Below are 108,397 nucleotides of genomic sequence, written 5' to 3'. Positions count from 1 at the left end.
CTATCGCAAAATCCATGACGATCTGCGCGAGGTCGGTGAAGACTGTGGTCGCCATCGTGTAGCGAGGCTGATGCGTCTTGAAGGTCTGCGCTCTCAGACAGGGTATCGACGTCGCCCTGGAAAGTACGGCGGTAAGCCAGCGGTCGCCTCACCCAATTTGCTGAAGCGCCAGTTCGATGTCGTGGAACCCAACAAGGTTTGGGTCACCGACATCACCTACATTCGTACATATGAAGGCTGGTTGTACTTGGCTGTAGTGCTGGATCTGTTTTCTCGTCAGGTTGTAGGCTGGTCAATGAAGTCTCAGATGACCAGTGATTTGGCTATTGATGCGTTATTGATGGCGGTTTGGAGGCGTAAACCGAAACAAGAGGTAATGGTTCATAGCGACCAAGGTAGCCAGTACAGCAGCTCCGATTGGCGCAGCTTTTTGAAGGCGAACAATTTGGTTGCCAGCATGAGTCGCCGAGGCAACTGTCATGATAATGCCGTGGCCGAGAGCTTTTTCCAGCTTCTGAAACGGGAACGGATCAAGCGGAAAATTTACACCACGCGGGAAGATGCTCGTAGTGATGTGTTCGATTACATCGAGATGTTCTACAACGCAAAACGTCGTCATGGTTTCAACAATCAGCTGTCGCCGGTAGAGTTTGAAAGGCGTTACGCAATGAGCTTGCAAGGTGTCTAGAGAATCCGGGGCGATTCACAGTACTAGTACACAAAGCCTAGTAATTATTTTCACCATGCCCCGTCCCCAAAAACCTCAGATTTAAGTATATAAGATAGCTGGTGTTAATTTTCTGTCCAAATTTCTGTCCCTTGAGTGAATTGGGGGATTGAGTTGTGTCTGCATGATAGAAAAGAAACGCCACAACCAACGTAACAGATTGAGAGTAAAACTATGACTATCACGCTGGAAGATATTGTAGCTGTACAGCATCAAGCTTTAAACACGCTCCCCCGCAAGATCATCTATCTAATGATTCGTAACGGCGAAGATGATACAGGGTGGGCAACCATATCCAGAGGTGCATTTTCTGGAGCAACCGCACTACCGCTCCGTAGCGTTGACCACGTAACAAAACACCTAATTAGTGTTGGTCTGATTGAACGTCAAAAATCAGCAGGCAACACAAACTCCCCATACCAATATCGAATTATAGAAATTTAAGGATCAACATGAAAACTATTACAATGTCTGAAGTTAATGAACTGGCACGACGCACTGGCAATAGCCCTATGGGCGTACTCACAGAACTCATTGCTCAAGGCTACCAGTTAACCGAGGAAGCCCCTCAACCTAGAGGCAACCCACTAACCTCATCTAAAGATGCTCTTGCACAATGGAAGGCATCTAAGCAGAAAGTAGCCGAAGAGCTCTATAGAAACGACCCGCTTGTACGCCAGATGATGGATGTAGATAACGCCTACAAAGAGTTTGGCACACAACCTCAGAAAAGTATTATCAAGCGGGACGAAGCAGGCAACATTATAGGCACCACAAAATCAATGCTTACTGGTGCCACCCAGAAAGAGCAGGCTGAACTAATGGCCGCCATCCGTGCCACCTACAACCAAGGAGAATAATTATGGGCAACACCTACCTCAACGAAGCTGAACTATACCTTCAACAAGAACGACGCTCGGCACTAGAGGCTGTGGATTGCAGCATTGAGCAAAAGAACCGTCTCATCTCGGGCGTACGAGACTACAAGCACATTGAATACGGTATGAATTCGTTTGGCTTCTATCAGGTTCTTGCTGTGAAAGGCCACAAGACAGTACCTCATGAGCTAACTGGCCATTTCACCCACCCAAATTACCTTACTAAACAGGTTGACACCCTCATACGAGAAGGAACACTGATTGAGCCTAAATGAACCCAAGATAATTTACGTAGCAGAAGCCACACCAGGCACAGGCAAGACAGAACAATTCATCAGAGAGCTTGATTCTGCCCCATACAAACGCTATCTCTATGCAGTTCCTACCAAGGTACTTACCAAAGACGTTGTAAGACGCATCCAAGCCATCGGCATTAACCACATCTGCGTAATCAATAGCGACACCCACAAACATGTCACTGACACCGTAGAATGTACGCTCCTAGAAGACAACCCCAAGGTTCTTATCATCACACATAAGACCTTACTAGACCTTGACCCTTGCTACCTACAAGACTGGATTGTGGTCATTGATGAAGTCCCTTCGGTCGCTAACAATCTCACCAGAGACATTGGAGACCACGCCTATACAAACTTCCTAGAGAAATTCATTGAAATTGATTGCGACTCGACCAAAGCGTCTATCAAGCGCGGAATGACCAAGGAAGCACGAGCCATCTACTCAGATGTTATAGATGACAAGGGAATGTCAACCATCACCACTTGCCTAGGGGCACTCCTTAGGGGAAAAGCTGATGTATTCATCAAAGAGTATCTCAGCAAGAAAGAAAGTAAATGGAAGTGGCAAGTTAGGGTAATTGATTACTTTGACTTAAGCGGAATCTATGAGTACGCCTCCGAGACACACATCCTTGGAGCCAATGTCATAGGCACCCTAGCCTATCAACATGCCCTAACCAAGGGTTACACCATTACAGCGTCGAAATTCACACCAGAATACAGACGCTATAAGTTTTCAAGCTACATCTACCCATTGATTGGAGGTAGTAAGGTTAGCAAGACCATGCTTCTTACGCTCCCTGATGGCGCTGTAGCTGAGGAATGGAATGATAGGGTATATGGCCATGACCTGCTACGTGATGCTATCGAGTTCGTTCAAGGAGAGCCCATCCTTGTTCAGGTTCATGAGTGGTGCAAGTACCCTTTCGATAATCACCCTAATGTAATACGCATTCCTTTTGATGCCAGGGGATTGAATGGGTACTCGGACGTACACCACACACTATCCCTGATACATGGCAACCCTAATCCTATCGACGACCAGAATAACTCTGAGATGTTGGAGAAAATGGCTATCTCCTCATCAGTAGGCAAGCAAGCATTAAAGAACGAACGCTATAGGGAACTGATATTCCAAGCTGCTACCCGCAGTAGCATCAGGACGTTTAACAACGATAGGCCTACAGTTCACTTTGTACCCACAGAGGAATCAGGATTGCATTTAGCGTTCGATCTTAGGGGGTGCCACCACATCCTAAAGGATCTTACTAGACCAGCACCACAAACACACTCAAGAACCAAGCTGGAAGAAAACATTCTAATCGCCAAAGACTTATCATCAGAAGGTTTATCAGCAAGGAAGATTGCTTGCCTAATGGGAGTTAGTAATTTCACCATCTCAAAGTGGCTAAAGGCATAACCGAAGACTGTGAGTATTTCCTTAAAGATACTCTAAGGGAAACCTCACACTCCCAACCTTGTACACTGTGTAATTTTCCTTAAAGATACTCTAAGAGATTTTACACACTTTAATACTTAACAATCAAAAGCAAAAGCAACGTCAGCAAGCTGACAAAGAGCACGCATTTAAAGAGAGAATCAAAAGCAGAACATCTACTAGTATTCCGCTCTTGATCTTTCTTATTTGCGTATGCCACTACGTGGCGTGCTCTTGCCTTTGCTCCTGTCACGTAGTGACGTTAAGTCAACACCCTATCAATGGACAACACATGTCAGCTTTACACATCATAAAGAATAAGAATATAGCTCTTAACAGACACGTAGCTAAGAAGATGCCTACTAAGCATGATGATCATCTAGCGGTATATAACATCATCTCCAGATGCAACCTAAAGGAAAGTGAGGAGGCGTCAGCTATCTAGACTGTGACCTACCTTCTAACCCTCCTGCTAAGCCTTCAATACTCTCAGCTACTAATCTTACAGATAATGCAGAACTACAGCGTTCTAGCCATAGCCCTAAATATCATCTGCCATTCACTCACCTTAATAATCACAATCAAACACACAAGACAGAGAGCACCATGAATCTTACAGAGAAAGACAAGACCGAGTACATTGAGACTAATTCACACTGCGACCTAGCTAAACGCTTAGGCATAACCATGTTCACCTTAGACACTTACGCTGAGGAGCAAGGATGGAAGGAGGAACACCGCATCTACTGGCATGACAAGTCTATTGAGATATTAAAACAAGAGCTAGTCAACGGAAATATTGCAGCGGTCAAGGAGATGCTTAAGATAACTGGTAGCGTAAGACCAGTAGGACGGCCAAGGAAATCAGATGTAGAGCGTGAAGTGGCGATTAGTAAGCGGATTGCTGACGAATATCAAGCAGACGTGCAGAGACTGAGTCTTGTGGAGAGCAAATAGAATAATTATTTATTAAAACAGATGGAATGTAATGGTGCCTCGCGCTATTGACCAGATTAGCGATACTTCCTAACTAGATACAATCTGAGTAGCGACATAATAAAAAGGCGAATTACCAACGCTAAAACAACGAAAATCACAGCACCTATGATCTTGCCTTTTAACACCGCTATACAAATCGCTGCGATCAAAACAGAAGCCACCAGCACATTACATAGCAACCCAATGGGGTGACGAGACGCCGTTAGTTTTATTACTGAGGCCAAGTGTGACTGATCGCTACCCATTGCAGCCATCCATTTTGATATAGCTATGACATAGAGAGCGTTACGCTCGGCTCTAGGTGGTGACCTAGTGCCCCTTAGGGGTGCTCAATGCGTTACCACACTGGCCGTTCTTCACAGGGGCTAGCGCCTTCTGTGCCTGATAGTTCAGCTACCAGTAACCTGCCCTTCTAACAACGCCAGAAGGGGTAAGCGCTCCACCTCTGAGGGCGGCACCTCGGCCTGTCTACGAACCACCGGCTCGGTCTCCAGAGCGTTCACACCACCACTACACCATCGAAGGTTCGCTATGACGCTACTGACGTTGAAGCGCCTCACTCTCTGAGACGTACAGTTCAGCATCTGCTAGGCCCGTTTGCCAGCTGCAAAAATAGGCTTTTGCCTACTACGCCGTCAAGACCCTAATAGATTTTTCTTACTACCTATCTGAATTTAGCTTCAAAGTTAGTAACAACGAGAACCACACCAGCCGATCTAATTTTAAAATCATTCAGCTGCTCCATCCAATTCAGAGCGACAGGCTCTTCCTCCTTCACCGCCCTTATGCGTCCAGAATTGAGAGACATTAACTTCTCAATCTCATCAATTGCATCTAGTTTTTCTTTCGTTGTAATAGACGGATTGCTAAATCTTTTTCCCAACGTAGATATACGGTCCATCCTGGCCGCAATCACAGCGTTAACAACCACAACAGGCGCCGCTGGCTTTATTCTTTTTTCAGGTTGAAACGCTGAATCAGAGTAGCACGCACTCCCAGACTCAAAGGGAGCTAGCACCCTCGTAAAAGACAAGTTATGACCGCTCAATATATTAGTGCTGTTGCCATTCCTCCACCCTTCTACCTGAACGATCACGCCAGCCAGTCTTTTGAGCGTGAAATTCGAGACATGTAATTCAATCGGGTGCCCCAGAGGGCATTTAGGTCCTGCATCTTGGCCACGTAATTTTGCATCAACTCTTACGCCGTACAGCGTATTGATGACCAGCAGAGTTACGATCAACACCGCAAAAAATAGAGCTGACCGCCTTCCACGTACAGATAATTTCATGTCAGTCCCTTTAACAATAGCCATACGCCATCCTTTCATGACACCAACATTTCCGCTAGAAATTCAAAAACCACATTGCATACATAAGCACCCCCCCTAAACCCCCTTCCCCACCCCGTTAAAGAAACCCCTACAGGAATTCCTACAGGCTCACTCAAGGCGTCAATGACTCAACACACAGCGTTGGGGTGTAGAGCGTGGCCGATAGGCGTCTGTCGCCTCACAGCAGGCACGTAGCTCAGTTGGTTAGAAGCCTGCCCTTGTGAGGCACGAACAACGGGCAAGGGAGTGAGCTTGCGAACGTACCACCACCTAGACAAGAAAGTGCTCAAGCCATAGGTATCAATAGGTTAGGGAGAGTCGTTCACAATTCTGAGTGTGAACAGAGGCAGGCATGAATCCACGTTCACATTGCCTTGTGTGAACGAAGCCTATAATTTGTGAACGTTTTCTTAGGCAAAGAAAAAGGGGAACCCTTTCGGATTCCCCTTCACACCGCCCAGCAGAGCGGATTTTGTTTGGTAGGCGCGATTGGACTCGAACCAACGACCCCCACCATGTCAAGGTGGTGCTCTAACCAACTGAGCTACGTGCCTGCTGTGAGGCGGCATTCTACGGAATTCCGGAGGGGTGTCAACACCTTTTTTCGAGCTAACCCTATGAATATGCAAAATATTTAATTTTTCGAGTGCGAAGTGGATTTTCCGGGTGGCTGGCGGGGGATTTTTATCTCGGGTAGGATCAACGCACTCGTAAAATATATTAAACAGAGGCTGCCGGATGGCGAACACTCCCTACCCTGAGTCCTACTACGCCGCATCGGCCAATGCGGTTCCGCCACGGCCGGCATTAGAGGATGAAGTCCAGACGGATGTCTGCGTGATTGGCGCCGGTTATACCGGGTTGTCCGCTTCCCTGTTCCTGCTGGAGAACGGCTTCAAGGTCACTGTACTCGAAGCCGCCAAGGTAGGTTTTGGCGCGTCGGGGCGTAACGGTGGCCAGATCGTTAACAGCTACAGCCGTGACATCGATGTGATCGAGCGCACCGTGGGCCCCATGCAGGCCCATTTGCTGGGGCAGATGGCGTTCGAGGGTGGACGGATCATTCGCGAGCGGGTCGCCACCTACAACATTCAATGCGACTTGAAGGACGGTGGCGTGTTTGCTGCCATGACTCCCAAACAGATGGGTCATCTCGAGTCCCAGAAGCGCCTGTGGGAGCGATTCGGTCACACTCAGCTCGAGCTGATGGATCAAAGCAGAATCCGTGAAGTGGTGGCCTGTGATCAATATGTCGGCGGGATGCTCGACATGAGCGGCGGACATATTCATCCGCTCAACCTGGCGCTGGGTGAAGCAGCAGCGGTTGAGTCCCTGGGCGGGACGATTTATGAGCAATCGCCGGCGGTGCGCATCGAGCGCGGCGCGAACCCGGTGGTGCACACCCCGCAAGGCAAGGTCAGGGCCAAATTCATCATCGTGGCTGGCAATGCCTATCTCGGTAACCTGGTTCCGGAACTGGCCGCCAAATCGATGCCTTGCGGCACGCAGGTCATCACCACTGAGCCTTTGGGCGAAGAGTTGGCAAAAGCTCTGCTGCCGCAGGACTACTGCGTCGAAGACTGTAACTACCTGCTCGACTACTATCGCCTGAGCGGCGACAAACGCCTGATTTTCGGCGGTGGCGTGGTGTATGGCGCACGGGATCCGGCGAATATCGAAGCGATCATTCGACCGAAGTTGCTCAAGGCATTCCCGCAGCTCAAGGACGTGAAGATCGATTACGCGTGGACGGGCAACTTCCTGCTGACCCTGTCGCGACTTCCTCAGGTCGGACGACTGGGCGACAACATTTACTATTCCCAAGGCTGCAGCGGCCATGGCGTGACCTACACGCATTTGGCTGGCAAGGTACTGGCCGAAGCATTACGTGGTCAGGCCGAGCGTTTTGATGCGTTTGCCGACCTGCCTCACTACCCCTTCCCCGGCGGACAAATGCTGCGCACGCCGTTTGCGGCATTGGGTGCGTGGTATTACGGGTTGCGGGACAAGTTCGGGTATTGATTGCTAAAGATCAGCATCGAAAGATCGCAGCCTGCGGCAGCTCCTACATGGGGATGCGTTCGGAGTAGGAGCTGCCGCAGGCTGCGATCTTCTGATCTTAAAGACGATCCCGCGCAATACCACTGCGAATCCGCAGGATGTCAGCCAGCACCGCCAGTGCAATTTCCGCTGGCGTCTTGCTGCCCAGGTTCAGGCCGATGGGCGCGTGAATCCGCGCCAACTCTGCATCCCCCAGCCCACCGATACGCCGCAACCGCTCGAAACGCTTATGCGACGTCTGCATGGAACCCATTACGCCGATGTAAAACGCATCGGTGCGAACCGCCTCCATCATCGCCAGGTCATCGATGCGCGGATCATGGGTCAACGCCACCACTGCGGTATCGCTGTGGCAGCCGCCATCGGCGATGAATACCGACGGCAGTTGACGGCGAATCTCCACGCCATCCAACACGATGCCTTCAAGCACTTCGTCCCGCGGATCACACAGAATCACCTCGAACCCCAGACCGACAGCGAACTCGGCACAGGCTTGCGCGACGCTGGAATACCCCGCCAGCAGCAAGCGCTGAGCCGCGCCGACACGCACGCGCACCCGGTCGATCTCACGCTCGATACGCACACCCTGTTCACGATCATCGAACAGGCTGCGCGCACCGCTTTGCAGATCTACTTCACGGATCAACCGACGTCGCCCCAACAGCGCTGACTCCAGTTCTCGCAGATGCGCCTGAACCTCACAATCGGGTTCAAGCTTCTCCACCAACACATCGAGCACACCGCCACAGGGCAGGCTCACCCGCGAGCGCGGATCATCGCCTTCGCCGTAACGAACGACGCTGACTGCGTTCTCGAACGCCCCCTCGGCGACGCGCTCGAGGAAATCCTCTTCAACGCAGCCACCGGACAGCGAGCCAATCCATTGCCCGTCAGCATTCACCGCCAACAACGAGCCCGGCGCGCGCGGCGCCGAGCCGTAGGTCGCGAGCACCGTACACAGCCAGATGCGCTGGCCTGCCGTCGACCACTCCAGCGCCCGGCGTATCACTTGCAGATCGAGATGCTGCATGTCAGTGGGCCTTGTGCTCGAGTGGCGGCGCATCGGCCCGCAACTTCTGCACGTTGTTCACTGCCAGATCACCCGGCTGACCGCCCCACCCCTGACGCAGGTAGTTCAGCAAGTCGGTGAGCTGTTCGTCGTTGAGCTTTTCGACGAACCCCGGCATCGGCTGCATGTGCTCGAACCCGGAGAACTTCTGCTCACCTATACCGTCGTCGATCACTCGCACCAGGTTGCGCGGATCTTCCAGGCGCAGCGTGGTGTTGCCGCGCATGGCCACCGCGATGTGCGGCTTGCCCTCACCGCCCGGCGCATGGCAACCGGCGCAGACATTCAAATATTCCTGACGGCCGCGCTGGGCGCTCGGGCTCAGTTTATCCAAAGGCACTTCGGTGAGCACTTTGGCCGCGGGTGGCTGATCGCCGAGCAGGAAGGTCGCCATCGCCGACAAGTCAGGGTCAGTGAGGCCCTGGGTGCTGTTGTGGAACACCGGGAACATCTCGTTGAACATCGTGCCTTGGGCGCTCATGCCGTGCTTGAGGAACGAGCTCAGGTCCTGATGATTCCAGCCACGGGCCGCCAGGTCAGTCGCCAGCAGGCTTGGCGCCAGATAGCCATTGAGAATCCCGCCGGTCATGCGCTTGTCCATCTGCATCGCACCGGGCAAACCACGGGGGGTGTGGCACTCGCCGCAGTGACCGAGTACGTCGACCATGTACTGGCCGCGCTTCCAGGCTTCGCTTTTACCATCGGCCGACTCCAGCTTCACGTCCTTGCCGTACATCATGTTCCAGCCCATCAGGCCCAGCCGCACGTTGAACGGAAAGCTCAGGCTGGTGACCGGTGCGGCACGTTCGATCGGCTCTACGGTCTTCAGGTAGGCATGAATCGCGTCAGAGTCTGCACGCGGGATCAGGTGGTACGAGGTGTAAGGCATCGCCGGATACAGGTTCGCGCCATCGCGGCGCTTGCCTTCGGTCAGTGCGGCGAAGAAGTCTTCATCGCTGTACGAACCGATGCCGTGCTCTTTGCTCGGGGTGATGTTGGTGCCGTAGATCGTGCCGAACGGCGAGACGATCGGCAGGCCGCCAGCATACGGTGCGCCACCCGGTGCGGTGTGGCACGCCATGCAGTCGGCGGCGCGGGCGAGGTACTCACCTTGCTTGACCTGCGCATCATCCGCGTGAGCTGCCACCACAGGCGCAGCCAGACCAACCGCCAACGCCAGACGGCTAAGTAGAAGCTTCATGCTTAACCCTCCTTGACCAGGCCGAGATCAGTCAGCACGTTGCGGGTGGCGCTGTAGTAGCGCACGTATCCGGTGCAACGGCAGATGTGATGCCCGAGGCTGTCCTCGATGACTTTTTCCAGCTGGCTTTTGACTATGGGCTGGCGCTGCAGCTTTTCCACCAGCACGGTCGCCGCATTGACGAAGCCCGGCGCGCAGTAGCTGCACTGGAAGGCGAATTCGTCGACGAAGCGCTGCTGGATCGGGTTCAGCTCGGTGACCTTACCCTGCTCGTCGCGGCTCGCGTGGCCTTCGATGGTCCGTACTTTCTTGCCTTCGAAATAGTGCGCGCCGGTGATGCAGGTACGCACTTCTTCGCTGGTGCCGTCCGGGTTGTCGACGATCACCACGCAGGCGTGACAGATACCCTGGCCACAGCCCAGGCGCGAACCGGTGAGGTTCTTGTATTCGTGCAGGTAGTCGATCATCGGCAGGTCATCAGGGATGTCCACCGGGCCGACGGATTGACCGTTGAGGGTCAGTTGAAGCGGATGGTTAGCCATTGAGGGCCTCCTTGATGCGTGCAGAAGTGATAGGCAGGTCGCGGACACGTTTACCGATGGCATGCGCTACGGCGTTGCCGATGGCGCCGACCACCGGGATCATCACCACTTCGGCGATGCCTTTGGACGGGTCGCTCGGCGACAATGGCGGGAGGATTTCCGCCGTCTGTTTCCACACCGCAACGTGACGCGCCATCGGCAAGCGGTAACGGTTGAAGTTCCAGTCACCCTCCCCCGGCCCGCCTTCGTACAACGGCATTTCTTCCATCAGCGCATGGCCGATACCCATGGCGATGCCACCTTCAAGCTGGCCCTTGACCAGTTCCGGCACCAGCACACGACCGCACTCGACCCACGAATGGTGGTTGAGCACCGACACTTCGTTCGAGCCTTTGTTGACCTTCACCTCCACCAGCGTTGCGACCGGGCTGTAATAAGTCACCGCCGCGTTGTTCAACTGGGTGGCCGGGTAGGCGATGTTCTGCCGATCCAGCAGATGGAAACCGGCACTGTTCATCTGCGCCAGCTTCGCCTTCGGAGCACCGTCGCCGTACTTGACCGCCAAACCATCGAGCGGCAAGCGTTCACGCACGCCATCGATGCTGTACTCGGCCTCGGCCCAGCTCCAGCGGTTGAAGCCGTGCACGGTCGCGCCGGTCACCAGGCCGCGCTCGTGAGCGCGCTTGGCCAACACTGCGAAAGGCAGAGGCTCCATGCCGTTTGCGGTAAGTTTGCCATCGACCCAATGGGCGTCTTCGCGGCGCACCACGTAAGGGTTGGCCTGACCGCCGTAAGGGCCTTGTCGCCAGATCTCCATCGCCGCCGGCCACAGACCGTGGTTGAACAACACGCGCGCCGCTTCACGGGTGGCGTGGCTGAAGTAGTACGCCGAGTTGGTCGCCGACGACGCCGAAGCGACCTTGCCGACCCAGCGTGGGTTACGCAGGAAATTGTCCTGCTCGGCCTGGCTCATGATGTACGGGTTGCCGCCGCTGATCAGCTGCAACTCTTTCCATTCGGTTTCGCCGGTCTTCACTTCGTGCGCCGGGAGACCGAGGAAGTCCGCCACCACCATCGCCTGGGAAGTGGACATGCCAGTGCCGATTTCGATACCGATGTGACGCAGATTGATACGGCCCTCGGCGGTGAACTCGATGCTGGCCATCGGCGCTTCAGAACCGGTGCCGAAGTCTTTCTGGCAGATGGCAAAACCCACGCCATACCAGTTATCCGGATCGGCAGCTTCGCGTTGTTGCTTGATCGCGTTGCGGTTTTTCCAGGTGTCGTGAACAGCAGCCTTGTCGAGAATCTCGTGCAGGCGCAAGGCACCGGCAGGCACTGCACCTTGAGTGTTTTTCATGCCCGAACGCAGGGCGTTCTTGCGACGCAGGTCAATGGCATCAACACCCAGGCGGTCGGCGATTTCATCGACCATCATCTCGGTGGACGCCATACTTTGCAGGGTGCCATAGCCACGCATCGACCCGGCTTCAACCGCACGGGAGTGATACGCCGTCACCTGCAAATCGTTTTGCGGCATGTAGTAGATCGACTGTGCTGCCGTGGCGCCAACCGCTGCCACGGACGGGCTGTAGTTGATCCGTCCACCACCGTCGACGCTCATCTCGGCACGGAAAATCTTGAAGCTGTGATCGGTCTTGTCCACCGCCAATTGGTAGCGAATGTCGAACGGGTGACGCTTGATGCCACTCTGGAACTGCTCGTAGCGGTCGTTGGCCAGACGCACCGGCACACCGGCGCCGTACAACGCGGCCAGCGCTGCGTAGTAGACGAAAATGTTGTGGTCTTTCGAGCCGTAACCGACGGTGTAACCCGGGTGCATGTTCAGGTTAGCCAGGCCGAAACGCGACGGTGCGATCATCTTCGCGGTTTCGGTGGCTGCTTCCAGCGGGCACTGGGTTGCGACGACGAAGTGCAGGGTCTTGGTCGCCGGGTCGTACCAGCCGTTGCCGTTGTCCGGCTCCATCGCGGCGGGTTCGATTGACGGGGTCTTGTAGCGCTCGTCGAAGACCAGCCAGTTGTCCGGCGGTGTGTCGATCTGCTGCTTCATGCGGTCGGCATAGAACAAACCGCGCTCGGTCAGGTTGCCGTGCAGGTTGGGCTGGGAGTTCCACACCGGACGACGGTTTTTCAGCATCGGGAACAGGATCGAATCCTTGAGGCTGGCAAACTCGTCCTCGTCCGCCGAGGTCGCGCCGCCGACACGCACGTAGCGGAAGCTGCCGTACGGATCGCCTTCGTAGAACGGCACCTGGGCACCGTAACGAATCGCCTTGTCATTGAATTTAAGTTGGTTCTTGGCCTGGCGAAAACGTTCGAAATCGTTCCAGATCAGGATCGCCACCGGGTGACCGATGAACATCGGCACCTTGCCGGCCGGCAACAGCGGATCCGGGGCATGCTCCTCAGGGAACACGATACCGTCCTTGACCAGGTCTTCGGCGGTGACGACGCGGTCCGGCTGCAATTCGGCACCGAGCCATGACAAGTCGATGCCTGCAAAAATGTGGTCGGCCTTGATGGTTTTCAGCAGCATGGCGTGGCCTTGCTGCTGAGGCCAGCCCGGCATGTCCTTGGCGCGGATGTCGCGGGCAAAGACCTTGCTGCCGCAGACCTTGGACAAGGCATCGTTACGGGCGCGCGCCTTGCCGTTGTTGCCAAGCCACTGCTCGGACGGCACGGTCACGCTGCTTTCCATCAAGGCGGCCAGCGCCTGGCTGCTCAATGGCGTGAGCGTAACGCTCACGCCCGCTACCAGCCCGCCCTGAAGGAACGAGCGCCGGGATATATCACGGTTGGACATGGATCATCCTCTGGGCGGTTATGGGGTCCGCCCTTCTGGTTATGTTCTGGAAATCTCGAGTCTTGCAGAAGCCCTTTTCGACGAAGCAAAGGGCTGTTGTTGACAGTGCAAAGCTGACCGAAAGGTTAAGTTTATAGGCTTATGCCTTCGCGGAAAACCAAAAACTGACCAAGGAATCAAAAAACCGCGACTTTTCGACGCAGCAGTTCGATCGATAAACAACCCCAGCGTCCGACTGATGTGCTCACCCTTGCGCAACAGCAGCCCGAAGGATGCCTTTTACACATCCAGCCCCACAGGCAGCGCCACCACCAGTGTCCTTTCAAGATAGTCGCGCAATGCGGTTTGCGACAGCAGCATGATCGCGTCGGTCAGCGGCATTTCCCCGGGCGTAGCAACGGGCAGGTCGAACAGTATTCGGCAGGCCCGGTGGCCAGGTAGTAAAAGCAGCAGGTCCGGCGAACAATTCCTGCATTAAGGCTTCCCGCCAGGCCTCGCACTCATTGAGCGCCATAGGTCAGCGGCTGACCGTGATGCAGCGGCATCGAAGAAGTCCACAGCCCCTCATCGTGACCGTATTCGATCACCGTGTTGTCGAGTGTCAGCAACAGCCCTTTGTCATACACCGACACCGCATACAAACAGGCACCGGCCACCAGAAACGACAAGCGCTTGCCCAGCAGCGAGACGGTGATCGCCCGGGTCGGCGAGCCGATTGTTGAGAGGTCGCACCAAGTCCTCTATCCGAATTACACCTGGTAAGGCTTGAATTATTTGATGACCGGCCGATATTTCGACCACGCAGCACCGGCTTATCGAGGCTGCGGATTACTGAGGGGAGTTTTCAAGAGACAACGAACTCACGGGCCATCCGCGCTTGAATGGCAGATGCAGAACCGTGGGGGGGGAAAGGAGTAAAAACCAAATCGCACAAACAAAAAACCCCGGTCTTTCGACCAGGGTCTTTGCTATCGACTCGAAGTAACCAGTGGCTTCTTCGTAGCTCCAAGGCGTTCAGTGGGCCTCGGGGCAGATATGGCGCAGCGGACGGGACTCGAACCCGCGACCCCCGGCGTGACAGGCCGGTATTCTAACCGACTGAACTACCGCTGCGTATCGCTTTGGACTTGCGTCCAGGTAACTCGTCTGACTGAAAACTCAGTAGCTTTTCAATCTCGAACCAGGCGTACCCGATTCGGAAAATATGGCGCAGCGGACGGGACTCGAACCCGCGACCCCCGGCGTGACAGGCCGGTATTCTAACCGACTGAACTACCGCTGCGCGTCGGTGCAGGCATTTCAGCCTACCTCTTGCTTTCGCAAGTCTCTCGGAAGTGGTGGGTGATGACGGGATCGAACCGCCGACATTCTGCTTGTAAGGCAGACGCTCTCCCAGCTGAGCTAATCACCCGTTTGCATCTCCGAGGCCGCGAAATTTACGCAGGTAGCGGACCTAAGTCAATAGCAGGATTGAAGTTTTTCTGAAAAAGACGAAATCCGCATAAAACCTGTAGGAGCTGGCTTGCCAGCGATGGCCGCCTGCCAGCCAACCTGGATGCCGAATGTTCCGACCGATCGCGAGCAGGCTCGCTCCTACAGTTGATCAGATCCGCCAGTGTCACTCGCTGTAGATCATTTTCTTGGTCATACCGCCGTCGACCACAAACTCCTGGCCCGTAACGAACCCTGCGTTCCTGGACAACAACCACGCCACCATCGCCGCCACATCCTCAACCGTCCCCACCCTGCCCGCCGGATGCTGGGCATGATCGGCATCAGTCAGTGGCTCGGCACGGCGTGCCGAAGGGTCGCGTGCATCGATCCAGCCAGGGCTGACGGCGTTGACCCGAATTTCCGGGCCGAGGCTGATTGCGAGCGCATGAGTCAGGGCAAGTAAACCGCCCTTGCTCGCCGCATAGGCCTCGGTGTCAGGTTCCGACTGCCCGGCGCGGGTTGAGGCCAGGTTGACGATCGCCCCACTGTGAGCACGCAGGTACGGCGCACAGTGCTTGGCCAGCAACATCGGCCCACTGAGGTTCACTGCCAGCACACGGTTCCAGTAGGCCAGATCAAGGCTTTCCAAAGTGATGTTGTGCGGATCGGCAACCGCGGCGTTACAGACCAATGCATCAAGACGCCCGAACTGGCCCAACACCTCGGCAACGCCGAGCGCCACCTGCCCTTCGTTCGAAACATCCATGGCGATGAACCAGGCGTTATCGCCCAGCACCTTCGCCACTTTCGAACCGCGCTCGCGATCCAGGTCCGTCAACACCACTTGCCAGCCTTCGCTGATCAGCCAGGCGGCAATCCCCAGGCCTATGCCCCGCGCCGCACCGGTTACCAGCGCGACACGACCATTGGCGCCGGTGGACGGCGTGGACAACTCGATCACAGCGCGGCCAGACCGCGCGCCAGATCGGCTTGCAGGTCTGCCACGTCTTCAAGGCCCACCGCGACGCGGATCAGACTGTCACGAATGCCTGCCGCTTCACGCTCTTGCGGCGCCAGACGCCCGTGGGACGTAGTGCTCGGGTGCGTAATGGTGGTTTTGCTGTCGCCCAGGTTGGCGGTGATCGAAATCAGGCGAGTGGCATCGATAAAGCGCCAGGCGCCCTCTTTGCCACCCTTGACCTCGAAACTCACCACCGCACCAAAGCCTTTCTGCTGACGCAGGGCCAGTTCATGCTGCGGATGGCTCTTGAGGCCGGCGTAATGGACCTTCTCGATACCGTCCTGCTGCTCCAGCCATTCGGCCAGCTGCTGGGCGTTGGCGCAATGCGCCTTCATCCGCAGGTTCAGGGTTTCCAGGCCCTTCAGGAAGATCCAGGCGTTGAACGGACTCAGGGTCGGCCCTGCAGTGCGCAGGAAACCGACCACCTCCTTCATCTGCTCGCCGCGACCCGCCACGACGCCGCCCATGCAACGACCCTGACCGTCGATGAACTTGGTCGCCGAGTGCACGACGATGTCAGCGCCCATTTTCAAGGGTTGCTGCAATGCAGGTGTGCAGAAGCAGTTGTCCACCACCAGCATCGCGCCTTTGGCGTGAGCGATTTTCGCCAACTGGGCGATGTCCACCAATTCGGCCAGTGGGTTGGATGGAGATTCGACGAACAGCAACTTGGTATTGGATTTGATTGCTGCATCCCAACCGGACAGGTCCGCCAGGGCCACATAATCGACCTCAATGCCGAAACGCTTGAAGTACTTTTCGAACAGACTGATGGTCGAACCGAACACGCTGCGTGATACCAGTACGTGATCACCGGCGCTGCACAGGCTCATTACCACGGCCATGATGGCCGCCATGCCGGTTGCGGTAGCCACGGCCTGCTCGGCGCTTTCCAGCGCAGCAATACGCTCTTCAAAGGCGCGCACGGTCGGGTTGGTGTAGCGCGAGTAAACGTTGCCTGGCACTTCGCCAGCGAAGCGCGCAGCAGCGTCGGCAGCCGTACGAAACACGTAGCTGGAGGTGAAGAACATCGGATCACCGTGCTCGCCTTCAGGCGTACGGTGCTGACCGGCACGTACGGCCAGGGTATCGAACGCTACGCCTTCGAGGTCGCTGTCCAACCGACCGGCATCCCAATCCTGACTCATGCTGTCACTCCTTTCCCTATTCTCGTCAATTAAAAGCCAGATACAAAACCGGCCCCTCAGGGCCGGTAGAAACTCAGTTGTTGTACAGATCGATGATCGCACTGACTGCCTGCGTCTTGACCTTGGAGGCATCATTGCGTGCCTGCTCGATCTTGTTCAGGTAAGCCTCGTCGACGTCACCGGTGACGTAATGGCCGTCGAACACCGCGCAATCGAACTTGTCGATCTTGATCTTGCCGCCGCCGACCGCTTCGATCAAGTCAGGCAAGTCCTGATAGATCAGCCAGTCGGCGCCGATCAGGTCGGCCACGTCCTGGGTCGAACGGTTGTGGGCGATCAGCTCGTGAGCGCTGGGCATGTCGATGCCGTAGACGTTCGGGTAGCGAACGGCTGGAGCGGCGGAGCAGAAGTAGACGTTTTTGGCGCCAGCTTCGCGAGCCATCTGGATGATCTGCTTGCACGTGGTGCCGCGCACGATGGAATCGTCCACCAGCATCACGTTCTTGCCACGGAACTCCAGCTCGATGGCGTTGAGCTTCTGGCGGACGGACTTTTTCCGCGCAGCCTGGCCCGGCATGATGAAGGTCCGGCCGATGTAGCGGTTTTTCACGAAACCTTCGCGGAACTTCACGCCCAGGTGGTTCGCCAGCTCCAGAGCCGCAGTACGGCTGGTGTCCGGGATCGGGATGACCACGTCGATGTCGTGTTCCGGGCGCTCGCGCAGGATCTTCTCGGCGAGTTTCTCGCCCATGCGCAGACGGGCCTTGTAGACCGACACGCCGTCGATGATCGAATCCGGACGCGCCAGGTAGACGTGTTCGAAGATGCACGGGGTCAACGACGGGTTGGTCGCGCACTGACGGGTGTGCAGCTTGCCGTCCTCAGTGATGTAGACCGCTTCGCCCGGCGCCAGGTCGCGAATCAGGGTGAAACCGAGCACATCCAGGGAAACACTCTCGGAAGCGATCATGTACTCGACGCCTTCGTCGGTGTGACGCTGACCGAACACGATCGGACGGATACCGTGCGGATCGCGGAAACCGACGATGCCGTAACCGGTCACCATCGCCACCACCGCATAACCACCGACGCAACGGTTGTGCACGTCGGTTACAGCAGCAAACACGTCCTCTTCGGTAGGCTGCAACTTGCCGCGCTGGGCCAGTTCGTGTGCGAACACGTTGAGCAGTACTTCCGAGTCGGAGTTGGTGTTGACATGGCGCAGGTCAGATTCGTAAATCTCCTTGGCCAATTGTTCAACGTTGGTCAGGTTACCGTTGTGCGCCAGGGTGATGCCGTAAGGCGAGTTGACGTAAAACGGTTGCGCTTCGGCCGAAGTCGAGCTGCCTGCGGTCGGGTAGCGCACATGGCCAATACCCATGTGGCCGACCAGACGCTGCATGTGACGCTGCTGGAACACGTCACGCACCAGGCCGTTGTCCTTGCGCAGGAATAACCGGCCATCATGGCTGGTCACGATACCGGCAGCGTCCTGGCCGCGGTGCTGGAGCACGGTTAGCGCGTCATACAGCGCCTGATTGACGTTCGACTTACCGACGATACCGACGATGCCACACATGCGACGCAACCCCTACTTAATGGATCTGAACTGAACACTGCTCACTGAGGCGTTTTGGCCATCGGCAAGAGGTGTTCCTTGAACGGTATTTCAGCGGGTACGCTGATACCGCTGGCAAGCCACTGACTGCTCCACCCGAGAATCAGGTTTTTGGACCAATCGGCGACCAATAGAAATTTTGGCACGAGCTGTGACTCTTTCCACCACCCGTCCTGCTGTACCGGCCCCAGGCTCAACAGCCCGACGGCGATGATCACCAGCAACACACCACGCGCGGCGCCAAAGGCCATACCGAGGAATCGATCGGTTCCGGAGAGCCCGGTGACGCGAACCAATTCGCCGATAAGATAATTGATCATTGCGCCTACGATTAACGTGGCGATAAACATGATGGCACAGCCCGTTATTATACGAGCTGACGGCGTTTCGATGTATCCGGCGAGGTACTCGGACAATGAACCACCAAACATCCAGGCAACGACTGCTGCGATGATCCAGGTCACCAGCGACAGTGCTTCTTTGACGAAGCCGCGGCTCAGACTGATCAATGCGGAGATGGCGACGATTGCAACGATCGCCCAGTCAACCCAGGTAAATGGCACAGTGCAGCCTACAGACGGATAAGGCGGCGCATTTTAGCAGAGCCCATGCTTATCGGTAAGCTGCGATTGTCAGTGCATTTCAAATCGGGGCGATAGTTTTAACCGCGCTCTGGCTGAAAGCGCACGACAAAACCCTTGAGGTTCTGTTGACGGCTCAGCAAGTCACGCAGGCGATCCGCTTCGGCGCGCTCGATCAACGGCCCGACAAACACCCGATTTTTACCGTCAGCGGCACGAATGTAGGCGTTGTAACCCTGGCTACGCAGGGATTTTTGCAGTTTCTCCGCGCTTTCACGACTCGACAGGCTGGCCAGTTGTACCGACCAGCTGACCGACAGGCCATTGGCATCGACCCGGCTTTGCGTGGTGTCGGGCTTGCCCGTTGCCGCTGTGATCGGCTGAGCGGGTGGCGTGGCAGGCTTGGCGGCCAACGCAGGATTTGGAGCAGGCGCAACCGGCTTGGCTGCTGGAGCCACAGCCACTGGCGCAGTTGGTACGGCCGGCACAACGGGCGCTTCCTGCTGAGCGATTTCGTCATCGCTGGGCACCGGCTCCTGAGGCAATGCTTGCGGTTCAGGCACCACCACCGGCTCGACTTGTACCTGCGGCATCGCCGGAGCCTGTGGCGCGGCCGGGGCTTCGACCGTCACCGAACGCTGTTCGTCCTGACGGGAAAACAGCATGGGCAGAAAAATCACCGCCAGCGCGACCAGCACCAGGGCGCCGACCATACGCTGTTTGTATGCCTTATCCAGCAATGCCATTTGCCACTTCCTCCGTGGAGCGCCGGGCCAACCATTCAAGGGCCTCGGCGACACAATAAAATGATCCGAACAACAGGATTTCGTCGTCGCTCGTTGCCTGCGCGCACTGCCCTTCCAGGGCGGCGGCCACACTGGCGTAGGACGTCACCGAAGCACCAAGGCTCTGCAACGCTCCCTGCAAATCGCCAACCGGTCGAGCGCGCGGAGAATCCAGCGGCGCAACGGCCCAATGCTGGACACTAGCACTCAATTCACCGACAACACCATCCAGATCCTTGTCCGCCAGCAAACCGAACACAGCCAGGCGCTTGCCGACCGGAGGTCGACTCGCCAGTCGACGGGCCAGATACTCCGCTGCATGAGGGTTATGCCCCACGTCCAACAATAAATTCAGGCGCTTGCCGTGCCAGTTGATCTCGCGACGATCCAAACGACCAACCACGCGCGTCGCTTGCAGTGCCTCAATAATCTGCGCATCCACCCAAGGCAAACCGAGCAACAGGTAAGCTTGCAAGGCCAGCGCCGCGTTTTCCATCGGCAGATCGAGCAAAGGTACATCGCGCAACTCGACAACGCGCCCCTGGGCGTCAAGACCGCGCCATTGCCAGTTGTGATCGGTGACGCCCAGATCAAAATCGCGCCCACGCAGGAAAAACCGGCAGTTTAGCTCGCGAGCCTTATCCAGCAGGGGTTGAGGAGGATTGAGGTCGCCACAGAGCGCAGGCGCGCCCTGACGGAAGATACCGGCCTTTTCAAAGGCCACGGATTCGCGGGTATCGCCCAGGTAATCCGAATGATCGACGCCAATGCTGGTGACCAGCGCCATGTCGGCGTCAACCACGTTGACCGTGTCCAGACGCCCGCCGAGCCCGACCTCCAGCACCACCGCATCGAGCGCCGACCGCTGAAACAGCCAGAACGCCGCAAGGGTACCCATCTCGAAGTAGGTCAGGGACGTTTCGCCACGCCCCGCCTCTACCGCCGCGAAGGCTTCGCACAACTGTGCGTCAGTGGCTTCGACATCATTGACCTGCACCCGCTCGTTGTAACGCAGCAGGTGCGGAGAATTGTACACACCGACTTTCAGGCCCTGCGCCCGCAGCAATGACGCCACGAAAGCACAGGTAGAACCCTTGCCGTTGGTGCCGGTGACGGTAATCACCCGAGGCGCCGGCTTGCCCAGTCCCATGCGGGACGCTACCTGCTGCGAACGCTCCAGGCCCATGTCGATGGCCGAAGGGTGCAACTGCTCAAGGTAGGCGAGCCATTCGCCCAGGGTACGTTGGGTCATAGGCTGGCAGGTACCGGTGGAACGACGATCGGCTCGATGGGTGCAGCGACGAATTTCGGCGTCGGCAGGCCCATCATTTGTGCCAGCAGATTGCCCAGACGCGGACGCAGTTCCTGACGGTGAACGATCATGTCGATGGCACCGTGTTCCAGCAGGAATTCACTGCGCTGGAAGCCTTCCGGCAGTTTTTCGCGAACGGTCTGCTCGATAACGCGCGGACCGGCGAAACCGATCAGTGCCTTCGGCTCACCGACAATCACGTCGCCCAGCATCGCCAGACTGGCGGAAACACCGCCGTAGACCGGGTCAGTCAGCACGGAGATAAACGGGATGCCCTCTTCTCGCAGACGCGCCAGCACCGCGGAGGTCTTGGCCATTTGCATCAAGGAGATCAGCGCTTCCTGCATCCGCGCACCACCGGAAGCGGCGAAGCAAATCATCGGGCAGCGTTTTTCCAGGGCGTAGTTGGCGGCGCGCACGAAACGCTCACCGACGATGGCACCCATCGAACCGCCCATAAAGGAAAACTCGAACGCCGAAACCACGACCGGCATCCCAAGCAAGGTACCGCTCATGGACACCAGGGCATCTTTTTCGCCGGTCTGCTTTTGCGCAGCGGTCAGGCGATCCTTGTACTTCTTGCCGTCGCGAAATTTCAGACGGTCAACCGGCTCCAGATCCGCACCCAACTCGGCACGACCTTCGACATCAAGGAAAATATCGATGCGGGCGCGGGCGCCGATACGCATGTGATGGTTGCACTTGGGGCAAACATCCAGGGTCTTTTCCAGTTCGGGACGATACAGCACAGCCTCGCAGGACGGGCATTTGTGCCAAAGACCTTCAGGCACCGAGCTCTTCTTGACCTCGGAACGCATGATCGAAGGGATCAGTTTGTCTACCAACCAGTTGCTCATGCTTTCTTTCTCCAGTACCGGCGGCCCGAACACTCTGGTTCGCAGCCCCGCGTATGCCCTTGAGCTAAATTCATGTGTGCGGCGATGATTGCAGAGCCGCCACGGTCAGCGCGAAACATGACCTGCGCGCAACCCCGATAACCCTCAGCCGTGCCTGCTTTTTGCAAGTGCTGTTAAAGACGGCGGCAGTGTGCCAGCCGTCACATTGCGAACCGGATCAAAAAGATCGCAGCCTCGTTTCACTCGACAGCTCCTACGGGCCCTACGGGTCCTGCAGCGGCCTTGATGAAGGCGCGAATCTTTGCCGGGTCCTTGATGCCCTTGCTGGCCTCTACGCCGCCGCTGACGTCCACGGCATAAGGTCGAACCCGCGCAACCGCCTCGGCGACGTTGTCGGGTGTAAGGCCTCCAGCCAGGATGATCGGTTTGCTCAAGCCCTGCGGTATCAAAGACCAATCGAAGGCCTCACCGGTTCCTCCGGGAACACCTTCGACATAAGCATCGAGTAAAATCCCGCTGGCGCTCGGATAAGCATTGCAGGCCGCAGCAATGTCATCTCCCGCCTTCACCCGCAATGCCTTGATGTAGGGACGGTGCCAGCCTTCGCAGTCCGCTTCGACTTCATCGCCATGAAACTGCAAAAGATCCAGCGGCACCGCGTCGAGAATCTCTCCCAGCTCGCAACGACTGGCATTGACGAACAAGCCGACGGTGGTCACGAATGGCGGCAACGCCTTGATGATCGAGCGCGCCTGCTGGAACGTCACCGCCCGCGGGCTTTTGGCGTAGAACACGAATCCAATGGCGTCAGCCCCGGCTTCGACGGCCGCCAACGCATCTTCTATGCGGGTAATCCCACAGATCTTGCTGCGAACGGCTGACATGTCGATACAACTCCAAGACAAAACCGGGAAAGTCCCGGATGGTAACAAAAGCGTTCGAGGGCGTCAGCCGTCAAGTTCCGAGAAGCCGGTCAAGAAGTGTGGACCGATGTAACGCTCGGGCAACTCGAATTCGTCGCGGTATTCGACCTGCACCAAATACAGGCCAAATGGATGCGCTGTCACCCCGCCGGAGCGGCGTATGCGGCTTTCCAGCACTTCTTTCATCCACTCCACCGGACGTTCGCCAGTGCCGATCGTCATCAGCACACCGGCAATGTTGCGCACCATGTGGTGAAGGAAGGCACTGGCGCGGATGTCCAGCACGATCATTTTGCCGTGGCGGGTGACACGCAGGTGATGAAGCTCCTTGATCGGCGATTTGGCCTGGCACTGACCCGCACGGAAAGCACTGAAATCATGTATACCGACCAGATACTGAGCCGCTTCAGCCATGCGCTCGACGTCCAGCGGGCGATGGTTCCAGGTGATTTCTTCATTCAGGTGCGCCGGACGAATCTGATCGTTGTAGATCACGTAGCGATAGCGCCGGGCGATCGCCTTGAACCGGGCATGGAAATGCGCAGGCATGACTTTTGCCCAACTGACGCTGACGTCGTGGGGCAAATTGATATTGGCGCCCATCACCCAGGCTTTCATCGACCGCTCGACCTGGGTGTCGAAATGCACCACTTGTCCGCAGGCATGTACTCCGGCATCCGTACGGCCGGCGCATAGCAACGAAACCGGCGAATCGGCGACTTTGGACAAGGCGTTTTCGAGGGTTTCCTGCACGGTGAGCACGCCGGAGGCCTGACGCTGCCAGCCACGATACCGCGAGCCTTTGTATTCCACGCCCAAGGCGACCCGAAAAAAGCCGTCGGCCGCCATTTCGGCGGCCGGATTATCTATATTTGCCAAGGAGTGACAGCCTGCTGATTGACGCAAAGGTGGGCATTATAAGGCGCTCGGGCGGGGATGCCAGAGTTGGGCGATCTTTTGAACCTGCAAACAAAAACGGCAACCTTAAAAGGTTGCCGTTTTGCGCTCATCCAACGACTCAAGCCAAACGCGAAAGCAACTCCCTGGCTTCGCTTTTCTGACCTTCATCGCCTTCAGTCACCACCTCATTGAGGATATCCCGCGCACCGTCGCTGTCGCCCATATCGATGTAAGCCTGGGCCAGATCGAGTTTGGTCGCGACCTCATCGGTACCCGAAAGGAAGTCGAATTCCGGTTCGTCGCCCACTGTGGCCAAGGCGTCGTCCACGGTGAAGGTCGGCTCGCTGATGCTCTGGGACAGGCGATCCAGTTCGGCGTTTACGTCGTCCAGTTCGACGGCGAAAGCATCTGGCGCATCTGCTGCATCCATCTCATCAGCCAGCGAGAGATCGAAATCGGCCGGCAGGTCGAGATCGTCCAGCGGTGCTTCGGCCAACGCGGGAGCGTCGACCGGCGGCAGATCCTTTACCCCTGCGTCCAGATCCAGCAAGAAGTCGTCTTCAGCAACAAGGGCAGGCGACGGCTCAGCACCCAGATCCATATCCAGATCGAAGTCCGAAAGGTCATTCAGACTCTCTTTGATATCGGTCTGTTGCTGCAACACCGACTCAAAGCTCAGATCGTCGTCCGACGGAAAATCTTCCAGTTCGTCCAGGGTCACAGCCGATTCAGTTTCCGGGGCTGGAGTAACGACTGTCGGGGTAATGTTTTCCAGGTCATCAAGACTCAGATCGAAAGCGCTGTCGAGATCATCTTCGGCCGAGACCGGAGCAGATGCGGCGTTTGTCGGTGTTACGTTTTCCAGGTCATCGAGGCTCAGATCGAAGGTGCTGTCCAGATCATCTTCGGCCGGGGCCGCCACCGGAGCAGATGCAGCATTTGCCACTGCCTCGTTTTCAAGGTCGTCGAGACTCAAATCGAAAACGCTGTCGAAATCCTCATCCACCGCCGCGGGTGCTTGCGGCTCATCCAGCAGCAGATCCTTGACGTATTGCGCATCGAGTTCAGCCGTAGCGGCGGCGGCTGCGATACCACCGGCCGCAACCAATACCATCGCCGGGAAGCGACCTTTCAGTTTTTCAACCTGGGCGAAGTTGTCTCCATTGGCGACTAACTGACGCTCCTGCGCGACGAATGCATCGCGGTCGCCCTGCTGGCCGTAGACTTCCATCAGCTTCAATCGCACATCGCTACGCTGCGGTTCTTGCCTGACCCCTTCCTCCAGCAACGCGGCGGCCTGGTTCAGGCGGCCGGCGTCGATGTGCGATTGCGCCTGGCCCAGTACATCGTCGGAGCGCTCGGCTGACGGCGCCACCAAAGGAGCCGCGATCGGCGTCGTCATCACCACCGATGCCACCGGAACAGGTGCAGGTACAGGTGTCGGCGCAGGCGCTGGAGCCGCCGCGGTGGCCAGCGTCATACTCGCCGGTTGAATTTCCAGGCCTTCAAAGCTGCTTTCCGGCAGATCGAACTCAGGCGAGAAAGGCTGCTCTTCGGCCAGCGCGCGCGCCATTCGCAGGTGCTTCTCGGCTTCTTGCTGGGCTTTGCGGCGACGAGCCAACAACAGCAGCAGAAGCAGCAGTACAACCGCGCCACCACCTACCAGGCCGAGCAATAAGGGGTTGGTCAGCAGTTCGTTAAATTTTTGATCGTCGGATGCCGCTGGCGGCGTTTCGACGGGTTTCTCTACCGGAGCCGCAGGCGCCTCAGGGGCCGCTTCCGCAGGCGTCGAAACTGGAGCCGTCTCTGATGGCGTTGTCGCGGGAGTGTCAGCCAATTGCGCCGACATCGCTGGTGCCGTCGCGACATCCGGTGCTTGTGCTGCACCCTCGGCCTGCAACTTGGCCAATTGATTGTTTTTCAGTTCGATCAGGCGCTGCAGCTTGTCCATCTGACTTTGCAGATCGGTCATGCGACTTTTCAGTTCAGCGTTGTCACGTCGGGTGGTGTCCAGGCTTTCCTGGGTCACCGCCAGCTTGTTGTTCAAGCCCTTGGCGTCACCGGCCGCGCCTTTGCCACGGCTCTTGCCGGATTCGGCAGATACCAGGCTCAGCTTATCGGTAGCCGCCTCTGCCGCCCCCCCTTCAACTCGGGTACGGCTGGTGGCGTCGATCTGCTGCTGCCCTGCCCCGGGCTTGGCGACATATCGGCGCCCCTGACGCCACGCAGTATTCTGGGCCGCCACTTCGGCGATGGCCTTGGATTGTGGCAGCGTGGTGCTTTGCGTCTGGTCCGGCAGGCGCAATACCTGGCCGGTCTTCAAACGATTGATATTGCCATCGATGAACGCATCCGGATTCAAGGCCTGGATGGCCAGCATGGTCTGCTGGATCGAACCACCGTTACGCGCCTTGGCCGCAATTTCCCAGAGGGTATCGCGCGGCGTGGTGGTGTACTGGGACGGTGGGGTTGCACCGGTGACCGGTGCGGCCACCGTTGACGAGGATTGCGCAGCCGCTTCAGCGGTTTGCGGCGAAAATTTCGATGGATCCAGCAGCACGCTGTAATCACGCAACAGGCGGCCGTTCGGCCACATCACCTGCACCAGGAATTTCACCATGGGCTCGGAGAGCGGTTTGCTGGAGGTCACGCGCAGGATGCTTTTACCGCTGGCGTTGAGTACCGGCGTGAAGGTCAAGTCGTTGAGAAACGCCTGGCGGTCGACACCGGCCTTGGCGAAATCGTCAGGCGAAGCAAGGCTCGGCACCACTTCGGCGGCGGTGAGATCCTTGACATCGAGCAGCTCTATTTCCGCTACCAGCGGCTGGTTGAGCGTCGATTTCAGGGTCAATTCCCCGAGCCCGAGGGCATGCGCCATACCGGAGGACAGCGCCGAGGCGGCCGCTATTGCTAACACCAGTTTGCGAACTTGAACCATTAGTTCATCCTTAGTTTGAACATTCCTCGGCCAGCGAGAACGTATCGATAGTCGCTGCCGCAAGGCATTGCGCGCAACGGCGAAGGTCGTCGCGCGCGGTCATTTCATTTGTTGCTCCGCAAAGCCACGCACAGTGGCTCGCGTACAACATTCGGGCAAGCATAGGCTCGCCCGGATTCATTCGACAATTTGTTGCAAAGTATCTTTTACAGCAGGTCTTTTATCAACAACTCAGCCAGTTGCACAGCGTTGAGCGCGGCACCTTTGCGTACGTTATCTGACGTCAGCCACAAATTAAGTTCCGACAGGTCGTCGATACCCAGGCGAACCCGACCAACGTAGACCACATCCTGGCCCACCGCATCGCCCACCGGGGTGGGATAATCACCGGCTTCCACCAACTCGATACCCGGTGCGTCTTCCAGGGCTGCGTTCACTTTCGCCAGGTCGATATCGCTGGCCGACTGCAGGGTCACGTTAAAGCTATCGCCAAAAAACACCGGGGCTTGAATGCAAGTGACAGAAATCTTCAACGCGGGCAGGTTAATGACCTGGCGAAGTTCACGTACCAGCCGCTTTTCCAGCAGCGTATGCCCCTGCTCATCCGGCTTGCCGACTTGTGCCAGCAGATTGAACGCCATCTGCCGATCGAAGAACTTCGGCTCCAGCGGGCGCACATTGAGCAGTTCGGCGGTTTGCCGCGCCAGCTCGCTGACCGCTTCGCGGCCTTGGGCAGACACCGCCAGGCTGGCGGTCAAATTGATGCGTTGCAAGTCGAGCAATCCCAGCAACGGCGCGAGGACCACCGCCAAGGCGGTCGCCGACGGACTCGGGCTGCTGACCTGGAACGGTTTTTTCAGTCCGGAGAGCATTTGCCAATTCGCTTCCGGCACCACTTGCGGCGCCTGATCGGGTGGCAAGGCACCGGACAGGTCAATCACTGAACAACCGGCAGCACTGGCGCGCGAAACGAAACTCAGCGTTACCGCCGGGCCCGCGGCAAAAAACACCAATTGCACTTTGCCGAAATCGAACTCATCGACTTCGCGCACTCGGACATTCTTGCCGCGAAAAGGCACCGAACTGCCGGCGGATTCGCTGCTGGCCAGCAGGTGCAGGTTACCGATCGGAAAATCGCGCTCTTCAAGAATCTGCACGAGTGTTTCGCCGACAGTACCGGTGGCGCCGATCACGGCAATATCAATGGTCTGGCTCATGGGTTTTACCTCTGGCGAAACGGGGGGAGCGGCACTTTACCGGGTGGGTGCCACACAGGCAATTTCCGCAGGGGGTTATGCGGCGCCGATGAGATCGCCATCGCCAGCAAGCCGGCTCCTACAGGTGTGAGTAAGCTCATCATTGTAGGAGCCAGCTTGCTGGCGATGGCGGCCTGACTGGCGACACAACTCCCATAAAAAAACCCGCACCCCTTTCAAGAGGCACGGGTTCTTTCATTGCTTCAATCGATCAACGCTCAAGCAGAATCCGCAGCATGCGGCGCAGCGGTTCGGCCGCGCCCCACAACAGCTGATCGCCGACGGTGAACGCGCCGAGGAATTGCGAGCCCATGTTCAGCTTGCGCAGACGGCCAACCGGAATGTTCAGGGTGCCAGTGACCTTGTTCGGGCTCAGCTCCTGAATACTGGTTTCACGGTTGTTAGGTACCAGCTTGACCCAAGGGTTGTGCTGGCTGATCAAGCCTTCGATATCGGCCATCGGTACATCTTTGTTCAGCTTGATGGTCAGCGCCTGGCTGTGGCAGCGCATGGCGCCGATACGCACGCAGATGCCATCCACCGGAATCGGGCTCTTGAAGCGACCGAGAATCTTGTTGGTCTCGGCCTGGGCCTTCCACTCTTCGCGGCTCTGACCGTTCGGCAGCTCCTTGTCGATCCAAGGGATCAGGCTACCGGCCAGCGGTACACCGAAGTTTTCGGTTGGGTACGCATCGCTGCGCATGGCTTCGGCTACGCGACGGTCGATGTCGAGGATCGCGCTGGCCGGATCAGCCAGTTGATCGGCGACAGCGGCGTGGGTTGCGCCCATTTGCTTGATCAGTTCACGCATGTTCTGCGCGCCGGCACCGGAGGCAGCCTGATAAGTCATGGCGCTCATCCACTCCACCAGACCGGCCTCGAACAGACCGCCCAGCCCCATCAGCATCAGGCTGACGGTGCAGTTGCCGCCGATGTAGTTCTTGGTGCCCGCGTCCAGTTGCTGGTCGATGACCTTGCGGTTCACCGGATCCAGAACGATCACCGCGTCATCCTGCATGCGCAGGCTGGAAGCGGCGTCGATCCAGTAACCCTGCCAGCCGGCTTCACGCAGTTTCGGGAAGACTTCGCTGGTGTAGTCGCCACCCTGGCAGGTCAGAATCACATCAAGGGTTTTCAGCTCTTCAATGCTGTAAGCGTCTTTGAGTGGAGCAATGTCCTTACCCACGGACGGGCCTTGGCCACCGACATTGGAAGTGGTGAAAAACACCGGCTCGATAAGATCGAAATCCTGCTCTTCCAGCATCCGCTGCATGAGCACGGAACCGACCATACCGCGCCAACCGATCAGACCTACACGTTTCATCGCAACTACACCTTCTTGAAATGTGGGCCGCTGCTTTGTCTTGAATTTGGCAGCGGGCCCGAGAGATTACAGATTCCGCAGCGCGGCGACTACTGCGTCACCCATTTCCTGCGTACCGACTTTAGTGCAACCGGCCGACCAGATGTCACCGGTGCGCAAGCCCTGATCCAGCACCAGGCTGACGGCTTTCTCGATGGCATCGGCTGCAGACTGCTGGTTGAAGCTGTAACGCAGCATCATCGACACCGACAAAATGGTCGCCAGCGGGTTGGCGATGCCTTTGCCCGCGATGTCCGGCGCCGAACCGTGGCACGGCTCGTACATGCCCTTGTTGTTGGTGTCCAGGGACGCCGACGGCAGCATGCCGATGGAACCGGTGAGCATCGAGGCCTGGTCGGACAGGATGTCGCCGAACATGTTGTCGGTAACGATCACGTCGAACTGCTTCGGTGCGCGCACCAGCTGCATGGCGGCGTTGTCGACGTACATGTGGCTCAGTTCGACTTCAGGGTAATCCTTGGCCACTTCCTCGACAATTTCACGCCACAGTTGACTGGAGGCCAACACGTTGGCTTTGTCCACCGAGCAGAGCTTTTTGCCACGGACCATGGCCATGTCGAAACCGACACGGGCGATGCGGCGGATTTCGCTTTCGCTGTACGGCAGCGTGTCATAGGACTGACGCTCGCCGTTTTCCAGGGTGCGGGTGCCGCGTGGCGCGCCGAAGTAAATGCCGCCGGTCAACTCGCGAACGATCAGGATGTCCAGGCCAGCAACGATTTCCGGCTTCAGACTGGAAGCTTCGGCCAGTTGCGGGTAAAGGATCGCCGGGCGCAGGTTGCCGAACAAGCCCAGTTGTGCACGAATCTTCAACAAACCGCGCTCAGGACGGATGTCACGCTCAATGGTGTCCCATTTCGGGCCGCCAACGGCACCCAACAGCACTGCATCGGCCGCACGGGCACGTTCCAGGGTCTCGTCGGCCAGCGGCACGCCGTGCTTGTCGATGGCAGCGCCACCGATCACGTCATGGCTCAGCTCGAAGCCCAGGGCGAACTTGTCGCTGGCCAGCTCCAGCACTTTGACCGCTTCGGCCATGATTTCCGGGCCAATACCGTCACCTGGGAGAATCAGAATCTGCTTGCTCATGCTTTCCTCATGTCATCAGTCGGTGCGCCCATGGACGCACCCGGAAAAATTCTATCGATCGGTGCCTATCTTTCTACAAACAGCACCAATACATCGGTACTGAACGAACCATCGGCCTCAATCTCGAAATATTCGCGCACTTCATTGCCCATCGACTGCTGCAACTCGCGGATCGCCGCGCGCATCACTTCAGGCGTGCGCATGCGCTCGACCCAGCTGTTGTACTCCAGGCGAAGACGCTGACGGGTGGTGCTGCGGGTGTGCAACCCTGCCTCGCTGACCTGGCGCAACCATTCGCCGGCGGAATAATCGCGCACATGGCTGGTATCGCGAAGCACTTCGACGCTCTGCAGGTAAGTGTCGAACAACGGGCTACCCGGTGACAACACATCCACGAACGCAGCAACGCCACCCGGTTTCAAGACCCGACGCACTTCGCGCAGTGCCAGGCCGAGATCGCTCCAATGGTGCGCCGAATAACGGCTGAAGACGAAATCGAATTCACCATCGGCGAACGGCAGGCGCTCAGCGGCACCATTGACCGTGGTCACGTTGCTCAAGCCCCGGTCGACAGCCGCGGCCGTCACCACGTCGAGCATCTGCTGCGACAGGTCATAGGCCACCACTTCTTTCACCAATGAGGCTACGTGAAAACTCACATGGCCGGCGCCACACCCCAGGTCCAGAACCCTGGCATCACCCTGCCCCGCCAGCTCAGCCTGTAGCAACGCGAACTCGGTACCTTGAGCGTGGACGGCGCTGCTCAGGTAGGCCGAAGCCTGTTCGCCGAATTGCTTTTGGACTACCTGGCTGTGCTGGGCGGTGCTGGTCATGGGGACTTCCTTTTTGGGGTGAGTCTTGGGGTGTTCATTCGGGCCTCATCGGCCGGTCCTGACTACATCAATATCGGATCAATCACGCGTCGCGAAACAACCAAGGCTGGCTCGCACGATGCTTGGCCTCAAACGTCGCAATCGCATCGCCGTCCTGCAAGGTCAGGCCGATATCGTCGAGGCCGTTGAGCAGGCAATGCTTGCGGAACGCATCGATTTCGAAGTTCAACACCTTGCCATCCGGACGGGTTACGGTCTGGGCTTGCAGGTCAACCTGCAACTGATAGCCCGGATTGGCCTCGACCTGCTGGAACAGCTCATCGACTTCGGCATCGCTCAAAATGATCGGCAACAAGCCGTTCTTGAAGCTGTTGTTGAAGAAGATGTCGGCGTAGCTCGGCGCAATGATGCTGCGGAAACCGTACTCTTCCAGCGCCCACGGCGCGTGCTCACGACTGGAGCCGCAACCGAAGTTTTCACGGGCCAACAAGACGCTGGCGCCTTGATAACGCTCGGCGTTGAGGACGAAGTCCTTGTTCAGCGGACGCTTGGAGTTGTCCTGGTAAGGCTGGCCCACATCCAGATAGCGCCATTCATCGAACAGGTTCGGGCCAAAACCTGTGCGCTTGATTGACTTCAAGAATTGCTTCGGGATGATCTGGTCAGTGTCGACGTTGGCACGATCCAAAGGCGCGACAAGTCCAGTGTGCTGGGTAAAAGCTTTCATGCTGCGCTCCTTTAGATCAATTCACGGACGTCGATGAAACGACCGTTCACAGCGGCGGCCGCGGCCATGGCCGGGCTAACGAGGTGCGTACGGCCACCGGCGCCCTGACGGCCTTCGAAGTTACGGTTGGAGGTCGAGGCGCAATGCTCGCCGGACTCCAAACGGTCCGGGTTCATCGCCAGGCACATCGAGCAACCCGGCTCGCGCCATTCGAAACCGGCTTCGAGGAAAATCTTGTCCAGGCCTTCCGATTCAGCCTGCGCTTTCACCAGACCCGAACCCGGCACCACGATCGCCTGCTTGATGGTCGAGGCCACTTTTCGGCCCTTGGCGATCACCGCAGCAGCGCGCAAATCTTCGATCCGCGAGTTGGTGCAGGAACCAATGAACACGCGGTCCAACTGAATGTCGGTGATCGCCTGATTGGCGGTCAAACCCATGTATTTCAAGGCACGGACGATGGAATCGCGCTTGACCAGATCCATTTCCTTGGCAGGATCCGGTACGTTCTGGTCCACCGCCAACACCATCTCAGGCGAAGTGCCCCAGCTGACTTGCGGCTTGATCTGGGTCGCGTCAAGTTCAACGACGGTGTCGAACACTGCATCGGCGTCGGACACCAGGTCTTTCCACGCCTGGACAGCCAATTCCCATTCCGCACCCTTCGGAGCGAAAGGGCGGCCCTTGACGTAAGCCACGGTTTTTTCGTCAGCCGCCACCAGACCTACGCGAGCGCCGGCCTCGATGGACATGTTGCAGATGGTCATGCGGCCTTCAACGGACAAATCGCGGATCGCACTACCGGCGAATTCGATGGCGTGGCCGTTACCGCCAGCCGTGCCGATCTTGCCGATTACCGCGAGGACGATGTCCTTGGCAGTCACGCCGAACGGCAATTGGCCTTCGACGGACACCAGCATGTTTTTCATTTTCTTGGCAACCAGGCACTGGGTGGCAAGCACGTGCTCAACCTCGGAAGTGCCGATACCGTGAGCCAGAGCACCAAATGCGCCGTGGGTCGAGGTATGGGAGTCGCCACAGACCACGGTCATGCCCGGCAAGGTCGCGCCCTGCTCAGGGCCGATGACGTGGACGATGCCTTGGCGGACATCGTTCATCTTGAATTCGACGATGCCGTACTCATCGCAGTTGTCGTCGAGAGTCTGGACCTGCAAACGCGAGACCTCGTCGGCAATGGCTTCGATGCCGCCCTTGCGCTCCGGCGTGGTCGGTACGTTGTGGTCCGGGGTCGCGATGTTGGCATCGATGCGCCATGGCTTGCGCCCGGCCAGGCGCAGGCCTTCGAAGGCTTGCGGCGAGGTCACTTCGTGAATGATATGACGATCGATATAGATCAGCGCAGAGCCATCGTCGCGCTGCTTGACCAAATGCGAATCCCAGAGCTTGTCGTAGAGCGTTTTGCCGGCCATCAGACGGTTCCTCATCAGCTTGTTTCTATGCCCCGGGTTTTGACTTTTTCAATAACCCTTTGGCTTGTGAGGCTGATCCTATGGGGTTACATTAAATAACTCAAATTCATATTTTTTATGCTTTGGATAACCAACTGGAATACACCCATGGACCTGGCCAATCTCAATGCCTTTATCGCTATCGCCGAGACTGGAAGTTTCTCCGGCGCGGGCGAACGCTTGCACCTGACCCAACCGGCTATCAGCAAACGCATCGCCGGGCTGGAGCAGCAATTGAAGGTGCGACTGTTCGATCGATTGGGCCGAGAGGTCGGGCTGACCGAAGCTGGTCGCGCGCTGCTGCCACGGGCTTACCAGATCCTGAATGTCCTTGATGATACGCGCCGCGCCCTGACCAACCTCACGGGCGAAGTGACCGGTCGTCTGACCCTGGCCACCAGTCACCACATCGGCCTGCACCGTTTGCCTCCCTTATTAAGGGAGTTCACCCGGCGCTATCCCGAGGTGGCGCTGGATATTCAGTTTCTCGATTCGGAAGTGGCCTACGAAGAAATTCTCCATGGCCGCGCCGAACTGGCTGTCATCACCTTGGCGCCCGAACCGCACGCATTGGTCAAAGCCACTCCAGTCTGGGACGATCCGCTGGACTTCGTGGTTGCCCCGGAGCATTCGCTGCTCACCAACGGCAGGGTCAGCCTGGCGGACATTGCCCGGCATCCCGCCGTGTTCCCCGGCGGCAACACGTTCACCCATCACATCGTGCAGCGCCTGTTTGAAGCCCAGGGTCTGACGCCAAACATTGCCATGAGCACCAACTACCTGGAAACGATCAAAATGATGGTCTCGATCGGCCTGGCCTGGAGCGTTCTGCCGCGCACCATGCTTGATGATCAGGTGGCGCGGATACCTTTGCCGGGCATACAACTCACTCGCCAGCTAGGCTATATCCTGCACACGGAAAGGACACTGTCGAATGCTGCACGGGCCTTCATGGCCCTGCTGGACGCTCAACTCGATCTGCCAGGGATTCAAGGCTGATTTGTGCTACGCCTGTAAAGCCGCGAAATCCTGTGCCAAACGCCCATTCAGCCCAAGGCTTGCCAATGCCGAAATCTGTTGACCGTATTCCGCCCATGCCGCGTATTCAGGCGCTTGATCCAAAAAACTCGGAACAGAGTTGGGAAAGCGCCTCGCAATTGCTGGCCGCGCTTAACGGCGCGCGTCTGGGTGCGTGGTACTGGGACATTGAGCGCGGGCAGATCAGCTGGTCCCGAGGCACCCAGGCGTTGTTCGGCTTCGATCCCCGGCAACCGTTGCCGGCCAACCTGGAATACCTCGACCTGCTGCCCCCGGAAGACCGGGCGAAAACCATTCGCGCCTTCCACGCCGTGATCGGTGGCGCGCCGCTGGAGCAGGCCATGCACCACCGTATCCGCTGGCCCGATGGCAGCCTGCACTGGCTGGAAGTCAGCGGCAGCCTGTTGCCGGACAAGCACGGCCGGCCACGCATGATTGGCGTGATCCGCGAGATCACTCACCAGCGTCAGCGCGAGCAAGCGTTGAGCAGTTCGGAAAAACGCTTCGCCACGCTGTTTCACCTGTGCCCGAACATGGTGCTGTTGACCCGCCAGGAAGATGGCCTGATCACCGAAGCCAACCAGTATTTCGAAAGCCTCTTCGGCTGGCCGGTACAAGATGCGATTGGCCGCACGACGCTCGAGCTGGGCCTATGGGTGCAGCCTGAACAGCGGGCAGCACTGGTCAAGGCCACCAAGGCCAAAGGCGAGCTGGTCAGCATGGAGGTGCAATTTCGGGCCAGTAACGGGCAGATCCACGACGGCATCCTCAGCGCTCAAAAGGTCGAACTTGAAGGCCAGCCGTACCTGCTCAGCACCTTCCTCGACACCACCGAACGCAAAATTGCCGAACACGCCCTCAAGGACAGCCAGGAGCGTCTGGACCTGGCCCTGGACTCGGCGCAACTCGGCACCTGGGATTGGCACATTCCCAGCGGCATGCTTTACGGCTCGGCACGCGCGGCTCAACTGCACGGGATGGATGCCAAACCTTTCCATGAATCCTTTGACGCGTTTTTCGAAGGGGTACCCGATGAAGAACGCGACACCATGCGCGACGCTTACCGCAGCTTGCGCGAAGGTCCGGCCGGCAATTATCAATTGACCTACCGCGTGCAACTGCCGGACGGCACCTCACGCTATCTGGAAAGCCGCGCCCGCCTTTATCGGGATGAAAACGGCGTACCGTTGCGCATGGCCGGCACGCTGCTGGACATCACTGATCAGGTTGAACGCGAACAGAAAGTGGTGGCTTCAGAAGAAAAATTCGCCACCTTGTTTCAAGTCAGTCCGGACCCGATCTGCGTCACCGGACAGGACACAGGCCAGTTCATCGAGATCAATTCCAGTTTCACCCAGACGTTCGGCTGGAATACCGCCGACGTAATCGGTCGCAGCGCCGATGAAATCGGGCTGTGGGATGCATCGTCGAAAAGTTTGCGCCGGATCGAACAAGTCATTCGCGAACAAGGCCTGAACAATGTGGCGATACAGGTCATGCACAAGGACGGGCAGTCCCTGACCTGCGTCATTTCCAGCCGACAGATCAACGTCGGCGAACAGCCGTGCGTCGTCACCACCTTGCGCGATATCACCCAGCAGCAGCGCTCGGAAGCCGCACTCAAGGCCAGTGAGGAGAAATTTGCCAAGGCATTCCACTCAAGCCCCGACGCCATCACCATCACCGAGCGTGATACTGGATGCTACCTGGAGGTCAACGACGGGTTTTCGCGCCTGACCGGTTACCTCGCCGAAGAGGTGGTGGGTCGTACGGTGTACGAAATCGGGATTTGGGCCGAAGAAAAACAACGTTCAGCGTTGTTGGCTGAACTGCATACCAAGGGCCGGGTTCATCACCGGGAAATGCTCGGACGCAACAAGCGCGGCGAGTTGCTGACCGTGGAGGTCTCGGTCGAGCCGATCACCCTCAACGAAACCGCGTGCCTGCTGCTGACCGCACGGGACGTCAGCCTGTTGAAAAACGCCGAAGCGCAAATTCGTCACCTGGCCTACCATGACCCCTTGACCAACCTGCCCAACCGCGCGCTGCTGATGGATCGCCTGAGCCAACAGCTCGCCCTGCTCAAACGCCACAATTTGCGTGGTGCACTGATGTTCCTCGACCTCGACCATTTCAAGCACATCAATGACTCCCTCGGCCATCCAGTGGGCGATACCGTGCTGAAAATCATCACCGCCCGCCTTGAGGCCAGCGTGCGCATGGAGGACACCGTCGCACGTCTGGGCGGTGATGAATTCGTGGTGCTGCTCAGTGGGCTCGAAGGTTCGCGCAACGAGGTCAGTGATCAGGTGTGCGAATTGGCCGACACCCTGCGCGAACTGCTTTCCGAACCGATGTTTCTCGATGGTCAGCGCCTGCAGGTGACGCCAAGTATCGGCATTGCACTGATTCCCGATCACGGCTCGACGCCAACGGATCTGCTCAAGCGTGCCGATATTGCGCTCTATCGCGCAAAAGACTCGGGGCGTAATACCGCGCAGATGTATCACAACACCATGCAGAAGGCCGCGAGCGAGCGATTGCGCATGGAAACCGACTTGCGCCTGGCGCTTTCCCGGGGCGAGTTTCGCGTTCACTACCAACCCCAGATCGACGCCCGGGGCGACCGCATCGTCGGTGCCGAGGCCCTGGTGCGCTGGACTCACCCCCAACTCGGCGTGCAATCACCCCACGAGTTCATCAAGGTCCTGGAAGACAGCGGGCTGATTCTGGAGGTCGGCAACTGGATTCTCAATGAAGCTTGCCATGCTTTTAAAAAGCTGGTCGATAAACGCCTGGTTGACCCGCACCGGTTCAGCTTGTGCGTAAACATCAGCCCGCGTCAGTTCCGTCAAAACGACTTTGTCGAACGCGTCGAAAGCAGCCTCAGCAGTCATGGATTGCCCTGCTCGATTCTGAAACTGGAAATTACCGAAGGCATCGTCATCCAGAACCTGGAAGACACCATCGGCAAAATGCGTCGCCTGAAAAAACTTGGCGTGAGCTTCGCCATGGATGATTTCGGCACGGGTTACTCGTCGCTGACCTACCTCAAGCGCCTGCCGGTCGACACCTTGAAAATCGATCAATCGTTCATCCGCGACGCGACCAGCGACCCGAACGACGCGGAAATCATTCGCGCTATCGTCGCTATGGCCCGCAGCCTGGACCTGAAAGTGATTGCCGAAGGGGTGGAAACCGCGGAGCAGCTTGAGTTCTTGCAGGGGCTGGAGTGTCACTTCTATCAAGGGTATCTGCACAGTCTGCCGTTGCCGGTGGAAGAGTTTCAGAAACTGCTGAAATGATCCCGTAGGAGCTGCCGAAGGCTGCGATCTTTTGATTGTGCAATTTGAAGATCAAAAGATCGCAGCCTTCGGCAGCTCCTACCAAGAAGGTAAAAAAAGGGCGCCGATGGCGCCCTTTTCTAGCTCTGGCTTAGTGTTGCAGAGCTGGCTTTTGCGTCCCGTTGATCGGGATGCGCTTGGCTTTCGCCTCTTCAGGAATTACCCGCAGCAGGTCGATGCTCAACAGACCGTTGTTCAGACCGGCAGCCTTGATCTCGATATGGTCCGCCAGACGGAAGGACAGCTTGAATGCACGCTGGGCAATGCCTTGATGCAGGAAGGTCACGCCTTCGTTGGCGTCACGCTTGCCACCACTGATGGTCAGCACACCTTTCTCGACCTGCAGCTCCAGATCTTCTTCCTGGAAGCCGGCGGCCGCTACAACGATGCGGTATTGATCGTCGCCGTGTTTTTCCACGTTATAGGGTGGGTAGGTGCTGCCTGGCTCGTTACGCAGGGCGGTTTCGAACAGGTCGTTGAAACGGTCGAAACCTACCGAGGAACGGAACAGTGGTGCCAGGGAAAATGCAGTACTCATGGTTCAAATCTCCTGAAAACAATCAGCAAGGTTTTTTATCTCCGCGACCCGAATTCGGCATCGCGTAACCCTTAGATAAGGACCGTTGATTGCATTTCAAGAGGTTTTTTTGAAGATTTTTTCAGGCCGCTTCGGCCACCTGCAAACCCAGCAGACGCGAAACCTGATCCAGCTCCGTCTCACGTCGCAGGACGGAAAACAGCTCTGCCGCCTCGGGATAATTGCGGGTCAGCATCGCCAACCATTGTTTCAGGCGGCCCGGAGATTGACGTGCTGTCATCTGCGCCCTGGCTTGCAGCCAGAAGTCCTGGATCAGCGGCAGCAGCTCGCTCCAGGTCATCTCGACCACTTCCTCACCGGCACGTGCAGCAGCAATCTGTCGAGCGAGATCCGGGCGCGAAACCAGACCGCGGCCGAGCATGATGTCTTCCACGCCGCTGATTTCGCGGCAACGGCGCCAGTCCTCGACGCTCCAGATATCACCATTGGCGAACACCGGGACCTTGACCACGTCTTGTACCCGGGGAATCCACTCCCAGTGAGCGGGCGGTTTATAACCATCAACCTTGGTCCGCGCGTGCACCACGATGTGCTCGGCACCACCTTCGGCCAAAGCCGTGGCACAGACCAACGAACCGTCCGGGCTGTCGAAGCCCAGGCGCATCTTGGCAGTGACGGGAATGTGCGCGGGCACGGCGCGACGAACGTGTTCGACGATCTGGTTGAGCAGCTCAGGCTCTTTGAGCAACACCGCGCCGCCACGGGATTTGTTGACGGTCTTGGCCGGACAGCCGAAATTCAGGTCGATCACCTCGGAGCCCAGCTCGCAGGCCAACGCCGCGTTTTCCGCCAGGCACACCGGGTCGGAACCCAACAACTGAACGCGCAGCGGCACGCCAGACGCGGTTCGAGCGCCGTTGAGTAACTCGGGGCCGAACTTGTGGAAATAGGCCGGCGTGAGCAACTGGTCGTTGACCCGGATGAATTCGGTCACGCACCAATCGATGCCACCCACCCGGGTCAGCACGTCGCGCAGGATGTCGTCGACCAACCCCTCCATGGGCGCCAAAGCAATTTGCATGAAAAACACACTCAAGGAAAAACGTGCGGCAGTTTACAGGTTTCCCCCCGCAGGAGCTGCCGAAGGCTGCGATCTTTTGATCTTCAAAAAGCAAAATCAAAAGATCGCAGCCTTCGGCAGCTCCTACAAGGATTGTGTCAGGCAGGGACTTGTAATGCCGGGCCATAACCCTCAATGAATTCTGGCGGCATACGCTTGGGTCTGCCCGTGGACAACTCGATGCAAACGAACGTGGTCTGTGCGCGCAACAGCGTTGTGTTGTCGCTCGGGCGAACCAACTGAAAGTGTCGGGTCATCTTGAGGCGCTCATCCCAGTCGACGATCCAGGTCGCCAACTGCAACTCGTCTCCCTCGTAGGCCGCCGCCAGGTAATCGATCTCGTGTCGCACCACCGCCATGGCGCGGTCCAGTCGACGGTACTCGACCAGATCCAGCCCCAGCCGCTGGGAGTGGCGCCAGGCACAACGTTCGAGCCAGGTCACGTACACCGCGTTGTTCGCATGGCCCAACCCATCGATGTCCTCGGCGCCCACTTGCAGATCAATGATAAATGGCGTTTCCCGATCCCAGCCCATGCCCCACTCCGGTCAGATAGTTTCGACTGGAGCAGTGTAACGGATGCTCAGGCCGATTGGCGCGATTGCAGACTGCGACCGGCCAGCAGTGATAACACCCCATCAATGACCTGAGGATCGGCCAGTACGCGCTGATGCCCGCCCTCTTGCAGACGCATCAGACGACTGTCGAACCACGCCTCATGGATCAGTTGCGATTCCTGAACAGCGACCAGGTGATCATCCTCGGCATGGACAATCAGGCCGGGCATGTCGAGTTGATAGTGAGCGACATCGAGCATCGCAGCGCGCATGCCGACATCATTCTCGACCTGACGAATGAAGGCTGAACGAGCCTTGGGGGGCAAACCCACATAGCGGGCGAACCCGCGCAAAACGCCAAGAAGGCGGGCCGGGGCGGAAATGGTGACCAGTGTCTCTGTGCGCAGCCCCAATTGCACCGCAAGCATTGCGCTGGCGCCCCCCATGGAATGACCAATGACCGCTTGCAGCGGTGGCAGTTCGGCGGCGGCTTCAAGCATGGCACGGGCGAACAGCACCACATTCGCTTCGCTGCCCGGTGAGCGCCCGTGAGCCGGAGCATCCAACGCTACGACCGAATAACCGGCATCGACCAGCGCCGTGATCAGGCTGGCGAACTGCGTCGGGCGCCCTTCCCAACCATGCATCAGCAACACCGCAGGCCCCTGCCCCCAGCGCAGTGCTGACAGGCCGAAACGCAAAGTGATGCGTTCGGACCTGGCCAGCAGTGGCAATTCCCAATCACGCGGCGGCAGGTCCCGCGGTGTCATGTAGGCCAGGCGCATTTTGCTTGCGACCAGCCTCGGTGCAAACCAGCCCAAGGTACCATTAACGCCACGAACCCACTTCAACGTGCTCATCGCATTCTCCCCAGGCCGCAGCCTTCAGGTCAACGCACTGCCGATTTGGCGGCGCGCAGCAATCGATCGGACAATTCTCCCGGCCCCAGCGCCCGCGCCAGAGCCAGACCACCCACCATCAAGGCCATGTCGGCCAAGGCTTTATCAGTTTCTTCAGGGCTGGCCGCCAACTGCGCGACCATCAATTCCATGTGCTCATTGAGAGCCTCACGGAAGGCATCCGGCAGTCGGCCAAGCTCACCGACTGATGCAGGAATCGGGCAGGCTGATTCGGAGGAGTCGCGATGCTTGCGAGACAGATAGAACGCTGCCACCAACGCACGACGCTCTTCGCCGGTCAGTTCAGCATCCATGTCGGCAATCAGGTCACGTCGGTGACCGAGCAATTGCCTGAAGGCCTCCAGCATCATGGCGTCCTTGCTTTCGAAGTGCGCGTAGAAACCGCCGACCGTCAGGCCCGCCGCGCCCATCACCTCGCCCACGCTCGGTTCGGCCGGGCCACGCTGAATCAGCGCTGCGCTGGCGGCCTTGAGGATGCGTTCGCGGGTTTGAGCTTTTTTATCGTTCATCGTTGCCTCCGAATATTACGACTAGAATATTATTCTCATAATAATTTTCCGCAAGTCGTGGATGTGACCGCTGGTCTGAAGAATAGTTTGAAAGAGATAGGGGAGATTTGGCCAAACGCCAGACAAACAAAAGGGCCATTCAATAATTGAATGACCCTTATAAAATCCCGCAGAGCGGGTAATCGTGGCGTCCCCTAGGGGACTCGAACCCCTGTTACCGCCGTGAAAGGGCGGTGTCCTAGGCCACTAGACGAAGGGGACACAAACCCTTCTATACAACTGATCAGTGCTGAGTGCTGATCGATTCAAGGCCGGTGTGGCCAGACCTTGAACTGTAAAATTGGTGGAGCTTAGCGGGATCGAACCGCTGACCTCCTGCATGCCATGCAGGCGCTCTCCCAGCTGAGCTAAAGCCCCGGATTTTTCGCCTCTCGGCGGAGTGACATCTTGCAACATCACTTCTGTAAAACTGGCGTCCCCTAGGGGACTCGAACCCCTGTTACCGCCGTGAAAGGGCGGTGTCCTAGGCCACTAGACGAAGGGGACGCAAACCCTTCTATACAACAGATCAACGCTGAGTGCTGATCGCTTCAAGGCCGGTGTGGCCAGACCTCGAAGTGTAAATTGGTGGAGCTAGACGGGATCGAACCGTCGACCTCTTGCATGCCATGCAAGCGCTCTCCCAGCTGAGCTATAGCCCCTCATCGTTGATGTCATCGCTGAGGACGGGGCGAATCTTAAGGGTGTATCGAAAGCCTGTCAAACTTATTTTGCAAAAAAACTAAAATTTTTTGCCGACATAACAATCACTTACCGCCCTCCCCCGACAAATCAGGGGTTTTCCCCAACTGTAGGAGCTGGCTTGCCAGCGATGGCGGCCGCAAGGTCGCTTCGCCAGCAAGCCGGCTCCTACAGGTCAACCCTGTGGGATCAGGCGATAGAGCCCAACAGCTTTTCCCACTCCTTGTTTTCTTTCTTCGAAACGCCGCCCAGCAGGTCAATGGCCTGGCGCAGACGGAAACGGGTCAGGTCCGGCCCAAGGATTTCCATCGCATCGAGCACCGACACCGAGCTGGCCTGACCGGTGATCGCAGCGAACATCAGCGGCATCGCGTCACGCAGCTTCAGCTCCAGGGATTCGACCACGGCCTGGATAGTCGCAGTGATGCTGTCCTTCTCCCACTGACGCAGGCTTTCAAGTTTCCACAGGATCAACTGCATCAACTGACGAACCTGATCGCCCGAGAGCTTCTTGGATTCGAACAGCTTGGCATCCGGGTTTACACCACCGGCAAAGAAGAAGCAGGCCAACGGGGCAACCTGGCTGAAGGTTTCAACCCGACCCTGCACGTGTGGCGCGATCTTCATCATGTATTCAGGATTGAGCGCCCACTTCTGCACGCGCGCGGCGAACTCTTCAACCGGCAGGTCACGCAGCCATTGGCCGTTGAGCCACGACAGTTTCTCGATGTCGAAGATCGGCCCGCCGAGGGAGACTCGCTTCAGATCGAAGTTGTCGACCATTTCCTGCAGCGAGAACTTCTCGCGCTCGTCCGGCATCGACCAGCCCATGCGACCCAGGTAGTTGAGCATCGCTTCCGGCATGAAGCCCATGCGCTCGTAGAAGGTCACCGAGGTCGGGTTCTTGCGTTTTGACAGCTTGCTCTTGTCCGGGTTACGCAGCAGCGGCATGTAACACAGCTCCGGCTGTTCCCAGCCGAAGTATTCGTAGAGCAGGATCAGCTTCGGTGCCGATGGCAGCCACTCTTCGCCGCGCAATACGTGGGTAATGCCCATCAGGTGGTCGTCGACCACGTTGGCCAGGAAGTACGTCGGCAGGCCGTCGGTCTTCATCAGGACCTGCATGTCCATGCGGTCCCACGGAATTTCAACGTCACCGCGCAGCATGTCCGGCACCACGCAGACGCCTTCGCTTGGCACTTTCATGCGGATTACGTGCGGCTCGCCTGCTGCCAGGCGACGATCGACTTCTTCTTTGGATAACAACAGCGCCCGGCCGTCGTAACGCGGGGTTTCACCGCGAGCCATTTGCTCGGCGCGCATCTGGTCCAGTTCTTCGGCGGTGCAGAAGCACGGGAAGGCATGTCCCATGTCGACCAGTTGCTGGCAGTACTTCTGATAAATATCGCCGCGTTCGCTTTGACGATAAGGCCCGTGCGGGCCGCCGACGTCCGGGCCTTCGCTCCAGTCGATACCGAGCCAGCGCAGGGCGTCGAAGATCTGTTGTTCGGACTCGCGGGTCGAACGCAACTGGTCGGTGTCTTCGATCCGCAGGATGAACTCACCGCCATGCTGCTTGGCAAAGCAGTAATTGAACAATGCGATGTAAGCGGTACCTACGTGGGGATCCCCGGTAGGCGATGGCGCGATGCGAGTGCGGACGGTGGTCATGGCATGTCTCGAAAAGAATAAAAAGCGAATTTCAAACAAGGCGCGAATGGTAACAGGCGACACCCGCCCGGCTCCAGTGAACAGGGCATTTAAGCCAAGGTTGCGACTGGAAGGCCGGTATGGAGCGCTGAATGGCCGAACATCAGTGAATGGCATTTACCGCTTATCGGCTATATGACAGATTTGCGAGCTGTTAACTTCTCTTACAATTTATCGACTACAGTTTGCCCCATGCCTGCCCAACTCCAGCGCCGCCTGTTTACCTTCCTGCTGATTGTCCTGTTGATTGCCGGGGGGCTGTTTGCTCACTGGTTTCTCAACGGTCGCTTTTATGAAAGCACCGATAACGCCTACGTCCAGGGTGAAATCACCCGTGTGTCCAGCCAGTTGGGCGCGCGCATCGATGTGGTGCTGGTGCAGGACAACCAGCATGTCGAGAAAGGCCAACTGCTGATCAGGCTCGAAGGTGATGACTTCCGACTCGCCGTCGACCGCGCCAACGCAGCCCTCGCCACCCGCCAGGCCGAACGTCTGCAAGCCCAGAGCAAGCTGACTCAGCAAGCCAGCCTGATTGCCGCCAGCGAAGCACAAGTCGCGTCAAGCCAGGCAAGCCTGGGACGCTCGCAAATCGACCTGACTCGCGCCGAAACCTTGCGCAAACCCGGCTACATCTCTGAAGAACGGGTGACCAGCCTTTCTGCCGACAATCACATTGCCCGCTCGCAAGTGGCCAAGGCCCAGGCCGACGCACAAAGCCAGCGCCAGCAAGTCAACGCGCTGAACGCCGAGATCAAACGCCTCGACGCGCAGATCGCCAATGCCAAAACCGACCTGGCCCAAGCCGAACTGAACCTGACCCGCAGTGAAATCCACGCCCCCATCGGCGGCCTGATCGGCCAGCGTGCCGCGCGCAACGGGCAAGTCGTGCAGGCCGGCGCCTATCTGTTGTCGATCGTGCCGGACGAAGACATCTGGATTCAGGCCAACTTCAAGGAAACCCAGATCGGCCACATGCAGCCTGGCCAGAAAGCCGAGCTGACTTTCGACGCCTATGGCGATACGCCTATCGAAGCCCGGGTCGACAGCCTGTTTGCCGCTTCCGGCGCGCAGTTCAGCCTGTTGCCGCCGGACAATGCCACGGGCAACTTCACCAAAGTTGTACAACGGATTCCGGTCAAACTGACCTTCGCTGCGGACAATCCGCTGCGCGGCAAGATTCGTCCGGGCATGTCGGTCACCGCCAAGGTGAACATCAAGGACGCCCCGCAAGACATCAGCGCAAAAGTGAGCATCAAAGACGCCCCTGACGATGGCCGGTGATCAACTGATCCGCCCGGTCGGAGAACCGAGCCGGCGGGACTGGATTGCGGTGATGAGCGTGATGCTCGGCGCCTTCATGGCGGTGCTGGACATCCAGATCACCAACTCGTCGCTCAAGGACATTCAGGGTGCGTTGTCGGCGACCCTGGAAGAAGGCTCGTGGATTTCCACCTCGTACCTGGTGGCCGAGATCGTCATGATTCCGTTGACCGCGTGGCTGGTGCAGCTGTTGTCTGCGCGGCGCCTGGCGGTGTGGGTGTCCTTCGGGTTTCTGGTCGCTTCCCTGCTCTGCTCCATGGCGTGGAGCCTGGAAAGCATGATCGTGTTTCGCGCCTTGCAGGGTTTTACCGGCGGCGCACTGATCCCGCTGGCCTTCACCCTGACCCTGATCAAACTCCCGGAGCATCACCGCGCCAAAGGCATGGCCATGTTTGCCATGACGGCGACCTTCGCGCCCTCCATCGGCCCGACTCTTGGCGGTTGGCTGACGGAAAACTGGGGCTGGGAATACATCTTCTATATCAACGTTCCACCCGGCCTGCTCATGATCGCCGGCCTGATGTACAGCCTGGAGAAGAAAGAAGCGCACTGGGAACTGCTCAAAAGCACCGACTACGCCGGCATTCTCACCCTCGGCGTGGGGCTCGGCTGTTTGCAGGTGTTTCTGGAAGAAGGTCATCGCAAGGACTGGCTGGAATCGAACCTGATCGTGGCCCTGGGCAGCATCGCGCTGATCAGCCTGATCACTTTCGTCATCGTGCAGACTTCCAGACCCAATCCGCTGATCAACCTCGGCATCCTGCGCAATCGCAACTTTGGCTTATCGAGCATTTCCAGCATCGGGATGGGAGTCGGATTGTACGGCTCGATCTATTTACTGCCGCTGTATCTGGCGCAGATCCAGAACTACAACGCCTTGCAGATCGGCGAAGTGATCATGTGGATGGGCGTGCCGCAGCTGTTTCTGATTCCACTGGTGCCGAAGCTGATGAAGTACGTCTCGCCCAAATGGCTGTGCACGCTGGGCTTCGGGTTGTTCGGACTGGCTAGTTTTTCCTCGGGCGTGCTGAACCCGGACTTTGCCGGGCCGCAGTTCAATCAGATCCAGATCATCCGCGCCCTCGGCCAGCCGCTGATCATGGTCACCATTTCGTTGATCGCTACGGCGTACATTCTTCCGCAGGACGCGGGATCGGCGTCGAGCCTGTTCAACATCCTGCGCAACCTCGGCGGCGCCATCGGCATCGCCCTCCTCGCCACGCTGCTGGATGAACGGACCAAGGTTTACTTTGATTACTTGCGCGAAGCCCTGGTGCCGAGCAATCCGCAGGTCGCCGAGCGCATCGCTTCGCTGAGTGATCGATTGGGCAATGAAACCGCGGCACTGGGCAAGCTCAGTGAGATCGCCCATCAGCAGGCGTCGATCATGGCCTACAACGACGCGTTTCATTTTGTCGGGATCGTGCTGGGGATCAGCATGGTTGCGGTGTTGCTGACCAAGAAATTGCCGGAGGGGTTGAAGGCTGGCGAGGCGCACTAACTGGTTTTTGTACCGCCCTGACTGGCCTCATCGCGGGCTTGCCCGCGATGAGGCCGGATCAGGCACTGCAAATCAAACGGTAATCAACCGCTCGCGCAACTTGGCAATCTCGTCGCGCATCTGCGCCGCCGCTTCGAACTCCAGATCCCGAGCAAGCTGATACATCTTCTCTTCCAGGGCTTTGATGCGCTTGGCGATCTCGCCCGGCGAGCGCAGTTCGGCTTCGTATTTGGCGTTTTCCTCGGCGGCCTTGGCCATGCCCTTGCGCTTCTTGCTGCGCGAACCCGGTACGGTGGCACCTTCCATGATGTCGGCAACGTCCTTGAACACACCTTTGGGCGTAATGCCGTTTGCCAGGTTGAAGGCGATCTGCTTGTCGCGACGGCGCTCGGTTTCGCCGATCGCGCGCTCCATGGAACCGGTAATGCGGTCGGCATACAGGATCGCCCGACCATTGAGGTTACGCGCTGCCCGGCCAATGGTCTGGATCAACGAACGCTCGGACCGCAGGAAGCCTTCCTTGTCCGCATCGAGGATAGCCACCAGCGAGACTTCCGGCATGTCCAGGCCTTCGCGCAGAAGGTTGATACCGACCAGCACATCGAAGGTGCCAAGACGCAAATCGCGGATGATTTCGACCCGCTCCACGGTGTCGATATCCGAGTGCAGATAGCGTACTCGCACACCGTGATCGGCCAGGTAATCGGTCAAGTCCTCGGCCATGCGCTTAGTCAGCGTGGTGACCAGCACCCGCTCTTCGACCGCCACACGCTTGCTGATTTCCGACAACAAGTCGTCGACCTGGGTCAGTGCCGGGCGAATCTCGATTTGCGGGTCCACCAGCCCGGTCGGACGCACCACCATGTCAATGACACGGCCTGCGTGTTCGGCTTCATAGTTGCCTGGCGTCGCCGAGACGAAAATCGTCTGCGGGCTGATACTTTCCCACTCATCAAAGCGCATCGGCCGGTTGTCCAGCGCCGACGGCAGGCGGAAGCCGTATTCCACAAGGGTTTCCTTGCGCGATCGGTCGCCTTTGTACATTGCGCCGACCTGCGGCACGCTGACGTGAGATTCGTCGATTACCAGCAAAGCATCGGCCGGAAGGTAATCGTAAAGGGTTGGCGGCGGCGCGCCGGCTTCGCGGCCGGACAGGTAGCGCGAATAGTTTTCGATGCCGTTGCAGTAGCCCAGTTCGAGGATCATCTCCAGATCGAATCGGGTGCGCTGCTCAAGGCGCTGTGCCTCGACCAGTTTGTTGTTGGAACGCAGGTACTCCAGGCGCTCCTTCAATTCCTCCTTGATCCCTTCTACGGCACCCATCAGGGTTTCCCGTGGTGTTACGTAGTGGCTTTTCGGGTAGAAGGTGAAGCGCGGCAGCTTGCGGATGACTTCGCCGGTCAATGGATCGAACGCCGACAGACTTTCCACCTCGTCGTCGAACAGCTCGATACGGATCGCTTCGAAATCAGATTCAGCCGGGTGGATATCAATCACATCGCCGCGCACGCGGAAGGTGGCACGGGCGAATTCCATGTCGTTGCGGGTGTATTGCAGATCCGCCAGGCGCCGCAGCAATTCACGCTGATCGAGCCGATCGCCGCGATCCACGTGCAACACCATTTTCAGATAGGTTTCCGGACTGCCCAGACCATAGATGCACGAGACCGTGGTGACGATGATCGCGTCTTTGCGTTCCAGCAATGCCTTGGTCGCGGAAAGGCGCATCTGCTCGATGTGATCGTTGATCGAGGCATCTTTCTCGATGAAGGTATCCGAGGACGGCACATAGGCTTCAGGCTGATAGTAGTCGTAATAGGAGACGAAATACTCCACGGCGTTGTTCGGAAAGAAGGCCTTGAATTCCCCGTACAACTGCGCCGCCAGGGTCTTGTTTGGTGCCAGCACCAGGGTCGGACGCTGCACTTGGGCAATCACGTTGGCGATGCTGAAGGTCTTGCCCGAGCCGGTCACACCGAGCAGCGTCTGGTGCGCCAGCCCGGCTTCGATGCCCTCGACCATCAGGCGAATGGCTTCCGGCTGATCGCCGGCGGGCTCGAAACGGGTGACTAGCTGGAATTCAGACATGAAATACCTCTGGATCACTCTTGCCGGCAAACCGACACGAACGAGAAAGACCGCAAACGACCATTGTCGCCCGAGGAAAAAACTGGATTGCGCTCAATGTGGTGCCGATTGCCGGAGCTTTCAAGGCAAACGTCCTATAACGCGTAAAGACTTTGACGACCACAATCGACTAACGGTCGAAAAATAATCGGAAAAACTTAACGTAAAAGCCGATTCGCCTGTCGCCATCAATCGCCGATGGCCTCTATACTAGCTCCCCGTTTGTGCACCGCTCTAGTGCATTCGGCTGGAGCGCGACACGTCCCTCCATTTTCCATTCAGAGCCGCCGCAATAATGAGCCTGTTCTCCGCTGTCGAAATGGCACCACGCGATCCAATCCTGGGCCTCAACGAAGCATTCAACGCCGATACCCGTACCAACAAGGTCAACCTGGGGGTCGGTGTTTACTGCAACGAGGAGGGGCGAATTCCACTCCTGCGCGCCGTTGTCGAAGCCGAAACCATTCGCGTTGCTCAACACGCTTCCCGTGGCTACTTGCCAATCGACGGTATCGCCGCCTACGACCAGGCCGTGCAGAAACTGTTGTTCGGCAATGACTCGCCGCTGATCGCCGCTGGCCGCGTGATCACCACCCAGGCCGTTGGCGGTACTGGCGCCCTGAAAATCGGTGCGGACTTCCTCAAGCAACTGCTGCCGAACGCCGTCGTTGCGATCAGCGACCCGAGCTGGGAAAACCACCGCGCCCTGTTCGAAACCGCGGGTTTCCCGGTGCAGAACTATCGCTATTACGACGCCGCCACCCACGACGTAAACCGTGCCGGCCTGCTGGAAGACTTGAACGCACTGCCAAACGGCTCGATCGTTGTGCTGCACGCCTGCTGCCACAACCCGACCGGTGTAGACCTGAGCCCGGCGGACTGGAACAACGTGCTGGACGTGGTGAAAGCCAAAGGCCACGTGCCGTTCCTCGACATGGCCTACCAGGGCTTTGGCGACGGCATCGACGAAGACGCCGCCGCCGTGCGCCTGTTTGCTGAATCGGGCCTGACCTTCTTCGTTTCCAGCTCGTTCTCCAAATCGTTCTCGCTGTACGGCGAACGCGTTGGCGCACTGTCGATCGTCAGCGAATCGAAAGAAGAAAGCGCGCGCGTGCTGTCGCAAGTCAAACGCGTGATCCGCACCAACTACTCCAACCCGCCGACCCACGGTGCAAGCATCGTCGCTGCAGTACTGAACAGCCCGGAACTGCGTGCTCAATGGGAAGCCGAACTGGCCGAAATGCGCCTGCGCATTCGCGGCATGCGCATCCAGATGGTCGACACCCTGGCGAAAAACGCGCCGCATCGCGATTTCAGCTTCGTTGGTCGTCAGCGCGGCATGTTCTCGTACTCCGGCCTGAGCGTTGAGCAGGTTCATCGTCTGCGCAACGAGTTCGGCATCTATGCCCTGGACACCGGCCGCATCTGCGTGGCTGCGCTGAACCAGAGCAACATCAAGGCGGTTACGGATGCTATCGTTCAGGTGATCTGAACCGCACCGTGAGACAAAAAACGGGAGGCCTATGGGCTTCCCGTTTTTTATTTGTCTTGTTGATCGCTCAATTCCCGGCCCAAGCCCTTAGACTGCACACAAAACCTTGTAGGAGCCGGCTTGCTGGCGATGGCGGCCGGCCGACACCAATGTCGAACATTCTGGCCTGTTCGCCAGCAAGCCGGCTCCCACGGGTTTTGTGTAGACCCTGGAATTCTTGCGAGAACGATATGAAAAACGATGACCTTCGCGCCGACCGCGATGACCTGGATGACCTGGATCGCTTCAGCCCCCGCGCGCCCGCCAAACGCGGCAACAACCTGGTCATGCAAGTCGCTGCCGGTGTCTTTCTTGGCGGCCTGGCCCTGTGGCTGGTACAACTGGGTGCCACGGCGCTTTACGCCAAGCTGATGCTCGGCACAATTACCTTCGGCGGTTAAGCCAGTTCGATCGCACGCTGGCTGGCTGCGTCGTCAAAGGCAACGTACAGCGACTCGGCGACCTGGCTCTTGATCGCTTTGGTGCTTTCCAGGCCCAGGACAAAGCCCTCGGCCTTGCCGCCTGCACGGTTCAACTCCTCGGCGTTGCTGGCCTGTGTAATGGCGTCGAACAGCTTTTCGGCATGAGGGCCGACACCTTTGGGCAGACTGATTTGAGCAATGCTCATGCGAACACCTCGTTGTTGCGAGGTGTTGTCGGGGTCAAGCAAGTCATGGCGCGTACCTTTTCGGCGAATGGCCGGTAGCGCGTGTTACCACTTCCGGGCAGCCATGTTAGCCTCCGCAAGCGAATCCGGTAACCGCCAATCACCGATAAACCGCCATCCATCCCGATTTTGCCAACACGCGCTTGACTTCTCTTTTTGAATCAGTAACATAGACGCCATTCCGCGATAGCTCAGTTGGTAGAGCAAGTGACTGTTAATCACTGGGTCCCTGGTTCGAGTCCAGGTCGTGGAGCCATATAAGGTTCCAGAGAAGGCTTCAAAGATCTCTGAACCCCCCGAAAAACCCGCCTTCTGGCGGGTTTTTTCGTTTTGGCATTTCCTGCTCATGCCTGAGACTTCATCGTCTGCTTCGGCAACTCTCCAAACCGCTGCCGATAATAATTGGCAAACCGCCCCACATGTCCGAACCCGAACTCCAGCGCCACCTCAGTCACACTGGAGTGCGGCCGCGCCAGCAAGTAATCCCGAGCGGCTTCAAGCCGTAATCCGCGCAAACGGTCCATCGGGCTTTGACCGTATTCGCGCTGGCATAACGTGTGCAGGCTACGAATACTCACCCCGGCAGCAACCGCCAATTCAGCCAGGGTGATGCCCTGCGCAAGGTGATCGCGCATACAGCTGTCGATTTTTTGCAGTTGGCGGGCGGGCTGGCGCGGCGAAGGCGACGCCTGTTGCGCAACACCACAATGGCTGAGCAGAAACAGCGGAAGGCTTTGCTCCAGATGCTGTAACCAGCGTGAAGGCGTTGCGCTCGCCTCGCCCTCGGGCAAGTGCTCCAGCAACTCGCTCACCAGACGAAACCAGCGTATCGCCAGTGGGCGCTGCAAGCGGCTGACCGGCGCCAACGTGAAGTCAGACGGCAAGTCATCGGCCAGCGCCCTCTGGCCGGCATCGAGCAAGGTCCGGGGCAGTTTGAGAATCAGTTGCTCACACCCCTCTTCCCACACCACTCTCGCGTGTTCACGCGGTGACAGAATCGCCACTTCTCCGGGGCTCACGCCATAGCCCATGCCGTCGGACTCAAGGGTGGCCTTGCCGCGCAAGGGCATCTGGACCAACACGAAATCTTCGAATGGTTGCGGCCGGATTTCTACCTGGCCGCCGTAGCGCAGCGCATAGAGCTCGCAGCTGGCGACCTGGCCGCGATAGAACGCCGTATCAACGCCGCCACGTGGCCAATCCAGCTCATGTTCCACCAGCGCTTGCCCCATCAAGCGCTGGGTTTCCTGCGCCGAGCGACTGGTAAAAACCGGCTCGCGGCACATCAGCGACAGGTTCAGACCTACGCTGTTGGCGGTGGCGGCTTGTAATGTCGTCATCTCAAAGCGACCGATTGCGACGGGCTTCGCTGCGTTGCAGGGTGGCACTGGGCGTTTCGTTGAACAGCTTGCGGTACTCGCTGGCAAACCGACCCAGATGCGAGAACCCCCAGCACATAGCGATCACGGAAATGTTACGTACCGAGGCGTCTTCGAGGATTTCCTGGCGCACGGCGCCGAGGCGAAATTTTTTCAGGTACGCCATGGGCGAGACGCCGAAATGCTTGCGAAAGCCTTCGAACAGTTTGAAGCGGGACACACCTGCCGCCGCCTCGATGTCTTCCAGGTGCATGTCTTCGCGGGCGTTGCTTTCGATGAAGTCCTTGGCGCGTACCAGGTAGTACGGCAACTTGGCGCCCAGTTGGTCGCGCAGCTCGGCACTGTAGTTGTTGGGCTGGGAAAGAATAAGTCCCTTTATCATCGCGCTTTCGATATCGCGGGTGAAATACACCTGATTGAACAGATCGTGACCGCGCTCCAGCTCATCGATGTAGTAACGGGCCAGCCGCCACCAGGAGGCAGAGGCACCGTTGACGGCGTCCATCACCGGCTCGAATTTCAACGGCATTTCCAGCGGGCGTTGCAGCATGCCTTCCAGGGTCTGGCGCATGGCCATGCGGGTGATCACCACGGAGATCTTGTGGCAGTCGCCGGCCATGGTCAGTGCCTGGGTTTCATGGGGCGTCACGATCAGCCCCTGGTCCTGGCTGGAGTACAAACGACGGCCGTCCTTGATCAGCTCCTGCTCGCCGCGAATCGGCAGGCTGAGGCTGTAGCAATTCAGGTGTTCGGCATCCTCGACGCCGATGGTCACGTCGGTGCCGTATTCCATTCGGCCCAAGGTCGTGGACATGGATTTGAATACATTGGCCTTGTGGTGAAACTGAATCCGGTTTGGCTGGCTCGTCTGCAGTTCGTGCGGCCCGCAAATGCCTGCCATCCACGCACGGGCACCGGCCAGGTCGTAGCGATCTATGCGGATATCTCGAAACTGGGCAACATTTGGTTCGGTCATCTCAGTACACCCACGGCAATAGACATCGACACGCTCTTCGGCGCGTATTTACATTGGGTCTGCAAGGGCTATGCCCAGCCGGTGCGAACAGGCGATATCCGCATTTTTTGGCTAGTAATCGGAAACTATCTGGATATCGAACGCGTTGAGCGGTGTTGATGCGCACAGCAACGGTGCCGGCCATGGTCAACGCCATGGGTAATGCGCTACCCAAGGCGTCACTTCAGCGCACAACCGCGTTCGATTTGAGGGCAGGACGTTACCAAAATTTCCAGGTGTAGGTGGTGATCAAGCGGTTCTCCGCCCAGTCGTTGCCGTGACTGAATTTAGAGACAACGTTTCCGGCCTCTACACCCACGCCTTTGAGCGGACCGCTTTGCACCACATAAGACAGCACGAGATCGCGCTCCTGTTCCGCTGCCTGGCTGAGGTTGTCGCCACGGTCCACCGACGTACCCTTGAAGTAGCGGGTCATGAAATTCAGGCCGGGCACGCCGAGGGCGGCGAAATCGTAGTCATAACGAACCTGCCAGGATTTCTCGTTGGGCTTGATGAACCCCACGCGCGACCAGTTCACCAGAAACGGCTGTGGTACATAACCACCCAGGGTCGGGAAGTTACTGTCGCCAAGCATGCGCTGGTATCCCACACCGAAGCGGTGCCCGCCTTTTTTCAGCGAGGTCATGGCGCCGTAGGAGCGGTTGTCGATGTCCCCGTAGAGTGCGTCGCCGTCTTCGTTGTTATTGAAGTAACGCAGGTCGGTCTTCAGCCCATAACCGTCGCCCAGGTCTGCCAGATGAGTAATGCCCAGGTAGTGTTGCTGATAGATGTCCTCCAGTTGCGCGTAGAAGTAGGTACCGGTCAGCGAGGGCGTCAAGGCATAGCTGGCACCGGCGAGGTTCAGGCCGTCACTGCCGTGGCGCACGCCGGAACCGGTCTGCAGGTACAGCTTTTCGTAGTTGGAGGAGTTACGCGCCCCGATCTCCGTCAGCCGTCCGGCGGTCAATGTCAGACGGTCGACCTCCTTGGACTCAAGCAAGGCACCGCGATAGGTCGTGACCAGTTGGCGCGAATCGTCAATGATCACCACCGGCAGAAACGGCCGCAGCTCACCGACTTTCAGCTCGGTTTTCGAATAACGCATCTTCAGCGTCACACCGCCGCGGCCGTATTCATCGGCCTGCTCCTGACGGCTTTGGCTGTAAGGGATGATGGTGTCGTCGCCGCGCCCGCCTCCGCCGTCCAGACGATAGGCATACTGACCCTCTGCATCGAGGCCGAACTGCACCGGGCCTTCGGTGTAGCCGGAGGCGAAACGCAGGTCGAAACCCTGGGTCCAACTGCCCACTCGAGAATGGGGTGGGTTGTTCTCCTTGTAATCCCGATCAATGTAAAAGTTTCGGGTGCCCAGCGTCAGCTTGCTGTCATTGACCACATCCGCCTGTGCCAACAATGGCGCCAACAAACCAAATGTTTGAACTCCACGAACCAGCCACGCTTTATCCAACATATTATTTCTTCCCCTGCTGCTTATAGAGCAACACATAAATAGAAGGCACTTCTGGCACAGAACCCAAGGCCTTTAGCAATGGCAGTTTTTACTGACCTGAAGCGAGACACTCTGGTGGTGCTTGGATCGAGATTAAGCCGCAACAAGTTCATCAGCGGCTATCCCGTTACTGGAAGACAAATAGCCATTTGCTCAGCCAGCCGGCGCGTAAAAACCCAATGATTACTGGGTCATACCGCTAACCACAGAGGATCAGGGCTTATTTTCCGGATGAGTTTCCACTATTAAGCGGATAGACCCTGTTCGCCACCCCGTCATTAAATGAAGGCGTGAATTAGCCCATTGGCCGAGGACTGGGAAATGACAACTGCACGAAGTATCGAACAGTGGAAAAGCTATATAGAAAGTTGCCTGGACTTCCGCCCGCAAGACGGCGTTTATCGTATTGCCCGCGATATGTTTACCGACCCGGAACTTTTCGATCTGGAAATGGAACTGATTTTCGAGAAGAACTGGATCTACGCCTGCCATGAAAGCGAAATCGCCAATAATCACGACTTCATGACCCTGCGTGCCGGTCGCCAGCCGCTGATCATCACCCGCGACGGTGAAGGTCGTCTCAACGCCCTGATCAACGCCTGCCAGCACCGCGGCACCACCCTCACCCGCGTCGGCAAGGGCAACCAGTCGACCTTCACCTGCCCTTTCCACGCCTGGTGCTACAAGAGCGATGGCCGCCTGGTGAAGGTCAAGGCGCCGGGCGAATACCCCGAAGGCTTCGACAAGGCGACCCGCGGCCTGAAAAAGGCTCGTATCGAAAGCTACAACGGTTTTGTGTTCGTCAGCCTGAACGTGGATGGCACCGACACCCTGGAGGACTTCCTCGGTGACGCCAAGGTGTTCTTCGACATGATGGTGGCCCAGTCGCCAACCGGTCAGCTCGAAGTGCTGCCGGGCAAATCGGCCTACACCTATGACGGCAACTGGAAACTGCAAAACGAGAACGGCCTGGACGGTTATCACGTCAGCACCGTCCATTACAACTACGTGGCCACCGTGCAGCACCGCCAGCAGGTCAATGCCGAGAAAGGCCTGACCGCCAGCGACACCCTGGACTACAGCAAACTGGGCGCCGGTGACAAGGAAACCGACGACGGCTGGTTCGCTTTCCACAACGGCCACAGCGTGCTGTTCAGCGACATGCCCAACCCGGCCGTGCGCCCGGGTTACGCCAGCATCATGCCGCGACTGGTCAAGGAACATGGCCAAGGCAAGGCCGAGTGGATGATGCATCGCCTGCGCAACCTGAATGTCTACCCGAGCATGTTCTTCCTCGACCAGATCAGCTCACAGCTGCGGATCATCCGTCCACTGGCCTGGAACAAGACCGAGATCAACAGCTTCTGCCTGGGGGTCGTCGGCGAGTCGGATACCGATCGGGAAAACCGTATTCGTCAGTTCGAAGACTTCTTCAACGTCTCCGGCATGGGTACCCCCGATGATCTGGTGGAGTTCCGTGAAGCCCAACGCGGTTTCCAGGCCCGCCTTGAACGCTGGAGTGACATTTCCCGCGGCGAAGGCAAGTGGGTCAAGGGCGCCACCCGCAACAGCGAAACCATTGGTATCGCTCCGGCACTGACCGGCACCGAATTCACCCATGAAGGCCTGTACGTCAATCAGCACGCCAACTGGCAGCGCTTTTTGCTCGAAGGCCTGGCGCGCAAGGCGGCCGAACAACAACCGTTGAAACTGCGTGAGGTGTGAAACATGAATTCGCAACTGCAATACCGCATCGAGCAATTTCTTTATCGCAACGCCGAGGCCTGTGATGCCCAGGACTGGGACACCTACCTGGCCATGTTCAGTGAGGACAGCGAATTTCACCTGCCGCAATGGGATTCCGAGCATGTCTACACCACTGACCCGAAAAAAGGCATGTCACTGATCTATTACCCCAATCGGGGCGGCCTGGAAGACCGGGTGTTCCGCATTCGCACGGGCAAGGCGGCGTCGACCATTCCGATGCCGCGCACCCTGCACCTGATCAGCAACGTGCGCATCGCGCCGCTGCAGGATGATGAGCTCGAGGTGCACGTCAACTGGAACACCCTGTATTACCGCATGCAAACCGCCGAGCAGTTCTTCGGCCGCGCCACTTACCGCCTGCGCCCCGACGGCGAGAGCTGGAAGATCGTCCGCAAACACGTGGTTCTGCTCAACGACACGATCAACTCCGTGCTCGATTTCTACCATCTCTGAACCCTGCGGATTAACGCTCATGACGTACAAGGTCGCCTTCAGTTTCGCCGATGGCAAAACACTTTTCTGCAACGTGCAGAACAATGAAATCCTGCTCGACGCGGCCCTGCGCAGCGGGATCAAGATTCCGCTGGATTGCCGCGAAGGGGTTTGCGCGACCTGCCAGGGCCGCTGTGAATCCGGGCAGTACACCCAGGACTACGTGGACGATGAAGCGCTGTCGGCCAGCGACCTGGCCGAACGCAAGGTGCTGAGTTGCCAGACGCGCGTGCAATCGGATGCTGCGTTCTACTTCGACTTCGACTCGAGCCTTTGCGGCAGCAGCGGCCCGAGCAGCCTGCAAGGCACCGTAAGTGAGGTGCGACAGGTCTCCCCGACCACCGCCATCGTGCACGTGGAAGTCGGCGCAGCGGGCGCGGCGCTGGACTACCTGCCGGGCCAGTACGCTCGCCTGCAAGTACCGGGCACCGAGCATCGCCGCTCGTATTCCTTTGCCTGCGCGCCGGGCAGCAGCAACCTGCAATTCCTCATTCGCCTGCTACCCAGCGGCGTGATGACCGACTACGTGCGCGATCGTTGCCAGGTCGGTGACGTGATTCACATGGAAGCGCCGCTGGGTGCCTTCTACTTGCGCCACATCGACCGCCCGCTGGTGATGGTGGCCGGCGGCACCGGGCTGTCGGCGTTCCTTGGCATGCTTGACCAGATAGCCGACCAGCACGGCTGCGATCACCCGGTACACCTGTATTACGGCGTACGCGAGGCCGCGGACCTGTGTGAGCTGTCGCGCATCGAGGCCTATGCCGCACGGATCCCGGGGTTTCGCTTCACGCCGGTGGTCAGTAACTCCAACCCTGACTGGTCGGGCAAGACCGGCTATATCGCCGAACACCTGGAGTTGGCCGAACTGCGCGACCAGCCGTTCGACCTGTACCTGTGCGGCCCGCCGCCTATGGTCGAGTCGATCAAGGACTGGCGCCAGCAGCACGGCCTGGATCACAGCCGTCTTTACCTGGAGAAGTTCACCGAGAGCAACAGCTGACACAGCGCCCCCATAACAACAATCAATCGGCCCGACCGAACACTGAATCACTGCCCTCATCGACATCTATCGTGCGTTGGCACGACCTACTTCATAGGCCGCCTCATGAAAAATCTGGTATTGCGTGCATTTCTGGCAACCTCCCTCTGCGCAGCATCCGCTGCACAGGCCGTGGAACCTGTCCGAATCGGCTTCATCACCACCCTCTCCACCCCCGCCGGCTACCTGGGAGAAGACTCGCGAGACGGCTTCCAGCTGGCGATCGATCAGGAAGGCGGCAAGCTCGGCGGTGTGCCGGTGCAACTGATCGTGGAAGATGATGGCCTGCAACCGGCCAAGGCCAAGCAGATCGCCGACCGCATGAGCCTGGATGGCGTCTCTCTGTATACCGGGGTGATTTTTTCCAACGTGCTGGCGGCCGTGATCAATACCACCACCAAAGACGCTTTCTACGTCAGCAACAACACCGCGCCTTCGACCCTTGCCGGTGAAAAGTGCATGGCCAACTACTTTGTCGGCTCCTACCAGAACGACACCCCACACGAAATGGCCGGTGTCGCCGCCAATGAGCTGGGCTACAAGAAGATGGTGATCCTGGCGCCCAACTACCAGGGAGGCCGTGACGCGCTGGCCGGTTTCAAGCGCACCTTCAAAGGTGAAGTGACCGAGATCTATACCAAGCTCAATCAGCTGGACTTCTCGGTGGAACTGGCACGCGTGCGTGCGCTGGCGCCGGATGCGATCTTCCAGTTTCACCCGGGTGGCGGCGGCATCAACTTCGCCAAGCAATACGGCGGCTCGGGCCTGTCGGCGCAAATACCGATGATAGTGCCGGTATTCTCCATGGATGAGCGCATGCTCGCCGCCACCGGCGATGTGGCCAAGGGCACCAACATCGTCACGCTGTGGAACCCGCAATCAGACAACCCGGCCAACCAGGCCTTCATCAAAGCCTTCACAGAAAAATACAAGCGTGTCCCGACGGTGTATGCCGCCCAGACCTACGATACGGCACGGCTGATCGGCGCGGCCCTGAAAACCTCCCAGGGCAATCTCAAAGACCAGGCGGCCTTCCGCGCCGCCATGAAGAACGTCAAGTTCGATTCCATTCGCGGTGACTTCAGCTTCGCCCAAAACCGGCACCCGGTGATCGACTGGTACCTGCTGCAGGTGCAGGCTGGCCCCGACGGCAAGCTGATCGAAGTGCCGATCAAGACCCTGGCGACACGCCACGTCGACAGCTACGCCGCTCAGTGCGCGATCTGACCGGCACCTGAATCCCGTCCTCGCCCTGCAGCACAACTGCGGGGCGTTTTCATGAGGAACGCAGCAATGCTATTGCTCGAACAGATTCTCAACGGCCTGCAATACAGCGCCTTGCTGTTTCTGCTGGCCTCAGGCCTGACATTGATATTCGGCATCATGGGCGTGATCAATCTGGCCCACGGCGCTTTTTACATGGTCGGTGCCTTCTGTGCCGCTTACACCGCCATGGCCACCGGCTCGTTCTGGCTTGGCGGCCTGGCCGCACTGATCGGCTCAGCCTGTTACGGCGCGCTGATCGAATTATCGATCATGCGCCGCCTTTACAAACGCGATCACCTGGATCAGGTGCTGGCGACCCTGGCGGTGGTATTTTTCAGCAACGAATTACTGACCGTGATCTTCGGCCGCAGCCCACCGGCGATGCCCACGCCCGAATGGTATTCAAGTTTTGTCCAAGTGCTGCCCGGGCTGATGTACCCGGTCAGCCGGCTGTTGTTCATCGCCGCAGGGCTGGTGGTGGCGCTCGGCATGTGGCTGCTGATCAACCACACGCGCCTGGGCATGCTCATTCGTGCCGGTGCAGACGATCACGAAATGGTCGGCGCGCTGGGCGTCAACATCGCCCGTCTGTACACCCTGGTTTTCGTATTCGGGTGCGTACTGTGCGGCCTGGCCGGTTTCATGGCGGCACCGCTGCTGTCAGTGGAGATCGGCATGGGCGAGAAGATCCTGATCACCACCTTCGTGGTTATCGTCGTCGGCGGTGTTGGCTCGGTGCGGGGTGCTTTGGTGGGCGCTTTGCTGATCGGCATGGTCGACAGCCTGGGCCGTGCCTACATTCCGCCGCTGCTGGACCAACTGCTGCCCAGCGAAACCAGCGGCACCCTGAGCGGCGGTCTGATTTCCGCCAGCGCCTACATCGTCATGGCCCTGGTGCTGCTGGTACGCCCGCGCGGCCTGCTGCCGGCCCGTGCCTGAGGAGAACGCCATGTCACCACGCCTTATCATTGACCTTGCGTGCCTGGCGACCTTCGCCTGCATGCCGTTGCTGGCCCATTGGCTACACGAACCCTATCTGGTCAGCTTCTTCACGCGCCTTGCGATCTACGGCATGGCGGCCATCAGCCTTGACCTGCTGATCGGCTACGGCGCCATGGTCAGCTTCGGCCATGCCGCGTTCTTCAGCCTGGGCGGCTACATCGTTGGCATCATTGCCTTTCACACGTCCCAAGGCATGCCGCTGTGGGGCTGGGAGGGCAGCAACAGCGCGATGGTGGTGTGGCCACTGGCCCTGCTGGTCTGCGCGCTGTTCTCGCTATTGGTGGGTTATCTGTCACTGCGTACCAGCGGCGTGCAGTTCATCATGATCACACTGGCGTTCGGTCAGATGCTCTACTTCGTGCTTGGCTCACTGTCGCTGTACGGCGGCGACGACGGCATTCTGCTCAACGAGCGCAATACCCTCGGCACGCTGGATCTGGGTGATGCCAACCACTTCTACTACCTCTGCGTGATCTTGTTGGCCGGCTGGATGCTGCTGTGCCGACGACTGGTCAATTCACGTTTCGGATTTGTCCTGCGCGGACTCAAGCAGAGCGAGCGGCGCAGCGTCAGTCTGGGGCTCTCGCCCTTGCGCTATCGCTTGACGGCGTTTGTGATCGCCGGCACCGGCGGTGGCCTGGCGGGGATTCTGTGGGCCAACTACGCACTTTTCGTCAGCCCCGACATGGGCGCCTGGCAGAAGTCCGGCGAGCTGATGGCGATGGTAATCCTCGGCGGCGTCGGCACCCTGCTCGGTCCACTGCTGGGCGCGGCCACCTACCTGGGCCTCGAACAGGTGCTGAGCCAGTGGACGGAGCACTGGATGCTGATCTTCAGCCCCCTGCTGTTGCTGGTGGTGCTGTTCGGCAAGAAAGGCGTATACGGATTACTGCTGAGCCTGTTGCTGCGCAAACCGAAGGTGATGTCCGTCCAACCGGACGCCGTCGTGGAGGCACGCCCATGAGTGCACAACTGTCGATTCGTGATCTGCACAAGACCTTTGGTGCAGTGAAAGCCACCAACGGCGCCAGTCTTGAACTGGCCAAGGGCGAGTTGCACGCCATCATCGGCCCGAATGGCGCCGGTAAATCCACACTGATCGCGCAGATCGCCGGGGAGGTTTTCCCCGACCGCGGCCAGATCCACCTCAACGGCCAGGACATCACCCGCGTACCGGCCTGGCAGCGCCCGCGTCTGGGTCTGGCGCGGGCTTTCCAGGTCAGCCAGCTGTATAGCGAGTTCACCCTGCTGGAGAACGTCGCCCTGGCTATCGCCGCCCGCGAGGGCAAGGCGTTCGGCATGTGGCGTGCGCTTGGCCGCGACACCCGCCTGCTGGATCCGGCACTGGGGTACTTGCAACAGGTAGGCCTGGACGCTCGCGCCCAAGACTCCGTCCACGAGCTTTCCCATGGCGAACGGCGGCAACTGGAGATCGCCCTGGCACTGGCTCAGGAAGCTTCGGTGTTATTGCTCGATGAGCCGATGGCCGGAATGGGGGCTGACGAATCCGCGCGCATGACCGAGCTGTTGCACAGCCTCAAGGGTCGCTACGCGATCTTGCTGGTTGAACACGACATGGACGCGGTATTCGCCCTCGCCGACCGCATCACGGTGCTGGTGTACGGCCAGACGGTGCTGACCGGCAGCGTCGAACAAGTGCGCAACGACCCGCAAGTGCGGGCCGCTTACCTGGGAGAAGAACATGCTTGAAGTTCAAGGCTTGAAAGCGGGTTATGGCTTGAGCCAGGTGTTGTTCGACATGCACCTGAGCATCGAGCAGGGCCAGGTGGTGTCGCTGATCGGGCGCAACGGCATGGGCAAGACCACCACGGTCAAATCGATCATGGGATTGCTCAAGCCCAGTGCCGGCAGCATCCGCATCAACGGCACGGAAATGCGCGGTGCAGCGCCCTATCGCATCGCCAAGGCTGGCCTGGGGCTGGTGCCAGAAGGCCGCCGCGCCTTCGGCACTTTGAGCGTGCGGGAAAATCTGCTCGCCACCGCCACGCGGGGCAAGTGGGACCTGGCACGGGTCTATGAACTGTTCCCGCGCTTGCTGGAGCGTCAGGACCAGCTGTCACGCACGCTGTCGGGCGGCGAGCAACAGATGCTGGTGGTCGGTCGCGCGCTGCTGACCAACCCCAGCCTGCTGATTCTGGACGAAGCCACTGAAGGCCTGGCGCCGATCATTCGCGAGCAGATCTGGAGTTGCCTGGCCACTCTCAAGGCCGAGGGTGAGACGATTCTGGTGATCGACAAGAATCTCAAGGAAATGGCGCGGGTGGTCGACCGTCATCACATCATCGAGAAGGGACGACAGGTCTGGGATGGCACACCACTGGAACTGGCCGCTCAACCCGAACTGTCGCAACGCTACCTGGGAATATGAGCAGCCATGGACCTTGATCAGGCTTACAACAACGTCGCCGCCGTGGGCAATTTCCCGCAGATCATGCAGCGTTTTCGCCAGCGCAGCGCCGAGACTTATGCGAGCCACGCCTGGCAGCGTGAGGTGCCGTATGGCAATGCCATGCGCGAGCGTTTCGACTGGTATGCCCAGGCGGATGCCGGGGCGCCGACGCTGCTGTTCATTCATGGCGGGTACTGGCAGGCCTCGGACAAGGACGCCTACGCCTTTATCGCCGAGGGCCTGATCGAAGCGGGTTTCAATGTCGGTCTGCTGGAGTACACCCTGGCGCCCGAGGCGAGCATGAGCACCATCGTCGGCCAGATCGGCAAAGCATTGGACTACCTGTTGGCACAGCGCGAAGCCTTGAGCATCGGACAACAGGTGGTGCTGTGCGGGCATTCGGCAGGCGGGCAATTGAGCGCGCTCTATCGCCAGCATCCGCTGGTGACCCTGGCCATGCCGATCAGCGGCCTGATGGAGCTTGAACCCATCAGCCGCTGCTGGCTCAACGACAAGCTGCAACTGAGCGAAGACGAGATCCATCGCTATAGCCCGCAACGGCTGATCGGCGAAGGCGCACCGTTGCTGGTGACCGTGGGCGGGGATGAGTTGCCGGAGTTGATTCGGCACTCGCGCGAGTACGCCAGTGCCTGCCTTGAGGCCGGGCAGGCCGTGAGCCTTGTCGAGCTTGCCGGGTGTCATCACTTTGCGGTGCTGGAAGATCTGGCCAGGGCTGATGGTGAACACTTGCGGGCACTGTTGAAACACCTGCCCCCCGATTCCCTGTAGGAGCGAACTTGCTCGCGATGAACCAGAGAACACCACGGGGAATCAGGTTCCCCGCGTCATCGTTGACAACCATCGTGAGCAATCTCGCGCCTACAGTGAATGGGGTGCCGTATCCAGATTGCGCGCGGTGTTTTCAGGAAGTAGATCAGTCTCGCCAGAAGTGGATACCGGTTTGCCGTTTGCGGCTTTTTTGACCCCCTCAAGCTTCATACAGTGACTACGAATTCAGACAGGAATTGCGTATGTCCAGCCTCTCGCTCAGGGTCCAACAGATCGATCCTCTGACCCCCGCAATCCGCCGCGTGCTGCTGGTGTCCAACGATGCCCAGCCGCTACCGGACTTCACTGCCGGAGCCCATCTGGAGCTGCATGTACCGGGCAGTCGCGCCCAACGCCGGGCCTATTCGCTGGTCAACCTGACCGACAGTAAACACTACGAGATCGCCGTCCAGCTTGAAGAAGCGAGTAGCGGTGGATCGCGTTGGGTGCACTCACTCAAGGTCGGCGATGAACTGCTGGCCGATGCGCCACGCAACCACTTTCCACTGTGTGAAAACACCGAGCATGCCCTGCTGATCGCTGGAGGCATCGGTATCACGCCCATGCTTGGCATGGCCCGGTCGCTGCAAGCAGCCGGCAAGCCGTTCACCCTGCACTACGCCGGTCGCGATGAAGCACAGATGGCCTATCTGCCAGAGGTCCGCGCCTGCCTGGACAGCCATTGCTGGATCAGCGGCGGCGACCCGCAAAAGCGCTTCCCTGCCGCCACGATTCTGGCCGCGCCGAGACCCGGCCTGCACCTCTACATCTGCGGCCCGAGCGCCATGCTCAACAGCGTGCTGGCCTGCGCTCGCGAACAGGGTTGGGCAGAAGATCACCTGCATTACGAACTGTTCAGCGGTGCCCTGGAAGTGGCCGGCGATCAAGGCTTTGAGGTGCACCTGCGCGAAAGCGGCGTGAACCTGCAAGTGGCCGCCGGGCAAAGTGTGCTCGACGCCATGCTCCAGGCCGGCCTGGACCCGATGTTCGACTGCCGACGGGGTGACTGCGGGGTGTGCGTCGCCCAGGTCATCGACGGTCAGCCCGATCACCGCGACATCTGCCTGTCGGAGCGCGATCGCGCCAGCGGCAGTTTCTGTACCTGCGTCTCCCGTGCCAGCAGCGCGCTGCTGGTGCTCGATCTGTGACAAGCCGAGGACATCCCGTGATACCGACAAACGAGCAAATCGCTGCCTTGATCCGCGAGGACAGCGTGCATAAGAGCGTCTACACCGACCCGACCCTGTTCAAGCTGGAGATGGAGCGCATCTACGGCAACGCCTGGATCTACGTCGGCCATGAAAGCCAGGTCAAGAACCCCGGCGACTATCACACCACGCGCATCGGCGATCAGGATGTGATCATGGTGCGCGGTGCCAACCAGCAGGTCAGCGTGCTGTACAACCGCTGCCCGCACAAGGGCGCAAAACTGGTGGCCGACGGTGACGGCAGTGTTGGCAAGTTCTTCCGCTGCCCGTACCACGCCTGGACATTCAAGCTTGATGGCCAGCATCTGTCGGCACCGCTCAAGAGCGGTTTCGAAGGCACCTGCTACGACCCCAAACACCCGGATTTCTCCATGGTCAGCGTGGCCCGCGTCGAGGCCTATCGCGGCTTCGTGTTTGCCAGTCAGGCAGCGTTCGGACCGGACCTTAAATCATTCCTGGGCGGCGTCATCACCTCCATCGACAACCTGTGCGAGCGCTCACCGGTCGGTGAGGTCGAAGTGGCTGGTGGCATCTTCCGCGTCCAGCAGCGCTCGAACTGGAAAGTGTTCTACGAGAACCTGCACGACACCATGCACGCCCGCGTAACTCACGAATCATCGGTAGATGCTGCGCGTGGCGAAGCCGAAGCCATCGGTGAGATGCCCTTCGAGCTGCTGATTATGGACGGCAATGGCGAGCCTTACGATTTCTGGGAAAAGCTCGAACTGCGCGCCTACCACAACGGCCACGGTTATATGGAAGCGATCTTCGACCCGGGCGCCGCCGAACGCGACGAGGTCGCTCGCGCTCACTTCGAATGCCTGAGCCAGGCCTACGGTGAACAGCGCGCCAAGGAAATCCTGGGCATGAACCGCCACAACACGGTGATCTACGGCAGCGGTTCGCCGCACACCGTGTTCATGCAGTTCCGGGTGATCCGCCCCATCGCCGTGGATCAGACCCTGGTCGAGATCCAGACCTTCCGCTGCAAGGGTGCTCCGGATGCCGTGTTCGACCGCGCGCTGACTTACGCCAACGTCATCAATTCGCCCTCCTCCAACGTGATGCCCGACGACGTCGAAGTCTATGCTCGCTGCCAGGAAGGCAACATGACTCGGGGTGGCGAGTGGATCAGCATGCACCGCTACGCCGGCACCGACACAGTGCTGGAAGACGGTGCAGTGTCCACCAACGGCACCAGCGAACTGCCTATGCGCAACCAGTTCGCCGCCTGGAAACAGTACATGACCGCCATCCTGATCGCCAAGGAGAGCACCCATGCTGCTTGACCGCCGAATCGACGTCGACACCCGCCAATTGACCCCTGCCCAGGTCCCTGCCGAGACCTTGCGCCAGATCGAACAGTTTCTTTATCAAGAGGCGCGCCTTCTGGATGAGCGGCGCTTCTGGGAGTGGGACAAGCTGTTCACCGACACCGGCATGTACTGGGTGCCACACAAGCACGAGCAAGCCAACCCGTTCGACCATATCTCTCTGTTCTGGGAAAACCGCATGCTGCGCGAAGTGCGGATCCGGCGGGTGGAAAATGCCCGCAACTGGTCCCAGCAACCGCAGACCCAAACCGCGCACCTGGTCGGCAACGTGATGGTCGAAGGTCTCGACGCCCAAGGCTTGCTGGTGGTTAGCGCCAGCTTCCAGTACAGCGAATGGCGTCTGGAACAACGCCAACTCGCCGGTCGCTACACCTATAAATTGGCCGCTCAGGATGCGGGTGGCTGGCAGATCCAGCTCAAGCGCGTGGACCTCATCAACTGCAACGACGTGTTTGCCAACCTTGAGGTATTCGTGTGATGAACGTGCCGGTGGTGATCGCACTTCATTATCAGAACGATGTGTTGCACCCCGAGGGCAAGATTCGGGTCGGGCTGGGGGACGATGACAGCGTGCGTGATGCAGTGCTCGACGCTGCCGGCAGATTACTCGCAGGGGCACGGGCCAAGAGCTGGCCGATCGTCCACGTACGCGTGGCGTTCCGACCGGACTACGCCGATCTGATCCAGAACGCGCCGATCCTGCGCACGGTCGCCACCCTTGGCGCGGTCCGGGAAGGCAGTTGGGGCGCGGAGTTCCTCAGCGCTCTGGCTCCACTGAACAGCCGTCAGGAGTTCGTCGTCACCCATAACCGGATCAATGCGTTTTATGGCTCACCGCTGGAAACCGTGGTGCGCCGGTTCAATCCCTCGCACCTGTTGATCGCCGGCGTAGCAACCCACTCGGTGGTGGAAAGCACCGTGCGCCATGCGGTGGATTGCGGTTTCGAAGTGACGGTCGCAGCGGATGCCTGCGCCAGCGCGGACGGCGGCGCACACGCGGCCTCGCTGGCGAGCATGGCGCTGATCGCCCGTATCAGTCACGTCAACGAAGCTCTGGAGGACTTGTCATGATGCTCGAAGGCAAAGTGGCGATTGTGACCGGCAGTACCCAGGGGCTGGGTCTGGACATCGCTCGGCAGCTGTTGTCTGAGGGTGCTCGGGTGATGCTGGTGGGGCGCAACGCCGACAGTGGTCAGGCCTTGGCGCAATCATTGGATTGCGGGTTTTCCGCCTGCGACGTGGAGCGCGACGAAGACATCGACGCCTGTATCACGGCCACCCTCGCCCGCTTCGGCAGGCTCGACATTCTGGTCAACAACGCTTGCCTCTACGCCGATCAGGGGCTGGCTTCGGATCGCGCGCAATGGCTGAAAACACTCAACGTCAATCTCGTGTCGGCGGCTATCTTCACCCAGAAGGCCGCCGTGCACCTGCCCAGCGGCGGCGTGGTGATCAACATCGGCAGTACCGGCGGCAAGTTCGGTGCGGCCGGGCGGGCGCTCTATCCAGCTTCCAAGGCCGGCATCCTGCAACTGACGAAAAACCTGGCGATGACCCTGGCCCCGGAGCAAATCCGGGTGCTGAGCGTGTCCCCAGCCTGGACCTGGTCGCCCAGCGTCGCAGAGTTCAGCGACAACGATCCGCAACTGGCCGATCGGGTCGCAGCCCCTTTTCATCCGCTCGGGCGCATCGGCCGGGGCCATGAGGTCGGCAGCGTGGTGGCGTTTTTGTGCAGTGCCGGTGCGGGCTGGATGACCGGTGTCGACGTGCCCGTGGACGGCGGCTTTTCGATTCTCGGACCAGACCGCGGCGTGTCGCCGCGCGTGTGGTTCCAACAACACCGTGACAGCCAATAAATCTGATAACCGAATGAGGTAGATGACATGGGCAAGATGATCGAGATCCGGGCAACGGACAGCAACGCCACGTTCAGCGGCTACCTGGCCCTGCCGGCCAGCGGCAAAGGCCCCGGCGTGGTGATTGGGCAGGAGATTTTCGGGGTCAACGCGAACATGCGCGCAGTCGCCGACTTCTATGCCGAGGAAGGCTATGTGGCGCTGGTGCCCGACCTGTTCTGGCGCCTGCAACCGGGCATTGACCTGGGCTACACCGAAGCCGATTTTGCGCGGGCCATCGACCTGTTCCAGCGCCTGGATGTGGACAAGGCCGTCACTGACATCGACGCCAGTTTCAACGCCCTGCGTGCACTGCCTGAAGTTGAAGGCGCGGGTCTGGGTTATGTCGGCTTCTGCATGGGCGGCAAGCTGGCCTGGCTGACCGCCACGCGCACCAACGTGGCCTGCGCCGTCGGCTACTACGGCATGGGCATCGAACACCTGCTGCACGAATCGGAAAACCTCAAGGGCCGCCTGGTCCTGCATTTTGCCGAAAACGATGGCTACTGCGACGCCAGTGCCCGCGCCCAAATCAGCCAACACCTGGCCGGCAACGACAAGGCCGAAATCTACGTGTACCCGGGCGTCGACCACGCCTTCGCCCGGGCCGGGAGTTCACACTACGACAAACCGGCCTCGCTGATGGCCCATGAACGCAGTATCGCCGCCCTCAAGCGTGAGATCGGTCCCCACTTCAACCTGTCAGCCCTGTGGGAAGACCACATCCGCCACGAGTTCGACACCCGCGACGTACCTGCCACCATGGCAACCATGGTCGCCGAGCCCTACGTCAACCATATTCCCACCATGACCGGCGGCGTCGGCGCCAAACAACTCAGCCGCTTCTACCAACACCATTTTGTCCACGGCAACCCGCCGGACATGAAGCTCATCCCGATCTCCCGCACCATCGGCGCCCTTCAGATCGTCGACGAATTCATCATGTGCTTTACACACAGCACCGAAATCGACTGGATGCTGCCCAACGTGGCACCGACCGGAAAATACGTCGAGATTCCGATGCTGGGCGTGATCAAGTTCCGCGGGGACAAGCTGTACCACGAACATATCTACTGGGATCAGGCCAGCGTGTTGGTGCAAATTGGCTTGTTGAACCCTGAAGGACTGCCGGTGGCGGGGGTGGAAACGGCGAGAAAGCTGCTGGATGAACAACTGCCATCCAATACGCTGATGGGGCGCTGGGCGCAAAGCGAGCAATAGAGACCACATGAATGCAAAAGGCCGATCTGTCACTCGACAGATCGGCCTTTTTTCATGCGTTTGAAACGTCAGACATGTTCACTGTTTTTCGCATGCACCGCGCGCGGCTCGCCATGCCCGTGGTCTACCTCAACCACTGGAATCTCCTTGCCATCGCAGTCATGCAGTTTTCCGTCGCTGAAGTAGTCCCCTTCGCGCAACGCCGCCAGATCCTGATAGCGCAATACCCGCTCGGTACCCGCCGCAAACACCGACTGCCCCTCGGAGTTACCCGCCGTGAGGTGGTTGAAGGTCAGGTTTAGAACGATCGCCATGATCGCCGAGGAACTGATACCGGAATGGAAAATCGTGGCGAACCAGCTCGGGAAGTGATCATAGAAGTTCGGTGCCGCGATCGGGATCATGCCGAAGCCGATCGAAGTAGCGACGATGATCAGGTTGACGTTGTTGCGGTAGTCGACCTTGGACAGCGTACGGATGCCACTGGCCGCCACCGTGCCGAACAACACAATGCCGGCACCACCCAGCACCGAAGTCGGCACCGCTGCGATGACCCGCCCCATGAAGGGCAGCAGGCCCAGGAGCACAAGGAACAGACCGCCGGTGGCAACCACGTAGCGACTCTTGATCCCGGTGACCGCCACCAGCCCGACGTTCTGGGCAAAGGCGCTTTGGGTGAAGGAGCCAAAGATCGGCGCAATCATGCTGGACAGCATGTCGGCACGCAGACCGTTGCCCAGGCGCTTGGAGTCAACCTTGGTGTCGATGATTTCACCGACCGCCAGGATATCCGCCGAGGTTTCCACCAGCGTCACCATGACCACGATGCACATCGACAGGATGGCCGCGAAGTGGAACGTCGGCATGCCGAAATGGAACGGGGTCGGGAAGCCGAACATCGGACCTTCGCTGACGGATGAGAAATCGGCCATGCCCAGGAACACCGCGACGACCGTGCCGATGACCATTGCGAGCAGGATCGAGAGACGTGAGATGGTCGCGCTGCCGATCTTGCTCAGCAAGAGCACCAACACCAGCGTCATTGCGGCCAGGCCGATATTGGCCATGCTGCCGAACTCTGGGGAATGGCTGTTGCCGCCCATGGCCCAGCGTGCGGCCACCGGCATCAACGTCAGGCCAATGGTGGTGATCACGATGCCCGTGACCAGCGGTGGAAAGAACTTGGTGATTCGCGAGAACACCGGTGTGATCAGCAAACCAATCAATGACGCGGCTATCACTGCCCCGAGAATCGACTGGAAACCACCCTCCCCGCCACTGCTGACAATCGCCACCATGGTGGCGACACCCGAGAAAGACACGCCCTGCACCAGCGGCAACTGACAACCAAAAAACGGTAGACCGAGGGTTTGCAGCAGCGTGGCCAGCCCCCCCGCAAACAATGAAGCAGCAATCAACAAACCGATGTCCGCCGGCGACAGCCCGGCAGCCTGACCAATGATCAAAGGCACCGCGACGATGCCACCGTACATGGTCAGAACATGTTGCAGGCCGTAAGCCATATTCGCGCCGATCCCTAGGTTTTCGTCCTCGGGCCGTTGGTGTGAAACATGGGGCGTTTTCATGTTAGGGGGTTCCCTGGTTTTTGTTATGCGCACACTGTATGCAAGACACAGGACAAATGTCTATAGAGTTGTATACAACTTACCGGTCACAAAATGGATACCTGTCCATTTCTCCTGACCATCCTCCAGCGAAGCACCGCCTAAAACCTTGAAATACATCCCCAAACGCTCGGCGCGCTCGGCTTACCAGTCTTTGGACTCCTGGCGACGAGCTGAAAAGCCTCCAGCAAAAACTGTCGCAAGCGCTACGAGAAATTCAACCCATGATGGAGCCAAAACGCTCGGCCTTGAAACGAAAACGGGCCGATCAACCAGACCAGCCCGATTTTTAGCTCATGGGGCTAAGCCTGTTTCGGCGCCGCGATCAATCGTTCAAGCGTTTGCCGCAACTGCCCATGCTCCGGCACACGAATGGCGAACTCGGCCTGCAGCAGCTCAATCAACTCCTGCACATCACTCAGCTGCCGTCGCTCGCTGTCCTCGCCGACCCGGTGAATGGCAAAGCTGCCGTTGTTGAGTGTGCGTCGCCAACCCTCCCCGGTGCGCGCCACCATCAGTTGCCGGGCGAATGAAGATTCGGGGTGGGTCGAGACGTACCAGTTGCCGACAGTGAAATCGATGTCTTCCTGGCGTTGCAGATCGAATATGTACATCGGGCGCCATTCGCCAGCGACATTGGCGCGCAGGGTGTAGCCGTCGACATGCTGATCGATGCGATAGGGTTCGTGAGGCGTGAACTGCCCGATTCGAGAGTCCAGCAGCAGTGGCGCGGTCGGCACCATGCCGCCGAAGCCGACGTCAGAGATGTATCGCACGTCATCGATAATGACCAGGCTCAAGCGATGAGTCCGCGCCGTCCACGCACCCTCCGGCTGCCCCATCACTACCCGGCCGCTGATGGCCCGCGCGTCGTAGCCCAGTTCCTGGAGCAAGGCCAGGAACAGATTATTGAGTTCGTAGCAGTAGCCGCCCCGACCCTCGTGCAGGACTTTCTGCTCGATCGACGGCAGGTCGATGAGTACTGGCTCGCCGGACAACGTAGTGAGGTTTTCAAACGGGAACGCGCCGGTGTGGCGCAGCTGTAGCAGTCGCAAGTTTTCCAGGGTCGGTGCCGGGGGCGCATCGAAGCCCAGGCGTTGCAGGTATAGCCCAAGGTGGGTCAAATGTGGTTCGCTCATCGTTCAATCCTTATGCACGCAAGCGACGGATCGCTCCGTCATTGGCCGCTATGTATAAGGGATGAAGCGGTGTCACCGACAATTGATTTAGCCAATCACCCCGCACGGAAAAATCAACGCCGCTTACGCGAATTCAACTGGATCCAGGTCGGCGCATGGTCACTGGCGTGAGGTTCGTTGCGTACCCACGCATCAACACCGGCCTCCTGCAGATAAGGACTCAAGGCAGGATTGAGCAGCAGGTGATCAATACGCAAACCGGAATTTTTCTGCCAGTGCTGACGAAAATAATCCCAGAACGTGTAGAGCCGATCGTTTGGATACAAGTGGCGTAACGAGTCGGTCCAGCCCTGGTCCAGCAGACGCTGATAGCACTCGCGACTCTGCGGTTGCAGCAATGCGTCCTTGAGCCAGGAGCGCGGATTGTAGATGTCCAGGTCGGTGGGTACGACGTTGTAGTCGCCGGCCAACACAACCGGGTGCTCGCGCCCCTGGAGAGACTCGGCATAGCGGATCAAGCGCTCGAACCAGGCCAGCTTGTAATCGAACTTCGGCCCCGGCTGCGGATTGCCATTGGGCAAATACAGGCAGCCCACTAACACGCCGTGAACCGCCGCTTCCAGATAACGGCTGTGACTGTCGCCCTCGTCGCCCGGCAGTCCACGCCGGCTTTCCAGCGGTTGCACCTCGCGCGCCAGAATCGCCACCCCGTTCCACGACGCTTGACCGTGCCAGATCGCGCCATAACCGGCCGCTTCCAGTTCAGCGACCGGGAAGGCACTGTCGACCGATTTCAGCTCCTGCAAGCAGGCAATGTCGGGTTTCTCGCGCTCGAGCCACGCCAACAGGTTTGGCAGCCGGGCGCGTATGCCGTTGACGTTGAATGTCGCGATTCGCAACTTCTTCATGAGCGGACTCTCCTGAGCACGAGATGCCCAATGTCTGACACTAGCCCCTTTCGGTGGTTGCGTTTGGTGTCTCGTCCGGTTCGCGTGCAGGCTTTACGCAGAAGACACCACTCGTCATCCGGCGGGCACCAACCACCCCGCCCTTCAGACCAACATCAGGTAACGACTCATTCCGGGAGACGGACCATGATGAACATCAGAGTGACTTCCCTGATTCTGGCCGGTTTGTTGTCTGCCGCGTCCGTGACGACCTTTGCGGCGTCCGGCGATGGCGCTGACGCGACCGGCGCGCAATCAGGCTCGATCAAAGGCTCGGCCATGCCGCCGGATAACACCCCCGCATCCCCTTCCGGTGGCAGCGGAGCAGACGGCGGTGCGACCGGCTCATCCAGCGGCAGTTCCGGCAGTAACACTGGCTCCAGCGGGTCCGGGTCCGGTTCTGGCGCCGGTGGCGGGACTGGCGGAGCAGGTGGAGGGACGGGTGGAGCGGGTGGCGGGACAGGTAGCTGAACGCGTGAAGGCAACCGATGAAGGATGAACATCGGCTGCCTTCTTACCCACGTTTCACAATTGCTTGACCGGTGCAGGGTCCCATTTTCCATTCAACGCTTCAGGCTTCGGACCGTACAAGCGCATGGTCAGATTGAACGGCCCTTTGGGCGCGGGCAACCAGTTGGCCTCAAGATCCTTGCCGGGGCTTTCGTTCTGGAAATAGATATCCAGCGAACCATCGGCGTTGGTCTTGAACGGCATCCAACTGCTGAGCGCAAAACGGTCGAGCGAGTTGGCGACCTGAAACCCTTCAGGGTCATACAAGGTGATTGACCAGAAGGCATTCACCGGCGGCGTCTCGCCTTTGTTGAAATGCAGTATGTATTTGTTCGCACCGTTGAGTGGCTTGCCGTTGCTGTCCCCGATATTCAACGGATAAATCGCATCCTCGGGAAGATTGGCACCTAGCCCGACCTGCGCCACGATGGCGCGTTTGAGGTAGTAGTTTCCGTAAACGCCCATGGTGTCGGTGTTCATCGACCAGCCATTGACGACGCGGGCCAGGGTCGGGACTTTCCAGGTCATCAGTGCCTGCGCATCCTGGGGCACGGTCTGCAACGCCGCTTTGATTTGTGGGTCCAGGGCCTCCATGTCGAACGGTTTTCCCGCCTCGATGCCGATACGCTTGATCTGCGCGAGCATCGGTTGATCGGTACTGTGGGGAGGGTTCACTTTCAGCAGTTCGGCCGCATAGGCGAAGTAGTTGGCCGCTGACATCGTATCGACCTGTATCTTCGGCGGCGTTTTCATGTCCACTGCCGGGTCGACTTTCACACTGACCGCTTCAGGCTCCTTACCCACTCGGGATAACGGCGTCACGGTGTAGCCGGCCTGGATCTTGTGCACTGCCGCGTAATCGGCCGCGCCGTCCGTCTTGGTGCGACCGATGACCCAGACAAACGGCGTCGGCGCCGGCAAATGATCCATTGCGTCGGGCACCTTGCCGGTCCAGCCCGGCGGCGTCACCAGAAACTGCCCCATTTCGGTTCCGGTGGTGCGCCAGCCGGGCGAAGCGAACACTTCACTCCACATGTCGAGCATTGGCAGCAGATAGAAACGTCCATCCGTGTCCGGCGCCGCGATCACCAACGGTTCCTTGGTCAAGTCGAGCCAGGCGATCGAATACAGGGTGTCGAAATTGGAGCGCACCACACCCTTGAAATCCGCAGGTGGATACTGCGGCACGCTCACAAACATGTTCATCGGACCTTTGCCGAACTCCTTGCCCGGCTCGATATTGGTGAATTGTTTGCGGATGATGTCCATGGTCAACAACGGATAGAAATACACGTAGGCATCCACGCCGATGGCATGAGCTTCTTCAGCTGTGAGTTTCGATTGAGCGTGGCTGGCGAGCGGAAAAACAGCGAAAACGGCGACGGTTAGAGCAACGGCTGTCAATGTTTGAGGGATCAACATGTTGGCGATCGTCCGTGCGTTGGGGAGTGCAGCCTGGGTCGGCGGCGCTAACGGAACTCTAGACGATCAATTCACGAGAAAATGACAGACGGACGACTGGCCCTTCAGGTGTAAAGACAATGAAACAGCGCGAAAAATGCGCCTTAACGATCCGAGCGCATCAGCGCCTCGGCAGCGACATCCATGGACAATGTGGCCGTTCGGTTTCGCCCCGAATGCTTGGCTTGATACAGCGCCGCATCCGCTCGCTGGATGAACACGTCGATGTTGTCTCGGCCCGTCGGCACAAACGAATAGCAGCCGAGGCTGACCGTCACGCAGCCATTGGGCGAGCCGGTGTGGCTGCCGCCGCAATGTTATCGACTGTTCGGCGATGGTCAGGGCACCCTGGGTGGCCGCACCCAGGTTTGTGCTATGGCTTGTTTTCTCCCGTCACCACCAGCGGAGTCTGCGCGTTGCGCAGATCCAGCGCCGGCAATCTGGTCGGCACATTCAGCCCCTTCAGGACCCGGGCGTCGTAATCGTAGATATCCGGCTTGAAGGTCACCCGCCCCTCGTTGCTCAGGTCTACGGTCCAGTAAGCCAGCAGTACCGGCACTTTTACCGGTAGCCGGATGTTCTCGGTTCTGCCATTGGCCAATTGCTTCTCAATACCTGCGCGGTTCCAGCGTACCGGGTCGTTGAACAACAACTCGACCAGTTGCAACGGATTTTCCACCCGGATACAGCCCGAACTGGTGGCCCGAACGGTTTTGGCAAACAATTCGCGATGGGGGGTGTCATGCAGATAAATCGCATAGTCGTTGGGGAAGCGAATCACCACCTGACCCAGCGAGCTGTCAGGCCCGGCGTCCTGGCGCAGGCTGATGCCCCGCGGATTGCTCCAGTCGACGCTCGACGGACTGAGCACATTGCCTTGGCGATCCAGCACACGAATGCGGTTGGCAGCCAGATAGCCCGGGTCGTTTTGAATCTTCGGAATCACATCCTGCTTGAGGATCGTCGGGGGGACGGTCCAGGTCGGGTTGAACGTGATGTAGGTGATCTCGGCCTGGAACACCGGCGTGCTGCGTACCGGTTTACCAACCTGCACCCGCGAGCGCCAGATCGGCAGCCCATCGCGATACATCGCCACCTTGTACCCGGCAATATCGACAATGACGAACGTGCCCTGAAGCTTGTACAACAGCCAGCGCGCACGCTCCATATTGACTCGCACCTGATCGATCCGCGCCTCGACGGGGACGTTCAACGCCGCCAGCGTCGCCGCCCCCGCCACACCATCAGCGCCCAGGTATTGCTCGGTCTGGTACTGTTTCACCGCTGCGATGACTTTGTCGTCGTAGAGGGCTTTTTTCGACGCGCCAGGCGCCAGATATCCACCCGCCACCAGGCGCGCACGCAGTTGTCCGACCGCCACCCCGTCCATACCGGGCTTGAGCGATTGGCCCTCAGTGACTTTTGGCCAGCCACCGGCACTGCGAACCTGACGCAACTTCGCCAGCCCTTCACGCAGGTCGCGGTAGATGATCTCTTGCGGAGGCGCCTGGGCGAATGCACGTGCCACGTCATGGGCATCGAGGGCGGCGAACAGATTGTTCATGTCCTCGCGGGGATCGACACCGGCCGGGTCAAAGTTCCAGTGAATGTCCAGCCGCGACGGATCAACTTTACCCCTGCGCAACTGAAGCAACGCGGTAATGAAACTGCGGGTCGCCGCCAGGTCGAACATTGCCCGCTGGGTCGTCGAAGGCATCGCCGCCACCAGCGCCTCATGGGCCTGCGCCAACTCCGTGATGCTGAAATCCGCCGGATTCAGACCATCGATCTGGGTGTCGTTGAGGCTTTTGAGCAACTGCGTCACATCGCGGTCGTCCGTCCACGCCGCGCGATAGTGGCGATGCATGTAAAAGTCCATGACCACCCGATCGACATCCACACGCTGATGGCGTCGGGCCGTGAGCACTGGTGGAAACGCCGAGCGCAGCGGTTCCAGCGTTGCCTGGATCGCTTGGCCGATTGCATCATCCGGCGCTGCGGCATCAATTTCGTTGCTTGCCGGAGATACCGGCTCAATCGGCGAAGTTTGCGCGATCGCTGCACCGCTGATCAGAAAGCCCATAAAAAACATGCGGCTTATGACGAATAACCTTGTTAATTGCACCATGGATAATCCTTAATCTCCCGTTTCAAACGGCTTGCTTCCTGCTCGCTGCTAGACTCGAAATTATCACGATGAGACCCGAATATGGCGCTAATCCGCTCTGGCCTTTTATTTGCCATTTTACTGACGAGCCTTTCAGTAACGTCAGCCTACGCCGATTCGCTTGAAAACGCGCTGGTCAAAGCCGCACCAGACGCCAATGCCAAAGTCATTGCCCTCGCCGTCCGTGCCTCCCAATGCAGTCGTGCCCAAGGCAAGCCTGCGGCCCAACGACTGGCAGTGATCGACTACTCCCTGCCTTCGACCGAACAACGCCTGTGGGTGTTCGATCTTAAACGACGCAAGTTGCTGTTTCACGAACTGGTCGCCCATGGTCGCAACAGTGGCGAAAACATGGCCACCCTGTTCTCCAACCAGAACGAAAGCCACGCCACCAGCCTCGGATTGTTCCGCACGCAGCAGAGTTATCGCGGCCAGAACGGTTATTCGCTGCGCATGGAAGGCCTGGAGCCCGGCTTCAACGATAACGCTTTTGACCGGGCCATCGTCATTCACGGCGCCCCTTATGTCAGCCCCGTGCTGGCCCGCGCCAATGGGCGGATCGGCAGAAGCCTGGGTTGCCCGGCGGTGAGACCGGCGATTGCACACCAGCTGATCGACTCGATGAAAGACGGCCAGTTGTTGTTCTCCTATTACCCGGACCAACGCTGGTTGAAATCGTCTTCGTACATCAATTGCGGCGGCGACACCGTTGCGTCATCGGACAAGACCACCTCTCGCCAATAATCAGCCATCCACCTGGCAAAACCGAGCCCGCCAATGGCCACACCTTTGACGAAGGTGCATCTTGAAGTGGGGGCATCGGTTTCCGCCGTCAGCCTGTTGAACGTGTCGTCGAGGCTGACGGTCGGTACAACGCGTGACCGCATGAGCCTGACTATCTACACTCCCGGAGGCATCAATACTCACTCGCCATCGGGAACCTCTGCATGGACCTTCAACATCGCAACAACATCAACGTGATGGGCGACGGTCCGGCGACACTGATTTTTTCCCACGGTTTTGGTTGTGACCAGACCATGTGGGGCTATCTGCTCCCGCACTTCATCGCACGCTTCAAGATCGTACTGTATGACCTGGTCGGTGCCGGCCAGTCAGATCTGGGCGCCTACGACAGGCAAAAATACAGCTCACTGTCCGGCTATGCCCGAGACCTGGGAGAGATCATCGATCAGTTCGCCAGTGGCCCGGCGATCGTGGTTGGCCACTCCGTCAGTGCCATGATCGGTGCCTTGGCCGATCGCCAGTCGCCGGGTCGAATCGCTGCCCACGTGATGATCGGCCCTTCACCTTGCTACATCGATCGCGACGACTACGTCGGCGGATTCAAGCTCGAGGACATCCACTCATTGCTCGATACCCTCGACAGCAACTACCTCGGCTGGTCCAGCAACATGGCCCCGGTCATCATGGGGGCACCAGGGCAGCCGGCCCTGGGTGAAGCGCTCACCAACAGCTTCTGTCGCACCGAACCCGAGATCGCCAGACAATTTGCCCGAGTGACGTTCATGTCCGACAATCGCCAGGACGTCGCCGGGCTGCCCACGCCAACACTGATTGTGCAATCGAGCGACGACATCATTGCCCCGGTGGCCGTGGGTGAATACCTGCATGACGTCTTGCCCGACAGCACGCTGTGCCTGGTCAGCAATGTCGGACATTGCCCACACATGAGCGCCCCGCAAGCCTGCGCCGAGGCCATGAACGATTTCCTGTCGCCTTGGGAAAACGCCCATGTCGACTGACCAACCACCCTTACCCGATTCGCACACCCTGTTCGAAAACGCGCCATGCGCCTTGGTGGTGACGAAAGAGGACGGCACGATCCTGCGGGTCAACCTGACCTTCAGCCACTGGCTCGGTTACAGCCAGAACGAGCTCTGCGGCCGACGCTTCCAGGACTTGCTAACCATGGGCGGGCGTATTTTTCATCAGACCCATTGGGCGCCGCTGATGCAAATGCAGGGCTCGGTCGCCGAGGTGAAGCTCGACCTAATCCATCACGACCGCCATGCCCTGACCATGCTGCTTAACGGCGTACGGCGCGAGCACGCCAACGGCGCGTTTTATGAACTGGCGCTATTCGGCACCACCGACCGTGACAAGTACGAACGCGAGCTACTCAACGCCCGCAAACTCGCCGAAGCGCTGCTGCACGAAAAAACCGTCGCCGAAAACGCACTCCAGCACGCGCAGGCCGAACTCAACCTGGCCTACGAAAAAGCCCAGCGCCGCGCCTTGTTCGCTGAGCAAATGGTCGCCATTGTCAGCCATGACCTGAAAAACCCGCTGACCGCCATCAAGATGGCCTCGGACATCCTCGCCCGAGGCCAGCGCACAGCCAAGGAAACCCAACTGCTCGGCCACATCAGCCAATCGTCCGAGCGCGCCCAACGCATGATCGCCGACCTGCTCGACTTCGCGCTCGCCCGCGTCGGTCAGGGCCTGGGCATCTCGCCATCGCCCATCGACCTGCACACTGTTACTGACCAAAGCACTGACGAACTGCGCGTCGCATTTCCAAAGGCCAGCCTGATCCACAACACCTTGGGCAATGGCAGCGCCCATCTGGATGCCGACCGTGTTCAGCAAATCATTGGCAACCTCGTCGCCAACAGTGTGGCCTATGGCGACCTGAAACAGCCCATCACAATCATCTCGCGAATTGACGATGACGTGGCGTCGGTGTCCGTGCACAACGCAGGGCCAGCGATCACGCAATCGTTGATCGACGTGCTCTTCGAGCCCATGACCCGCGGCACCGAGAGTGACAGCGAACTGCGCAGCGTAGGGCTGGGATTGTTTATCGTCAGGGAAATCGCCCAGGCCCATGGCGGCGATGTTTCGGTCAGTTCCAGTGCAGAAAACGGCACGGTGTTCAGCGTTTGTTTTCCCCGTGACCCAAAAAATTCCATCACAGAAGCCCGAGACCCATGAACCACATAAAAAGCACCTTGATGCTCGGCGGCCTGCTCGCTTTTTCCTGCGGCGTTCAGGCAGCACCCTCGCATCTGGACAGCGTCATGCAACAAGGCCAACTGCGCGTTTGCACCACCGGCGACTACAAGCCCTACACCGCCAAAGCGGAGAACGGCGAGTACTCCGGTATCGATATCGCCATGGCCCGCACACTGGCCGACAGCCTCGGCGTCAAGGTCGAGTGGGTCCCGACCACCTGGAAAAACCTGATGCCCGACATGCTCGCCGGCAAATGTGACATCGCCATGGGCGGGATCTCGGTCACCCTGGAACGGCAGAAGAAAGCCTTCTTCAGTACCCCGCTCGACGTCGACGGCAAAATTCCCCTGGTGCGCTGCGAAGACCAGTCGAAGTATCAAACCATCGAACAGATCAACCAATCGTCGGTACGCCTGGTCGAACCCGCTGGCGGCACCAACGAAGCGTTTGTCCACGCCTTCCTGCCCAAGGCGCAGCTGCAGCTGCACGACAACGTGACGATCTTCCAGGAGCTGCTGGACAAGAAAGCCGACGTGATGATCACCGATGCCTCGGAAGCCCTGTACCAGCAGAAACAAAAACCTGGACTCTGTGCGGTCAACCCGACGCAGTACATGCAATACGGCGAGAAGGCCTACCTGCTACCCCGCGATGACATGACCTGGAAGCTGTATGTGGACCAGTGGCTGCACCTGGCCAAGGTGACGGGCAACTACCAGAAAGTTCTGGGTCAGTGGGTGGCAGTGCCTGAGGCGAAGTAACAGGCCTTTTTATGCAAAAAAAGGGGCGATCCTGTTGGAGCGCCCTTGTTCATTGCGGGCCATGTATCAGTCGTCATGGAGTAACCCGCAACTGTACTCACCGAAGCTATTGCTCAGCGCATTACCGTGGAAATTCATCCGGCTGGAGTTGCTGTTGGCTGGCCCTGGCCCAAAACCGGCAAACGGCACCGAGTCGGCCGAATAATCCCGATGGGAGCTCACCCCCGAACAGGCGCTCAATAGCAAAGCGCCGGCAACCAACGAGACTTTGACGAGGCTTTCGATCATTTTCAGATTCCTGTGGAGGGTGGGCAGCGATAGTCATCCTGCGCCGCGTCATTGCCAGGCACGATGAAACCTTGCGATGTGACAGCTGCCGTTCAGGTACTAATCCAACCCGCCGGTCTCTCCTCCACCCCTTGAACCCAATCCTGATAAACTCCCCACCTCCCAGCCTCACCGATTCCAGATCCCCCATGTCCGTAACCACCGCCACACCCGCACCGCTCTCCCGCCGCTTTTCCGTGGCGCCCATGATGGATTGGACCGATCGCCACTGCCGGTTTTTCCTGCGCTTATTGTCGAAAAACGCTCTTCTCTATACCGAAATGGTCACCACCGGTGCTTTGCTCAACGGGGATCACGAACGTTTCCTGCGCCATGACGAGGCCGAGCATCCGCTGGCGTTGCAGCTCGGTGGCAGTGTTCCGCTGGATTTGGCGGCTTGCGCGCGCATGGCTCAGGAGCATGGGTACGACGAGGTGAATCTGAACGTCGGCTGCCCGAGTGATCGGGTGCAGAACAATATGATCGGCGCGTGCCTGATGGGGCATCCGCAATTGGTCGCCGATTGCGTGAAGGCCATGCAGGACGCGGTGTCGATTCCTGTGACGGTGAAGCACCGGATCGGGATTAACGGGCGAGACAGTTACGAACAATTGTGTGATTTCGTCGGCACGGTTCGGGATGCCGGCTGTACCAGTTTTACCGTGCACGCGCGGATTGCGATTCTGGAGGGGTTGTCGCCGAAGGAAAACCGTGACATTCCGCCCCTGCGTTACGACGTGGCGGCACAGCTGAAGGCGGATTTTCCGGAGCTGGAGATCATACTCAACGGCGGCATCAAGACACTCGAAGCCTGTCACGAGCATTTGCAGACCTTCGACGGGGTGATGCTGGGTCGGGAGGCGTATCACAATCCTTATGTCATGGCGCAAGTTGATCAGCAGCTGTTTGGCAGTACGTCACCGATCATTACTCGCGCCGAAGCGCTGGCGCAGTTACGGCCTTATATCGCTGCGCACATTGATGCGGGCGGTTCGATGCACCACATCACTCGCCATGTGCTCGGGCTGGGCACCGGGTTCCCGGGGGCGCGCAAGTTTCGCCAGTTGTTGTCGGTGGATATTCACAAGGCCAAAGAGCCTCTGGCATTGCTGGATCAGGCAGCGGAGTTGCTTGAAGGGCGTTGATGCGCTGCAGATAAGCCCTCCAGCCAGGCGGTATGATCCGCCTGGTTCTGCCGTCAGCCTGCTGCGGCGGCCGACGTCCAGCTCACCCAACCGAACGCCCAGGTTGCCAGGATCAACAATCCAAAAGCGATCCGGTACCAGGCGAATGCTGCATAGCTATGGTTCGCAATGAACTTCAGCAGGCCTCGAACAGCGATCATCGCGAAAAAGAAGGCTGTAACAAAACCGAGGGCAAATACCGGCAGATCACTCCCCTCGAACAGGTCCCGGTACTTGTAGCCCGAATACACCGCTGCACCGACCATCGTTGGCATCGCCAAAAAGAACGAGTACTCCGTGGCAGCCTTGCGCGACAGGCCAAACAGCAAGCCACCGATAATCGTCGATCCGGAGCGGGAAGTACCCGGAATCATCGCCAGGCATTGCGCGAAACCTACCTTTAAGGCATCTGACCAGCGCATGTCATCAACATGATCGATGCGTACAACATGCTCGCGCCGCTCAGCCCACAACATGACGATGCCACCGGCGACCAATGCAACAGCCACAGTGATCGGATTGAACAGATACTCATGAATCCCGTCAGCGAACAACACGCCCAGCACAACAGCCGGAAGAAAACCGATCAGCAAGTTGAGGGTAAAACGTTGTGCATTGCGTTGGTTCGGCAAACCTTTGATGATTGTGCAGATTTTTTCACGAAACTCCCAAACCACAGCCAGAATGGCGCCCAACTGAATAATGATATTGAACGCCATGGCGCGTTCACCGCCAAATGCCAACACGTCTGCAACAATTATCTGGTGACCTGTACTTGATATGGGCAAAAACTCAGTCAAGCCTTCTACAGCACCTAAAATCAACACTTTGAAAAGGGTCCAGAAATCCATTACTCCTCCATCAGGTCACTTATAAAAAAACGGCCCCTCAACTGCACTCAGATGTTGAGATGCTCAAATAAATCAATCGCTACACCCGCGGCCATTACCTGACTTGGCGCGGCAGAATATGCCCTGCCCAAACAAATACTCAAGCCATGTTATTAATCGTCCACCTACGAACAACTTTTGAAAAATTTAGTGCTGAGTGGAAAAAGTCTCTGCGCCTGATAAAATGTGACCGCTCTCACACATTCAGAATTCACACTGGACTTTTCATCCTGGACACCCAGAGAGATCAACAGTGGCAAAACGACATAAAAACAAATCGCCATCAATGCAAAATAGTGGCACAATTCCATAATGCCACCATCTAACGATGGCTATTTCACTAGTTCAGCCAGCCGAGAAAAGCAACTAAAAGCTTGAAAAGCTTAATTATTGTTAGAAAACTCGGGAGCCACGTCTAAAATCCGCGTAAATGTTACCAATTGTCAGTCACAGATGAGAACCGGTGCTTTAACATCCCGATGTCAGCACCTATTCGAGTCAATGCATGATGCTTACAGGGAACTTAGCGACTAGAAGCCAGCGCCAGACAAACGATGAACCCGGTGTTCTCACTCTGGGTCGTACCCGTGGCGTGGCTGAACACTTTAGAGCGCTAGTCGCAAGGCATGTGCGGACCGATATCGCACTAGAAGCCCATTCGTACATTAGTTCACCCAAGAACAATGAACACCTCGGTTCGTATCGAGCCATCTTCATCATCATCGACAGCCCCCAGGCCCTCGAAGAAAGCCTGGCGCTGGTGGAGAACCTGCGCACCGGCAACTTGAAACCCATCATTTGCGCGGTCATCACGGGGCGGGGCGCCTTCAACAAGATAAAGTACTATCTTGCTGGGGCCGACTTTTGTATCAAACTCAATACTCTTTCCGACGAAGGCTCCGAGTTGCTTGCCGAATTCTTCAATAGTGAAGAATGGCAAAGCGACCTCAACCTGACATTGGACCCCACACGAATTTGCTTACTGGGCACCAGCAAGAGGCTGGACATTTCTTTTGCAGAAATGAAGATCCTGGAAGCATTCGCGCAAACCAGCAACCATATACTTAGCCATGACGAAATCGCCAACATCATGGGTCTGAACAGTCACTTTTATGACCCCAGAGCGCTGGAAAAATCGATCAGTCGTCTTCGCGGAAAAATCAAGGACATGTACGGCACGAACGCGATCCAGAGCATTCGCGGGCATGGGTACCGCTTGATGAGAGGACTGATTTCGACCACCTGACGCCAACCTGGCAAGGCACTTTGATATCAATTAGCCAGATAAAATCAACGATACAAAGATATCGGCATCATCGTTTATCCGGCACTTCAAACTTGATGGGAATTTATCGCCTCCGTGACCGTAGCAACACCGAACCATAACAATAAAAGTTTATTCTATTGCAGCAGATCGAGTGGAACCTATCGAGGGCCAATTTTGGGCCCAGACCCTGCCTTTCGATTACTTCCGTGGGAGTCGTTACTCCCCTGCCGATCATCTTTTAGCCAAATTTGGTGTGTACGTTAGGAGAGAGACATGGAAACCAGTACAACCCTTCCAAGAAAATATTTTGTGGTCGTGACCCATAGCACTACGTCGCAGCGTGAACTCGAAACCATCCTGTCCAGTGAGCGCTTCAACTCGTTTGGCACCGCCCAGGCACAAATGTTTATTGAAGGTATTGCTCCGCCCTCTAACGCTCCGGTGCTGATGGAATTCACCTACCCAAGCGTTTCAAGGAAAAATGTCGCGCGCAGTATCGAACACGACACACAAAGAATACTGGCGACACTTGAGTCCGAATGGCTGGCTGCACAACCTCCGAATCCCTTCCATCGCCTGCCGGCAATAACAGGTGACATCAGTCATACCTCCCGAACAATCGAGGATGACGCGCTATGCGGCAAAGCCTGGCAACTCGACAACGATCAAAGCGTATTGGTCAAAGAGGGTGTCGAGGTCAGCTTGACTGGTTTGGAAGCCGCGCTGATCAAGAAAATGCTGCACCACGAAGAGCGTGTCGTCAGTCGAGACGAACTGATACTCAGCATCGGTAGAGAACCGGAACATTATCGCGGACTTGAAATGTGCCTGAGTCGCCTGCAGGACAAGTTCAAAAGTGCCAGTAACGGTGAGCGACTGTTTCGTGCCGTACGCAACCGTGGCTATTGCCTGATCCAGGAAGTCGTAGCCTGAGCCCGTACTGCTGATAAATAAAACAAACAGAAAAGTGCGACTACAACAATAAAAAAAGCACTCTGTTTGGCCTCCTTCTCCAGTTGACTCTATCCCCCGCCCCTACAATATCAATACAATATTTATTATTCACCTTATCCTCTACGACGTTTTCTAACACCCAACCTTTTCAACAACTTTAATAGTTGGCATTGTGCCACCTTGTTAGAACTCGTCAGACAGCATCCCCACCAATAACTTAGTCTATTGACTGACGACAGTTCGGCCTATCGACGTTGTTACCTCAGGACACTCGCTCTAACAACAATAATAAGTCTACTTAACAACTCGGTTTTCAACTGTTGAAACCTGGATGGACGTCTTTTGGGGATATCTATGGATCTTACTCTTCGCATCAATCGAAACACCGGCCTCAAGGGACTTACCTTTTGGGGGCAATGGGCGCTGGCGCAGGGCTTTGTTGTTTCATTGTTGTTTACCCTCGCCGAGCAACAAACGGGCACAGTCGAGTTCTATTACCGAATGTGCGCCACGCTGGCTGTTTTGGCCTCGGTTCCGGCTTACACATTCAGCGGCGTGTATCGAAAAAGGGACAACTACCTGACGGGCCTGGGACGTTTGCTCATGGGCTGGTCCATGACCATGGCAGCGCTGGCCTGCATTGCGTTTATCTGCAAGGCCGATGAGTTGTTTTCCAGGCAGGTGATCCTGAGCTGGGCGGTGTATGGCTTCCTCGGACAGGCGCTGCTGTATGCGCCCCTGCATGCGTTCTCGAAGTTCTACCAACGCTCGCGTAAAAGCGAGCATAAAACCCTGATCGTCGGTACTGGCGAATTGGCTCTGGGGTTGGCAAACAAGCTGAGCACCCTAGAAAACCTTCCACTGGTAGGCCTGGTCAGCAACGGCGCCCTCCCCACTCTGGAGCCAGGAGCACCGCCCATCGTCGGCGCCCAGGAAGATCTGCTGGATCTGATCAAAGCCCACCACATTCGTCGTTTGTACATCACCTTGCCGCTCTCGGAAGCGGCAAAGATCGAAGCCATGTACGTCGATCTGCTGGATGCCAACGTAGACGTGGTCTGGGTGCCGGACTTGAACAGCCTGACGCTGCTCAATCACTCGGTGAAAGTCGTGGACGGCCTGCCAGCGATTTACCTCAACGAAAGCCCGCTGACCAGCCGGCCTACCGCTGCGCTGAGCAAGAGCCTGGTGGAAAAAAGCGTTGCGCTGTTGGCTATCATCTTTCTGAGCCCGGTGCTGCTGGTCATTGCACTGGCAGTGAAGATCAATTCACCGGGCCCGGTATTCTTCAAGCAGGACCGCCACGGCTGGAATGGCAAGGTGATTCAGGTCTGGAAGTTCCGTTCGATGCGTGTGCACGATGATCATGAAGTCAAGCAGGCCAGCCGTAACGACTCGCGCATCACCGCCGTCGGGCGCTTCATCCGCCGCACTTCGCTGGATGAGTTGCCGCAGCTGTTCAATGTGCTTCAAGGACACATGGCGCTGGTCGGTCCGCGCCCACATGCCATCGCGCACAACAACTATTACTCCGGGAAAATCCTCGCCTACATGGCGCGCCACCGAATCAAGCCGGGCATTACCGGTCTTGCGCAAATCAACGGTTGCCGGGGTGAGACCGATACCATCGACAAGATGCAGAAGCGTGTCGAGATCGACCTCAAGTACATCAACAACTGGTCGTTGTGGCTGGATGTAAAGATCCTGGTGAAGACACCGTTTACGTTGTTGTCGAAGGACATTTACTGATGGATTAGGACTGTACAACGCAACATTGCGAGGGGACGCCAGTCCCCTTTTTTGTGGCTGTAATTCGGGTTGTGGCGCCTGTCATACAGGCACATCGCCTGCGCGCTTGCGCAGGAACTGCGTCAGACAAACTCTTCGCGCAGCATCGCCACAAACGCCTCTCGCGCCGGGTGCACCCCGGCGTTTTCATGCCAGTAGAACAAGTTCTCGACCGCCGTCAGTTCGGGGAACTCATAGCCTACACAACCGGCGCCTTTGGCGAATTGATCGAACACACCTTTGGGCACCAGCGCCACACCGGCGCCAGCACTGACACACCCTACAATCGCGCCATAACTGGCCAGACTGACAATCGGCAACGCTAGCCCCTGCCGCAACAACCAATGCTCAAGGGCCGCCCGATATGGACAACCCTGGGGCCACATGAATACGGTTTTGTCGTGCAAATCAGTCATGTCGCGCACCGGCCCCAACGACGTAGAGGCAATCAGCAGAAGATCTTCGCGGTACATCGGCGTGCGCTTGAGGTGGGGACGCTCGACATCCACCGCGACAATCGCACCGTCGAGTCGATGGCTCAACGTGTCGTCGAGCAACTGGCCCCAACTGCCGGTGGTCAGTTCCAGCGCCACAGCGGGGTATCGCTTGTGAAACTTGGCCAGCAACCGAGGCAAACGACCGGTGGCCGAAGACTCGATGGCACCAATGCGCAGCGGTCCTGAAGGTTCGGCCGAAGGGTCCACTGCACGTTTGGCTTCAGCGGTCAGCGCGAGAATTTTCGAGGCGTAGGCCAGGAACGTCTGACCCGACGGACTGATGCGCAGTCCGCGCCCCTCGCGCAGGAACAGCGCAACACCCAATTCCGCTTCCAGCGACTTGATCCGTGCCGTGATATTCGACGGCACGCAATGCAGCAATTGGGCGGCACGCGCGATGCTGCCCTGCTCGGCCACGGTCTTGAACATGCGAATCTGCGCCAACTCCATACATCACCCAAAGTGAACGTTTGACGCAGTATAAGTCAGTTGTGGTGAGCAACATGCATTCTGATACTGGCTGCATTCACCCACTGGTGCACGACCATGAAGCCGCTCAGCCCCTCCCCATTGAAAATCATCCTGGCCATGGCATTTGTCGTGACCTGCTGGGGGTATTCCCCCACCGGCATCCATATCGGTTTGCAAGCTTATGATCCAGGGCATCTGGCGCTGCTGCGCTTTTTGATCGCGTCCGGGTTCATGGCGCTGGTAGCGGTGTTCAGAGGCATCCGCCTGCCGACCCTTCGCGATCTGCCCCTGCTGTTCGGGTTGGGTTTCTTTGCCGTGAGCCTGCATCACGTGGCGATCAACTTCGGGCAACAAGGGGTCAGCGCCGGCGCATCGAGTGTCCTGGCGCAAACGACACCGCTGTTCAGTACGCTACTGGCGCGCTTCGTGTTCAAGGACCGGGTGACTCTGTGGCGCTGGGGTTGTGTCTTGCTCGGCCTGATCGGCGCGGTGATTGTGGTGACGGGGGATCACGGGCTGGCCAGCATCGACGCCCACGGCTTGCTGATTTTGTTGGCGGCGGTTTCCTGGAGTCTCTATTTTGCCCTGCAAAAGCATCACACCGGGCGTTATGACGGATTGACGCTGGTCTGCTACACGGTCTGGTCCGGGACAGTATTGCTGTTGCTTTTTTTGCCGGGGTTGGCGGATCAGGTGGCGATTGCGCCGCTGCGAGTGCAGTTCGCGGTGGTTGCCCTGGGAATTTTCCCGAGTGCGCTGGCGTACCTGGCCTGGGCCTATGTCCTGGCGCATGTCGACCTGAGCCGGGCGACCATGACGCTATATCTGACGCCGCCGACGGCAATGGTCATTGCATCGGTTGCCCTTGGCGAGCGGCCGACACTGATGATTGTGAGCGGGGCGTTGGTGGTGTTGGCAAGTGTGCTGGCGTTGAATCTGGAGCGCAAGCCAGTGGCTCGGGTGGCCAGTGTCTGATCGTAAAGGTGAGCTCCGGCAATTGGCATGTTCGCGCGATCATGACAAAGACATGGGGGCGCGGGACGCCAGCGTGGCGATGCAGTTTTTAATCCCGGGCTGGACGTTCGATCACAAGCGGCCGTGCTGGTACGCTGACATCAACAGTCGCGCAAGGCCTGGCTTTGCGCGGCGTCGACAAGCCAGCTACGGAACGCCGTCATCGCGGCGGTTTCCGGGCGGGATTGCAAGCGAGTCAGCCAGTAGCTGCCGGTGACGATGCCAATTGCGAACGGCTGACGGATCCTCTGTTCCGTCAGTTGCCGGGCAAACATCATCGGGGGGGCCAATGCCACACCGAGACCTTGAATAGCCGCCTCCATCATTGCCAGCGAAGAGTCGAATACAATGCTGCGCGGCGGTGCCGCCTGATCGGTCAAACCGGCTGCGTGGAACCATTGTGACCACTCATCCATGCGATATGAGCGCAACAACGTCTGTTGCAACAAATCGGCCGGTGTTTCCAATCGACGGGCAATGTCCGGCACGCAGAGCACCGACAATGGCGCCTCGATCAAGCGCAACGCTTCGATCCCGTGCCAGGCCCCCGCACCGAAGCGAATGGCGTAATCGAGCCCTTCGGCGGCCACGTCCACGCGGTTGTTGTTGGTCGACAGACGCAAGTCAATCAGCGGGTATCGTGCCTGGAAATCCGCCAACCGAGGGAGCAGCCAGCCCACCGCAAACGTTCCGACCGCCCCGACCGTCAACACTTCGCGGTAGTGCCCGTCTTCAAACCGCTCAAGGGTCTCGGCAATTCGGTCGAAGCAATCGCGCAACACCGGCAACAGGGTCTCGCCTTCGCTGGTCAACATCAGGCCACGGGGCAAGCGTTTGAACAGCGTGACGCCCAGCTGCCCCTCAAGCCCTTTGACCTGATGACTGACGGCAGCCTGAGTGACACACAACTCTATCGCCGCCCGGGTGAAGCTCAAATGCCGTGCCGAGGCTTCAAAGGCGCGAAGTGCATTCAATGGCAACTGAGGCCGGATCATGCTAACCCCCTAGTTTTTCTAATGACTCGTGCGAATTATCGTCGTTTGTCGAGCGTGACTGAACTGCTTAGATTTGGCTCGCCTTTCAGCGCCCCCAGACGAGAGGGCGCCCAAGGCACGTCAGCTACAATAATCAAAACTCAGGGAATGTGACTTGAAAATGTTCACGCTAAACATTCAGAAGGCATTGTCCTACAGTACTTTCGGACTTTTCCTCGGCGCCGGTCACTGCGTTGCCGCTACGCCCACGGACGCACAACTTGAAAACGTGGTTACCGCCGCCATCAAGCCTGTCATGCAGCAACAAAAGATCAATGGCATTGCTGTCGCGGTCACGCAGAATGGCAGGCAGCATTACTTTAACTACGGTGTAGCCAGCAAAGAAGACGGTAAACCGGTTGATCAGAACACCCTGTTCGAAATCGGCTCCGTCAGCAAAACCTTCACCGCGACCCTCGTTGCCTACGCACAGACCACCGGCAAACTATCTCTGACCGAAAAGGCCAGTGACGTGTTGCCAGCGTTGCGTGGTAGCGCGTTCGATCACGTCAGTCTGCTCCAACTGACCACCTACAGTGGCGACGGCCTGCCTCTGCAATTCCCTGCCCAGTCAGATTCGCCGGATAAAATGCTCGCCTACTTCAAACAGTGGAAGCCGGTTAGCGCGCCCGGCAGCAAACGGCAGTATTCAAATCCGAGCATCGGGTTGTCCGGCTACCTCGCCGCACGACGCATGGGTCAGCCGTTCGATGAGGCCATTGAAAACACCTTGCTGCCCAAACTCGGCTTGAAGCACACCTACCTCACGGTGCCGCAAGATCAGATCGCGCTGTACGCGCAAGGCTATGACAAGAACGGCAAACCCGTGCGAGTCGGGCCCGGCGCACTGGATTCCGAGGCGTACGGGGTCAAGACCAGCGCGGCAGACCTGATCGCCTATGTCGAAGCCAACATGAAACCCTCGCGTCTGGATAAACCGCTGCAACAGGCTATCGCGCTGACCCACACCGGCTACTACACCGTTGGCGACATGACCCAGGGCCTGGGCTGGGAATTTTATCGCTACCCGATCACCCTGGATCGATTGGTGGCGGGCAACTCGACGCCGATGGCGATGGAGGCGCACAAGGTTCAGTGGCTCAACCCACCACAAGCGCAACCAGAGAACGTACTGTTGAACAAGACCGGCTCGACCGGTGGATTCGGCGCGTACGTCGCGTTCGTGCCGTCAAAGGACATTGGCATTGTGATTCTGGCCAACAAGAATTATCCCAATGCGGAGCGCGTCAAGATTGCTCATCAGGTATTGAGTACGCTGGCCGAGTAATCCCGACACAACGCCACGCATCAGGCCTGCGACGCTTTCAGATAGCTTCGGGACTACGCTGAACAGGACATGAGGGCTGATCCATGAAAGTGCTGTGGGTTGATGACCACGCCGTCGTGCGCATGGCGATCGGGATGATTCTCGCTCGGGAAGGCCATGAGATTGGTCGGCTCGGGTACTGTTTGCCTTGATGACAAATCAAAACGAATACAAGCCAGATTCTATGCTCGGGGGTTCCCCCAAAAACATGGAATTTCCCACAGAAAAGCCCGCCCCTGGTCAGTCATCAGGCATTTCAGGTGGCTTGACGGGTTTGCCCGCCTTGCCCGGTTTGGTGCCCTTGGCGCCTTTGGCCGCGGGCGCTTCAGGCTCCGGAGTGGCCACTGTTGGCGGCGGGGCTTCCTTCTCGGCTGCCGGCAATTGATCGACGGCCGTGAAAATATCCGCCAGCTTGATGTTCTCCGACTGTTCAAGCTTCTTTTCGCCATCCTTGCCAACCAGTATCACCTTGGTCTTGGCCCCTGCCCCCAATTTCAGCGAGCGGATCAATGCCGCCGTGTCCTGCGGCCCCAGGTCCTTGCCTTCGCGCTGACCCATCAGGTTGAGCACGGTGTACAGCACCATGTTGCGATCAGTGAAACCCTTGCGATTGGCCGGCTCATCCAGCGACTGTTTCAGGCTGACCCACATTGGGTCAACGGTGCTCGGGGCGATGACAATCAGCGGTCGGGACCGGCCCTTGTCCATGTCCAGTGGTGAGTCGCCATCGGCAGCGAACAGGGGGCCGGCGATTGCCAGCAGGGTAGCCAGGGTCAGTGACCTGATGAGCATGCGCCTCTCCTTTTGATATCCACGCTCTAATGATTGCGCATCGCGGCGTTCGTTCCGGTGACGCTTGGCAAATGTGCTTTGCCTTGCCCCAAGCTTAGGTCAGCGCGGTCATTGCGCAACAGGTCGGAGCAATCTCGGGCGGGAGGCAGCGGGTGTATATCGATGTCCTGGACAAGCATCTGCCGGACAGTATTCACCCGCGAATGAGATTGGCGCAGCGGATCGAATCAGAACGCCAGCTTGTAGCCGATCAGCATCAGCATGGTTGCCAGGCAAGGGCGCAGCATTTCATCGGAGATACGCCCGGTCAGGTGGCTGCCCAGATAAATCCCCGGCAACGAACCGACCAGCAAGTAACCCAGCACCTGCCAATCCATGTTGCCCATGCTTGCGTGGCCGAGACCGGCGACCAGCGTCAGCGGAACGGCGTGGGCAATTTCCGTTCCCACCAGACGGCGAGTCGGCAACAACGGATAAAGGATGAACAGTGCCACGGTGCCCAGGGCGCCAGCGCCGATGGAAGTCAGTGCAACCATGGTGCCGAGGACCAGGCCGGTAATGACCGTCATGACATTGAGGCGCGGGCCACTCGGGTTGTAGTTGCCACCGGCGCGCTTGTGAGCGAAATCCAGCAAGCGCTTTTTGAACAGGATTGCCAGCGCCGTAGCGAACAACACAAAGCCCAGGGCCTGCTTGATGATGGCGTTCATCGCGTCGGGACTTTCGTGCAACGTGCTGAGGAACCACAACGTCAGCACCACCGCCGGGACACTGCCCAGGGTCAGCCAACCGGTAATCGCCCAATCGATGTTGTTGTTCTTTCGGTGAACCAGCACCCCACTGGATTTGGTGATAGCCGCGTAGAGCAGATCGGTGCCGACGGCAGTGGCCGGGTTGATGCCGAACCACAGCAGGATCGGGGTCATCAACGATCCACCACCTACGCCAGTCATGCCGACGATAAAACCAACCACCAACCCTGCAATGACCAACCCGATGTTCACTAAATCCATTGATACGTCCACAAAGATCGCAGGGAAATCCGGCCCGCAGCATAGCGATATTTCTTATAACCAGTTATATCGATACGATCTATCTTTATACCCGAACCTCATCAGCGCTCTGTAAGAAGAGCCTGCTCTCGAAGACTGAGTGCCCGTCAACCCTTGGTCTATTGACGCACAGTAATCGCGAGCAAGGGTCTACTGCACCGGCAGGAAATTCAGGAACAAAAGGCTCTGCGCATAATTCAACCCGATACGCCGGTAGCGCTCGTCGAGCATCTGGGTCAGCAGATCCAGTCGGGCGACGATCTTGCCAAATTCCACGGCGAAGCTCAGGTTGCTGCCTTCCTCCGAAATCTCATTGGAGAACAGCAACGGCTGGCCCTCCTTGTTTTGCCGCTGGCTCAAAATCCAGGTGGCGATCTCGATATTGCGCGCCGCGTTGCTGACGAACACCGGATTGATCGCATCCGTCATGTAGAACTCCAGGCGATCGCCGTGAGCGGTCACCAGCATGCTGCCGATGGCGTAGATAAACGCCCCGACCCGATCTCCCAGGAACTCCGGGCTCATGGCAAAACGCAGCGCCGCCAGGTCCTTCTTGCCACCGAGGGTGGGCAACGGCTCCTGCCGTTCGATGGCCATGCGCACTTGCTTGCCTGCAGTGCGGGCATCGAGGAAACCGGACTTTTTGAGTTCTTCGGGGTTACGCAAGTACAGCTTGCCCATCAACAGATAAAGGCTGTCGAGGTTGTCGCGCATCGCCAGGGTCGCCATGCGGTCAACACTGGTTTGCAAAAACTCCTGGGGCCTGCCTTCACGCATCTGAGTAAAAATGTCGCTGCCCTGCTGCTGGCTGCAACCGGTAAAAAGCAACATCGACAGCGCGGCTGGCAGCCAGCAATGCCTTTTGAAAAGTGCGCAGATGAAAGGTAACGCTGTGGCCATGATTGCTTGAACTTGGGCATGGGCCGACGGTGGGGATCGCCGCGGGCTGCCAAGGATAGAGCCAGTCATTTGCAAAAAGTGCAGTGCCGGCCGACACCAATCGATCACTGGACACGTCGCGGATCGAAAAATCGCCGCTTGCGACAGACGCCTGAACAGCAATCCATGGTCTATTCTGCTGCGCACTGAAGTATCGACAGATTCACCACGGGGGTAGACATGCGCGTTCTCCAATTGGCTGGCGCCAACGTGCCAGTCATCGGCCAGGGCACTTGGCGGATGGGCGAAGACCGCTCACGACAGGCACAGGAAGTCGCTGCGCTGCGCCTGGGCATCGAGATGGGCATGACCCTGATCGACACGGCGGAAATGTACGCTGAAGGCGCGGCCGAAGAAATCGTGGGCCAAGCCATCGCCGGGCATCGCGACAGTGTCTTCCTGGTCAGCAAGGTCTACCCGCACAACGCCAGCCGTCAAGGGGTTGCCCAAGCGTGCGAACGTAGTCTGCGGCGCCTCGGCACCGACTACATCGATCTCTATTTACTGCACTGGCGTGGCCAGTATCCCCTTGAAGAAACCGTCGAGGCCTTTGAGCGCCTGCGCGAAGCGGGCAAGATCGGTCGATGGGGCGTGTCCAACTTTGATCTCGACGACCTGCATGAACTGGCCGCCCCCGCCTGTGCCACCAATCAGGTGCTCTACAACCTGGAAGAACGCGGCATAGAATTTGATTTGTTACCCTGGAGCCAGCAGCAACGGCTTGCCGTCATGGCGTACTGCCCGATTGGCCAAGGAGGCAAAATGCTGGCCAATGCTACGCTTAAACAAGTGGCCGCCCGTCACAGTGTGACGCCGGCCCAACTGGCGCTGGCATGGATTCTGCGTCAGGATGGCGTGATCGCCATCCCCAAGGCGGTCAGTCCCGAGCACGTGCGACTCAACGCCCAAGCGGCGGGTGTGCAACTTGAACCCGGGGACCTGGAGGCGCTGGACCAAGCGTTTCGCGCGCCACAACACAAGCAGCGGCTGGCCATGGTCTGAGCCATCGCGGAGTGTCAGAGGATTTCGGCATGAGAAGTACCGATCCGCTGGACGCCTTTAATCTGCAACGCTTCATTCAGGCGCAGGACCCCGTGTTTGACCGGGTCCAGGCCGAATTGAATGCAGGTCACAAGCGCAGTCACTGGATGTGGTTCATCTTTCCGCAATTTTCCGGGCTGGGAGGCAGCGAGATGTCGCGACATTTTGCCATCCGCTCCAGGGAAGAAGCCCAGGCCTATCTGGATCATCCATTGCTGGGCGCCAGGTTGCGCGCCTGTACACAAGATGTGCTGAACATTACACAGGCTTCGGTAGCGCAGATATTTGGCCATCCGGACGACCTGAAATTTCATTCATCCATGACCTTGTTTGCCCAGGTCGCGCCCGACGACAGCCTCTTCCATCAAGCCCTGAATCGGTATTTCCACGGCATTCTGGACGCATGGACCCTGGAGCTGATGGATTCAAAAAAGGCCCAGTTGCCCTCCAATCAGGGTTGAGAAATCGTCGTCGACAAAGGGCAGTATCGCGTCCGCCACCGGTTGCAGTTGCCGCGTGATGTAATGGTCATAATCGATTGGCGCGCTGCGGATTTCCAGCGGCTCAGGGCCGGCGACGGTGATCACGTAACTGATCCAGCCGCCATTCTGGTATTGCCGTGGGCGGCCCTGGCGGTCGTTGTAGTCGTCGGCGATGCGCGCCGCCCGCACGTGGGGTGGCACGTTGCGTTGATAGTCGTCGAGGGTTCGACGCAGGCGTTTGCGGTAGATCAGCCGGTCATCGAACTCTCCAGCGAGGGTTTTGTGCACGTAGTCGCGCACATAGTCCTGATACGGCTGGCGCTGAAAAATCCGCAAATACAGCTCCTGCTGGAATTGCCGGGCCAACGGCGACCAGTCGGTGCGCACGGTTTCCAGGCCTTTGTAGACCATTTCCTCGCTGCCATCGGTGCGGGTCACAAGTCCGGCGTAGCGCTTCTTGCTGCCCTCCTCGGCACCACGGATCGTGGGCATCAGAAAGCGTTTGTAGTGGGTTTCGTATTGCAGTTCGAGGGCGCTCTGCAGGCCGTATTCTTCCTGCACATGTTCGCGCCACCACTGATTGACGTGATCCACCAGGGCACGGCCGATCTGCGCGGCTTCCTCCTGGCCATGGGCGCGGCGCAGCCAGACGAAGGTCGAGTCGGTGTCGCCGTAAATCACCGCGTGGCCCTGGGCTTCGATCAACTGCCGGGTACGCAACATGATCTCGTGGCCGCGCAGGGTGATGGACGACGCCAGGCGCGTATCGAAGAAGCGGCAACCGCTGGAGCCGAGTACTCCGTAGAACGCGTTCATGATAATTTTCAGCGCCTGGGACAGCGGCGCGTTATTTTCGCGCTTGGCGATCTCCCGGCCTTCGGCGACCCGCGCGACGATCGACGGCAGGCAATGCCGGTTGCGGGAAAACCGCGCCCCGCGAAAACCCGGTACAGACTCGCTGTCATCCGGGTGCGCGAGGCCTTCGATCAAGCCCACCGGGTCGATCAGAAAGGTGCGGATGATCGAGGGATAAAGGCTTTTGTAGTCGAGCACCAGCACCGATTCGTATAACCCGGGTTGCGAATCCATGACGAACCCGCCGGGGCTGGCTTGCGGCGGTTTGCTGCCAAGGTTCGGCGCGACGAAGCCCTGGCGATGCATCAGCGGCATGTACAAATGGGTGAACGCCGCCACCGAACCACCCATGCGATCGGCCGGTAACCCGGTGACGCTGGCCCGCTCCAGCAGGAACGTCAGTAACTGGGTCTTGGCGAAAATCCGTGTGACCAGCTCGCAATCCTTGAGGTTGTACCTGGCCAGCGCCGGCTTGTCCTCGGCGAACATGCGGTTGATTTCGTCCATGCGCTGGTACGGATTGTCGATCGACTTGCCCTCGCCAAGCAGGGTCTGCGCGACATTTTCCAGGCTGAATGACGGAAAACTCCAGGTCGCCGAACGCAAGGCCTCGATGCCGTCGATGATCAGCCTTCCGGCAGCGGCAGCGAAATAGTGGTTGCCGCTGCCATGCTCGCGCCACTGCATCTCCTCGCCGCCACGCCCCAGCCGCAATGGCACCGCCAGGCGGCGGGCGTGCTCGTGAAGGATCCGCAGATCGAACTGCACGACGTTCCAGCCGATAATCGCGTCGGGGTCGAAACGCGCAAACCATTCGTTGAGTTTTTTCAGCAATGCCACGCGAGAATCGCAATACTCGAGCTGGAAATCCACCTCACTGTCGTCGCCGTTCGGCGAACCGAGCATGTACACCTGGCGTTCGCCGCAACCTTGCAGCGCGATGGAATACAACTCGCCCTGGGCTGTGGTTTCGATGTCCAGGGACACCAGTTTGAGGCTGGGCCGGTACGTCGGGTCGGGTTTCATTTGGGCGTCGAGCAGCAGGCCATCGTCACCCGGCGAGCCATGAAACCGTACCGGCGCGGTGATGAAGCGCTCCATCATGTAACGCTCCGGCGGCCGCACGTCGGCCTCGTACACCTCAACGCCAGCCTTGCGCAGCGCGGTTTCCAGGCGCATCAACTGACCGTGCTGCTGGCAATACAGCCCCAGGACCGGACGGTGCTCGAAATCCTGCAACGCCAAGGGTTTGAGCTCGACGTTTTTCTCGTCGTGCAGCAGCGCTTCGGCTTGCGCTCGCTGCTCGGCGGGTATGAACGCCACCGACGGTTGATGAGGCAGGCGGATGCGCCGGGGCCCGCTGTCGGTCGCCAGCCAGAACTCGACTTCCGTGCCGGCCGGGGTGTCGCGCCAATGCCGGGTCAGGACGAATCCCTGCGCTAAATCCACCACTGCAAACCTCAGATTTGATTCAAGGTGATGATTCTACCCGTGATCACCCAGACTTAGCCGCCGGCCGGGAAAAGATCGCAGCCTTCGGCAGCTCCTGCGCGATTATGTGATCTCCCGTAGGAGCTGCCGAAGGCTGCGATCTTTTCGAGGATTGCAGAAGAAAAACCGCCAAATGGCGTTTTTTGCGTGTTATCTGCCGCTTTCGCCCTTGCCCTCAGCGCTTGGGTCTATGATCCTTCAGGAACAACGACAACACCCGAGTAACCACCATGAAAACCGTCGCCCAACTGCTCAAGCTCAAAGATCAGAAGAATCAGGAAGTGCACCAGATCAAACCCGATCACATGGTGCTGGAAGCGCTGATGAAGATGGCCGAAAAGAACGTCGGCGCCTTGCTGGTGGTGGACAATGATGAAGTGCTCGGCATCATCAGCGAGCGGGATTATGCGCGCAAACTGGTACTGCATGGACGCTCTTCGGTGGGCACTCCGGTGCGCGACATCATGGTGTCGCCGGTGATTACCGTGGACACCCACCAAACCGTCGACACGTGCCTGGGCATCATGTCCGACAAGCGCCTGCGTCACTTGCCTGTGGTTGAGGATGGCAAGTTGATCGGCCTGCTTTCCATCGGCGACCTCGTCAAGGAAGCCATCGCCGAGCAGGCTGAACTGATCCGCCAGTTGGAGCAGTACATTCGCGGCGACTAATGCAAGCCCTGCAGGAGCTGGCTTGCCAGCGATTGCTATGGATCATTCAACATCGAAGTTGGCTGACCCACCGCTTTCGCTGGCGAGCCAGCTCCCACAGGGGATCGACGGAGTTCTCAGGCGGGCCAATGCCGCGCAAACACCGGCGCCAGCACCGGGTGCCGGTCAATCCGCTCCAGCCAGGCAAAGAACCCGGGCCGGGCATTGCGCAAATGCTCCCGGCTACCCGCCCACCGCGATATCACCGCCGCCAGCACATCCAGCGCACCAGGCGTTTCACCGCCCAGATACAAATCCCCCGAAAACTGATCGGCAAACACCTCCCAACTCCAGTGCAAACGTCGACGCGTGCCGGCCATGAGATTGTGCCTCGACGACTCATCGGCCTCGGCCAGCCAGCGCTCTGGGTAATCGATGATGCCGATGGCGGCATAGCAATTGGCGACGATATACGTCATGCCCCGGATTGCCTGGTCGCGCTCTGCGGGATCGTCCGGCAACAACCCCGATGAGGGAAACGTAAGCCCGAGGTGAATCAGGATCGCCGCGCTCTCGGTCAGGACACCGCCGTCGGGCCGCTGCAATGTCGGAATCTGTTTAAGCGGATTGAGCTTCTCGAGCGCCTGAGCGGCTTCCGTTGAGGCCTCGACATCAATAAAACGGTAAGGAATCTCACAAAGCTCCAGTGCGGCCTCAATCGCCGCCGCACCGGAATTCTGATGGCCGTAGAGTTGGTACATAAACATCTCCTAGCAGATCACAAGCACCCGGTGCCCCAATCAAATCCGCCGTCATGACAATCGCATGGGCATAAGCGCCAGCTATCCAGTGTAGAAGCCGCCACCTGCCTCGCCGTGGCCATCCGACGACCGCACCATCAAACCCACAGGAGGTATTGCACAACGCTCATCATTGCCATCGATGTTCACCATCACGTCAATGAAGTTCTCATAAAAAATCCGCGGCGTAACATCGGGTCCATACCCACCCGTAAGCACCCTGGAGCACACACTCATGAAACGCCAAATCCTTCTCGGCATCGCTTTCTCGGTTTTTGCAGTCAACGCTTTCGCTGCTACCTCTGCTCACCCGGTTGTCGCTGAAGGCGGCTCGGATCGTCTGATTGAAAGCCGCGTGGCCGAGGGTGATTCGGATCGCCTGATCGAGAATCGTGTGGCGGCTGATGGCTCTGACAAGCTGATCGAAAACCGCGTCGCCGCTGACGGCTCCGACAAGCTGATCGAAAACCGTGTCGCTGCTGACGGCTCCGACAAGCTGATCGAAAACCGTGTCGCCGAAGGTGCCTCCGATCGCCTGATCGAAAACCGCGCTGCCTGAATGAATGGTTCTACCGATAGCCTCGACAACCCCGCCTCACCCCGCCGCTTTTGTAGGAGCGAGCCTGCTCGCGATGGACTCATGCACGACGCGTTTAACCAGTAAACACGCGTTATCGTTAACGTCCATCTCGAGCAAGCTCGCTCCTGCCCCATGGGATTACTTCCCGGCCCGCGCCATACAACGCTGATAACGCTCATCGACCCGTTTGGCGAACCACGCCGTGGTGAGTTTGCGGGTGATTTTCGGACTTTGCAGCACGATGCCCGGCAACACCGCACGCGGCAGCGACCGCCCCTCTGCCTGTTCGGCCAGTTCGAAAACCCTCCGGTACAACGTAGTGTCCTCGAACGCCAGGCTATTACCCTTCTCCAGTTGATCGCGAATTGTCGGGTTGCGCATATCCAGGCGCTTGCCGAGGCTGCGCACGGCCAACTCCGTAGTGCCGGGCATGATCGAATCGTAGCGCACCAGGTCGCCGTCCAGCGCCAGCGGGATTCCCGAAGCCCGGCTTACCGCGTTCTGAAAGGCCGCATTGCGGCTGGCGTACCAACCGGCGTTGAAATCGGCGAAGCGATACAGCGGCTGTTGATAACTCACCGGGTAACCCAGCAAATGGGCGATGCCGAAATACATGCCCCCGCGCCGCGTGAACACTTCACGACGGATCGAGCCCTTTACCGGATACGGATAGCCCTTGGCATGCTGCTCGGCGAAATCGATGCTGACCTGCATCGGTCCGCCGGTATGCACCGGATTGAAGCCGCCAAACAGGGTTTTGCCCATGGGCACCATGCCGATGAAGTCATCGAAAATCCCGCTCAACTCCTTTTCACTGCGCGCAGCATTGAGGCGATCGCTGTAGGTTTTGCCGCTGGGCGATTTGAGCCGCAACGCACCACTGACCAGCAATCCGGGGATGTGCGCGGTAGCGGCACGGCGATCGATTTCATCACGGGCAATCTTGCCCAGGCCGGGTACCGTCGGGTCCACCTGAAAGGTTGATTCCTGCTCGGTCACGGCCAGTACAGAACACAGGTTCTGAGTGCTCGGGTAGAGGTCTTGCGCGGCAAATGCCGCATAAATATCCGTGGCCCAGCCCTGTCGGTCGGCGGTCTTGGCCGGTAGCAAACGTACTATCTCGGCGCGAACTTCGTCGGGATTGCGCGGCGCGGGTTCCTGGCTCCGTTGACTGGCGCAACCGGCCAGCAACAGTAATGCGACGACGCCTGAAATCAATCGTATGGCTTGCATGTTGCTCCATCAAATCCGTTAAGCCGCCGTCACCATACGACCAATGGCCGATTTCTGCACCGACCGGAATTTCCTTTGTACCTTGCAGAAAACGCATTGCACGACGTTACTGAGAACAACTACCATTTGTGTCTGGAGTCGTATTAGCGCAAGGAGTTCCCGCGCCGCCCCCTTTTCCAATCGGCCGCGCGCCGCTCAGGAACGAAACATGACCCCTCCAGCCCGACTCCGCGTGCCTTTTCGTGCAACGTTACTGGCCCTGTTCTGCTCCCTGTCCGTAACGGCCCATGCCGAAACACCTGAAACGCCCGAAACTCAAGGCAAGCCGTTGGTGCTGGGCGACGTCAATGTCAGCGCCCAGGCCCCGACATCGTTCGACCTGCCACCCGTGTACGCCGGCGGCCAAGTCGCACGCGGCGGTCAACTGGGTGTTCTGGGCAATCAGGACATCATGGATGTGCCATTCAGTATGACGGCCTATACCGAAGAATTGATCCGCGACCAGCAAGCCGAAACCATCGGCGACGTGCTGCTCAATGATTCGTCTGTGCGCCAGGCCTCGGGTTTCTCCAACCAGGCGCAGACGTTCATGATCCGCGGCCTGCCGCTCAATGGCGACGACATTTCGTTTAACGGCCTGTACGGCATCCTGCCGCGGCAGATCGTTTCCACCGATGCGTTGGAACGTGTGGAAGTGTTCAAGGGCCCGAATGCCTTCATCAACGGAGTAACCCCGACCGGCTCCGGCATCGGCGGTGGCGTCAACGTGCAACCCAAGCGCGCCGATGACGTGCCGCTGCGTCGTTTCAGCACCGACATCAGCGATGACGGGCGCATCGGCGAACACCTGGACATCGGCCAGCGCTTCGGCGAAGACAACCGATTCGGCGCACGTCTCAACTTGTCGCAACGCGAAGGCGATACTGCCATCGACGATGAAAACCAGCGCTCCAAGCTGTTCGCCCTCGGCCTCGACTACCGTGGCGATGCCCTGCGCGTTTCCGGTGATTTCATCTATTCGAAAGAACGCATCAACGGTGGCCGCAGCTCGGTCAACCTGGGTGACGCCACGCATATTCCGGATGCGCCTTCGGCCGATACCAACTACGCGCAGAAATGGGGCTACAGCGAGATCGAAGACACCTTCGGTATGCTGCGCGCCGAATACGACCTGAACGACAGCTGGACCGCCTATGCCGCCGGTGGCGCAAAGCACAGCCGTGAAGTCGGCAACTACGACTCCACCACGCTGGTGGGCAACGATGGCAGCTCGGTGACCAGCGGTTCGTTCATTCCCCACGACGAAGACAACACCAGTGCCATGACCGGCCTCAATGGCCGTTTCGCCACCGGCCCGGTTACCCATAAACTCAATTTCGGCCTGGCCGGGATCTGGACCCAACAGCGCAACGCCTTCGATTTCGACTCCAATAGTTACCCGAACAACATTTACCATCCGATTGACGTTCCGGCGCCAGGCCCGGGTTTTTCCGGTGGCGATCTGGGTGACCCGGGGATCACCAGCAAAACCTTCATGCGCAGTGCCGCCGTGTCGGACACCTTGGGCTTTATCGATGATCGCCTGCTGGTCACCCTCGGCGTGCGGCGTCAACAACTGGTCGTCCAGGGCTACGACTACAACACTCAAGAGCGCACGTCCAACTACGACGAATCAATCACCACGCCGGTGTACGGCATCGTGTTCAAACCGTGGGACCACGTGTCGTTCTACGCCAACCGTATCGAGGGGTTGGCCCAAGGGCCGACGGCACCGACCACGTCTGGTTCGCGTGTCGTGATCAACGGCAACGAAGTCTTTGCCCCGGCCCGCTCCAAACAGATCGAAGCCGGCGTGAAAGTGGACATGGGTACCTACGGTGCGACGCTGGGTGTGTACCGCATCGAACAACCGGCGAATGGTTACACGCAAGTCATCGACGAAACGACCGCCGAGTTCATTCATGACGGTGAACAGGTGAACAAAGGCGTGGAACTCAATGTGTTCGGCGAACCGATCGACGGCCTGCGCTTGCTCAGCGGTGTGACCGTGATGGACACCGAACTGAAGAATACCCAGGACGGTCTCAACGACGGCAATCAGGCCATCGGCGTGCCGAGCTTCCAGTTCAACGCCAGTGTGGATTGGGACGTGCCGGGCCTGCCAGGCGTCGCCCTGAACGGTCGTATGTTGCGCACCGGCGGCCAGTACGCCGACGCGGCGAACAACCTCAGTTTGCCAACCTGGAACCGCTTCGACGCCGGTGCACGTTACGCATTCAAGGTTCAGGAAAAAGACGTGACCGTGCGTTTCGGCGTGGAAAACGTTGCCAACAAAAGCTACTGGGAATCGGCCCAGGGCGGCTACCTGACCCAAGGCGAACCACGATCCGCGAAGTTGTCGGGCACCATCGACTTCTAACCGCCAACTCGGTGTAGGAGCGAGCATGCTCGCGATGGACTCAAACCCGCCGCGTACTTCCAGAAAGCCCGCGTCATCGTTGACGACCATCGCGAGCAGGCTCGCTCCTACAGAGTTGTGAGCAGTACACAAAATCTGCCAACCGCAAAAATCCCTGTAGGAGCGAGCATGCTCGCGATGGACTCAAACCCGCCGCGTGCATCCTGAAAGCCCGTGTCATCGTTGACGACCATCGCGAGCAGCCTCGCTCCTACAGTGTTGTGGGTTGTCCACAACATCAGCGACGCAACAAAAATCCCTGTAGGAGCGAGCATGCTCGCGATGGACTCAAACCCGCCGCGTGCATCCTGAAAGCCCGTGTCATCGTTGACGACCATCGCGAGCAGGCTCGCTCCTACAGTGTTGTGGGCAGTACACAAAATCTGCCAACCGCAAAAATCCCTGGCTCCTACAATGTTTTTCCGTTGGGCGCACAAGCCGGCTGTCCTGTTCCAGTGGGCCATACTTGTCCCACGAACGAGGAGAACAGGCCCCATGCAACGTAGCGACGTGTTGATTACCGGTGCCGGCCCGACCGGGTTGGTGCTGGCGTTGTGGTTGAGCAAACTTGGCGTGCGGGTGCGGATCATCGACAAGTCTTCGGCGCCCGGCACCACGTCCCGGGCGTTGGCGGTGCAGGCACGAACGCTGGAGCTGTACCGCCAGCTCGACTTGGCCGACACCATTGTGCAAAACGGCCATCGTGTCGCGGCGGCCAATTTCTGGGTCAAAGGCGAACCCGTGGCGCGCTTGCCGCTGAGCCGCGTTGGCGAAGGTTTGACGCCTTATGCATTTCTCGAAATTTTCCCGCAGGACGAGCACGAGCGGTTGTTGATCGACCGCCTCGAAACCTTCGCTATCACGGTTGAACGCAACACCGAGCTGCTGGGTTTCGAGGAAACCGCCGACGGCATCACGGCCATTTTGCGCCTGCCGGACGGTCAGCATGAAACCTGCCAGGCCTGCTATCTGGCCGGTTGCGACGGTGCCCGCTCGATCGTGCGCAAGAACCTGGACACCGGTTTTCCCGGCGGCACCTATCAGCAGATTTTCTACGTCGCCGATGTGCAGGCCAGCGGCCCGACGTTCAACGGCGAACTGCACGTGGACCTGGATGAAGCCGACTTTCTCGCAGTGTTTCCATTGGCAGGTTCGGGCCGCGCACGCCTGATCGGCACTGTGCGCGACGAACGCACCGAACAGGCCGAGACATTGCGCTTCGAAGACGTCAGCAGCCGGGCCATCGAACACATGAACGTCAATATCGAGCAACTGAACTGGTTCTCGACCTACCGCGTGCATCATCGGGTAGCGGATCACTTTCGCACCGGTCGCGCCTTCTTGCTGGGCGATGCCGCCCACGTACACAGTCCGGCGGGCGGTCAGGGCATGAACACCGGGATCGGCGACGCCATCAACCTGGCGTGGAAACTCGCCGCCGTGCTGAGCGGTGAAGCCGAACTCAAATTACTCGACACCTACGAACCCGAACGCATCGCGTTTGCCCGCAAACTGGTGGCCACCACCGACCGGGTGTTCACCTTCGTTACCGCCGAAGGGCGCATGGCCGACTTGCTGCGCACACGTCTCGCGCCCTTCCTGATTCCGAAAATGGCCTCGTTCGAAACCTCCCGCGAATTCCTGTTTCGCACGGTGTCGCAAATCACCTTGAACTATCGCGGCATGCCCTTGAGCACCGGCGTCGCCGGGCACGTGCATGGCGGTGACCGCTTGCCATGGGCTCACGACGATGAGGGGGATAATTTTGAATCGCTGAAGTGCCCGACCTGGCAAGTGCATGTCTACGGAGACACCAGCGAGGAGATGATTGCGTGGTGCCAAGAGCATCATCTACCCCTGCATGTCTTCAGCTGGCGCCCGGCGTTTGAATCCGCGGGCCTTGGGCGTAACGGCTTTTACCTGTTGCGGCCGGACACGTATGTGGCGATTGCCCAAACGTGTTCAGACCCGAAGGTGATCGAGCGGTATTTCCGTGATCACGGGATTCGGCCGTTCTTCGGCCTACCCTGAGAACACCACATCCCCCGTAGGAGCAAGCCTGCTCGCGATGGCGTAGTGTCAGGCAACAGCAAAGTGACTGACCCATCGTATTCGCGAGCAAGCTCGCTCCTACAGGGAAAGGTGTTTAACTGGAAACGGGGCTTGGAATCTGCAAACCACGTACCACCGCCGGCCGCGCCAGGAAGCGCTCCAGCACCCGCGTGACGTTCGTGAAGTTCTGGATGCCCACCAGATCGCCAGCCTCATAGAAACCAATCAGGTTGCGCACCCACGGAAAGATCGCGATGTCGGCGATGGTATAGCGCTCACCCATGATCCAGTCGCGACCTTCAAGCCGGCAATTGAGCACGCCGAGCAGGCGTTTGCTTTCTTCGACGTAGCGGTCGCGAGGGCGCTTGTCTTCATAGTCTTTACCGGCGAACTTGTTGAAGAAGCCGAGCTGGCCGAACATAGGACCGATGCCGCCCATCTGGAACATCAACCATTGAATGGTTTCGTAGCGTGCGGCCGATTCCTGGGCCAGCAGCTGCCCGCTCTTGTCGGCCAGGTAGATCAGGATCGCCCCGGACTCGAAAAGCGCCAAAGGCTGGTCATCGGGGCCATGAGGATCGAGGATGGCCGGGATCTTGTTGTTGGGGTTCAGTGACAGGAACTCGGGGGACATCTGGTCATTGGTGTCGAAACCGACGCGATGCGACTCATAGGGCAGGCCGATCTCTTCGAGCATGATCGAGACCTTGACGCCGTTGGGGGTCGGCAAGGAGTACAGCTGAATCCACTCCGGGTACTGGGCCGGCCATTTTCGAGTGATGGGGAACACGGACAAATCGGTCATGGGAAGGATCCACGAGAAAATTGAGAACTCCGATCATAATGGAGAGAGCGCGGGTTGCGACGCCTGTTGCCATCAATATCGCTGATGGTGGAGATCATCAGAGTTCACACGCTTTTCACACCGACAACGGTAGGGTGTCCACAATTCCGCAACATCCTGTCGATAACCTAGACTGCAATCTGTTGATGGTTACCGGTAAATTGCTGCGCTCTCGACCGGTATCGAACCAAATGAGTGTCAGAGGACTCTGAGCACCACTCCTTTGGAAACGGACCGGTTCAACGACATGGAAAACACCCGACGCAGGAAACGCGTGGTGTAAAGGTTTGTCAGCCTTAACCGAATTGCGCTGAAGAACCCTTTTCGATGATGAACCCGCTGAAATTCGCCAAACGTCTCAAACATCGCGCCTATATTGTGCTTCCCACCTTGTTGGCGGTCAGTGCGGTGTTTCTGTCGCTGGAATCCAGCCATACCCGCGCCCAACCGATGGATGGCACGCAGACGCTGGTGTTCCTGCGTCATGGCGAGAAGCCCGCCGGCGGTCTCGGCCAGCTTAATTGCCAAGGCCTGAACCGCGCCATCGACCTGGCCACCCTGCTCCCGGAAAAATTCGGCAAGGCCGACTACGTGTTCGCCGCGAACCCGACACGCAACGTCGAGGAAGGAGAGCTGGACAACTCCTATAGCTATATCCGCCCGCTGATGACCATCAGCCCCAGCGCCATCAAGCTTGGCCTGCCGGTGAACATCAAATTCTCGGCCAATGACACCAGTGACCTGGCCGATGAACTGCTGCACGACAAGTATCACAACTCGGTCATTTACACCGCTTGGTCCCACGGTTACCTGCCGGAGCTGATCAACAAGGTTGCAGGTGACGCCGTGGGCAAAAAGATGAAGATCACCGAGGACTGGGAATCCAGCGACTATGACTCGCTGTATGTGCTCACCCTGACCTGGCACAACGGCAAGGCCAGCCTGGAGAGCCGTACCTATCAGCAAGGGCTGAACAATGGGCAGGAGACTTGCCCTACCTGAGTTTTTGCATTGCTTGAGTGGGCCTCATCTCGAGCGAGCCCGCGACGAGGTCGGTAGAACACCATCACCCCCGTTGGCTGCCCCGCTCCCGCAAATACTCCAGCACCGCCGTGCGCTCCCCGGCGAACTCGATCCGCGCACCCTTCTTC

Annotated in this window: 95 protein-coding genes, 9 tRNA genes and 4 pseudogenes (1 of these 108 running past the window's edge); 47 read left to right on the top strand and 61 right to left on the bottom strand. The window is 58.5% G+C overall.

Translation table 11 applies throughout. The features are described from left to right. The 6 genes from AD668_RS10360 to AD668_RS10340 form a co-directional block, all read left to right on the top strand. Nucleotides 1-688, top strand: a 688-nt coding sequence (locus AD668_RS10360) for an IS3 family transposase (RefSeq protein ID WP_053157965.1), incomplete at its 5' end; no start/stop codon positions are given. Nucleotides 689-901: 213 nt separating this feature from the next. Then, a complete protein-coding gene (locus tag AD668_RS28710; RefSeq protein ID WP_082344446.1) occupies nucleotides 902-1,171 on the top strand; it encodes a hypothetical protein in 270 nt (89 codons plus the stop codon). Nucleotides 1,172-1,179: 8 nt separating this feature from the next. Further along, nucleotides 1,180-1,587: a hypothetical protein gene (locus AD668_RS10355; RefSeq protein WP_053157962.1), complete on the top strand. Its 408-nt coding sequence runs from the start codon at nucleotides 1,180-1,182 to the stop codon at nucleotides 1,585-1,587. A 2-nt stretch (nucleotides 1,588-1,589) separates the two neighbouring features. Continuing rightward, nucleotides 1,590-1,880, top strand: coding sequence for a hypothetical protein (locus tag AD668_RS10350; protein ID WP_053157958.1), 291 nt, complete (start codon nucleotides 1,590-1,592; stop codon nucleotides 1,878-1,880). Then, complete coding sequence (locus AD668_RS10345; RefSeq protein WP_053157955.1) at nucleotides 1,867-3,324, top strand: DEAD/DEAH box helicase family protein; 1,458 nt, start codon at nucleotides 1,867-1,869, stop codon at nucleotides 3,322-3,324. The genes AD668_RS10350 and AD668_RS10345 overlap by 14 nt, the downstream gene beginning before the upstream one ends. A gap of 624 nt (nucleotides 3,325-3,948) precedes the next feature. Further along, nucleotides 3,949-4,299 carry a hypothetical protein gene (locus AD668_RS10340; protein WP_053157952.1) on the top strand — a complete coding sequence of 117 codons (351 nt, stop codon included), beginning with the start codon at nucleotides 3,949-3,951 and terminating at the stop codon, nucleotides 4,297-4,299. A 706-nt stretch (nucleotides 4,300-5,005) separates the two neighbouring features. Here AD668_RS10340 and AD668_RS10330 read toward each other — a convergent pair. Beyond that, nucleotides 5,006-5,656 carry a hypothetical protein gene (locus tag AD668_RS10330; protein ID WP_053157945.1) on the bottom strand — a complete coding sequence of 217 codons (651 nt, stop codon included), beginning with the start codon at nucleotides 5,654-5,656 and terminating at the stop codon, nucleotides 5,006-5,008. 495 nt (nucleotides 5,657-6,151) lie between these two features. Further along, nucleotides 6,152-6,228, bottom strand: a tRNA-Val gene (locus AD668_RS10325). Between the two features lie 184 nt (nucleotides 6,229-6,412). Here AD668_RS10325 and AD668_RS10320 point away from each other — a divergent pair. Beyond that, on the top strand, nucleotides 6,413-7,696 hold the full coding sequence (locus tag AD668_RS10320; protein WP_053157942.1) for an FAD-binding oxidoreductase: 1,284 nt from the start codon (nucleotides 6,413-6,415) through the stop codon (nucleotides 7,694-7,696). 97 nt (nucleotides 7,697-7,793) lie between these two features. Here AD668_RS10320 and AD668_RS10315 read toward each other — a convergent pair whose 3' ends face one another. From AD668_RS10315 to leuC, 25 genes and pseudogenes are all read right to left on the bottom strand, one after another. Then, nucleotides 7,794-8,765: an XdhC family protein gene (locus AD668_RS10315; protein WP_053157938.1), complete on the bottom strand. Its 972-nt coding sequence runs from the start codon at nucleotides 8,763-8,765 to the stop codon at nucleotides 7,794-7,796. Between the two features lies 1 nt (nucleotide 8,766). Further along, nucleotides 8,767-10,005: a cytochrome c gene (locus AD668_RS10310; protein WP_053157936.1), complete on the bottom strand. Its 1,239-nt coding sequence runs from the start codon at nucleotides 10,003-10,005 to the stop codon at nucleotides 8,767-8,769. A 2-nt stretch (nucleotides 10,006-10,007) separates the two neighbouring features. After that, a complete protein-coding gene (locus AD668_RS10305) occupies nucleotides 10,008-10,547 on the bottom strand; it encodes a (2Fe-2S)-binding protein (RefSeq protein WP_053157933.1) in 540 nt (179 codons plus the stop codon). Further along, complete coding sequence (locus AD668_RS10300) at nucleotides 10,540-13,371, bottom strand: xanthine dehydrogenase family protein molybdopterin-binding subunit (protein ID WP_053157929.1); 2,832 nt, start codon at nucleotides 13,369-13,371, stop codon at nucleotides 10,540-10,542. The genes AD668_RS10305 and AD668_RS10300 overlap by 8 nt, the downstream gene beginning before the upstream one ends. A gap of 176 nt (nucleotides 13,372-13,547) precedes the next feature. Further along, nucleotides 13,548-13,746 (bottom strand): annotated as a pseudogene (locus AD668_RS28705) (LysR family transcriptional regulator); the annotation flags it as partial. Beyond that, nucleotides 13,743-14,087: pseudogene (locus AD668_RS28700) on the bottom strand ((2Fe-2S)-binding protein); the annotation flags it as partial. The pseudogenes AD668_RS28705 and AD668_RS28700, both read right to left, overlap by 4 nt. Before the next feature lie 320 nt (nucleotides 14,088-14,407). Further along, nucleotides 14,408-14,484 (bottom strand) — tRNA-Asp (locus tag AD668_RS10295). A 92-nt stretch (nucleotides 14,485-14,576) separates the two neighbouring features. Further along, nucleotides 14,577-14,653: transfer RNA gene (locus AD668_RS10290), tRNA-Asp, on the bottom strand. A gap of 53 nt (nucleotides 14,654-14,706) precedes the next feature. After that, a tRNA-Val gene (locus AD668_RS10285) sits at nucleotides 14,707-14,782 on the bottom strand. Between the two features lie 207 nt (nucleotides 14,783-14,989). Continuing rightward, nucleotides 14,990-15,766: an SDR family oxidoreductase gene (locus AD668_RS10280; RefSeq protein WP_053157926.1), complete on the bottom strand. Its 777-nt coding sequence runs from the start codon at nucleotides 15,764-15,766 to the stop codon at nucleotides 14,990-14,992. After that, nucleotides 15,763-16,974 (bottom strand): O-succinylhomoserine sulfhydrylase, encoded by a 1,212-nt coding sequence (locus AD668_RS10275; protein ID WP_053157923.1) that lies wholly within the window; start codon nucleotides 16,972-16,974, stop codon nucleotides 15,763-15,765. Before AD668_RS10275 ends, AD668_RS10280 begins: the two co-directional genes overlap by 4 nt. A 73-nt stretch (nucleotides 16,975-17,047) precedes the next feature. Continuing rightward, nucleotides 17,048-18,553 carry an amidophosphoribosyltransferase gene (gene purF, locus AD668_RS10270; protein ID WP_053157920.1) on the bottom strand — a complete coding sequence of 502 codons (1,506 nt, stop codon included), beginning with the start codon at nucleotides 18,551-18,553 and terminating at the stop codon, nucleotides 17,048-17,050. Between the two features lie 41 nt (nucleotides 18,554-18,594). After that, nucleotides 18,595-19,155 (bottom strand): CvpA family protein, encoded by a 561-nt coding sequence (locus AD668_RS10265; protein WP_053157917.1) that lies wholly within the window; start codon nucleotides 19,153-19,155, stop codon nucleotides 18,595-18,597. Between the two features lie 98 nt (nucleotides 19,156-19,253). Next, complete coding sequence (locus AD668_RS10260) at nucleotides 19,254-19,919, bottom strand: SPOR domain-containing protein (RefSeq protein WP_053157913.1); 666 nt, start codon at nucleotides 19,917-19,919, stop codon at nucleotides 19,254-19,256. After that, entirely contained in the window at nucleotides 19,903-21,210 is a 1,308-nt protein-coding gene (folC, locus tag AD668_RS10255) for a bifunctional tetrahydrofolate synthase/dihydrofolate synthase (protein ID WP_053157909.1), read from the bottom strand. The genes AD668_RS10260 and folC overlap by 17 nt, the downstream gene beginning before the upstream one ends. Further along, nucleotides 21,207-22,127: an acetyl-CoA carboxylase, carboxyltransferase subunit beta gene (gene accD / locus AD668_RS10250; RefSeq protein ID WP_053157905.1), complete on the bottom strand. Its 921-nt coding sequence runs from the start codon at nucleotides 22,125-22,127 to the stop codon at nucleotides 21,207-21,209. Before accD ends, folC begins: the two co-directional genes overlap by 4 nt. 239 nt (nucleotides 22,128-22,366) lie before the next feature. Then, nucleotides 22,367-23,011 (bottom strand): phosphoribosylanthranilate isomerase, encoded by a 645-nt coding sequence (locus tag AD668_RS10245; RefSeq protein WP_053157902.1) that lies wholly within the window; start codon nucleotides 23,009-23,011, stop codon nucleotides 22,367-22,369. 63 nt (nucleotides 23,012-23,074) lie between these two features. Then, the gene (gene truA, locus AD668_RS10240) at nucleotides 23,075-23,899 is read right to left on the bottom strand and encodes a tRNA pseudouridine(38-40) synthase TruA (RefSeq protein WP_053157899.1); all 825 of its coding nucleotides are present in this window, start codon (nucleotides 23,897-23,899) and stop codon (nucleotides 23,075-23,077) included. A 169-nt stretch (nucleotides 23,900-24,068) separates the two neighbouring features. After that, complete coding sequence (locus tag AD668_RS10235) at nucleotides 24,069-26,888, bottom strand: FimV/HubP family polar landmark protein (protein ID WP_053157895.1); 2,820 nt, start codon at nucleotides 26,886-26,888, stop codon at nucleotides 24,069-24,071. Between the two features lie 206 nt (nucleotides 26,889-27,094). Next, nucleotides 27,095-28,105: an aspartate-semialdehyde dehydrogenase gene (locus tag AD668_RS10230; RefSeq protein WP_053157891.1), complete on the bottom strand. Its 1,011-nt coding sequence runs from the start codon at nucleotides 28,103-28,105 to the stop codon at nucleotides 27,095-27,097. 250 nt (nucleotides 28,106-28,355) lie between these two features. Continuing rightward, complete coding sequence (gene asd / locus AD668_RS10225; RefSeq protein ID WP_053157887.1) at nucleotides 28,356-29,468, bottom strand: aspartate-semialdehyde dehydrogenase; 1,113 nt, start codon at nucleotides 29,466-29,468, stop codon at nucleotides 28,356-28,358. 66 nt (nucleotides 29,469-29,534) lie between these two features. Then, nucleotides 29,535-30,617, bottom strand: coding sequence for a 3-isopropylmalate dehydrogenase (gene leuB / locus AD668_RS10220; protein ID WP_053157884.1), 1,083 nt, complete (start codon nucleotides 30,615-30,617; stop codon nucleotides 29,535-29,537). Nucleotides 30,618-30,682: 65 nt separating this feature from the next. After that, nucleotides 30,683-31,450 (bottom strand): class I SAM-dependent methyltransferase, encoded by a 768-nt coding sequence (locus AD668_RS10215; RefSeq protein ID WP_053157881.1) that lies wholly within the window; start codon nucleotides 31,448-31,450, stop codon nucleotides 30,683-30,685. An 82-nt stretch (nucleotides 31,451-31,532) separates the two neighbouring features. Further along, entirely contained in the window at nucleotides 31,533-32,177 is a 645-nt protein-coding gene (gene leuD, locus AD668_RS10210; protein ID WP_053157879.1) for a 3-isopropylmalate dehydratase small subunit, read from the bottom strand. Between the two features lie 11 nt (nucleotides 32,178-32,188). Then, nucleotides 32,189-33,607 carry a 3-isopropylmalate dehydratase large subunit gene (leuC, locus tag AD668_RS10205; RefSeq protein WP_053157876.1) on the bottom strand — a complete coding sequence of 473 codons (1,419 nt, stop codon included), beginning with the start codon at nucleotides 33,605-33,607 and terminating at the stop codon, nucleotides 32,189-32,191. 147 nt (nucleotides 33,608-33,754) lie between these two features. On the opposite strand from leuC, the gene AD668_RS10200 reads away from it, so the two are divergent. Further along, nucleotides 33,755-34,645, top strand: a complete 891-nt coding sequence (locus AD668_RS10200; protein WP_053157872.1) for a LysR family transcriptional regulator — start codon at nucleotides 33,755-33,757, stop codon at nucleotides 34,643-34,645. A 65-nt stretch (nucleotides 34,646-34,710) separates the two neighbouring features. Further along, complete coding sequence (locus AD668_RS10195) at nucleotides 34,711-37,989, top strand: PAS domain S-box protein (RefSeq protein ID WP_053157871.1); 3,279 nt, start codon at nucleotides 34,711-34,713, stop codon at nucleotides 37,987-37,989. A gap of 130 nt (nucleotides 37,990-38,119) precedes the next feature. Here the strand turns inward: AD668_RS10195 and AD668_RS10190 are convergent, their stop codons facing one another. The 10 genes from AD668_RS10190 to gltX all read right to left on the bottom strand — a co-directional run bounded on the left by AD668_RS10190 (nucleotide 38,120) and on the right by gltX (nucleotide 44,084). Then, a complete protein-coding gene (locus AD668_RS10190) occupies nucleotides 38,120-38,566 on the bottom strand; it encodes an Hsp20 family protein (protein ID WP_053157868.1) in 447 nt (148 codons plus the stop codon). A gap of 121 nt (nucleotides 38,567-38,687) precedes the next feature. Continuing rightward, entirely contained in the window at nucleotides 38,688-39,647 is a 960-nt protein-coding gene (locus AD668_RS10185) for a tRNA-dihydrouridine synthase (RefSeq protein WP_053157865.1), read from the bottom strand. Between the two features lie 137 nt (nucleotides 39,648-39,784). Then, nucleotides 39,785-40,222 carry a thioesterase family protein gene (locus AD668_RS10180; RefSeq protein WP_053157862.1) on the bottom strand — a complete coding sequence of 146 codons (438 nt, stop codon included), beginning with the start codon at nucleotides 40,220-40,222 and terminating at the stop codon, nucleotides 39,785-39,787. 47 nt (nucleotides 40,223-40,269) lie between these two features. After that, nucleotides 40,270-41,103 (bottom strand): alpha/beta fold hydrolase, encoded by an 834-nt coding sequence (locus tag AD668_RS10175; RefSeq protein WP_053157859.1) that lies wholly within the window; start codon nucleotides 41,101-41,103, stop codon nucleotides 40,270-40,272. Between the two features lie 29 nt (nucleotides 41,104-41,132). Beyond that, the gene (locus AD668_RS10170) at nucleotides 41,133-41,672 is read right to left on the bottom strand and encodes a TetR/AcrR family transcriptional regulator (RefSeq protein WP_053157856.1); all 540 of its coding nucleotides are present in this window, start codon (nucleotides 41,670-41,672) and stop codon (nucleotides 41,133-41,135) included. 185 nt (nucleotides 41,673-41,857) lie between these two features. Continuing rightward, nucleotides 41,858-41,933 (bottom strand) — tRNA-Glu (locus tag AD668_RS10165). An 80-nt stretch (nucleotides 41,934-42,013) separates the two neighbouring features. Next, nucleotides 42,014-42,089, bottom strand: a tRNA-Ala gene (locus AD668_RS10160). Between the two features lie 53 nt (nucleotides 42,090-42,142). Then, nucleotides 42,143-42,218 (bottom strand) — tRNA-Glu (locus tag AD668_RS10155). 79 nt (nucleotides 42,219-42,297) lie between these two features. Further along, a tRNA-Ala gene (locus tag AD668_RS10150) sits at nucleotides 42,298-42,373 on the bottom strand. Between the two features lie 229 nt (nucleotides 42,374-42,602). Beyond that, a complete protein-coding gene (gltX, locus tag AD668_RS10145) occupies nucleotides 42,603-44,084 on the bottom strand; it encodes a glutamate--tRNA ligase (protein ID WP_053157853.1) in 1,482 nt (493 codons plus the stop codon). A gap of 231 nt (nucleotides 44,085-44,315) precedes the next feature. On the opposite strand from gltX, the gene AD668_RS10140 reads away from it, so the two are divergent. Both AD668_RS10140 and AD668_RS10135 read left to right on the top strand, forming a co-directional pair. Then, nucleotides 44,316-45,404: an HlyD family secretion protein gene (locus AD668_RS10140; RefSeq protein WP_053157850.1), complete on the top strand. Its 1,089-nt coding sequence runs from the start codon at nucleotides 44,316-44,318 to the stop codon at nucleotides 45,402-45,404. A 49-nt stretch (nucleotides 45,405-45,453) separates the two neighbouring features. Next, nucleotides 45,454-46,944 carry an MDR family MFS transporter gene (locus tag AD668_RS10135; protein ID WP_172681817.1) on the top strand — a complete coding sequence of 497 codons (1,491 nt, stop codon included), beginning with the start codon at nucleotides 45,454-45,456 and terminating at the stop codon, nucleotides 46,942-46,944. Nucleotides 46,945-47,016: 72 nt separating this feature from the next. Here AD668_RS10135 and uvrB read toward each other — a convergent pair whose 3' ends face one another. Continuing rightward, a complete protein-coding gene (uvrB, locus tag AD668_RS10130) occupies nucleotides 47,017-49,032 on the bottom strand; it encodes an excinuclease ABC subunit UvrB (protein ID WP_053157844.1) in 2,016 nt (671 codons plus the stop codon). A 334-nt stretch (nucleotides 49,033-49,366) separates the two neighbouring features. On the opposite strand from uvrB, the gene AD668_RS10125 reads away from it, so the two are divergent. Together AD668_RS10125 and AD668_RS10120 are read left to right on the top strand one after the other, a co-directional pair. After that, entirely contained in the window at nucleotides 49,367-50,563 is a 1,197-nt protein-coding gene (locus AD668_RS10125; protein ID WP_053157841.1) for an amino acid aminotransferase, read from the top strand. A 230-nt stretch (nucleotides 50,564-50,793) separates the two neighbouring features. Further along, a complete protein-coding gene (locus AD668_RS10120; protein WP_053157838.1) occupies nucleotides 50,794-51,003 on the top strand; it encodes a hypothetical protein in 210 nt (69 codons plus the stop codon). Here the strand turns inward: AD668_RS10120 and AD668_RS10115 are convergent. After that, nucleotides 51,000-51,230, bottom strand: coding sequence for a hypothetical protein (locus AD668_RS10115; RefSeq protein ID WP_053157835.1), 231 nt, complete (start codon nucleotides 51,228-51,230; stop codon nucleotides 51,000-51,002). The two genes, AD668_RS10120 and AD668_RS10115, sit on opposite strands and share 4 nt — an antisense overlap. Nucleotides 51,231-51,449: 219 nt before the next feature. On the opposite strand from AD668_RS10115, the gene AD668_RS10110 reads away from it, so the two are divergent. Next, nucleotides 51,450-51,525: transfer RNA gene (locus AD668_RS10110), tRNA-Asn, on the top strand. 88 nt (nucleotides 51,526-51,613) lie between these two features. Here the strand turns inward: AD668_RS10110 and AD668_RS10105 are convergent. From AD668_RS10105 to AD668_RS10095, 3 genes are all read right to left on the bottom strand, one after another. Then, nucleotides 51,614-52,609 carry an AraC family transcriptional regulator gene (locus tag AD668_RS10105; protein WP_053157831.1) on the bottom strand — a complete coding sequence of 332 codons (996 nt, stop codon included), beginning with the start codon at nucleotides 52,607-52,609 and terminating at the stop codon, nucleotides 51,614-51,616. Between the two features lies 1 nt (nucleotide 52,610). Further along, a complete protein-coding gene (locus AD668_RS10100) occupies nucleotides 52,611-53,624 on the bottom strand; it encodes an AraC family transcriptional regulator (protein ID WP_172681815.1) in 1,014 nt (337 codons plus the stop codon). A gap of 259 nt (nucleotides 53,625-53,883) precedes the next feature. Continuing rightward, nucleotides 53,884-55,134 (bottom strand): OprD family porin, encoded by a 1,251-nt coding sequence (locus AD668_RS10095; RefSeq protein ID WP_053157828.1) that lies wholly within the window; start codon nucleotides 55,132-55,134, stop codon nucleotides 53,884-53,886. 360 nt (nucleotides 55,135-55,494) lie between these two features. Between AD668_RS10095 and antA the strand changes: the two genes are divergently transcribed. The 15 genes from antA (at nucleotide 55,495) to AD668_RS10020 (ending at nucleotide 69,638) form a co-directional block, all read left to right on the top strand. Then, nucleotides 55,495-56,898, top strand: a complete 1,404-nt coding sequence (gene antA, locus AD668_RS10090) for an anthranilate 1,2-dioxygenase large subunit (protein WP_053157825.1) — start codon at nucleotides 55,495-55,497, stop codon at nucleotides 56,896-56,898. Between the two features lie 3 nt (nucleotides 56,899-56,901). Continuing rightward, nucleotides 56,902-57,393 carry an anthranilate 1,2-dioxygenase small subunit gene (antB, locus tag AD668_RS10085; RefSeq protein WP_053157822.1) on the top strand — a complete coding sequence of 164 codons (492 nt, stop codon included), beginning with the start codon at nucleotides 56,902-56,904 and terminating at the stop codon, nucleotides 57,391-57,393. Between the two features lie 19 nt (nucleotides 57,394-57,412). Next, nucleotides 57,413-58,435: an anthranilate 1,2-dioxygenase electron transfer component AntC gene (gene antC / locus AD668_RS10080; RefSeq protein WP_053157818.1), complete on the top strand. Its 1,023-nt coding sequence runs from the start codon at nucleotides 57,413-57,415 to the stop codon at nucleotides 58,433-58,435. 105 nt (nucleotides 58,436-58,540) lie between these two features. Beyond that, nucleotides 58,541-59,701: an ABC transporter substrate-binding protein gene (locus AD668_RS10075; RefSeq protein ID WP_053157815.1), complete on the top strand. Its 1,161-nt coding sequence runs from the start codon at nucleotides 58,541-58,543 to the stop codon at nucleotides 59,699-59,701. Between the two features lie 66 nt (nucleotides 59,702-59,767). Further along, complete coding sequence (locus AD668_RS10070; protein ID WP_053157813.1) at nucleotides 59,768-60,679, top strand: branched-chain amino acid ABC transporter permease; 912 nt, start codon at nucleotides 59,768-59,770, stop codon at nucleotides 60,677-60,679. Between the two features lie 10 nt (nucleotides 60,680-60,689). Further along, nucleotides 60,690-61,706, top strand: a complete 1,017-nt coding sequence (locus tag AD668_RS10065) for a branched-chain amino acid ABC transporter permease (RefSeq protein ID WP_053157809.1) — start codon at nucleotides 60,690-60,692, stop codon at nucleotides 61,704-61,706. Then, nucleotides 61,703-62,452, top strand: a complete 750-nt coding sequence (locus AD668_RS10060; protein WP_053157807.1) for an ABC transporter ATP-binding protein — start codon at nucleotides 61,703-61,705, stop codon at nucleotides 62,450-62,452. The genes AD668_RS10065 and AD668_RS10060 overlap by 4 nt, the downstream gene beginning before the upstream one ends. Beyond that, nucleotides 62,445-63,131 carry an ABC transporter ATP-binding protein gene (locus AD668_RS10055; protein WP_053157805.1) on the top strand — a complete coding sequence of 229 codons (687 nt, stop codon included), beginning with the start codon at nucleotides 62,445-62,447 and terminating at the stop codon, nucleotides 63,129-63,131. Before AD668_RS10060 ends, AD668_RS10055 begins: the two co-directional genes overlap by 8 nt. Nucleotides 63,132-63,137: 6 nt before the next feature. Continuing rightward, nucleotides 63,138-63,941, top strand: coding sequence for an alpha/beta hydrolase (locus AD668_RS10050; protein WP_053157803.1), 804 nt, complete (start codon nucleotides 63,138-63,140; stop codon nucleotides 63,939-63,941). A 242-nt stretch (nucleotides 63,942-64,183) separates the two neighbouring features. Further along, the gene (locus AD668_RS10045; protein WP_053157800.1) at nucleotides 64,184-65,128 is read left to right on the top strand and encodes a PDR/VanB family oxidoreductase; all 945 of its coding nucleotides are present in this window, start codon (nucleotides 64,184-64,186) and stop codon (nucleotides 65,126-65,128) included. A 17-nt stretch (nucleotides 65,129-65,145) separates the two neighbouring features. Next, the gene (locus AD668_RS10040) at nucleotides 65,146-66,477 is read left to right on the top strand and encodes an aromatic ring-hydroxylating dioxygenase subunit alpha (RefSeq protein WP_156322325.1); all 1,332 of its coding nucleotides are present in this window, start codon (nucleotides 65,146-65,148) and stop codon (nucleotides 66,475-66,477) included. Next, nucleotides 66,467-67,000 carry an aromatic-ring-hydroxylating dioxygenase subunit beta gene (locus tag AD668_RS10035; protein ID WP_053157798.1) on the top strand — a complete coding sequence of 178 codons (534 nt, stop codon included), beginning with the start codon at nucleotides 66,467-66,469 and terminating at the stop codon, nucleotides 66,998-67,000. Before AD668_RS10040 ends, AD668_RS10035 begins: the two co-directional genes overlap by 11 nt. Beyond that, complete coding sequence (locus AD668_RS10030) at nucleotides 67,000-67,593, top strand: cysteine hydrolase family protein (protein WP_053157795.1); 594 nt, start codon at nucleotides 67,000-67,002, stop codon at nucleotides 67,591-67,593. Before AD668_RS10035 ends, AD668_RS10030 begins: the two co-directional genes overlap by 1 nt. Next, nucleotides 67,590-68,378 carry an SDR family oxidoreductase gene (locus AD668_RS10025; RefSeq protein WP_053157792.1) on the top strand — a complete coding sequence of 263 codons (789 nt, stop codon included), beginning with the start codon at nucleotides 67,590-67,592 and terminating at the stop codon, nucleotides 68,376-68,378. The genes AD668_RS10030 and AD668_RS10025 overlap by 4 nt, the downstream gene beginning before the upstream one ends. 27 nt (nucleotides 68,379-68,405) lie before the next feature. After that, nucleotides 68,406-69,638, top strand: a complete 1,233-nt coding sequence (locus AD668_RS10020; protein WP_053157789.1) for a dienelactone hydrolase family protein — start codon at nucleotides 68,406-68,408, stop codon at nucleotides 69,636-69,638. A 68-nt stretch (nucleotides 69,639-69,706) separates the two neighbouring features. Here AD668_RS10020 and AD668_RS10015 read toward each other — a convergent pair whose 3' ends face one another. From AD668_RS10015 to AD668_RS10005, 3 genes are all read right to left on the bottom strand, one after another. Then, a complete protein-coding gene (locus tag AD668_RS10015) occupies nucleotides 69,707-71,224 on the bottom strand; it encodes a nucleobase:cation symporter-2 family protein (protein WP_053157786.1) in 1,518 nt (505 codons plus the stop codon). Between the two features lie 341 nt (nucleotides 71,225-71,565). Beyond that, a complete protein-coding gene (locus AD668_RS10010; RefSeq protein ID WP_053157783.1) occupies nucleotides 71,566-72,402 on the bottom strand; it encodes an arylamine N-acetyltransferase in 837 nt (278 codons plus the stop codon). A 113-nt stretch (nucleotides 72,403-72,515) separates the two neighbouring features. Continuing rightward, the gene (locus AD668_RS10005) at nucleotides 72,516-73,310 is read right to left on the bottom strand and encodes an exodeoxyribonuclease III (RefSeq protein ID WP_053157780.1); all 795 of its coding nucleotides are present in this window, start codon (nucleotides 73,308-73,310) and stop codon (nucleotides 72,516-72,518) included. A 186-nt stretch (nucleotides 73,311-73,496) separates the two neighbouring features. Between AD668_RS10005 and AD668_RS28695 the strand changes: the two genes are divergently transcribed. After that, a complete protein-coding gene (locus AD668_RS28695; RefSeq protein WP_082344445.1) occupies nucleotides 73,497-73,820 on the top strand; it encodes a hypothetical protein in 324 nt (107 codons plus the stop codon). Between the two features lie 54 nt (nucleotides 73,821-73,874). Here AD668_RS28695 and AD668_RS09995 read toward each other — a convergent pair whose 3' ends face one another. The 3 genes and pseudogenes from AD668_RS09995 to AD668_RS09990 all read right to left on the bottom strand — a co-directional run bounded on the left by AD668_RS09995 (nucleotide 73,875) and on the right by AD668_RS09990 (nucleotide 77,448). Further along, complete coding sequence (locus AD668_RS09995) at nucleotides 73,875-75,281, bottom strand: DUF1254 domain-containing protein (RefSeq protein WP_053157774.1); 1,407 nt, start codon at nucleotides 75,279-75,281, stop codon at nucleotides 73,875-73,877. Nucleotides 75,282-75,424: 143 nt separating this feature from the next. Beyond that, nucleotides 75,425-75,625 (bottom strand): annotated as a pseudogene (locus tag AD668_RS28690) (diguanylate cyclase domain-containing protein); the annotation flags it as partial. Between the two features lie 68 nt (nucleotides 75,626-75,693). Further along, complete coding sequence (locus AD668_RS09990) at nucleotides 75,694-77,448, bottom strand: murein L,D-transpeptidase (protein WP_053157771.1); 1,755 nt, start codon at nucleotides 77,446-77,448, stop codon at nucleotides 75,694-75,696. An 81-nt stretch (nucleotides 77,449-77,529) separates the two neighbouring features. Between AD668_RS09990 and AD668_RS09985 the strand changes: the two genes are divergently transcribed. The 4 genes from AD668_RS09985 to AD668_RS09970 all read left to right on the top strand — a co-directional run bounded on the left by AD668_RS09985 (nucleotide 77,530) and on the right by AD668_RS09970 (nucleotide 81,224). Continuing rightward, on the top strand, nucleotides 77,530-78,231 hold the full coding sequence (locus tag AD668_RS09985; RefSeq protein WP_053157768.1) for a murein L,D-transpeptidase catalytic domain family protein: 702 nt from the start codon (nucleotides 77,530-77,532) through the stop codon (nucleotides 78,229-78,231). 203 nt (nucleotides 78,232-78,434) lie between these two features. Further along, nucleotides 78,435-79,250 (top strand): alpha/beta fold hydrolase, encoded by an 816-nt coding sequence (locus AD668_RS09980; protein WP_053157765.1) that lies wholly within the window; start codon nucleotides 78,435-78,437, stop codon nucleotides 79,248-79,250. Beyond that, nucleotides 79,240-80,442, top strand: coding sequence for a PAS domain-containing sensor histidine kinase (locus AD668_RS09975; protein WP_053157761.1), 1,203 nt, complete (start codon nucleotides 79,240-79,242; stop codon nucleotides 80,440-80,442). The genes AD668_RS09980 and AD668_RS09975 overlap by 11 nt, the downstream gene beginning before the upstream one ends. After that, nucleotides 80,439-81,224 carry a transporter substrate-binding domain-containing protein gene (locus AD668_RS09970; RefSeq protein ID WP_053157758.1) on the top strand — a complete coding sequence of 262 codons (786 nt, stop codon included), beginning with the start codon at nucleotides 80,439-80,441 and terminating at the stop codon, nucleotides 81,222-81,224. The genes AD668_RS09975 and AD668_RS09970 overlap by 4 nt, the downstream gene beginning before the upstream one ends. A 66-nt stretch (nucleotides 81,225-81,290) precedes the next feature. Here the strand turns inward: AD668_RS09970 and AD668_RS09965 are convergent, their stop codons facing one another. Beyond that, entirely contained in the window at nucleotides 81,291-81,512 is a 222-nt protein-coding gene (locus AD668_RS09965; protein ID WP_053157755.1) for a hypothetical protein, read from the bottom strand. Nucleotides 81,513-81,700: 188 nt separating this feature from the next. Here AD668_RS09965 and dusA point away from each other — a divergent pair, with 188 nt between their 5' ends. Beyond that, nucleotides 81,701-82,696: a tRNA dihydrouridine(20/20a) synthase DusA gene (dusA, locus tag AD668_RS09960; RefSeq protein ID WP_082344444.1), complete on the top strand. Its 996-nt coding sequence runs from the start codon at nucleotides 81,701-81,703 to the stop codon at nucleotides 82,694-82,696. Nucleotides 82,697-82,749: 53 nt separating this feature from the next. On the opposite strand, the gene AD668_RS09955 is transcribed toward dusA, so the two are convergent. Next, nucleotides 82,750-83,586 (bottom strand): undecaprenyl-diphosphate phosphatase, encoded by an 837-nt coding sequence (locus AD668_RS09955; RefSeq protein WP_053157751.1) that lies wholly within the window; start codon nucleotides 83,584-83,586, stop codon nucleotides 82,750-82,752. 544 nt (nucleotides 83,587-84,130) lie between these two features. Here AD668_RS09955 and AD668_RS09950 point away from each other — a divergent pair. From AD668_RS09950 to AD668_RS09940, 3 genes are all read left to right on the top strand, one after another. Then, on the top strand, nucleotides 84,131-84,871 hold the full coding sequence (locus tag AD668_RS09950; protein WP_053157748.1) for a winged helix-turn-helix domain-containing protein: 741 nt from the start codon (nucleotides 84,131-84,133) through the stop codon (nucleotides 84,869-84,871). 294 nt (nucleotides 84,872-85,165) lie between these two features. Beyond that, on the top strand, nucleotides 85,166-85,825 hold the full coding sequence (locus tag AD668_RS09945) for a winged helix-turn-helix domain-containing protein (RefSeq protein WP_053157745.1): 660 nt from the start codon (nucleotides 85,166-85,168) through the stop codon (nucleotides 85,823-85,825). Between the two features lie 375 nt (nucleotides 85,826-86,200). After that, nucleotides 86,201-87,595, top strand: a complete 1,395-nt coding sequence (locus tag AD668_RS09940; RefSeq protein ID WP_053157742.1) for an undecaprenyl-phosphate glucose phosphotransferase — start codon at nucleotides 86,201-86,203, stop codon at nucleotides 87,593-87,595. Nucleotides 87,596-87,717: 122 nt separating this feature from the next. Here the strand turns inward: AD668_RS09940 and AD668_RS09935 are convergent, their stop codons facing one another. Next, complete coding sequence (locus AD668_RS09935) at nucleotides 87,718-88,581, bottom strand: LysR family transcriptional regulator (protein WP_053157739.1); 864 nt, start codon at nucleotides 88,579-88,581, stop codon at nucleotides 87,718-87,720. A gap of 96 nt (nucleotides 88,582-88,677) precedes the next feature. On the opposite strand from AD668_RS09935, the gene AD668_RS09930 reads away from it, so the two are divergent. Then, a complete protein-coding gene (locus tag AD668_RS09930; RefSeq protein WP_053157736.1) occupies nucleotides 88,678-89,577 on the top strand; it encodes a DMT family transporter in 900 nt (299 codons plus the stop codon). A gap of 140 nt (nucleotides 89,578-89,717) precedes the next feature. On the opposite strand, the gene AD668_RS09925 is transcribed toward AD668_RS09930, so the two are convergent. After that, nucleotides 89,718-90,611 carry a LysR family transcriptional regulator gene (locus tag AD668_RS09925; RefSeq protein ID WP_053157733.1) on the bottom strand — a complete coding sequence of 298 codons (894 nt, stop codon included), beginning with the start codon at nucleotides 90,609-90,611 and terminating at the stop codon, nucleotides 89,718-89,720. Nucleotides 90,612-90,771: 160 nt separating this feature from the next. Between AD668_RS09925 and ampC the strand changes: the two genes are divergently transcribed. Continuing rightward, complete coding sequence (ampC, locus tag AD668_RS09920) at nucleotides 90,772-91,938, top strand: class C beta-lactamase (protein ID WP_053157730.1); 1,167 nt, start codon at nucleotides 90,772-90,774, stop codon at nucleotides 91,936-91,938. 279 nt (nucleotides 91,939-92,217) lie between these two features. Here the strand turns inward: ampC and AD668_RS09915 are convergent, their stop codons facing one another. The 3 genes from AD668_RS09915 to AD668_RS09905 form a co-directional block, all read right to left on the bottom strand. Beyond that, a complete protein-coding gene (locus AD668_RS09915; RefSeq protein ID WP_053157727.1) occupies nucleotides 92,218-92,769 on the bottom strand; it encodes a DUF4174 domain-containing protein in 552 nt (183 codons plus the stop codon). Nucleotides 92,770-92,996: 227 nt separating this feature from the next. After that, entirely contained in the window at nucleotides 92,997-93,782 is a 786-nt protein-coding gene (locus AD668_RS09910) for a sulfite exporter TauE/SafE family protein (RefSeq protein WP_053157724.1), read from the bottom strand. A 189-nt stretch (nucleotides 93,783-93,971) separates the two neighbouring features. Beyond that, entirely contained in the window at nucleotides 93,972-94,652 is a 681-nt protein-coding gene (locus AD668_RS09905) for a hypothetical protein (RefSeq protein ID WP_256220610.1), read from the bottom strand. A 288-nt stretch (nucleotides 94,653-94,940) separates the two neighbouring features. Between AD668_RS09905 and AD668_RS09900 the strand changes: the two genes are divergently transcribed. Both AD668_RS09900 and AD668_RS09895 read left to right on the top strand, forming a co-directional pair. Beyond that, a complete protein-coding gene (locus AD668_RS09900) occupies nucleotides 94,941-95,762 on the top strand; it encodes an aldo/keto reductase (RefSeq protein WP_053157718.1) in 822 nt (273 codons plus the stop codon). 29 nt (nucleotides 95,763-95,791) lie between these two features. Next, nucleotides 95,792-96,262, top strand: a complete 471-nt coding sequence (locus AD668_RS09895; RefSeq protein WP_053157715.1) for a DUF1810 domain-containing protein — start codon at nucleotides 95,792-95,794, stop codon at nucleotides 96,260-96,262. On the opposite strand, the gene AD668_RS09890 is transcribed toward AD668_RS09895, so the two are convergent. Next, nucleotides 96,227-98,587 carry a DNA polymerase II gene (locus AD668_RS09890; protein WP_172681814.1) on the bottom strand — a complete coding sequence of 787 codons (2,361 nt, stop codon included), beginning with the start codon at nucleotides 98,585-98,587 and terminating at the stop codon, nucleotides 96,227-96,229. The two genes, AD668_RS09895 and AD668_RS09890, sit on opposite strands and share 36 nt — an antisense overlap. Nucleotides 98,588-98,859: 272 nt before the next feature. Between AD668_RS09890 and AD668_RS09885 the strand changes: the two genes are divergently transcribed. After that, nucleotides 98,860-99,300 (top strand): CBS domain-containing protein, encoded by a 441-nt coding sequence (locus AD668_RS09885; protein ID WP_053157709.1) that lies wholly within the window; start codon nucleotides 98,860-98,862, stop codon nucleotides 99,298-99,300. 116 nt (nucleotides 99,301-99,416) lie between these two features. Here AD668_RS09885 and AD668_RS09880 read toward each other — a convergent pair whose 3' ends face one another. Continuing rightward, the gene (locus AD668_RS09880; protein ID WP_053157706.1) at nucleotides 99,417-100,040 is read right to left on the bottom strand and encodes a glutathione S-transferase; all 624 of its coding nucleotides are present in this window, start codon (nucleotides 100,038-100,040) and stop codon (nucleotides 99,417-99,419) included. A 274-nt stretch (nucleotides 100,041-100,314) separates the two neighbouring features. Between AD668_RS09880 and AD668_RS09870 the strand changes: the two are divergent. Continuing rightward, a pseudogene (locus AD668_RS09870) lies at nucleotides 100,315-100,635 on the top strand (hypothetical protein); the annotation flags it as partial. 162 nt (nucleotides 100,636-100,797) lie between these two features. On the opposite strand, the gene AD668_RS09865 reads toward AD668_RS09870, so the two are convergent. Further along, nucleotides 100,798-101,892, bottom strand: a complete 1,095-nt coding sequence (locus AD668_RS09865) for a DUF1615 domain-containing protein (protein WP_053157698.1) — start codon at nucleotides 101,890-101,892, stop codon at nucleotides 100,798-100,800. A gap of 208 nt (nucleotides 101,893-102,100) precedes the next feature. On the opposite strand from AD668_RS09865, the gene AD668_RS09860 reads away from it, so the two are divergent. After that, a complete protein-coding gene (locus AD668_RS09860) occupies nucleotides 102,101-104,311 on the top strand; it encodes a TonB-dependent siderophore receptor (protein ID WP_053157695.1) in 2,211 nt (736 codons plus the stop codon). A 107-nt stretch (nucleotides 104,312-104,418) separates the two neighbouring features. Here the strand turns inward: AD668_RS09860 and AD668_RS09855 are convergent, their stop codons facing one another. Further along, on the bottom strand, nucleotides 104,419-104,688 hold the full coding sequence (locus tag AD668_RS09855) for a hypothetical protein (protein WP_053157691.1): 270 nt from the start codon (nucleotides 104,686-104,688) through the stop codon (nucleotides 104,419-104,421). 157 nt (nucleotides 104,689-104,845) lie between these two features. Between AD668_RS09855 and AD668_RS09850 the strand changes: the two genes are divergently transcribed. Further along, nucleotides 104,846-106,381 carry an FAD-dependent monooxygenase gene (locus AD668_RS09850; protein WP_053157688.1) on the top strand — a complete coding sequence of 512 codons (1,536 nt, stop codon included), beginning with the start codon at nucleotides 104,846-104,848 and terminating at the stop codon, nucleotides 106,379-106,381. Nucleotides 106,382-106,496: 115 nt separating this feature from the next. On the opposite strand, the gene AD668_RS09845 is transcribed toward AD668_RS09850, so the two are convergent. Next, a complete protein-coding gene (locus AD668_RS09845) occupies nucleotides 106,497-107,207 on the bottom strand; it encodes a glutathione binding-like protein (RefSeq protein ID WP_053157685.1) in 711 nt (236 codons plus the stop codon). A gap of 369 nt (nucleotides 107,208-107,576) precedes the next feature. Here AD668_RS09845 and AD668_RS09840 point away from each other — a divergent pair, with 369 nt between their 5' ends. Continuing rightward, nucleotides 107,577-108,248, top strand: a complete 672-nt coding sequence (locus AD668_RS09840) for a histidine phosphatase family protein (RefSeq protein WP_371259783.1) — start codon at nucleotides 107,577-107,579, stop codon at nucleotides 108,246-108,248. Nucleotides 108,249-108,312: 64 nt separating this feature from the next. Here the strand turns inward: AD668_RS09840 and mnmH are convergent, their stop codons facing one another. Beyond that, nucleotides 108,313-108,397, bottom strand: the 3' portion of a protein-coding gene (mnmH, locus tag AD668_RS09835) for a tRNA 2-selenouridine(34) synthase MnmH (RefSeq protein ID WP_053157679.1). The gene runs 1,019 nt beyond the window's last position; 85 of the gene's 1,104 nt are visible here — the last part of the coding sequence; its start codon lies off the right edge, out of view; the stop codon is at nucleotides 108,313-108,315.

The organism is Pseudomonas sp. P1.8, assembly GCF_001269805.1.
In the GTDB taxonomy this organism is placed as follows: Bacteria; Pseudomonadota; Gammaproteobacteria; order Pseudomonadales; family Pseudomonadaceae; genus Aquipseudomonas.
The sequence above is the reverse complement of the archived record's forward strand: the minus strand, read 5'-3'. Positions and strand labels throughout refer to the sequence as shown.

Bases quoted from the DNA above. Each gene is read 5' to 3' on its own strand.
- AD668_RS28695 (WP_082344445.1), top strand. From the start codon at position 73,497: ATGATGAACATCAGAGTGACTTCCCTGATTCTGGCCGGTTTGTTGTCT.
- AD668_RS10140 (WP_053157850.1), top strand. From the start codon at position 44,316: ATGCCTGCCCAACTCCAGCGCCGCCTGTTTACCTTCCTGCTGATTGTC.
- AD668_RS10260 (WP_053157913.1), bottom strand. From the start codon at position 19,919: ATGGCATTGCTGGATAAGGCATACAAACAGCGTATGGTCGGCGCCCTG.
- AD668_RS09925 (WP_053157733.1), bottom strand. From the start codon at position 90,611: ATGATCCGGCCTCAGTTGCCATTGAATGCACTTCGCGCCTTTGAAGCC.
- AD668_RS09910 (WP_053157724.1), bottom strand. From the start codon at position 93,782: ATGGATTTAGTGAACATCGGGTTGGTCATTGCAGGGTTGGTGGTTGGT.
- AD668_RS10030 (WP_053157795.1), top strand. From the start codon at position 67,000: ATGAACGTGCCGGTGGTGATCGCACTTCATTATCAGAACGATGTGTTG.
- purF (WP_053157920.1), bottom strand. From the start codon at position 18,553: ATGTGTGGCATCGTCGGTATCGTCGGTAAGTCGAACGTCAATCAGGCG.
- AD668_RS10010 (WP_053157783.1), bottom strand. From the start codon at position 72,402: ATGAGCGAACCACATTTGACCCACCTTGGGCTATACCTGCAACGCCTG.
- antA (WP_053157825.1), top strand. From the start codon at position 55,495: ATGACAACTGCACGAAGTATCGAACAGTGGAAAAGCTATATAGAAAGT.
- AD668_RS10025 (WP_053157792.1), top strand. From the start codon at position 67,590: ATGATGCTCGAAGGCAAAGTGGCGATTGTGACCGGCAGTACCCAGGGG.
- AD668_RS10035 (WP_053157798.1), top strand. From the start codon at position 66,467: ATGCTGCTTGACCGCCGAATCGACGTCGACACCCGCCAATTGACCCCT.
- AD668_RS09945 (WP_053157745.1), top strand. From the start codon at position 85,166: ATGGAAACCAGTACAACCCTTCCAAGAAAATATTTTGTGGTCGTGACC.
- AD668_RS09900 (WP_053157718.1), top strand. From the start codon at position 94,941: ATGCGCGTTCTCCAATTGGCTGGCGCCAACGTGCCAGTCATCGGCCAG.
- AD668_RS10300 (WP_053157929.1), bottom strand. From the start codon at position 13,371: ATGTCCAACCGTGATATATCCCGGCGCTCGTTCCTTCAGGGCGGGCTG.
- AD668_RS10200 (WP_053157872.1), top strand. From the start codon at position 33,755: ATGGACCTGGCCAATCTCAATGCCTTTATCGCTATCGCCGAGACTGGA.
- AD668_RS09860 (WP_053157695.1), top strand. From the start codon at position 102,101: ATGACCCCTCCAGCCCGACTCCGCGTGCCTTTTCGTGCAACGTTACTG.
- AD668_RS10305 (WP_053157933.1), bottom strand. From the start codon at position 10,547: ATGGCTAACCATCCGCTTCAACTGACCCTCAACGGTCAATCCGTCGGC.
- AD668_RS09995 (WP_053157774.1), bottom strand. From the start codon at position 75,281: ATGTTGATCCCTCAAACATTGACAGCCGTTGCTCTAACCGTCGCCGTT.
- AD668_RS10355 (WP_053157962.1), top strand. From the start codon at position 1,180: ATGAAAACTATTACAATGTCTGAAGTTAATGAACTGGCACGACGCACT.
- ampC (WP_053157730.1), top strand. From the start codon at position 90,772: ATGTTCACGCTAAACATTCAGAAGGCATTGTCCTACAGTACTTTCGGA.
- AD668_RS10100 (WP_172681815.1), bottom strand. From the start codon at position 53,624: ATGACCGAACCAAATGTTGCCCAGTTTCGAGATATCCGCATAGATCGC.
- AD668_RS09880 (WP_053157706.1), bottom strand. From the start codon at position 100,040: ATGTACCAACTCTACGGCCATCAGAATTCCGGTGCGGCGGCGATTGAG.
- AD668_RS09915 (WP_053157727.1), bottom strand. From the start codon at position 92,769: ATGCTCATCAGGTCACTGACCCTGGCTACCCTGCTGGCAATCGCCGGC.
- truA (WP_053157899.1), bottom strand. From the start codon at position 23,899: ATGGCGGCCGACGGCTTTTTTCGGGTCGCCTTGGGCGTGGAATACAAA.
- AD668_RS10115 (WP_053157835.1), bottom strand. From the start codon at position 51,230: ATGAGCATTGCTCAAATCAGTCTGCCCAAAGGTGTCGGCCCTCATGCC.
- AD668_RS10215 (WP_053157881.1), bottom strand. From the start codon at position 31,450: ATGACCAGCACCGCCCAGCACAGCCAGGTAGTCCAAAAGCAATTCGGC.
- AD668_RS10075 (WP_053157815.1), top strand. From the start codon at position 58,541: ATGAAAAATCTGGTATTGCGTGCATTTCTGGCAACCTCCCTCTGCGCA.
- AD668_RS10195 (WP_053157871.1), top strand. From the start codon at position 34,711: ATGCCGAAATCTGTTGACCGTATTCCGCCCATGCCGCGTATTCAGGCG.
- AD668_RS09985 (WP_053157768.1), top strand. From the start codon at position 77,530: ATGGCGCTAATCCGCTCTGGCCTTTTATTTGCCATTTTACTGACGAGC.
- AD668_RS10050 (WP_053157803.1), top strand. From the start codon at position 63,138: ATGGACCTTGATCAGGCTTACAACAACGTCGCCGCCGTGGGCAATTTC.
- AD668_RS09850 (WP_053157688.1), top strand. From the start codon at position 104,846: ATGCAACGTAGCGACGTGTTGATTACCGGTGCCGGCCCGACCGGGTTG.
- dusA (WP_082344444.1), top strand. From the start codon at position 81,701: ATGTCCGTAACCACCGCCACACCCGCACCGCTCTCCCGCCGCTTTTCC.
- AD668_RS09895 (WP_053157715.1), top strand. From the start codon at position 95,792: ATGAGAAGTACCGATCCGCTGGACGCCTTTAATCTGCAACGCTTCATT.
- AD668_RS10045 (WP_053157800.1), top strand. From the start codon at position 64,184: ATGTCCAGCCTCTCGCTCAGGGTCCAACAGATCGATCCTCTGACCCCC.
- folC (WP_053157909.1), bottom strand. From the start codon at position 21,210: ATGACCCAACGTACCCTGGGCGAATGGCTCGCCTACCTTGAGCAGTTG.
- leuB (WP_053157884.1), bottom strand. From the start codon at position 30,617: ATGAGCAAGCAGATTCTGATTCTCCCAGGTGACGGTATTGGCCCGGAA.
- AD668_RS10065 (WP_053157809.1), top strand. From the start codon at position 60,690: ATGTCACCACGCCTTATCATTGACCTTGCGTGCCTGGCGACCTTCGCC.
- AD668_RS10015 (WP_053157786.1), bottom strand. From the start codon at position 71,224: ATGAAAACGCCCCATGTTTCACACCAACGGCCCGAGGACGAAAACCTA.
- AD668_RS09970 (WP_053157758.1), top strand. From the start codon at position 80,439: ATGAACCACATAAAAAGCACCTTGATGCTCGGCGGCCTGCTCGCTTTT.
- uvrB (WP_053157844.1), bottom strand. From the start codon at position 49,032: ATGTCTGAATTCCAGCTAGTCACCCGTTTCGAGCCCGCCGGCGATCAG.
- AD668_RS09955 (WP_053157751.1), bottom strand. From the start codon at position 83,586: ATGGATTTCTGGACCCTTTTCAAAGTGTTGATTTTAGGTGCTGTAGAA.
- AD668_RS09950 (WP_053157748.1), top strand. From the start codon at position 84,131: ATGATGCTTACAGGGAACTTAGCGACTAGAAGCCAGCGCCAGACAAAC.
- AD668_RS10320 (WP_053157942.1), top strand. From the start codon at position 6,413: ATGGCGAACACTCCCTACCCTGAGTCCTACTACGCCGCATCGGCCAAT.
- AD668_RS10020 (WP_053157789.1), top strand. From the start codon at position 68,406: ATGGGCAAGATGATCGAGATCCGGGCAACGGACAGCAACGCCACGTTC.
- AD668_RS09840 (WP_371259783.1), top strand. From the start codon at position 107,577: ATGAACCCGCTGAAATTCGCCAAACGTCTCAAACATCGCGCCTATATT.
- AD668_RS10315 (WP_053157938.1), bottom strand. From the start codon at position 8,765: ATGCAGCATCTCGATCTGCAAGTGATACGCCGGGCGCTGGAGTGGTCG.
- AD668_RS10175 (WP_053157859.1), bottom strand. From the start codon at position 41,103: ATGAGCACGTTGAAGTGGGTTCGTGGCGTTAATGGTACCTTGGGCTGG.
- AD668_RS10070 (WP_053157813.1), top strand. From the start codon at position 59,768: ATGCTATTGCTCGAACAGATTCTCAACGGCCTGCAATACAGCGCCTTG.
- AD668_RS10245 (WP_053157902.1), bottom strand. From the start codon at position 23,011: ATGTCAGCCGTTCGCAGCAAGATCTGTGGGATTACCCGCATAGAAGAT.
- AD668_RS10105 (WP_053157831.1), bottom strand. From the start codon at position 52,609: ATGACGACATTACAAGCCGCCACCGCCAACAGCGTAGGTCTGAACCTG.
- AD668_RS10340 (WP_053157952.1), top strand. From the start codon at position 3,949: ATGAATCTTACAGAGAAAGACAAGACCGAGTACATTGAGACTAATTCA.
- asd (WP_053157887.1), bottom strand. From the start codon at position 29,468: ATGAAACGTGTAGGTCTGATCGGTTGGCGCGGTATGGTCGGTTCCGTG.
- AD668_RS10230 (WP_053157891.1), bottom strand. From the start codon at position 28,105: ATGAGCCAGACCATTGATATTGCCGTGATCGGCGCCACCGGTACTGTC.
- AD668_RS10005 (WP_053157780.1), bottom strand. From the start codon at position 73,310: ATGAAGAAGTTGCGAATCGCGACATTCAACGTCAACGGCATACGCGCC.
- AD668_RS10170 (WP_053157856.1), bottom strand. From the start codon at position 41,672: ATGAACGATAAAAAAGCTCAAACCCGCGAACGCATCCTCAAGGCCGCC.
- AD668_RS09965 (WP_053157755.1), bottom strand. From the start codon at position 81,512: ATGATCGAAAGCCTCGTCAAAGTCTCGTTGGTTGCCGGCGCTTTGCTA.
- AD668_RS09940 (WP_053157742.1), top strand. From the start codon at position 86,201: ATGGATCTTACTCTTCGCATCAATCGAAACACCGGCCTCAAGGGACTT.
- AD668_RS09990 (WP_053157771.1), bottom strand. From the start codon at position 77,448: ATGGTGCAATTAACAAGGTTATTCGTCATAAGCCGCATGTTTTTTATG.
- AD668_RS09930 (WP_053157736.1), top strand. From the start codon at position 88,678: ATGAAGCCGCTCAGCCCCTCCCCATTGAAAATCATCCTGGCCATGGCA.
- AD668_RS10055 (WP_053157805.1), top strand. From the start codon at position 62,445: ATGCTTGAAGTTCAAGGCTTGAAAGCGGGTTATGGCTTGAGCCAGGTG.
- AD668_RS10235 (WP_053157895.1), bottom strand. From the start codon at position 26,888: ATGGTTCAAGTTCGCAAACTGGTGTTAGCAATAGCGGCCGCCTCGGCG.
- AD668_RS09865 (WP_053157698.1), bottom strand. From the start codon at position 101,892: ATGCAAGCCATACGATTGATTTCAGGCGTCGTCGCATTACTGTTGCTG.
- AD668_RS10180 (WP_053157862.1), bottom strand. From the start codon at position 40,222: ATGGGCTGGGATCGGGAAACGCCATTTATCATTGATCTGCAAGTGGGC.
- AD668_RS09845 (WP_053157685.1), bottom strand. From the start codon at position 107,207: ATGACCGATTTGTCCGTGTTCCCCATCACTCGAAAATGGCCGGCCCAG.
- antB (WP_053157822.1), top strand. From the start codon at position 56,902: ATGAATTCGCAACTGCAATACCGCATCGAGCAATTTCTTTATCGCAAC.
- AD668_RS10185 (WP_053157865.1), bottom strand. From the start codon at position 39,647: ATGCAAATTGCTTTGGCGCCCATGGAGGGGTTGGTCGACGACATCCTG.
- AD668_RS28710 (WP_082344446.1), top strand. From the start codon at position 902: ATGACTATCACGCTGGAAGATATTGTAGCTGTACAGCATCAAGCTTTA.
- AD668_RS09980 (WP_053157765.1), top strand. From the start codon at position 78,435: ATGGACCTTCAACATCGCAACAACATCAACGTGATGGGCGACGGTCCG.
- AD668_RS10275 (WP_053157923.1), bottom strand. From the start codon at position 16,974: ATGAGTCAGGATTGGGATGCCGGTCGGTTGGACAGCGACCTCGAAGGC.
- leuC (WP_053157876.1), bottom strand. From the start codon at position 33,607: ATGGCCGGCAAAACGCTCTACGACAAGCTCTGGGATTCGCATTTGGTC.
- gltX (WP_053157853.1), bottom strand. From the start codon at position 44,084: ATGACCACCGTCCGCACTCGCATCGCGCCATCGCCTACCGGGGATCCC.
- AD668_RS09885 (WP_053157709.1), top strand. From the start codon at position 98,860: ATGAAAACCGTCGCCCAACTGCTCAAGCTCAAAGATCAGAAGAATCAG.
- AD668_RS10125 (WP_053157841.1), top strand. From the start codon at position 49,367: ATGAGCCTGTTCTCCGCTGTCGAAATGGCACCACGCGATCCAATCCTG.
- AD668_RS10330 (WP_053157945.1), bottom strand. From the start codon at position 5,656: ATGGCTATTGTTAAAGGGACTGACATGAAATTATCTGTACGTGGAAGG.
- AD668_RS09935 (WP_053157739.1), bottom strand. From the start codon at position 88,581: ATGGAGTTGGCGCAGATTCGCATGTTCAAGACCGTGGCCGAGCAGGGC.
- AD668_RS09855 (WP_053157691.1), bottom strand. From the start codon at position 104,688: ATGGTCGTCAACGATGACACGGGCTTTCAGGATGCACGCGGCGGGTTT.
- AD668_RS10060 (WP_053157807.1), top strand. From the start codon at position 61,703: ATGAGTGCACAACTGTCGATTCGTGATCTGCACAAGACCTTTGGTGCA.
- AD668_RS10095 (WP_053157828.1), bottom strand. From the start codon at position 55,134: ATGTTGGATAAAGCGTGGCTGGTTCGTGGAGTTCAAACATTTGGTTTG.
- AD668_RS10190 (WP_053157868.1), bottom strand. From the start codon at position 38,566: ATGAGTACTGCATTTTCCCTGGCACCACTGTTCCGTTCCTCGGTAGGT.
- AD668_RS10120 (WP_053157838.1), top strand. From the start codon at position 50,794: ATGAAAAACGATGACCTTCGCGCCGACCGCGATGACCTGGATGACCTG.
- AD668_RS09975 (WP_053157761.1), top strand. From the start codon at position 79,240: ATGTCGACTGACCAACCACCCTTACCCGATTCGCACACCCTGTTCGAA.
- leuD (WP_053157879.1), bottom strand. From the start codon at position 32,177: ATGAAAGCTTTTACCCAGCACACTGGACTTGTCGCGCCTTTGGATCGT.
- AD668_RS10350 (WP_053157958.1), top strand. From the start codon at position 1,590: ATGGGCAACACCTACCTCAACGAAGCTGAACTATACCTTCAACAAGAA.
- antC (WP_053157818.1), top strand. From the start codon at position 57,413: ATGACGTACAAGGTCGCCTTCAGTTTCGCCGATGGCAAAACACTTTTC.
- accD (WP_053157905.1), bottom strand. From the start codon at position 22,127: ATGAGCAACTGGTTGGTAGACAAACTGATCCCTTCGATCATGCGTTCC.
- AD668_RS09905 (WP_256220610.1), bottom strand. From the start codon at position 94,652: ATGTTGCTTTTTACCGGTTGCAGCCAGCAGCAGGGCAGCGACATTTTT.
- AD668_RS10310 (WP_053157936.1), bottom strand. From the start codon at position 10,005: ATGAAGCTTCTACTTAGCCGTCTGGCGTTGGCGGTTGGTCTGGCTGCG.